The sequence below is a fragment of the Pedobacter nyackensis genome (assembly GCF_032678475.1).
In the GTDB taxonomy this organism is placed as follows: domain Bacteria; phylum Bacteroidota; class Bacteroidia; order Sphingobacteriales; family Sphingobacteriaceae; genus Pedobacter; species Pedobacter nyackensis_A.
The window spans coordinates 230,685-346,027 of record NZ_JAVTSF010000007.1; the positions used below are offsets into that span (position 1 = coordinate 230,685).

Here is a 115,343-nt window from a genome sequence, read left to right on the forward strand (position 1 = left end):
ATAGTAAATGGGAGCATTATGGCTATAATTACAATGGATCAAAGACTGCCTGGAAAGGAGGCTTTGGTGAGTATATTCTTGGTGAAACCTGGGTAGGTCATTATGGCCAGAACCATAAACAGTCTTCAAATATCTTAATTCAGCAAGAAGAAAAGAATCATCCTATTTTTCGTGGGGTTAAGAATATCTGGGTTCAATCCGGAGGTTATAATGCAGAACCAACAGGGACCGTGCTTGCCCGAGGTCAGGTGTTAAATGGTATGGATACCAATGCTGAACCAGATAAAACAAAAAAGGAGCTTCCTGTTGCCTGGGTACGTGATTATAAAATAGAAAATGGTGTAAGCGGCCGTGCTTTTACAACAACTCATGGTGCTTCTGTAGATATTTTAAATGAGGGTTTTAGAAGGATGTTGATTAATGCCAGTCTGTGGGCTATGGGGATGGAAGGAAAAATAAAGGCAAAGAACAATGTCGCATTTGTAGGGCCTGTTGCTTTTTCTAACTTTAGTTTTGACGGGTATAAAGCAGATGTAAAGCCTTCTGATCTGGCGGGCTGGGAGTCGTTGATAATGCCGGGCAAGAAGGTTGTGAAACAAAAGTAATTTTGTTTGGTATATATCTGATGTATTTAAAGGATACTATACCAAAGCCTGAAATGGACTTTTGTTCCGTGAAAAATATAATTTAACTTGCCTGCATGAATATAGAATTCAACAAAAATGAAGATGTAAACAAGCAGGCGGTTTATGACCTCAAAACCAGGCTCAAGAAAATATATAAAGGAGGTGGAGATAAATCTGTTGCTAAACAAAAGGAGAAAGGAAAGCTCCTGGCCCGGGAGCGCATTGCTTATCTGATAGACGATGATAGTGAGTTCCTGGAAGTAGGTGCTTTTGCTGCGGATGAAATGTATGCTGAGCAGGGTGGTTGCCCTTCTGCAGGGGTTGTATGTGGTATCGGCTATGTGTCGGGCAGACAATGTATGATTGTTGCCAATGATGCAACGGTAAAGGCGGGGGCATGGTTTCCAATGACGGCTAAAAAGAATTTGCGGGCACAGGAAATTGCGATGGAAAACAGGCTGCCGGTTATTTATCTGGTAGACAGTGCCGGCGTTTACCTGCCGATGCAGGACGAGATTTTTCCAGACAAGGAGCACTTTGGACGTATGTTCAGAAACAATGCACTGATGTCTTCTGATGGTATCGTGCAGATTGCAGCCATAATGGGTTCCTGTGTTGCAGGTGGGGCTTATCTGCCAATTATGAGTGATGAAGCGATGATTGTTGACGGTACCGGTTCGGTATTTTTAGCAGGTTCGTACCTGGTTAAATCAGCGATTGGTGAGGATGTTGATAATGAAACTTTAGGAGGGGCGACAACACATTGTGAAATATCGGGGGTGACGGATTATAAACATCCTAATGATCAGGTATGCCTGGACAGTATCCGCAATATCATGAGTAAGTTGGGCGCACCTCAGGTGGCCGGTTTTGATCGCGTAAAACCGGTATTGCCGAAGTTGGATCAGGAGGAAATTTATGGTGTATTACCTGAAAACAGGGAAAAACCTTATGAAATGCTGGATATCATTCATCGTTTGGTAGATGACTCAGACTTTGAAGAATACAAGAAATTATACGGGCAGAGCATTATCTGCGGACTTGGGCGCATTGATGGCTGGGCAGTTGGTATAGTTGCCAACCAGCGTAAAGTGGTAAAATCCAAAAAAGGGGAGATGCAGTTTGGCGGGGTGATTTATTCTGATAGTGCCGATAAAGCCACAAGGTTCATCATGAACTGCAATCAGAAAAAGATTCCTTTAGTGTTTTTACAGGATGTTACTGGTTTCATGGTAGGTAGTCGTTCAGAACATGGCGGTATCATTAAAGATGGTGCTAAAATGGTGAATGCTGTTGCCAATTCGGTCGTTCCAAAGTTTACCATTGTGATCGGTAATTCTTACGGGGCAGGTAATTATGCCATGTGCGGTAAAGCTTATGATCCAAAACTGATTTATGCCTGGCCAAGTGCAAAAATTGCGGTAATGGGCGGCTCACAAGCCGCTAAGGTATTGTTGCAGATTCAGGAGGCTTCACTCAAAGCAAAAGGAGAGGTGATTACACCAGAAAAAGAAGCTGAATTGCTGAAGGAAATTACCGATCGGTACAACAAACAGACTACTCCTTATTATGCCGCTGCAAGGTTATGGGTTGATGGTATCATTGATCCTAAAGAAACGCGAAAGGTAATCTCTATGGGGATTGAGGCCGCTAATCAGTCGCCCATAAAAAAACAATTTAATGTAGGGATTATTCAAACTTAAGCAGAATTATAATCCCGGTATCACAATGTTGCATTTGTTACAAAATTGCTATTTGTGTATAGCCGGATAAAGCGTAATTTTGCAATACAATAAAAAAACTATATGTCACAAGAAGTAGAACACGTTGAATGTTTAATTATAGGTTCAGGACCTGCGGGATATACAGCTGCAATTTATGCGGCGCGTGCAGATCTTAAACCAGTTATGTATACGGGTATGGAGCCGGGAGGTCAGCTTACCCAAACAACAGAGGTAGATAATTTTCCAGGATATCCAAACGGGATAACAGGACCGGAGATGATGGAAGACTTCCGTAAACAAGCAGAACGCTTTGGTACCGATGTTCGTTTTGGCTATGTGAGTGCAGTTGATTTTTCTTCGAAGCCACATAAAGTGACTGTTGATGATATCAAGACTATCACTGCTGAGACAGTAATCATTTCTACAGGTGCTACCGCTAAATGGTTAGGCTTACCTAGTGAACAAAAATATAACGGTTTTGGTGTTTCTGCCTGCGCAGTTTGTGATGGTTTCTTTTTCAAAGGACAGGATGTAGCCATCGTTGGTGCTGGTGATACAGCAGCTGAAGAAGCAACTTACCTGGCTAAACTTTGTAAAAAAGTATATATGTTGGTACGTAGAGATGAGTTCAGAGCTTCGAAAGCGATGGTGCACAGGGTATTGAATACGCCAAATATTGAAGTGATTTACAATACCGAAACTAAAGAGATTTTAGGTAACGGTAAAAATGTTACTGGTGTTAAAGTGGTAAATAACCAAACAGGAGCGGAATCTGATATCCCGGTTGAAGGATTCTTCGTTGCTATAGGTCACAAACCGAATACTGATATATTTAAAGGTCAGTTGGACATGGATGAAACAGGTTATTTGAAAACAGTCCCAGGATCTACAGTAACCAATATTGAAGGTGTTTTTGCTTGTGGTGATGTACAGGATAGTTATTATCGTCAGGCTGTAACAGCTGCTGGTTCAGGTTGTATGGCTGCATTGGATGCAGAACGTTACCTGGCTGCTAAAGAACACGGAATAAAAGTAACTGCTTAATTACTAATAAAAAATAATAATGAGGTAGAACCATTTGTTGGTTCTGCCTTTTTTTTGGCTTCATTATTAATGTTTTTTTTTATCTTAGACATGAAATCAATCAATATTATTAACACAAAATAATGAAAAAAGTACTATCAGTTATTTTACTGGCATTCCTGTATGTGAATACCTTTGCTCAAGATGACGTGAACATGGGGATTATTCCTGCTCCGGTATCTGTAAAAAAGAACCCCGGAAGTTTCAAATTGGACAAGACAGTTGTCCTTGTTTCAAAAGATGCTAAAAATGCAAAATCAGCAGACCTTTTAAACGCATTTGTTGTTACAAGAGGCGGTTTTTCACTTAGAGAGGCTAAATCTGCAGGTGCTAATGAACGTGCCATTATCCTGAGTTCTGAAGGAGCTGATCAATTGCCTGCTGAAGGATATACCATTAAAATTACTGCGAAAAACATCACGGTTACAGGTAAAGATGCCGGCTTATTTTATGGGGTTCAGTCGTTGATCCAAACGATGCCTGAAAAAAAAGGTAACCAGATTTTAATTAATGCGGCTGAAATTAGTGATTACCCACGTTTTAAATACAGGGGAATGCACTTAGATGTAGCACGTCATATTTTTCCGGTATCCTTCGTTAAAAAATATATCGACCTGATGTCGCAGTATAAGTTGAATAACTTTCACTGGCATTTAACGGATGATCAGGGATGGAGGATAGAAATTAAAAAATATCCAAAATTAACAACTGCCGGTGCAAGCAGGAATGGAACCATCATTGGTCACCACCCAGGCGTAAATAACGATGGTGAAGTTTATAAAGGTTTTTATACTCAAAATGAAGTTAAAGAAGTTGTGGCTTATGCTGCTTCAAGGTTTATCAATGTAATTCCGGAGATTGAAATGCCCGGGCATGCCAGTGCAGCAATTACAGCATATCCTGAGTTGAGCTGTTTCCCTGAGAGAGATACTTTTGTAGACAAGAACACGCCATGGGCCGGTTCTCGCAAGGGCAAGCAGGTGCAACAGACATGGGGTGTATTTGACGACGTATTTGTACCTTCAGATAATACTTTTAAGTTTTTACAGGATGTACTGGACGAAGTGATTGCACTTTTCCCATCTAAATATATTCATATTGGTGGTGATGAAAGTCCGAAAGAATACTGGAAGGAAAGTGAATTCTGTCAGAAATTAATTAAACAGTTAGGTTTAAAAGACGAACATGAATTACAGAGTTATTTTATCCAGCGCATGGAGAAATATGTAAATTCAAAAGGTCGCAGCATCATCGGATGGGATGAGATTTTAGAAGGCGGACTTGCACCAAATGCTACCGTTATGTCGTGGAGAGGTACTGAAGGAGGAATTGCTGCAGCTAAACAGAATCATGATGTGATTATGTCGCCAGGAGGTCCTGTTGGACTTTATTTTGATCATAAGCAATCTAAATCAGCAGATGAGCCGACTAACATTGGTGGTTTAGCTCCGTATTCTTTGGCTTATTCATACGATCCGATGCCAAAGGAATTAAGTGCAGATCAGCAAAAATATATTATAGGTGTACAGGCAAATGTTTGGACTGAATACATGCGTACCCCTTCAAAAGTAGAGTATTTTATCTTACCAAGATTATTTGCCTTATCAGAGATTGCCTGGACTCAGAATTCCCGTAAAGACATTAAAAACTTTTCGGAGGAACGTTTACCTCAGCATCTTTTAAAATTAGATAAAACCAATACAAACTATTGGGTGCCAACACCTTTCGGACAGGATAATCCAGTTCAAAAGGGTGATCAGTTTGAGATCACACTTAAAGAGCCAATACCAGGTTCGAAAATTTATTATACTTTTGACTTGACAAGACCTTCGGAGTTGGGTACGTTATACACCAAACCAATTAAAATTAACGTTGCCAAAGGTGCAAAGCAGGTTTTGAAAACAGTTGTAATTACACCTTCGGGAAAAAGGAGTGTGGTAACTGAGACTGTACTGAATAATGGTGCCGCTGATGTGAAAACAAAGTAGTCCTTATTGAGTTATAATTTAATGAGAACAGAAATTTAATAAATGAAAGTAATCAATGTTATAAAGCATTCCCTGTTATTTGCAGGGGTGCTTTTTATGGTTTCCTGTGGTGACAGCAAAAAAGATGTAACGGTGGCTGTTAAACCTGATGTGGTGGCTACTAAGGCAGGCGGACAGTTTCCATTCTATAAAGACATCAATGTAAAACCTGGACTTAACTTTGAGATTGTAAGCTGGGGAAAAGGTGTGGATAGCATAGGTGGTTATCTGATTCTGATGTCGGATTCTGTGAAGAACAATTACAATTCTTTTTCTGCAGAACGTAAGGGAATCATTACCGATGCCTGGAATATGGATATGGATAACGATGGTAATCCGGAGATTTATATTGAATTGCTAAGTAAGAAAAATGTATTGGATCTGAACGTTTACGAGTACTCTGGGGGCGATTTCAGAAAGATCAACTTTCCAGCTTTAAGCAGCAATATGAAGAAAAACTATGCCGGTAATGATAAGTTTTTAATTAAAGAGGGTAATTTGTTCCGCTCATTCCCGGTTGTTAATCCAAAAGATACAACGATCAAAGCAGGGGACGTTAAGATGCTGGTTTACCAGTTAAACGGAAATAGTTTCACCGTAGACGAGATAAAGCAAGAAAAAAAGTAACAGGTTAAACAAGCCTGTTACTTCTGGCTACTTTTATCGCATCTGCTTTTGAATTGACATTCAGTTTAAGATAGATGTTTTTAATATGCGTTTTTACCGTCTCAGTTTCTATAAATAGTTCAGCCGCGATTTGTGAGCGGTCTTTCCCTTTAGTAATCAGATTAAGTATCTGAGTTTCTCTTTTAGTAAGTGGAGAATCCGGGTTTTTCTGAAGTGAGGTAATCACTTTTTTGGCAACATTCGGACTCATAGGGCCACCACCCTGCATTACGTCTTTAATGGCTTCAATAAGTTTTGAAGAAGGTGTGTTTTTGGTAAAGTAACCGGCAGCACCATTGGCTAAAGCCTCCAGAATGATTTTCTCGGTTTCATGCACGGTTAGCATGATGATATGTACTTGTGGAAGTAACTTCTTTAGTATAGGGATAGCGTCTATACCATTTGTGCCTGACATCTGTATGTCAAGGATAATTACATCCGGATTATCCTGAACAATTTTATGTTTGGCAAGATCAAAAGAGGCGTAGCTGTTCACTACCTGGTAAGGAGATGTATAGTTGATCAGGTAAGTATAACCTTCTCTGATAGTCTGATCATCTTCAATAATTACAATTGTTGCGTCTGCTGTAGTATCCATTTTCGTTTGTTAAAGTTTAACGGAGAGCGCTACAGTTGTCCCTGCATTGGTCGACATGATATTTAAATTTCCTTTAATTCTGCGGGCTCTTACCTGCATGTTATTCATACCCTGTCCATTTTTTGATGCGGATGTGTTGAATCCTATTCCGTTGTCTTTAAGCTGAATTTCCAGTATGTTGCTGGTCATTTTCGCCATAAAAATAACCCGATCGCCTTTCGCGTATTTCAAAGTATTGTTAATTGCTTCTTTATAAATCATTAATATATTTCTGCTCAGTTCCAATGGAAGTCGTTTGCTGGTGTCGTTCACAATGGTTTCATCCTCAAAACTAATTTGGGTGTCGTCAAACATCTCACAACCAAATTCTTTGATGTGCGTCAATAATTCACCTAATGTATCATTTTTTGGATTTAATGACCATAAAATATCTTTGGTACCATTATACAATTCGTTAACATTGGTTTTAACCTTTTGTATAATTGCCCTCTTTTCATGGTCATCTTTATCTGTCATTGCACTCAACACCTCTGATAAGACTGAGATCCGGGTTAGTTTGTTACCAATATCATCATGAAAATCCTCAGCAGTCTGTTTTCTGATTTTAAATTGTTCTTCCAGCTTAATCTTTAGCCTTAGTTTACGCTGTCTTTCATTTAAATTGATAATGGTATAGACGGAGATCATCATTAACAGCAATATGAGGCAGAAGATAAAGACTTTGAAAATGGTAGTTTGATAATAGGGCGGGGTAATTTCTAACTCGAAGGAGGCCGTGTTGCCCGATTCAACTCCTGATTGCGTAACTGCTTTTACCTGGAAGGTGTATTTACCAGGCGGCAATGCGGTGTAATTAGCCGAAGGATTGATGCCTGGTTTGCCGTACTTATCTTCGAGGCCTTTTAGCCGGTACTGGTACATCACCGCTTTGGGGTTGGTTAGGTAAACGCCGGTAAAGCTAATGTTGAGGTGGTTGTGGTTATAAGGCAGTACTATTTTCTTAGTGAGTTCATGTTCTTTGTAAGTTGTCGGTTTCGCTGCCTGACTGCCTTTTTTATTTTGTGGTAAAACATTCACCGAGTTGATAAAAATGGATGGCTTTATTACAGAGGTTGTATTGTTGTTGTTGTTGTAAACCAAGGCTCCCTTTGTAGTGCCAATCCATATCTTACCTTCATTTTCCATGATGGCATTTTGGTTACACTCCACCAGCAAGGCATTGTCATTAATGCTGGTCAACAGATTGAAATTTTTCGCATTTAACCTGTTTACTCCTCTTCCTGTTCCCATCCATATTACACCTTTTTTATCAAGCATTAAGCTATATATGTGATCGGAGAGTAGTCCGTCTTTGGTGCTGATCTGTTTTATTTTACCTGTAGTAATGTTCCAGATGATCAGGCCATTGTCGGCTGTTCCAAAAAGAACATGATCGCCATATTTGAGCATAGATAGGATACTTGAACCTATTAAGGGCTTAAAATTCAGTGGTTTTATGTCTTTTTTATTACGGATAATATGGGCGCCATTCTGATTGCCTGTAATCATAATGTTGTTGCCAATTTCGAGCACGCTGGTTCCAAATTGCCGTAGGACCAGGTCTATTTTTCCTGTTTTTCTATCCAATACGAAACAGCCGAAATTGGTTGATATCCAGATGTTTTTATGGCGGTCTTCTAGTATGGCGTTGCAAGCTACAGATTGATTTTCTTTATCTACACGCTTAAAGCTATTGTTGCTATATATCCATAGTCCTCCGCCAACTGTACCGATCCAGATGTTATTGCTGCTATCGTTAAATAAAAAATTAATACGTTTGGCATCTTCATTATCAGAAGGGATGTTGAATTGCTTAACGGTATTGTTTTTATGTATGTAAATACCATTATAGGTGCCCAGCCATATTTCACCTTTACGTGGCCCATTAATGATACTCATTACGATACTGTTTTGTAATCCCTGGGATTCATCGTAAGTGACATAGCTTTTGCTATTGAATTTAAATATTCCTGAACCATCAGTCCCCAGCCATATGTTATTCTCCCGATCTTTGAAAATTTTGTTAACTACATTGTCCGTAAATCCATTTTTTGCATTAAAATGGATTCTTTGAGTCTTAGAGATAAACCATGCACCGCTATTTGTGCCTAACCATATATTGCCCTGCTGATCCTGGCTTATAGCTGTTGCTTTTTTTATGACATCTGAAAAGGCCTTTTTTATTTCGCCTTCTTCGGCGATGTAGACACCTCCAGGCGTAAGTAACCAGACTTTATCTTTCGAGAGATTGTCGATCAGTAAATCGGTGATGATTAAGTTTTCTATTTGTTTGTCGGTTTCTTTTTTGTACCATTTATTTCCGGACAGGTAATACAAACCACGACCGTAGAGCGCCACCCAGGTTTTTCCCTTGCCGTCGGTTTTTAAAGCGGTTACAATCTCCGTAGAATCACCGGTTACATAGATAAGTTCAGTTATTGTTCTTTTTACTTTAAAAAGGTTCCTACCTGAAATTCCGTATATTTTTCCTGTTGAGGTGGTTGTTATTTTATCTGCCCATTCGTTTAAATGGGTGTATTTGTAAAGACTATCGTTTTTGTAAATGGACAGGCCTTTTTCGGTGCCTATAATCAAGCTGCCTTGTTTATTGGTTGTAAGCGATAAAAGGAAGTTACTGTTTAAGCCATTTGTTTTACCCAGATTGGTAAAATTGTTGCCATCAAAACAGCTTAATCCACCTAGAGTAGCAATCCATAACCTGTTTTGTTGGTCTTGTACAAAGGCTGTAACCTGTGATTGGATCAGTCCATCCTGAATGTCGTATTGCTCAAAATTGTATCGCTGCCCGAAGCTTTCTGTGCTGCAGATGAAAAAGACTAAGCATACAAATATTGATCTTAAATAGGTCACAGTTAAAAGAATAAGTTTAGTGGCTGTAAATATAAATGTAATTTAAAAGAAAAATACCCCTTTAGGGGTTAGTGTTTCTTATTTATTTTATGTTAAATTTGTTTCATTCTCAGTTAGTTATAGGGGCTAATCAAGTGTGAAGATATGAAGTATAATAAGATTTTGGTGAATGGCGCCGAGATTATAAGAGAAATTACTTATAATTCCTGTCATTCGAAGTTTACCGGGAAATATGCGCTACATGTGGTTATTAAGGGCGAGGTAAATTTTACTATCGAAAAACGGAACATCACGCTGGCACCTGGTAGCTTTATCTTTTTAAATTCGGATACCGTTTATACACAGGAGATTAATTCGACAATGGAGGTGGAAAAGCTGACCATTTTGTTGGATGCTGATTTTATACAGGAATTTGAAGATTCCAGTCTTTTTAAAGAATACCTATTACCTGATTGTCCGGAAAACTTCAACCTAAAGCGCAAACGTCTGGTAGAATCGATATATCCATTGGAAGGGGACATTAAGTTTAATGTATTGCAGTTGATCAGGCAAATAGAAGATGGCGTAAAAAATCCACAACTTTTAAAGGCATACTTGAATCATACTTTACTTGATTATTACGATTTATATAATTCAGAAATTACGAAAAGAGCAGCTTCCCTACAGTTCCTGAACGGAAGTACTAAAACAGAGATTCTGAGACGTTTATCTGTTGCCAGGGATTACATGATCAGTAATTACAAAAAACGGATACAGTTAGATGAAATCGCACAGGTGGCCTGTTTGTCGGTAAATCATTTGCTACGTACTTTTAAGCAGGCTTATCAGCAGTCTCCACATCAGTTTCTGACAGGAGTAAGATTACAACAGGCTAAATATCTATTGAGAAACACAAATTACCCTGTGGGTGAGATTGTGGACATTGTGGGCTTTGAATGTCCGAGTTCTTTTATCCGGCTTTTTAGAAACTCATTTAACGTGACCCCTGGACAATATAGGTAAGATAGTCAGTATTACGGTGATTTTCGCTTATCATTTAACGATATGTTAACTTAAATTTGAGACAGGAAACCCATTATATAGATTTGGATGAATTTAATTTGGGTTAGTTAATAATAAAGTCATCCGGCTAAGTTCGGATGACTTTTTTTATATCTGCTCTTTGAACTGATTACCAATTCGTTCGAATTTTTCAATCAACAACCCGATTCTTTCTTTTTCCTTTTTCATTACAGCTTTTCTTACTAATGTGGAACAGAAAACAATCCATCCAAAAGTAAATACGATAATCAGACATTGTGCCCATAAATCGAAATAACTTAGAATTTCGAAAAAGTAAAGTGTGATACCAAGACTTAAAGCTATGGCATAAATCCAGTACATTTTACTGTACAGGCTATATCTGCTTAGTTGATAACTCTTCAAGCTGTTAAGGAATTCATTTGGATTGGTGGTAAAGTCGTGCTGCGCAATAAGCTTATGGCTTTTGTAAAGCATAAATGTGGATACTGCAATGGCCGACAGGAAGATCGTCAGACCTGCATGGGTAGTCCAGGAGTTGAAATCAAAGAACAGCCACAATATGATGATGGCCACAAATGATACCAGCATTCCGATTATATTGAACAGTGATTTATTGCGGATGGCGTTTACTTCTTTTTTTGCCTGCTGCAGCATTTCATCGGAGGAGATTTTAATCTCAACCGAATGCGATTGCCAAAGCGATTGTATATGATCAAATTCTTGCATGCTGATTGTATAATTCTGTAAGTTTTAATTTAATTCTGTGGATTTTAACCCTGAGGTTCCCTTCACTAATGCCTGATATATCTGCTATTTCATTATATGGCAGTTCATCGAGTACCATGGTAATAATCAGACGGTCGTTTTCTTCGAGTTTAGCAATTGACTTATAAAGCAACGCAACCTGTTCGTTCTTTTCGGAGAGCTCTTCAGGTCGATTTTCAATAATTTTATCCGTCAGCTCGTCCTTTGCCTGTCTCTTTTCAGATCTTAAATAGGTTAAGCAGGTGTTTACCGCAATTCTGTATATCCATGTAGATATCAATGATTTATTTCTAAACTTATCGAGGTTTTGCCAAACCTTTAAAAACGTTTCCTGCAGCAGGTCATTCGCAGCATCCTCATCGCCGGTATAGCCATAACACAAGTGAAATATTTTCTTAGAATTGGTATCGAAAATCTGTTTAAATAACTGATCCTTTTTTTCCATTAATAAAGGGTTAATGGTGGTTTGATAACTGTAACGCTAAAATGTTACAGTCTGTCTGAGGTCAAAAATAATAAATGTTTGCGGGCTTAACTCAAATAATTACTTTTGTTGCAAATCAAAAAGGCCTTTTTATATGAAACAAAACCGTATTGGGTTAATCACATTGGTGTTTATCACCATAGCAACGTTGCTTGGTGTTTTAAAGGATTTCAATATTGTTGATATTCCTGATCATGTGATGATGGCAACACGTTGGATTCTTGCTGTTGAACTGGTGGTTTATGCGCTGGTAAAAAAGAACCTCACTACCTGGATATTAGTCTGTATGGTGTTGGGGGTATTTGTCGGCATAGATTATCCTCATGTTGCAGTAGCATTGCAACCTTTAAGCAAAGGCTTTATTAAGCTTGTTAAGACAATTGTCGGACCTATATTATTTGCAACCTTAGTATATGGAATTGCAGGTCATTCCGACTTAAAACAAGTTGGCAGGATGGCCTGGAAGTCTATGGTGTATTTTTATTTTGCAACGACCATAGCCTTGTTTATAGGTTTGGCAGCAATTAACCTTACCCATGCGGGGGTTGGTGTAAATATTGCGAATATGCCGCACAATGAATTGCCAAAGCCTGTTAAGGATCCGGTTGATGAAAGTATATTGAGTACTTTGCCTGATAGCGTTCATTGGTTATACAAGACCCTGGCTTTCTTCAGAAATATTTTTCCTGAGAACATTGTTAAGTCGGTGTACGATGCACAAATCCTTCAAATCGTAATTTTCTCCGTAGTTTTTGGTATCGGTTTGGCAATGGTTGATGAAAAGAAACGTAAACCTTTGGTTGATTTCTGCGAGAGTCTTTCAGAAACGATGTTTAAGTTTACCAATATTATCATGTATTTTGCACCGATAGGTGTGGGGGCTGCAATGGCCTATACCGTGGGCCATATGGGGGTTGATATCCTTAAGCATCTTTTTATGTTGGTGGCTACGCTCTATATGGCACTAATCGCATTTATTTTGATTGTATTGCTGCCGATAGCATTATTTATTAAGTTGCCTATTCTAAAGTTTATCAGTGCCATAAAAGAACCTGTATCTATTGCGTTTGCAACAACCAGTTCTGATGCAGCGTTGCCGAAAGCAATGAGTGCGATGGAGAAATTTGGCGTGCCGCGTAAAATCGTTTCGTTTGTGATCCCGACAGGTTATAGTTTTAACCTGGATGGTACGACATTATATTTATCCCTGGCCTCAATTTTTGTGGCCCAGGCTGCCGGAATGCATTTGAGTTTCGGCGAGCAGCTGCTTATTGTATTTACTTTGATGATTACCAGTAAAGGTGTCGCTGCAATACCCCGTGCATCATTAATTATCCTGATTGCAACGGCTGACCAATTTGGGCTACCAACATTTATTATTGCTGCAATTTTAGGAATTGACGAGTTGATGGATATGGGAAGAACATCATTAAATGTAATAGGAAATTGTCTGGCAACAGTTGTAATTGCCAAGTGGGAGGGAGAATACAATCCTGATCAGGTTGAACTTGAAGAAGCATAAGAGAAGAATAAGATATGAGTAATAAAGCGAAGAAAATATTTCTGGCCCTAACCATTGTGGTGCCGTTTTTAATTTATTGTGTGGTTTATTATACGCCCATGCTGCGTAATGCACCATATAAGCTAAAGGAGTTTGAATCTATCGATTTTAAATGGGGGATGGGTAATAACCTGGAGAATTCTTATAACTCGGCGACGGGCGAGTACCAGTATGTAAATTCGAAGGATTCGGTGATTAAAACGAATGTGAAATTGAGAAAGGATGATATTCTTTATCTCCATTCAAAAGCTAATGAATTGGGTTTCTGGAATTTTCCGGATCTGCTTGCTAACAGCGGGACAGATCTTAAAACTTCTAACGTACCGCGTTATGTCATGAAGTTCAATTACAAAAAGAAATCAAAAACGGTAATTTATCTGGCTGATTATAATGAAATACCAAAGCTTAAAGGGCTTGCAGAGCAGATGAAGACCCTTTTGACGCAGAGTATTAACGATGCGGAAGAAAGGTATGGAAAACAGTCTCCATCAAAAAACTAAATCATTTGTGTATTTAGAAAATAAAGTTCTATATTTGCACCTCGATAAAAATAAACAATTTAAAAATAATAATTAATTAACAATGTACGCAATAGTAAATATAGCAGGACAGCAATTCAAAGTTGCAAAAGACCAGCACCTTTTTGTACACCGTTTGCAAGGGGATGAAGGCGCTAGTATTGAATTTGACAATGTATTGTTGGTTGAAGATGGTGGCAAAATCACTGTAGGTGCTCCTACATTGAAAGGTGCATCGGTTTCAGCTAAAATCGTGTCTCATTTAAAAGGTGATAAAGTAATCGTTTTCAAAAAGAAACGTAGAAAAGGTTACAAAAAGAAAAACGGTCACCGTCAGTATTTTACCAAGATCCAGATCTCTGGTATCAGTTTATAATTATTGTTGAACAAAAAATACCGTTCATTTCGGTAGTTAATAAAATATAAAACATGGCACATAAAAAAGGAGCCGGTAGTTCCAGGAACGGACGTGAATCGCATAGTAAACGCTTAGGTATCAAAATATTTGGTGGTCAGGAAGCTATCGCTGGAAACATTTTAGTACGTCAGCGTGGTACAAAACATCATCCAGATAAAGGAGTAGGTATTGGTAAAGACCATACTTTATTCGCTTTAGTTGATGGTACTGTAGTTTTCAAAAAGAAACAAGATAACAAATCGTATGTTTCTATTCTACCTTTTCCAGTAGTAGTTACTGAAGAAGAAGTGGCTCCGGCTAAAGCTGAAGCACCTGCAAAAAAAGCACCTGCAAAAAAAGCTGCTAAAGCTGAAACAGAAGAAGCTGCTGACGCTGCAGAATAGTCAAAAGTATTCGATATATACGGGAAAGGGCTGATCATGTAAATGATCAGCCCTTTCTGCTTATTGTTTGAGTGTTATAATTTTGAGATTATACCTTATGCTTATACTTTCTTGATTTAATAAGACTCAGCTCATGTTCCAGCTTTTTTAATGAGCTGCTAAACTGTTTGAAAGCAGTTTCCATTTCGCCCAATATAGCGCCGATTTTTGCTGGTGTTTCATCGGATTGTTCTATCATAGTTCCGTGTAATATCCACTCGTAAGTTTTGGAATAATATCTTGCAATCTCATGCAATGTGGTGAAGGAAGGGTACTGATTGCCAAGTTCTATCTGTGAATAGTTGCTCCTCGACAGATTTAATATATTTGCAATAAATGCCTGTGAGAGCCCGCTGTTCACTCTTAATGTTTTTATACGTTCACCTATGTCTTTCTTGGATAGAATTTCTTGCATAATTAATATTTATTTCGTTGATTTGCGACTGTTGGGATAACTAATTGCTTAAAAAACTAGACAATTTTAGCTCCATAAAATTTAATAGGGTATCAATTTATAATAAGGGGATTAACAAGGTTGATGCTAAAACCGGTGTATTATTATCGGATAGCGGATAGCTATGCGGAATAATATGCTTTATAGCAGCTTAAAACACGTTAAACATGCCATATAGAAACAATTGCGAAGGTGCCTCAGGCTCATTTTTTTTGGTCAATAAAAATTATGAACTGTCTTTTTTTAAAATTGAAACTCCCGATGACCTGGGTAGTTTCCTTGAAAAAAATCCCGCAGTTGGGGTGCCGATTGTGGAAATCATTGCACATAAATACAGAAGAAACTTTATGAGTCTCCTTTCCAGGAGTTTCGAAGGACATTGTTTTAGTATTGAACAGCGGCTTTCTGTGTTTGGGGCTGCCGACCTGGTTTACCATATTGTTTTTACCCCATTAACTGTTGATGGAGTTACCAATGCCGTCGTATGTACTGTGGTAAATATGAGTAGTTCCCGTGGCCTTGCGAGCATGATTAAGGAATATTCACATCTTGCTTCTCATCAGCTAAGAGCTCCAATTACCAATATCCTGAGTCTTTCTACTATAACCAATTACAGTAAGCTTGAAGCTTATGATGCTTTGAAACTTACGCAACTGCTTAGCGATATTAATACCCAGGCTGTGAAACTGGACGAGATCATTAAAATGCTGAATGAGGTCCTGAATAAACGTGGGCATGTGGATCGGTTTGATGATTTTGGAGTAAAAGCAGCCCATCAGCACATTGTGCTGGTTGATGATGATGTCATTACAAATAAAATGCATAAGATGCTGATTCGTAAGCATCCCAGTGAGAAAAAGGTGGTTGTGTTCGACAATCCTCAAAAGGCTTTAGCTTATATTCTGGAACATAAACCTGATCTTATTTTACTGGACCTGCATATGCCGGATATTGACGGATGGCGTTTTCTTGAGATGATGGAAGAACTTAATGTTTTTATTGATGTTGTGATTGTTTCTTCTTCTATCGATCCGCGGGAACATTCGAAGGCAAAATCATTTTTATGCGTTAAGGATTTTTATACAAAACCCTTAACCATTGAAAAAGTAAACCAGTTACTTGATTATTAGTATTCCCTGTTCATTAACAAATCAGCCAGTTTAAACAGCTCTGCTTTGCGTTCTTCCTTAATCTGCAATGAGCTTAAAGCACTAAATGCTTTATCGGAGTAGTTTCTCATTTCTATACTGGCGAGTTCTCTGATGCTGTAGTTGTCATAAAGCGCAGTAGTGCTTTTAATCTTGTCTACGTGGTCTTTGTTTATGCTTTGCTGTTCTAGTTCCAGCAAATCATTTGCGTTAGCCAGCTCTTTTAATTTTAGCAACATCAAAGTTTTCTTGTTGGCAATGATATCACCACCAATCTGTTTTCCAAATTTCTCCGGATCGCCATAAACATCCAATATATCGTCCTGTAATTGAAAGGCAATACCCAGGTTTTCTCCGAAAGCATAAAGTTGTTCCGCTTCAGCAGGGCTTGCGCCAGCTACCTGTGCGCCAAGTTTCATTGCACCACCTAAAAGAACCGCAGTTTTCAAACGAATCATATTGATGTAGTCTGTAATGCTTACCACATCCTGCTCTTCAAATTCCATGTCAAGCTGTTGTCCTTCACACACACCTTGTGCTGTCGCATTAAAAGTATTCAGCGCATCCTTCAATACCTGGCTGTCCAGCATCGATAAATGTTTGTTGGCTTCAACCATCATTACATCACCACTTAAAATGGCGTTGTTTACGCCCCATTTTTCGTGTACCGTTTGTTTGCCTCTTCTCAACGGTGCATTGTCCATAATGTCATCATGTATCAATGTGAAATTATGAAAAGTTTCGATGGCCAATGCTGCCGGCATTGCTGTGTTGATGTCTCCCTCAAAAAGGTCTGCAGCCATCAATGTCAGCACTGGTCTTATTCTTTTACCACCTAAGCTCATAATATAGCTGATAGGCTCATAAAGCATTTCCGGGTGCGTTGGGTATTTAATGTTTTGAACAGCGTTTTCTATAACTTCTTGTAATTGATTAGGAGTATACATTTTTTGCAAAGGAATTTACCGGAATCTTATGTTTTATTATTGAATCAGAGAGAAGTCTATTTGTCTCTTTGATAAGTCTACTTTTTTTACTTTTACCATGACCTCATCACCCAGCTGATATTTTTTCTGTTTACGCTGACCAACGATACAATAGTTCTTTTCGTCGAGTACGTAGAAATCATCAGTAATATCGCGCAGCCGTATCATGCCTTCACATTTATTTTCTGTCAGCTCTACGTACATGCCCCATTCAGTAACGCCAGATATAATACCCGCAAAGGTATTACCAACGTTTTCTTCCAGGTACTCGGCTTGTTTATATTTGATAGAAGCACGTTCAGCATCTGCAGCACGTTTTTCCATCGCTGATGAATGGGAGGCTGCAACTTCATATTCTTCTTCATTGGCCGACTTCTCGTTGTTCAGGTATGCGGCGAGGAGGCGATGTACCATCACATCGGGATATCTGCGGATAGGAGAGGTAAAGTGGGTATAATGATCAAATGCCAATCCATAATGACTGGTTTTTTTAGTTGTATAAATTGCTTTTGCCATTGATCTTATGGCCAGCTGGGTAAGCACGTTCTGTTCTTTTTTGCCTTCCACGTCTTCCATCAGGTAGTTCAAAGATTTTGCAATCTCTTTATCTGATTTCATATTGATTTTATAGCCAAACCGGGCGGCAAATAAGGCAAAGCTGTTTAAGTTTTCCAGGTTTGGGGAATCATGCGAACGGTATACAAAGGTATACTTCTGTTTTCCTTTACCTTTTTTAGCAATAAATTCGGCGACTTTTTTGTTTGCCAGGAGCATAAAGTCTTCAATCAGTTTGTGGGCATCTTTACGTTCTTTAACATAAACTCCAATAGGCTTACCTTTTTCATCCAGTTTAAATTTGACTTCAGTACTTTCAAAACTGATTGCCCCGTTTTTAAACTTCCTGTCACGTAACAGATAGGCCAGTTCGTTCAGTTTTAAAATTTCATCAGCGTAATCACCCGTTTTATTTTCAATTACCTCCTGAGCTTCTTCGTAGCTGAAACGTCTGTCGGAATGAATAACGGTGCGTCCAAACCATTCTGTAATAATATTTGCTTTGTCGTCTAACTCAAATACAGCTGCAAAACACAGTTTATCTTCGTTAGGACGAAGTGAGCATACGCCATTGCTTAAGCGTTCCGGCAACATAGGGATCACCCGGTCTACCAGGTATACTGATGTTGCTCTTGAATAGGCCTCTTTATCCAGGTCGCTGTTAGGCTGTACATAATGCGAAACATCAGCAATGTGTACACCTATTTCATAATGGCCATTTTCTAATGTTTTAAAGGAAATGGCGTCATCAAAATCTTTGGCATCTGCCGGGTCTATGGTAAATGTAACAGTGTCTCTAAAGTCGCGGCGACCTTCTATTTCGGCTTCAGTTATCTGTTCCGGGATAGCGTTTGCTTCATTTTCTACTTCCGGAGGGAAGCTGAGCGGAAAACCATACTGGGCAAGAATGGCATTCATCTCCGTATTGTTCTCACCTTGTTCGCCCAATATATTCATGATGCGGCCAATAGGGTTTTTAGCACCTTCAGGCCATTCGGTAATACTTACCTGTACCTTTTGACCATTTTTTGCACCATTTAAATCACTTAGCGGGATAAAAATATCGTGTAACATTTTGCGGTCGTCGATGTTTACAAAAGCATAACGATCCGATATTTTAATTACACCAATGAAATCGGTTTTAGCGCGGGAAATGATTTCCACCACTTCACCTTCATTTTTGCGCCCGCTTTTCTTGGCAAATACGTAAACCTTTACCTTGTCGCCATGTAGTGCATTATGCAGTTTTCTGGCAGAGACAAAAATGTCTTTCTCAAACTCATCATCAGGGATAACAAAAGCAGAACCATCGGCAGTCATATCTACTTTACCCGTAAGGAAAGTTTTTAAGTCTTTTAACTTAAATTTTCCTTTTTCAGGCTCAAGAAAAATGCCCTTTTTAGCCTGTTCTTTCAATACCTCCAATATGGTTTCTCTTGATGCCGCATCAGTTATATTTAATTTAGCAGAAACCTGCTTATAATTGAGGGCTTCATTGTTGCTTTTTTCCAGTACATCGCTAATTAATTGTATTAAAACGAGTTCCAGATGAGAAGATTTCTTTTTTGCCATAATCAATGTATGAATCACCCGAAGGTAACAATTTGAACTGAGTATTGTTGGATTTTGTATCTTTGATTACTCAGCTATTAGACGAACTTAACTAAGATTTAAAATGATTGAAGACAGAGAAAGAAAGACAGGAAAGGAGCTATTGATGATTGCTGTTAAAGCTATTGTTTACTTGTTTCTTGTTTATTTATATCTCAACAAGCCTGCTTTTTACGTCGAGTACCCAAGTGTAAATAAAATAGCAGGTGCGGTAATGGTTTTTCTGGGACCAAGTCTGGTGGTTTCTATCCTGCGACTGATCATCGTTTACTGGTACATTCGTAAGCATAAATTTAAAAGCAACATTAAGGATAATTTTATTCTGGGGATCAACAGGATAACCTCAATTTTAGATACGGTATTTTTTGGCCTGGCTATTTTATCTTTATTAGAAGTAGATCTTGCCCAGCTCGTTTTCAGTGTATCCATTGTTGCTGCCGCCGTAGCGCTGACCTTTAAGGATTATGTGACCAATATGATTAACGGACTGATCATCATGTTTTCAGATCGTTTGTCTCTTGGAGATCATATCAAAATGGGGGAACATGAAGGGAAAATTCTCGATATTACCCTGATCAATATGATTCTTCAAAATGAAGATAGTGATATGGTTATTATCCCCAATTCTGTAGTGTTCAGTTCGGTGATCATCAACCAGTCTAAACAGAATATTAAGAAGCTGAGTATTGAGTTCGATATGTCTTTAAATAATGGGTATACACCGGAATATCTGGAAAATTACCTGAATAAAGTAATTTCGAATTATGCGGCTAATGTGATGGATAAAGGTTTGACTGTGAAAACGATAGCGCTGAATAAGGATGCTGCGGTTTTTAAGGCCATGGTGTTACTGCGACATTACGATAAAGTAAAGGAAAGAGAGATTAGAAGAGCAATCAATACTGCATTGATCAGACTTTCAGCTACGCTGAAAACGGAGTAATTGTATTTAAGAGTACAGTTGTCATCCTGTTACTGTCGTCATGCCGGCGAAGGCCGGTATCTCTTACTGGCCTTCGCCAGCATGACGTAGAAGTTATGATGATGCGCGCCCTGGGATGGCCGCAATTAGCTTTTTGGTGTATGCCGTCTGTGGATTATCATAAATCTCTTCCGGAAAACCCTGTTCCTCAATTTTACCCTTGTTCATGATGACAATCCTGTCGGATATATGTTTTACGACGGCCAGATCATGTGATATAAAAATGTAGGTTAGTCCAAATTCCTGCTGTAATTCTCTTAATAAGTTTAATACCTGTGCCTGTACAGAAACGTCGAGTGCTGATACAGACTCATCACAGATGATGAATTTTGGTTGTAAAACCAGGGCCCGCGCAATTACTATACGTTGCCTTTGGCCACCCGAAAATTCGTGTGGATACCGGTTGAAATGTTCTTCACTTAAACCCACACGCTTCAATAGATTTAGTACATGTGTTTTTTGTTGTTCCTGGTTTTTAAACATCCTGTGTACCTGCAGGGGTTCCATCAATGCATTGCCAATAGTTAAGCGTGGATTAAGAGAAGAATAGGGATCCTGAAATATGATCTGCACTTCGCTTCTCATCTTTCTCAGTTCTGAACTTTTTAAGGTTGCAATGTCCGTACCTTCAAATAATATTTGTCCCGATGTTGGTTCTACCAGATGTAAAATACTTCTGCCTAATGTAGTTTTTCCGCATCCCGATTCGCCAACCAGGCCAAGTGTTTCCCCTGTGAATACATCAAAGCTAACCTCATCGACAGCTTTTACATAGTCTTTTGTTTTGCCAAAGAAACCTTTTTTAACCGGGTACCAGGTACACAGTTTTTTGATCTGTAATAAAGGCCCTTTGCTATAAAGGAGTTGTCTGCGCAACTCAATTTCCTGTTGCGTAAAAGTGTTTGTTCCCAGTAAATGACTTAGTGTTACATTTTTATCCTCGTTCAAAAAGTCGGCTACAACCGGAAGTTTTTTCAATAGCAGTTTAGGGTTTGGCCGGCAAGCCAATAAACCTTTGGTATAGGGGTGTTGGGGAGTCCCGAATATGGCTTTTGCAGCTCCCTGTTCTACAATTCTACCTTTATACATCACCGCTACCTCGTCCGCAATTTCACTAATTACGGCCAGGTCGTGCGTGATAAAGATCATCGCCATACCACGTTTAGTTTTAAGCTTAAATAAAAGTTCCAGTATGGTTTTCTGAACTGTTACATCTAATGCTGTTGTCGGTTCATCGGCAATCAGCAGTTCAGGATTACAGCTTAAGGCCATTGCAATCATTACCCGTTGTTTTTGTCCACCCGATAACTGGTGTGGGTAACTGTCAAAAATGCGTTCGGGATTGGGTAGTTGTACCTCGTTAAACAAAGCTATGGTTTTGTCCTTTGCGACCTGTTTGTGTACTTTTTGGTGCAGCATAATGGCCTCTTTGACCTGTTCACCGCAGGTAAATACGGGATTTAGAGCCGTCATAGGTTCCTGGAAAATGATGGCTATTTTGTTCCCTCTGTATTTTCTGATTTCTTCAGCCGAAAGGTTTAGCAGGTTTACCTGTTGAAAATCAATTTCACCACTAATTAAGGTGCTTTTAGGGTCGTGTAAGCGCATGATTGAAAAAGAGGTCACTGATTTTCCCGATCCTGATTCTCCAACAATGCCCAATACTTTTCCTTTTTCAATGCTGAAACTGACATCGTTAACGGCTTCAACCCAGGAATTATCTGCGGTATTGATGAATTTTATGTCCAGATTTTTAACCGTCAGCATTATTAAGATACGATCTTGATAAAAGAAATTTGAGATCAAGGTAGTTATTTTATCGTCCAAATTCAGCAGTTTGCTTAATTTTGCAGCATGGAAAGAGAAATTCTTGATACCAAGCGTAAAGCTTTAAAGATTAACTTAAACCCAAGAATATACGGAACCTTTGCGGAGATAGGTGCAGGACAGGAAGTGGCCCGTAACTTTTTTACCGCCGGTGCTGCTTCAGGCACTGTTGCGAAAACTATGTCGGCATACGACATGACTTTCAGTGATGTTATTTATGGTGCCGAAGCTTCCGGCAGATATGTAAGTGATTCCAGGTTAAAAAAAATGCTGGGACATGAGTTCAGTTTGTTAACTGAACGTTTAAGTGGGGAAAAATACGAAGACCGTACTTTTTTTGCATTTGCAGATACGGTAACCACATTAAATTATAATAAATCAAATGATCCACATGGCTGGATAGGAATTCGTTTTCAGGCAGAGCCAGGAGGGGAGCCCAATGAAATATTTTTCCATGTACGTTTATTGGATACTGACGCAGTGTTACAACAAAATGTATTGGGAATTATTGGGGTAAACCTTGTTTATGCTGCTTTTTACTTTAATCAGGACCCTAAGACCATGATTGAATCTCTGGCGGATAACCTTACTGTAGGTTCTGTAGAGATTGATCTGATATCTGTAAATGGGCCTGTATTTGAAGGCGTAAACAATATCTTGTTGAATTTATATCTGATTGTTAAAGATTTCTCTGATGCAGCGATCTTTGATTCAATGGGTAAACCATGTTTGCCGAGGGACCTGTTGTATAAAAAGGATATCATGATCCTTCGTACGAAGTATGCGCAGAAATCAAACCCCAATTTTAGTATGTTGAACAAAGCTGTTGATCAGTTTGTGAGAACAGAAAATGTGAAGGAAGATAATTTGAGTGTACTGATTGAAGTATTGATGTCGAATGTGTTGACAGCTGACGAGGAAATTCCAGAAAACATTGATTTAAGAGCTGTAGCCAAACGTGCCGAAGAGATGTGTAATACCGGAAACCTTGTTATCGTATCCAATTTTGCAAGACACAATAAGCTGGCGAAATATCTTGATCGTTGCCGACCTAAAAGTGTGGGTATATCTACCAATATAAACAACCTGAAATTTGTATTTAATTCCAGTAATTTTGGAGATAATTATTCCAGTCAGCTATTGAGTTATGTGAGTGACATGTTTAGCAAAAATGTAAAGCTATTTGCTTATCCCTTCCTTGATAAAAAGACAAATGCGGTTATTACCAGTGCCAACATGCCGGTTACTGCAGATGCGAAACCATTGTTCGACTTCCTGATTATCAATGGTTACATTACCGATATTAAAGAATATAGCGAAAGCGACGTGAAAACCGTTTAATCCGGTTTAGCATAAGGATTGGGGATGGCAATCCCCATCAATCTTTCGGGATGCTCAATCGCCTTAAATCCAAACTGGGCATATAAGCCATGTGCATCTAACGTGGCCAGCATGTATCTTCTTAATCCTTGTAGGTCATTGTGAAACAGCATCAGCGACATCAGTTTTTTAGATAAGCCCTGTCCGCGATATTGTTCCTCGACATAAACATCTGCCAGGTAGGCAAAAGTGGCCTTATCGGTAATCCATCTTGCAAAGCCTACCTGCTTAGTGTCTTTATAAATACCAAAACATAAAGAATTGTCTATAGATCGTTGTACAATATCCAGAGGAATGTCCTTTGCCCAGTACGATTGTGTACTTAAATAATGATGAACCGCGATTACGTCAACCTTCTGTTTATCATCAGAGAAGACAAAACCATCATCTTTAATTTCCATGTTAGTTGCGCATGTTAATGAACTGTAATGGTTGTCCGAAATCTTCTTTTTTACAAAGTGCAATAACACCTTGCAGGTCGTCAATACTTTTGCTCTGTACACGAACCTGATCTTCCATCATTGAAGCCTGAACTTTGAGTTTACTTTCTTTAATCTTTGCTACAATTTTTTTGGCTGTTTCCTTATCAATTCCCTCTTTAATGGAGATTTCTTTTCTGATCATATTGCCGGAAGCATATTGTTCCTTACCGAAATCAAGGCTTTTTGCATCCAGGTTCTGTTTTATCATTCTCGAAATAATGGCATCTTCAATCGCTTTCAAACGCATATCATCTTCAGTAACAATCGTAATTACGTTTGTCTTTTTATCGTGATCAATAGTGCTGTTTGAGGTGCTGAAATCATAGCGGTTCAGGATCTCTTTTTTAGCATTGTTCATCGCATTATCAAGTGTTTGTGCGTCTACTTTGCTTACAATATCGAAAGTGGGCATGATTATTATGGCTTTAGTATAAAAATAGATTAGATTAGTAAAAGTTACTTGGTTAAGCAATTCTACATAACAAATATAAAACATTTAAAGTTAATGCATATGAAAACCAATAAGCCAAAAGTGCAAAAAAAAGTCACAAAGAAGGTTGCGAAAAAACAACTAGAGAAAAGTTTAGCAGACAAAATCCTTGAAACTGTTAAACATTTAGGGCAAGATGCAGAGAGGATTGGGGATGATATAGCTTTGGTCAGTAAGTTTGTAGCCAAAAAGTTATCGAAGAAGTTTAAGGATGTTAAAGCGGTAGTGGAGAGTAAAATCGATGAAGCTAAAGCAAGTAATAAAAAAGCCATTAAAAAGGCTAAGAAAAAAGCAGCAGCAGTAAAAAAAGAAGTAAAAAAAGAACTGCTTAAAGACGCTAAAAAGGCAAAGAAAACAGTTAAAAAAGCTACGGCAAAAGTTAAACCTGTAGTGCAAAGTGTTAAAGTTGCTGCTATTGCAACTGAAGAAAAAGCGGCAAGTGCCATCGCTAAGCCAGCTGCTAAGGTTGCCGAAAAAGCAGCTGCAGTGAAGAAAGAAGTTGCAACAGCGGCCAAAACAGTTAAAGCTAAAGCTGAACCGATAGTAAAAGAAGTTGCCAAAAAAGTAGAAGCAGCAGTAAAACCAGTGGCTAAAGCAGTTGCAGCCAATGCGGCAAAACCAGCAGCAAAAGCGCCTGTTAAAAAAGTGGCTCCAGCTAGCAAAACAACGGCCAGGCCAGTTGCAAAAGTAGCAGCTAAACCTGTTGCAAAAGCAGCCGCACCGAAAGCGGCAGAACCTGTAGTTGCAACTACTGGAAATGGGACAGCAGCTGCACCGGCAAAAACGGAAACTGAAAGCAAATAAGCAGGGGTTAATAATAATTGTATAATTATCTGATAATTAACAATTACTTAACAATAGAATTCGCAGTTTTGAGCATCCCTGTTTTTAACAGGGATTTTTTTGATTTTATCCATGACGAGGAAAAAGGCTCCATTTCTAAACAGAGAGATTAGTTGGTTGTATTTTAATGAACGTGTATTACAGGAGGCAGCGGATGAAACTGTTCCCTTAATTGAACGTATAAAATTCCTGTCTATTTTCTCTTCCAATTTAGAAGAGTTTTACCGGGTAAGGGTTGCTACCTTAAGCCGGTTGTCTAATTTAAATGATAAATCCAAAGCCCTGTTGGGTTTCAACCCTAAAAAGGTATTAAACGAAATCAAGAACATCGTTGTAAAACAAGAACGTAAGTTCGAGCAGTTGTTTAAGGCAACGCTGATTAACGAATTGGCTCAAAACCGTATTTTTATTTTAAACGACACCCAGTTAAACGTAGCGAGGGGAGAGTTTGTAAGAAATCATTTTAGAGACAGGATTTTGTCTAACCTGGTACCGATTATGATTGATCACCGGAGACCTTTTCCGGAGCTTAAGGACCGTAGTCTGTATTTTTTTGTGCGTTTATCCAAAAAAACGTCCAATAAGAATGAAAAATATGCACTGATCGAGTTGCCGAACGATCTGCCTAGGTTCCTGGTATTGCCAGAAACAAATGGACTGAAGTTTATCATTCTGGCTGAAGATATTATCAAATATTGTTTGGATGATATTTTCTATGTTTTCAGTTACGATGTACTGGAAGCATTTTCTATACAGGTGACCAGGGATGCCGAACTTGATATTGATAAAAATGTAAGTGACAAGTTTATTGAAGAGCTAAGGGTCAGTATTGATAAACGCAAAAAGGGTAAGCCTATGCGCTTGTTGTACGATACCGAGATGCCTTTTGATATGCTGACGGTATTGATCAATAAAATGAAAATAGATGCCGAAAGCCTGATCCCCGGTAATCAATACCATCGTTTTGGTGATTTTATAGCTTTCCCAAATGTGGGAAGCCCTTCGCTTGAATATAAGCCCAATGTACCTTTAAAGGTGCATGGGTTGCACCGTACCGAAAGTATATTTAATAAGCTGCAGGAGCGCGATTTTGTTATCAATCTGCCTTATCAGACTTTTGATTATATTATTCTGTTTCTTCGTGAAGCCGCGATTGACCCTAAAGTAACGGAGATCAATATCACTTTGTACCGGTTGGCGCAGAATTCCAGAGTTATCAATGCGCTGATCAATGCGGCAAAGAACGGTAAAAAGGTAAACTGCCTGGTAGAGTTAAAAGCCAGGTTTGATGAAAGTGCCAATATTTTCTGGATCAGCAGACTGGCCGAAGAAGGCGTGAACGTAAACTATGGTTTAACTGATTATAAAGTTCATTCTAAAATTTGCCTGGTCAAGAGAATGGAAAAGGGGAAGGCTGTTTATTATGCCAACCTTGCTACGGGAAATTTCAATGAAAAAACAGCAAAGCTGTATTGTGATCATAGCATTTTTACTGCTAAAACTGAGATTACGACTGATCTGATCAAGCTTTTTAAAGCTTTAAATAAGAAAGCGGTTACGAAAGGATTTAAACACCTGATCGTTTCTCCTCTGGAATCCAGAAACAAGTTCTTTTATGCGGTAGACAGGGAGATTAAAATAGCCAGGCAAGGTAAGCCGGCTTATATGATTTTAAAAGTGAACAGCCTCGCTGATGAAGGTATTGTTGCCAAGTTGTACGATGCCAGTAATGCCGGGGTTAAAATCAAACTCATTGTACGTGGTATCTGTACCCTTGTTCCGGGTATTGCTGGTTTTAGTGAAAATATTGCTGTGATCAGCATTATCGATAAGTTTCTGGAACATGCCCGGGTATTTATTTTCGGTAACAATGGCAAAGAGGAAATGTACCTTTCATCAGCCGATTTAATGACCCGTAACTTTGAACATCGGGTAGAAGTGACCTTTCCCGTACTCGATGAAGATGTTAAACACGAAATCAGGGATATTATAGAGTTCCAGTTGCAAGACAATGTAAAAGCAAGGGATATTACCCGCTTAAACAATAATAAATACCATAAAAATAACCTGAAAACAAAAATACGGGCACAGGTTCAAACCTACAATTACTTAAAAAATAAACACCAATAAATCCAATGTTAAGATACGCTGCCATAGATATCGGCTCCAATGCGGTTAGGTTATTAATTGCTGACATCTCTAAAAATGAAAATGGTTATAGTTATAAAAAGAATACATTGGTACGGGTGCCCTTGCGTTTAGGTGATGATGCCTTTTTAGATGGTCATATTTCTGAACGTAAAACGGAGGACCTGTTAAAAACCATGACGGCTTTTAAAAACCTGATGGACGTTTACCATGTAGAAAAATATATTGCCTGTGCGACCTCGGCCATGCGCGAAGCCGATAATGGTGCGGAAATTATCCAACTTGTTAAATCACAAGCCGACATCGATCTGGAGATTATAGCAGGACAACGCGAAGCAAACATCATATATGCCAACCATATTGAAGAGAACCTGGACATCAAGAAAAGCTATTTATATATTGATGTAGGCGGTGGTAGTACCGAGCTATCAGTTTTTGTAAACAGGATGCCGGTAGCTTCAAAGTCATTTGATATCGGAACAATCCGTATTCTCGATAACCAGGATAAAGATGAAACCTGGGAAGATATGAGAAACTGGGTAAAGGAAAATACCAAATCTTTAAAAAATCTTGCTGGTATTGGTACAGGCGGTAACATTAATAAACTGTTCCGCATGTCTGATGAAAAGGAGGGGATGCCATTAACTTTTCTTAAGCTTAAAGCGTTGTACAATCAACTCAACGCACACTCACTTAAAGAGCGGATCAGTGTTTTCGGTTTAAATCCGGATCGGGCAGATGTTATTATACCGGCCTGTGAAATTTATATCACTTTAATGAAGTGGACGGGTATTAAACAGATTTATGTACCTAAAGTAGGTTTGGTTGATGGGATTATTAACCTGTTGATCGAAGAGAACCTTACAAGTAAATAAGAGCTAAAAAGGAGCCGTGGTGACTTATAGAAGTAGGGTTACTCTCTTTATAAGAGCGATCTGCTGCGTCGTAGTCGTCAATTTTTAACTTTATATCGTTCAGCATTTTTGTTCTTGTTGCTGCTATGGTATGGATATAGGTTTGTGTAATGATACTTTGACTATGATACAATTTTCCATCATATGTGATGTTGCCTGTGGCGGTTCCAGGATGCAAGACCAGGTTACTGCAGCTGAGTAGAAATGGAGCGAAAGACCTTATTTTGGTTTGGTCTGTGGCAGCCTTATATGCTGCTTCTTTCATTGACCAGAATAACCATACCAAGATATCGGGATCTTTTGCGGTGTGTATCAAAAACTTTTCCTCCGGCGTAAAAATCTTTTCCAGATAGCCCGTTCTTTTCCAGTTGCTTTCTTTAGCAGCACGATTTAAGTCAACAATATCATTGCCGATCAAAGTTGTGGTAATTTAGCTTCAATAATGGCTATGGTCTCATTCACGTTCAGCATACGTGTCATTTCCTGGTTGTCGATTTCAATATCAAACTCTTCTTCTACATCCAGGATCACATCGACCAGATTGGCAGAATTAATTTTCAGGTCTTTAATGAAATCTGTAGATGGACCGATATCGGCTAAAGCTTCTTTGTTTTGGGTATAAGGTGTAACAATCTCTTTCAATTTCGCTACAAGTGCTTCTCTATCCATTTTAGTACTTTTTAAAAATAATGCAGGCGTTAACATCACCAAACCCAAAGCTTGCTTTAGCTAATATATCAATGTTTTGGTAAATTATTTGCTTTAAAATTTTATTTTTATTTAGGAGCTCTGATATTTCAGGATGCAGGTCTTCGCAGTTGATTGAAGGGAAAATAAAACCATGTTTTAATTGTAGTACAGATGCCACACACTCTATACTTCCTGCGGCACTTAAGCAATGGCCTACTATGGCCTTTAAGCTATTGATATAAGGGAAATTTGTCTGATTCCTGTTTAAAGCTGTTGCCCAGTTCTGAATTTCCAGTGCATCTTTTGTGGTGGCGGTGAGGTGCCCGTTGATGGCATCTATCTGATCTGGGGTGATGCCTGCATTTTCTACAGCAGCGCGAATACAGCGTTGCACAGCCATATGATTAGGGGCTGTCATGCTGCCTGTGCCACGTTGCCCACCCGAATTGATATGCCCACCTAGTATTTCAGCATAAATATTTGCTTTACGGTTAATGGCACTTTCAAGTGATTCAACCACTAAAGCCCCTGCACCACTTCCGGGTACAAAACCGCTGGCAGTTGCACTCATTGGCCGCGATCCTTTTTCAGGCTCGGTATTGTGTTTATAGGTACAGACCTTCATGGCGTCGAAACCTCCCCATATATAAGGGCCGCTGTCGCTTGTGCTACCGGCGAGCATTCTGGTTGCCTGTCCGCTTTTTACACGCTCATAAGCCATTAAAATGCTTTCTGTGCCGGTTGTACAGGCTGACGAATTGCTGGTAACCTGATTACCCAGGCCTATTTTTCCGGCAAGGTAAGCGCTAATACCGCTGGTCATGGTTTGTATTACCGCACTGCTACCCAGTTTGCGTACCTGCAGCTCGTCTACTTTATAAATCGCTTCTCTGAATTTTTCAATTCCAGAAGTTCCGGTACCGAAGATGGTGCCACTGTCCCAGTCGGGTTCTTCAGCTGCGGCAGTGGACAGCCCGGCGTCCTGCCAGGCATCCATGCCAGCTATAATACCATATAGTATTCCGCTACTGTTAAAATTTTTTCGTTCCAGGTCAGTCATATACCTGGCAATTAGTTCATCAGATATTTCCGGTTTCCCTGAGATCTGACAAGAGAATTGTAACCGTTCCAGGTCTGGATCGTGTTTAATGCCTGAAATGCCATTTTTAATGGCTTCCGTAAATGCAGTTAGCCCAACTCCATTTGGTGCTACTACACCCAAACCGGTTATGACTACACGTTTATGCATTCATTTTGTTGGTCACCATACCGGCTATGGTGCCTTTACAAACTATTTCGCCGGAGGCATTGGTCATTTGAACCGTGCAGTTTAGCTTTTTAAAACGGAAATACACTTTCTGTGCAGTTACCGTTACTTTTTCACCCGGAAAAACAGGCTTCATAAAGTCGATGGCGGTTGAGGTGAGCATGACGTGACCTGGCATTCCACCTTCGGCGCTGCCTGATAAATAAATACCCAGGCAAACCAATCCAATCTGCGCCATCGTTTCTGTCAAAATCACACCAGGCGTAACCGGGTTGTCTTTAAAATGACCTTTATAGAAATCCAGATCAGCATCGAAGGTATAAGATCCGGTAACGCTGTTTTCGTCAATTGTTTCCAGTTCGTCTACAAATAAAAAGGGTTTCGAGTAAGGTAAGTGGGATAAAATTGCTGCTTTGTCCATTTTTATGATCGTTTTATTTTTCGCCTAATTTACCAAATAACGCTTCAAAATCTATTATTTGTTCCTGATGATTCCTATTTCAGCCATAGTGGCACCATTGGTATTTCCATCAACCTGCGAAATGGTCTCCAGTTTAAAATACCTGGCCTTATGCTTTTTATCAAATGCAACCTTTTGTTTAATCGGATTGTTTTTGATGTTGCCAAAAGTCTGATTGCTAACAATTTTTTCCCAGTTTGTTCCATCGGTACTGATCAGGAAATTATATCTGTACACATAGGTCCCGGCGTCTTTATTCAGGGGAGGGGTATAGGTAAAACCACTAATATCCGTTAACTCCCCCATGTCCACTACATTATTTTGTATGGCCTTCCATTTTCCTTTGTTCAGTTCAAGTTGCGCGTGGTCACTATTCCCAACAGGGGTATCTACAATTTCCGGAGCATTGAACACCTGGATTTCAGAGATTATGGGTGCCGCGTTGGCTTCCATCGTTACCCTGATCTTATTGGTTTTTATAGTCGGGAAGGTTAAGATTCTTTTATAACCAATCGTTGTTTGTTTATCCAGTTCCACAAACTTGTTCCCATTCCAGTATTCAACGGTGAAGGACTTAACCCTTTGCCCAAGTGGAATATACTCCTGCATTACCAGGCGGTTGATGGCTGTTTGTTTACCCAGGTTTAAGGTAAGTACAGCATTCTTTACGTTATCGTTAGTTGCCCAATAGGTGTCGTAATTGCCATCAGTTAAATTCTGAGTGCCGAATTTTTTAGCATTGGCACGTACATTTGAAGCTACTACTTTCTTGCTTTTTGCCAGGTTATTTTTGTACGAATCGCGGATCATTTTGGCGAGTGCCATCAATTGTGTAGAATCATTTTGATGGATCAATCCCCTGCGGTCGATCGGTATATTGAGTAATAAATTGGCATTACGTCCCACACTTGCGTGGTATATTTTGGAAAGCTGTGTTAAGGTTTTAACCTCGTTGTCTGTTTTCGGACTATAGAACCATCCCGGTCTGATGGACACATCGGCCTCGCCAGGTATCCAATGTTCGCCATTTTCATTTCCTGAATTTAATACTTTTCCATTTGGGGCATCACGTCCTATGCCGAATCCTGTGGTATTTAAAGTGCTCCAATTGGTTTCGCCGGCAATACCACTTTCATTTCCAATCCAACGTGTACCGGGGCCAATGTCACTAAAGATAATTGCTTTGGGCTGGTTTTTAAACACTACGCTATGAAATAAGGGCCAGTCATATACCTGACGTTTTCCTCCTGCTTCTTCACCATTTGCACCATCAAACCATTGCTCAAAAACTTCCCCGTAATTGGTTAGTACTTCATTTAAGGTATTGGCAAAAATCTGATTGTATTTTGGCGTGCCATAATCAGGATGGTTCCTGTCCCATGGCGAAAGGTATACGCCAAACTTCAGGCCGTAGGCTTTGCAGGCTTCAGATAATTCTTTCAGGACATCACCTTTTCCATTTTTCCACAGACTTTCGCGAACGGTATGGGTACTAAATTTGCTGGGCCATAAACAAAAGCCATCGTGGTGTTTGGCGGTAATGATAATTGCCTTCATTCCGGCAGCTTTAGCTGTTTTTGCCCACTGCATGGCATCCAGGTTTGTAGGGTTAAAAAACTTAGGATCTTCTTTTCCGTCGCCCCATTCTTTATCTGTAAAGGTATTGGGTCCAAAATGGATAAACATATAGTACTCCATTTTTTGCCATTTTATCTGCTGCGGACTAGGAATTGCACCGTAGGGTTTTGGAGGTAGGGTGTTTTGTGCGTTCCCCGCTAATGCGCCGAGAAGCAAGGCTGAGGCCAGGAAAGATTTATTTATGAGCATAGTGAATAGCTTGTGGTTCATTGTGTTTAAAGATAATAGATTATCTTAAAATATTGTTACTGTTTGTAAAAAGGGTGGCTGGTCCCCAAAAGTGTTGTTCCGATTCCATTTGCACCATTGTAAAAACGCAGAATATAAAGTTTATTAGCTGTTAAGCTTTGTACGAGAGTTGAAGGAATCGTAAAATTTCCAGAGGTTGCAGTTGGCAGGTATTGCGAATAGCCTGTTGATAATCCTGTTTTTAATTCATAAACACCTACCCAATTGTCGGATGATGCGCTTAAATCATGAAACTTTCCGTCAATATTTTGTGTTGAGCTGTAGTAATCCTGTAAAGTAACCCCAACTATTGGCGGGTATTTGGCTGGGTTTTCGTTCCAGTCTTTCAATAGGCTCAATAAGGCGTAGCGCGTATAGTCCGGATCGGTTACATCTTTGGTGATGTCCCAGCCGAACACTCCTTTAAAACCATTCTTCTTCAGATATTCAGCTTTTCTTCGGGTTTCATATAAGCCGTTGTAGCGCAATGTATAACCTGGTTTTTGAATATTGTTATAATAAGTAGTGAGGTAGGGTACAAAGGTAGTGTCGGCCTGGGCGGTACTCAATACCTTTGCATAGTCCCATCCATCGCCAGCATGTTGTCCGTCAGTTGAAAAATGTGTAGACCAAAATCCCAGACCAAATGCCAGTTTACTTTTTTCAATTTTTGCGGACCAGTCGTTTCCTTCCCTCATTAAATCCCTTGGTGTACCCGGTTTTAAGGCATCCATTTTTTCCTGTCCATAATCCATCACTCCGATTAAATCCACGTTGTTGTACACATCCTGAGTAACATTTTTTGTGAAATCGTATACATTTAAAGCTACCATACAGAGCTTTCTTTTTCCTCTTGCCGGGGCGTTGTGTAAACTCGCTGCCAGATCTTTAATGAAAGGGGAGTATTGAGCACCGAGGCCAGATAATGATTCGTCTTCTATGTCAATATCTACGCCGTCGAAACCAAATTTATCTACATAGTTTTTCATGATGTATTGTATGGTTTTGCCTCTGTTTGCAGCATTAAACAAGGTTAACGATTCCGCTCTGTTTGCAGAGGTAGTATGCATATCCGAAAGCGATAAAATCACTTTAATGCCGGGACTTTCCTGTCTGATGAATTTTAACATTGCTGTTAAATCAGGCTGGTTGTAAGCTGTAGCTGCAGCATCATCGTCAGCAAAGATCAGGCCTTTGTTACTCATTACCGAGGCTTTCGATATGGTAGCGATAATGTATAAGGTAGTCAGGTCTTTATAACCGTATTTCTGGTAATTGGCTATTCCCCAGTAAGGGAGGTACGCCCCGATCTCAAATGGACTTAGTGTAACAGGGTCACCTACTGGTCCGGTAACCTCTTCTTCTTTTTCGGGCGCTTTAGGAGCTGCTTTGGTATTGTTCTTTTTGCAGGCATTAAAAACAAGTATGCAGGCAATAATTACTATAAGAATTGATTGATTACTTTTCATAATGTTGTGTTTTAAGTATGGGCCATGATTAACCAAGGCGTGATGGTTATGCATCACGCCTTGGTTATAGTATGAGGAGACGTATAATCTAGCGTGGTTATTACCAGTTATCGCTTTGTACCATATTTGGATTTGAATTGAGTTCCTTCAAAGGAATCGGCCATACATAGTCGCGGTTTGCTTTAAATATCCTGGTTTCGCTCAGGTATAAGGATTGTGTTTCCGGGTTGTAAGCTCCATAGACGGCGCCATTCATGACTTGCTCTGCAATTTTCCAGCGACGGATGTCGTATAACCTTGTACCCTCCAAAGCAAATTCAACACGTCTTTCACGTCTTAATAATTCTCTGAGTTTTTCCTGGGTGTTGTATTGTGTTGCAGTCACATTTGGCATTCCGGCACGGTTACGAATCATATTGATGTAAGTAATTACATCCGGATTATTGTAATCACCTTTTTCTATTAATGCCTCTACATAAGTCAAAATTACCTCGGCATATCTGATGATGAAAAAACCTAATGAACCACTATAAGGTCTGCTTACATCACTTGGGTCTACATATTTTTTCGTTAAATAGCCGGTTTGTGTAGACTGGGTTTGTCCCACACGATCCACATTACTGGTGGATTGAATAAAAGGCTGAAAAGTCCTGTTTATAAACGTCTCATCGGGAACCAGGATGCTTGTAGAAAGCCTAGGGTCCCTGTTGTTGTGATAGGTAGGTTGTTTCGTGTAAATGGTCAGACTGTCCGCTCCCAGTTCCTGTATAGTTTTACCTTGTCGGGTTTCATAACTATTTACAAGAGATGCCGTTGGAGAACCTACGGCTTTTCCACCTAAGCTTCTTGGTGCCTGACGGAAAAATGCTTCATTGTTGGCGTTTTTCTTGTAGAGTATACGCTCCTTTGAAGTAACACCATTGTAAGTAAATAAATCAGCATAGCTATTTACTTTAGGATCAGTAGCCTTATGCAGGTCGTAGCCAAATTTATCCTTATCTGTGATGACTATTTTAGCATATTCAGCAGCTTTAACATAGTCTTTAGCATTTAAATATAGTATGGACAATGCAGTATAACAAAATCCTCTGCTCAATCTATAGTTATCATTTTCGGTATAACTATCTGGTAAGTTCGGTATAGCCGCAAGTAATTCATCTCCAATAAATTTAACGATTTCTGCCTGCGTAGCTCTGGCCTTTGTAGCTTCATTTGCAGTCAGTGAATGATCCACAATTGGCACAGGGCCATAAAGTAGCCACAGTCGTAAATGATACCATGCTCTCAATGCCTTTGCTTCCGCCGCATAACGTTCCTTTATCTTTAGGTCTTCCACATAGGCTGTGCTATAGTGCTCTAAAAATCTGGAAGCTATACGTATGTAATTATATGATTTTTGATAGTATTGTTCATAGATGCCGGTTGAACTTGTTGTTAAACCTAATGGTATATTGGTGGCATCACTAAGAAAATCTGTTTTAAATACGAGGTTGTCGGATGTGCCTTCCAAATGCATAAAGCTATTGCTATGCCAGGAGTAGTTTAGCGTACCTGAAGGCATTCCACCGTATACGGCGTCAAGGTTTCCTCTTAAATCGCTTTCCAGTTTCCAGAATTTATCATCTGTAGTTGCCGTAGGGCTGTCTCTTTCCAGGAACTTTTTACAGCTGCATAAACTGGTCAAGCACAAGGTTATCAGTGTGATATATCTTAATTTTTTCATGATTTCTTATTTTATAGTCTGATTATAAGTTTACATTAAGTCCAAAAGTGAACGTTTTCATGATGGAGTAACTCGACGCTCCGCCGGCACTTTCAGGGTCAACTATTTTCATGTCAGAAAAAACAAATGGATTTTGTGCATTTACATATACGCGTAAACTTTTAGACCATCTTTTAGTAATGGTGCTGGGTAGGGTGTACCCCAATTGCATGTAACGGATTCTGGTAAAGGCTCCGTTTACCGACCAGAAGTCAGAAAATTCGCCATTGGTACCTGCCGTAGGGCGAAGTCTAGGATATTTTGCATCCAGATTTTCTGGTGTCCAGTAATCTGTTTGTTCAACCAATGGTGTACCGCCATTGCCTCCGATATCCAAAGGATAAGCCAATCTGTCCCAGTAGAACTTCACATTTTTGCCCATGCCATTTACCTGCATCTCAAAGTCAAATCTTTTATAGTTAATGGCAACATTCGCAAAATAATTGGCCAATGCATCTGGATTTCCCAGGCTTGTCCAGTCATCCGATGTGATTTTACCGTCCTTATTCACATCAATGTATTTGATGTCACCAACTTCCTGTCCACTCATTATAGGTACATTGTTCGCTATATCGGCTTCTGTTAATAAGCCACCAGATTTATATCCCCACCATTCGTTGAAAGGCCCACCTTCTATGCGCCTGGTTCCGTTACCAATAATTGGAATATTGGTTGCCTGTTTTATAATTTTTGTTCTATTGTAAGAATAACCCAGGCTGGTGTTGATTTTGAAATCTTTCCCGAATGCCGTATTATATCCAATTTTTACTTCAGCGCCACGATTGCGTAAGCTGCCAATATTTGTCGGTGTTTCGCCCCTTGAAGATGTTAAAGTTGGTATAGGAACCAGTATAAGGTCAGTTGTTATTTTGTTGTACACATCAATAGTCACATCCACTTTACTGTTAAGCAAACTGATGTCGGCACCTGTATTAAAGATGTTCATCTTTTCCCATGTAATATCCGGATTTCCAAATACTTGTTCCATTCCACTTGGATCGATCGTAGTTTGATAAGCGTAAGGTTTAATGTTGTTGTTACCAAGTGTGCCGTAAGAACTCCTGATTTTAAACATGTTAATGAAATTAATGCTCTTGAAGAAGTCCTCATTCATAATGTTCCATCCTACAGCTACAGAAGGGAAGTAGCCCCAGCGTTTACCTTCGGCAAACAAAGAAGAACCATCTCTGCGTAAGCCTAGTTCTAACAGGTACTTGTCGTCAAAACTATAATACACTTTACCTAAGTAAGAAAGTAGAGTTTTCACATCCCATTTGTTCCAGTTGTCGTATTCCTGTGAGTACAATGCAATTGCATTTACATTGTGCTTGCCAAATGTTTTGTTGTAATCAACACTTCCGCCGATGTAATAGTAGTTTGCACGTTCGGCAGTATTGGCTTCTCTTACTGTTTCGAAATCACGTCCAATTTTTTGATCTGTAAAATAGTCAAAGAACAAATACTGATCTCTGGTGGCCCGGCTAACACCTGAACTCACCCTGTAGCTGAATTGTCCTTTTACACTTAGTCCTGGTAAAACGGTCCATTTTGGTCTTAGGTTAAGCAAAATATCATCCTTAATGGTATTTCTTTCTCCCCCCTTTTCAATGTTTGCGACAGGGTTCCAGCTTTCCCCATAATTTCCGTAATAGGTATAATTGGGGCGTGTTTCTTTATTCGGATATTTTACGGGAATATTAGGAGGAGCGGTGTAAATCCATGATAAAAGCTGTCCGGTTCCATAACCCCATACATGTGGTTCCATCTTGTTTTCCCTGGAAACAGAGAAATCTAAAAAGGTAACCACGTTTTTTGATAGGTTCACACTCGTATTTCCTCTAATGATTGCACGGTCAAAACCACCTACAGAAACCATATTGTCTTGCTTTAAGTAAGTACTTGTCAATGCAAAACGAGCGGCACTATTTCCTCCGGACACACTTAAAGAGTGTTGTTGCATCGGAGTCCATTTTTTTATCACGGAGTTGTACCAGTTTGTGTTTGGGAAATGTACCGGATCCAATCCCTGGCGGGTAGATTCGATTACTTCCTGACTGTATGATGGGGTAGATCCAATATTGGTTTGCGCTAAGTTGACCATCTCCATAAATTTGGATGCATCCACAAATTCAGGATGCCCGACAGTAGGTTGCTGAACGCCGAAAAAGGAGTTATAGCCCAATTCAATTACATCAGCTTTACCTCTTTTTGTGGTGATGACAATTACGCCATTTCCAGCTCGTGCTCCGTAAATTGCAGCGGCCGCCGCATCTTTTAAGATAGAAACACTTTCAATGGTATTGGGATCGAGTTTGTCGATGTCATAAGGAACACCATCTACCAATACCAAAGGAGAGGAGCCCAGATTTGAAGCAATACCTCTTATCTTTATGGCTGCTGCATCGCCACCAGGTAAACCTGAAGATTGTGTAACTTGGATACCCGTTGCACCACCCTGAAGGGCTTGCGACAGCTGTGTAATAGGTTTATTGGTTACATTACCCATATTCACCACGGCTACCGAGCTGGCGATGTTTTTAACTTGCTGACTACCAATACCTGTAACTACCACCTGGTCCAATGCGGCAACATCTTCTTGCATCGAAATGTTTAAAGTTGTGCGTCCGGAAGGAACAGCAAGGATCCTGGTGGTATATCCCGTAATTGAAAATATAAGGGTATCCGTTTTCAAAACACGGACCTGAAAAGTTCCATCCACATCAGTTATAGTTTTCTGATTGGTACGCTTAATGGTTACGGTAACCGAGCTCAATGGACTAGGTGGTTCTGAGGTATCAAAAACACTACCCTTCAGTACAAAGGTTTCCTCCTGTTGTGTAGGGGTACGTAGTGTTATTCGTTTTATGGTAATGTCTTTCTCATTTATTTTGAAGACTAAAGAGTTGTCGTTCAGTATTTTTTGTAAGACACTTTCCAGTGGTACTTCATTAAACTTAACATCTATTTTTTTAGCGTCGTTAATCACCTGGTTGGAATAGGAAATGTTGTATCCTGTTTGTTTTCTGATGTGACGGAAGATTTCTTTAAGTGTAATATCCCGCTGTGATAGGGTAATTTTTTGGGCGAAACCATTTGCGCTGACCTGGGCGATCATTGCAAACAGTATGAAAGTGGTGATTTTCATAACCAGCAGAATTTTTGTATGGCGAAAATGGCCATACAGATTTTTAATACAAATTTTCATACATTTGATTGTTTGGGTTGAACTTTAATAATTTCCAAGAATTGTTGATCACGGTAACCTGAACATAGCCGGAAGTGTTTGCCGCACTTCCGGTTTAACTACACAGTAATCAGTTGTGTAATAAGGTTTTTCTTACTTATGGTTCTGTATTGTCTGTTTCTCTCATGACGATTTGGTTGGTTTATATTGGCTAAAAGGGGTAGGGGATCTTCCTACTTTGGTGTTTTGGATACCACAATAGTTTTTCCTTTTAATTTAAATTCAAGGTTACTAATTTCTGTAAGGGTTTGTAGCACTTTCGAGACGTTTGAAGATCTGGAAACATAGCCTGAGAAAGTCTGATTATCACGTTCAGTATCCACATAAATGATCTCTACGTTGTACCAGCGTGCTATTTTCCTCATCACCGATGGGAGCGTTTCATATTCGAAATTAAACACGCCTTCCTGCCAGTCAATGTACGATTCAGCGAGTACAGGGATCACTTTAATCTGTCCTGCAGTAAGAACCGATTGCTGGTTTGGCTTAAGTATGGTTTGCTCATTTACCTTCACCGATCCTTCCAATAAAGTTGTTTTAATGGCTGGTTCGTTCTTATAGGTGTTAACGTTAAAGCGTGTGCCCAGTACTTCTACCTGCTGACCTTCACTCTGTACGATAAACGGATGTTGCTTATCTTTAAATACTTCGAAGTAAGCTTCTCCACTTAATTCAACCTTTCGTTGTGCCTGTGCGTTAAAACTTACCGGATATTTTAAGGATGTTCCAGCATTTAACCAAACCTTTGAACCATCTGGCAGGCGCACTTCAAAAGTTTCTCCGTTTGCGGTGATTAAGGTGTTATATTGTTGAGAGCGTTGAGAGCGCTGATCATCCTGAGTTGCGTTATCAGTATTTGTGTTGTCGTCAATAGTGTAAACAATTTGTCCTTCTTTTGTTTTTGTAATGGTAACTCCGGCCTCAGTTACCAATTCTCCATTTTTTGCATTGTCCAGTGTAATACGTTTTCCGTTGGCAAGAACCAGGGTTGCAGTATTTTTTCCGGGAGCAATGTCGTTGCTGGCTAAATCTCCTTTCGGCCTGGCTAACTTATTAAAATACAAAAGACCTATACTAAGTACCAGAATAATGGATGCTGCAGCAATCAGGGTGGATAACCTAAAAATGAATGGTTTTTCTTTTTTAGGGAAATGCTTTTTATGAAAACTTGCTAAGGTGGCTGTAGCATCAAAACGGTTCATGCTATTCAGTTCTGTTTTAACATATCCTGTTTTTGCCAGATCATCAAATACTTTTTTGGCGGCTAAATCTGAACTTAAAGTATTTTTCAATTCCAACTCCTCATCAGCAGTTAGTGCTTGCTCATAATACTTAATCATCAACATAGAAATTCGTGAGACGTCTTTCTCGTGTAAGGCCATTTTTGTTTAGTTTTATTGTATAAACACCGGGCTATTCAAAAGGTCCCGATAAAAAAAGAAATATTTTAATAAGGGGTAATGTTTTGGAGGAGATGTGGATCTACAGCCAGACTTGATAATAGTAAAAGAAGCAGGTAAGCATCTGGCGACAAATGTGTTTTTAATGTTGCCATTCCCATAGACTTTAAATTTTTTACGGTTTTAACAGACAGTCCCATTAATTCGGCAATCTCATCATTTTTCATGTCTTTTAAATAACTAAGCTCAATGATTTTGCCAGAATGTCCAGGAAGTTTTTTGATTTCCAGTAAAATGAGATTTAAAGTTTCCGATCTGATCATCTCATAAATATAGGCCGATTCTTCAGCAGGTTGTGAAGCGGTAAACTGAAACTGGCGTTCTTTTGAGCGCTTGTCCTGCCTAAGGTGATTTAAGCTGGCATTTCTTGTGGCAGTATATAGCCATGCTTTTAAATTATCTCCTTCGGTAAATTCTTTCTTACTGTTCAACAAGTTTACAAATACTTCTTCTACAATATCCTCTGCAATATTTTTATCGCCTACAATTTTTAAAGAAAAATAGCATAGCGCAGCATAGTTGCTGAGATAAAGATCGTCGAAATTATGAGTTGCCGTTATGATCATGTATGAGTTAAATCCTCAATATTAACAAAGTATTGTTGTCAATATTAATCAATATTTTTTTACTTCAAAAGTTTTTGAAATAATATGAGCCTTTATCTTTTTACCATTTCAACAGTATTCGCTGTGCAGAAAAGCCAGGACCGAAACTCAACATTAGACCCAGTTCTCCGGTTCCTGTGGGGCGTTCCATATATCTTTCCAGAACGTATAGTACGGTTGCACTCGACATGTTTCCATACTCTCTTAAAATGTTTTTAGTTTCGTCGATATTTTTACCCAATTCACCAAATTGCAGTTCCACCGTTTCAATGATTTTCTTTCCTCCGGGATGAAAGATCAGGTGATCAATGTCCTCAATTCTGAGACCTTGTTTTGCTAAAAAAGGATGTACGATCCCGGGAAAATGTTGTGCAATATTTTTGGGTACATCTACATCTAACACCATTTTAAGTCCGCTATTGGTTAGTTTAAAACCCATCATTGGTGTAGAGTCGTAAAAGTGATACATTTCCTCCGCAATTATTTCTGGCCCTTCGTCATCTTCCTGAGAAGAGAGCAGAGCGCAGGCTGCACCATCTCCAAAAATGGCCGCACTTACAATATTGGCCATCGAGAAATCATCAAGCTGAAAGGTGGCGGTAGGAGATTCTACAGCGATTACTGCCGCACGTTTGCCTGGATTCGCTTTTAAAAAGTTCTTTGCGTAGATGATGCCTGATATGCCAGCTGCACAACCCATTTCCGTGACAGGCAATCTGACAATATCCTGTTTCAGGTTTAAAGTGTTGATGATATAAGCATCCATTGAAGGGATCATGAAGCCCGTACAGCTAATGGTAATGAGGTAATCCAGTTCCTGTGGCTGCCAGCCCGCTTTTTTTAAGGCCAGTTGTAAACATTCCGTGGCCAGTTTAATTCCTTCGCGGATATAGATGTTATTTTTATCTTCAAAGGAGGTTTGGTTAAACACTTCTTCGGGCGACATGATGGAGTATCTTTTATCAACAGCCGCCTGTTCAAATATCTTTTTTACCTTTTTAATGAAACGTGGTTCCTGTCCCTGTAGCCAGGTATCCAGAAAAGGGATAATCTCTGTCGTTGTTCTTGAATATTGTGGTGTAAGCTTGGTAACTGTGGTTATTTTTACGTTCATAATGTAGGGATTATCCATTGGTAACGGAATGCCCATTTCCATTTCAGGATATAGGTATTAAAGTCTAACTGCCTTGAAAAATTATGTAGATCCTGTTTTTTAAAGCCTCTTAAAATAGATATGAGACCATCATCTTTTGACATTTGACTGAGGCGAAATGCGAAGCATAGTGCGGTAAAGAGATGGTAAGCGATACTACTTCTGTGCAGATCATTTACCACAATACCTAATGCCGATTGCGTTTTGAAACCTTTCATAAGCGTTATAATTTCTTCATCTTTAAAATGATGTAAGGTCAATGTACATAAGATAACATCGTAAAGTCTTTCTTGTTTAATTTCCTCAAAAATATCTGCGCAGACATAGTTAATGTTGGGGTATTGAAGAGATAATTGACGGGCATGTTTGATGGTAAATTCATTTGCATCTATGCCTGTAAGTTTAAAGTTTAATTGCTTTTTTAAGGCGTAATCGGCGAGGGTTCTTAGCATATCCCCATTACCACAGCCTACATCCAGAATGGTAATTTCACTATTGTTTTTTACATTTTCGGTACGGATGTTTAGCAGATGGGAGAGCCCCTGTCGGGTAACTTTATTGCCGCCCAATAGCTTGTTTATACTGGCTATTTTATCCAGTGCATCCCTCAATGTTTCGCCTTCTAAATCGAAGTCGTCCATTATTTCAGGGGCCTCGCTTCGTTTGCTGGTATCTATTCGCATATAATGGGTTTTCCGTGGGTCATTTTAACAATTAACGATAAGGAAGAAGGGAAATGTGCCAACAAGTGTTGCATTGGCTTAAACAGTTTATCCTCTTTAATGATTCCGGAGAGGAACCTGCCTATCATTAAGCGGTTTTTGAAATTGGCATTCCAGATATTAGTGTACTGGTTTTCAAGTGCAGTTCTGGATATTAGGCTGCTATTCAGGTATTGTATGCTTAACTCCGCACAAATTTTGGCACTGTGGATAGCCATTGCCATTCCGTTTCCACAAAGCGGATGTATTAACCCTGCGGTATCACCAATCATTAGCACATGATTGTATACGAGTTCTTTTTTTGCGAAAGAAATCTGGCTAATGGTTAAAGGCTGATCAAAAAGCATGGTGCTCTCCTCAAAAATCTTCTGCAGCTGCGGGTTTTTATACAACACTTTTTTCTGGAAATCTTCGAGGTTTCGGTAAGCTTTAAAGCTTTCATAATCTGCCAGGTAACAGATGTTGATTTGTTTGTTTTCTATAGTAGAAACCCCACAATAGCCCCCTGCAAAATTATGGAGCTGGACCAGATCGCTTGGAATAATGCCGCTATAATGGGCTTTTACTGCCAGCCACGGTGATTTTTTATGCATAAATCCGCGGGACAGTTTCTGATCTAAGGCCGATCTTTTTCCAAAAGCGCCAATAACAAGGTCTGCTTTTAATGTTCCTGTTTTGCTGGTGGTCAGTTCAAAATCGTTGTTTTTAAAAATAATATCAGTTACGCGGTCTTTAATTACGTTGCATCCTCTTCGTATGGTTTTTTCGTATAAGAAGCTATCGAGTGCAAATCTACTTAGGCCAAATCCGCCAAGGGGAAGGTCGCAGCCTATAACTTTGCCATTTAGTGCTGAAACAGAAAGGCGGTTAATTGTGACAGGTAAAAGTTGCTGAGGATCGGCGTCAAGCCATTGTAAATAGGGGAGTACTTCATTTGAAATGTATTCGCCACAAACTTTATGATGGGGGTATTCGTTCTTTTCAATCAAAGTGACTTCAAAACCTTCTTTCAGTAAATGGAGGGCACAAGTTAGTCCTGCCAGGCCACCACCTACAATTATTATGTTGTTACTTTGATTGGTCTTTGTTGTCATATTGTTTAATTGGTCGTTACGATATGATTCATACCCGGTAACCACATTAACAATATAACATTAAAAACACCAGCATTGTTAGAGGCTGTTTAAAACAATTTATTGACTAATAAAATTGTCGTAAAAGCTATGGTTTTTGTGATTTTATATGCTTAGAATTTATAACACCTTAACTTTCTGTCTCGGGAAGAGTTTCCGCGGTTGATGTAAAAGCCTGCAGATATTTCGTGACTGCCGGAGTTATAGTCTCTTAATTTATTGAGGGAGTAATCATAAGAATACCCGATCCTGAAATTTTGTGAGGCAAAAACTTCGACGATAGCACCTATTGCATTTTGTTTGGAAAGGCCTGTTTGCTGATAATCCTTTTTATAGAGATCAACAGTGGCACGGTAAAAACCTCCTATCCAAAGTGTTTCCTTTAGCAACAGAAAAGCGTTGACATCTAAGGAAGAAGGACCTTTAGTATCGTCTTTAAACAGCACAACAGGTTTAAACTTCATGTCTTCATTTATTGGAAGCAGGACACCGGTGGTAAAATAGAAATGTGGTTGCGGTACTGGTACCATTCTATTTTCTGTATTGTCTTTGAGCATGTAGCGCGCCAGTAAATTGGTAGCAGAGAAGCCTGCGAAAAAGTCTTTGTTGGCATAGTAAACACCAAATCGCGCGTCGGGTACTATGTTGGTTTGCGAGCCGAGGGGAATGAGCCCATCACCAGGTTTATAGCCTTCCAGTTTATTGCCATCCAGGCCCAGTTGCATCATACCTGCTGCGATACCAAATGCTAATTGCGAAGCTTCATCATTACCCATCCTGATGCGATAAGCGTAGTTTGCATAAGCGGTAAGATAAGTCTGGGCACCTAGCTGGTCGTTGTTTACAATCAATCCCAGTCCTACATTACCATCATTAAAAGCGCCGTCGGCAGCAATGGAAAAACTCTTTGGCGAGCCTTTAATTCCGGCCCATTGCGAGCGGTAAAAGGACTGCACATAGATGTCATCTTTATAGCCTGCATAAGCCGGGTTAATGTGTAATCCGTTAAATAGGTATTGTGTAAACTGACTGTCCTGTTGTGCTTTTGCACTGGATATCAGGCCTGCTACTATAAATAATAAGCGTATAATTTTCTTCATATTATTTGCTTCGGAGTATGGTTACATAACCTTTATAAACTTCCCATTTATTGGCTGCAGATTTTACTTTTAACAGGTAGTAATACGTTCCATCATTAAGATTAGATCCTCCCCAGTCATTCTTGTAGCCTTTTTTATCATAAACGGTACCTCCCCATCTGTTCAGGATGGTTAGTTCATTGGCTTCATAGAGTTCTAAACCGGGTATTTCAAAAGTATCATTAAGCCCGTCACCATTAGGTGTAAAAACATTAGGAATGATAATTCCGGCTATTGATTTGTTGTCTGTAGCACTGTTGTTTCTTTGATCAGGATCGGTTTCCAATGCGGTTACGGTTGCCGTATTTTTAATGATTCCGGCATTCATGGCTTTTACCCTAATTTTTAAATCAGCGGTTTCTCCATTATCTAGCTTACTGATTTCCCATAGGACAGTTTTGCTACCGTGGTTGTAATTGGCAAAACCGAAAACAGGAGTAATGAGTTGTTCAAAACTGAGTTCAGCAGGTAAAACATCCTGTACTTTAATCATTGTCGCTGTACCTGTGCCCTTATTTTTTACCCTGATCAGGTATTCAAAGGTTTCATTGAGGGTAACAGATCTGGATTCCGCATTTTTATTGATCATCAGATCAGCGGTGAGGGTAGTAAGCGGGCTAATGTTAACTACAACCGGATCTGATATATCTGATGCACAACCTTCCGCATTAAAAGAAATTACCGTGTATGATCCCGCTAGTAAAGCTGTGTAATCTATGGATGTTGCGCCCGTTACCGCAGTTCCGTCCTTTATCCATTGATAGGTAGCAGCATTAACAGAACTGGCCCGCAGTTTCACTGAACCTCCTTGTGGGATGTTCACTGTCTGCGAACCATCAGATTGCGCAAAGCCTGCCGTTGCACTAAGCAACAGCAGACTAGTTACGAAACCTTGTTTTCTGTTAAACACGAGTATTATGGTGTGATTGAAATAACTGGTTTGTTCGCTTTTGGATTTACTTTAATTGCTTGGGCAGCAGATGTTGTAGCAGTACAAGCTTTAACTTTATAAGTTATTTTTACAGTATAGTTGTGAGTTCCAGGAGCAATATCGTTCGTGTCATCCAAAGTATATGAAGCAGAATTTGGTGCCCCAGAAATTGGCGTTCCATCTTTTAACCATTCGTAGTTGTAAGCGAATGTTTCGCTCACTGTGCCGACCTTACCAGCAACGGCGTTTAGTGTAATTGCTGCAGGGCCTGTAGGTAATGCATTTTCGCAATACTCAGCAAGAGATGGTGCTGTTATTGATGCTGTTATTCCTGGAAGAACATATACAGTTATTGGATCTGATACAGTGGATTCGCATAAAGAAGCACTTATTCCGACCGCAACGTATGTGAAATATCCTGGAGTGGTAATATCGTCATCCAAGGCAAGTGTTGTAGCTGAAAGTTCGACCGGTGTTGTAGTTTTATCGGTACCAGGATATCTGTACCATTTGTAGCTAACTGCTGTCGGGTCAGCCGTAGCACTGATTTTTACGTGGGTTCCATTACAATAAATTGCTCCTGGTGCTGGAGTGAAATCTGCGGAAGATGTAATGAGTTGCGCTTTTAATAATGATGATGACAGTAGAAGTATAGTCATAATCAATAATTTGGAGATTGTAAGTTTTTGTTTCATAATACTTGTTGTTTAGTGTTTGCTATAGAGTTAATTTATCGTTAAATGGAGTTGAGGAGGACCAGGTTTTGGATTGACGGTTACTTTTACTATTGTCCTTGTTGCACTAATGCATCCTGTCGCGGTTATTACCGATTCTACATAATAATATTTATCTGCTGTTAGTGTTGGGGTATTAAAACTTGTTCCCTCATTTAAAACAGAACCGCCTGTTGGTACATTATACCATTTATAGGTTAAGGTGCTGGGACTGGCAGGATCGATATTTAATTCTGTTGAAGTACCAACACAAATAGACTTTGGTAATATAGTAGGAGGTAATGGTAATGGATTTACCGTTACAGTGATAGGTATACTTTCAATGTATTCATTACAACCTGTCCTAGTAGCTTTTACAGTGTAAATGTGTGATCCTGGGGCTAAAGTAGGCAAAGTATAAGACGTCCCCGTTCCAACCGATGGTATAGTTCCTGTTTTATACCACGTGTAAGTTATGCAATTTGATGTTTGTATATTAGAGATGTTAAGAACCTGAGTTTGTCCTTCACAGATTGTTAAATTTTGTCCAATTAATCCAAGGGCCATAACCTCTGGTTTTAGGGCGACACGTTGAATCTCATAAACCTTTAGTGATCCAAGTAATGTTGCTAATCCGCCACCTGCAGCTAAGGAAATTCTATCAAATGCAACGTTAACAGGTAATTTGAGAGTGTACGTGGAACCTGTTGACCCTAATAGGTTTATTGATAATAGTGGAGAATTACCTGGTACACTTAATACTTCGGTGCTACCATTAAATAGTTTTATTTGTAAATCAGTTGAAAGTACCTGGGCTGTTAGGACTGCGGAATTATCAGCTTGCATAACTATATTAACATAATCACCTGGTATTGAAACTGACGGGTAAATTGCTGTTAAATAGGTAGTGTTAAGTACACTAACAGGAAAATTCAATTTTGCGAATGTTGTTAAAACATTGTCAATAGCATCTCTGGGGGTTTCCACAGAGTTTAATCCGCCTAGGATTGAACCTGTTGAGCCATTAATTGTTTCACTGGGTTGATCACATACTTGTGTATTTCCTGTGATAGGTTTTGCAAAATAAGCGTAATAAATATTCACAGAAGTCCCTATATCAACTATAGGATTGATTATTACTCTGACTCCGTTATATTTAGCACCCGGTGTGAATGTCACAATGTTTTGAGCTGTCCCTCCCAGTAACCCAAGTAAGTTTGTGCCGGAAACTGCTAGTCCAACTGGTGAACCATTCCAAGTCGCCTGGACTGTTATTCCACTTAGTACATCTAGAACTGTAGATCCTGTTGCAATTTTTATAGAAATAGGGTAGTCTTTATTATCGCCGACTGGTAAACTTCCGGAAGGAAAACCTAAGACTTGTGACGCTGTTCCTAATCCAACTAATCCCACATTTGTTTTTAATGTAGAGAATGTTTCCATATTACCTGGCTCAACTAAATCAATTGCATTATCCCTAAGCGTTATTGAAGTCAATAATGGAACGCCAAAATAAGATTGGGTGGAAGCGTAGATTCTTTCTTTGGGTCCACAATCTTGCCCCTTAACCACATCGTATCCAGCCACTACCAACAGCAGTGTTAGTAGCGTTATAATGAACGTATTTTTAGTGGTGAACGAGCGCATGAGAATTTCTTTTTTCTTTAAAACAGCACTTATGTATGCTTTAAGGCAATAATTTTATATCCCTGTCACAAAACTAGGTTAGAATAGCGCGTTATTTTCTATTCATATTGTTCAATTTGAAGGGGGATGGTCTGGGATTATTCGTCTGTTAGACTTCTGTTTTTTAGCGGTAAAGAAGGTAACTTGTAGATTTTAAGTGTGTTGATTGTTGGTTGGGAGGGTTGTTCATTTTGTTCATTCTGATGAATGTTTCAGAAAAAGTGTTCAGTTAAAAAATGTGCGTGAAAATAGCGTCGGCTTTACTCTGTTAAATTCACAAAATTATGATGAAAATCTTTTAAAGAAAAGTTAGACTATCGTCTGACTACAGTGCACATTTATATCTGATGGAAAAACCAGGAGGAATGAATGAAAGAAATGGAAAATCGTATAAAAAGTCCCACTTTTCTTTTGCTCCGCTTTTGCTATCCTTTTGCTTTTCTTTTGCTATCCTTTTGCTCAGACCGATAGAAAAGCAATTTTAAATCAAACTGATAGTAAAAGAAAATTTAGCGAGTGCAAATAAGACTTTCGTGCTTATCTTAGTGTTAAGGATAATGAAGTCCTTATTAAACAAATAGTTATGGCAAGGTTAAAATACGGGATTTTAGGTCCCGTTTTAGGCAAGATTGCAAATTTGGTTGGTTATTTAAGATTGGGGCAACCAATTTTAAGATCAAAACCTAAAAAACCAAAAAAGAAAAAAGTAAGATCTGATGCACAGAAAGCGGTCAATTTAAGGTTTAAATTAGTGAAATCGTTCATTTCAGTGATTGGAGAGTTCATTCATGAAGGTTATCGGCTTGACGTTGCCAAGAGCGACAGGATTCCTGAAAACGGGGCATCTTCGTATCTTTTAAATGAAGCGGTCACGGGGGATTATCCAAACTACGAGATCGATTACAGTAAGGTACTCGTCAGCAGGGGCCGATTACAAAAACCTTCAAATCCTACAGTAAAACTGGAAGGTAACACGCTAAAGTTTTACTGGGATGTTGATCCTAACTGGGGTTATGAGTTAAATCGCGATCAGGTGATGGTACTTGCTTACCTACCGACGAATGGTACCGCAGATTACTCTTTGAGTGGCGCTCGTAGAAAAGAGGGCTACGAAGAGTTGAAAGTAGGCATAGTTCGTCAGGATCAATATGACCTCAAGAAAGATGACTTTATTGAAGTTTATATTGCTTTTGTATCAGACAACAGGAAACGTATTTCTGATAGTGTGTATTTAGGTAGCGTTGCGGTTTAATCACAAAAGATTTAAACCGTTGATCACTTCGCTCAACATTTTGGCACCACCTTCGGCCTCGGCGAGGTCGAAGGCGCCATAACCGAGCATCATATGATTTACCTTTTTCTTGCCTCTTTGGCTATTGGGATGGTAGGGGACGGGGATACCCAGAAGTTCAACCTCGTCTAGTACTGCGTTTAAGTCTATACGCTCATCAAACTTTATCCAAAACGTCAAGCCGTTTTCTGGTATCTCATAAGTGATATACTTATGTAAATGGTTATTCAGTACGATGTGAAGCTCGTCGCGGTAGTTTTTTGCTTTGACTCTGATTTGTCTTGCATACTCGGCCATATCACCATTCACAATCATTTCTGCAATGGCTTGTTCTTTAATGACATCGCGGTCTTCAACAGACTGTTTGGGCAAATTTCCCATCTCGTTGATAAACTGTGTTGCTGCTACCACGACTCGTAAGCTAATGGTATCCATTGTAGCTTTGCTTAAAGCACCCATGTAAAGTACATATCCATCATGCTCATAGCAGGCCAGAGGTTTGTAGGGAGTGTTACTAAACGAATACTCATGATCGTCTTCTTCCTCTATGATACATACTCTATATTTTTTAGCCAGCTCAATCAGTTTGGTACAGTATTCCTGGCTCAATGTAAAACTCTCCGGATAGCTACATTGTGGACGAATATGAATGGCCCGGACTTTAGAATACTCCAGTATTTGTTCAATCCTTTCAATAAAGTCTATTTCATCACGATTTACAGTAAATACCGTTACATCAAATTTTTCAAGAGCTAACGCAAGTTTTAAGTCGTAAGGGGAGGTGCTGATTACCACATCATCGGGATTTAGCAGGATTGTAAACACTCTATCCAGGCAACTTTTTCTACTCTTTACGATGTCGATCATTTGGTTACTTACACCAAAGTCGCGTTTACGGTTCAGTTGTTCTACTACTGCATCTTTTAAAGCTCTGCCATCGTAAGCGTTCAATAGTTCGGCCTGACTTAAGTTTTTACTGGCTTCACGAATGCGGTTGTAGTATTCTAAGAATTTAGATTCTGGAAAAGTGGCTGGATTTGGGAAGTCTGTGCCTACACCTATAAAAGGTTGTTCAATGAATTTTGCTGATTGTTTTACTTCTCTTTTGTTTAAAAATAAGAAGCCAGCGGGGAAATGATCTTTAAAGCCTGTTGTTTTAAGCAGTATATTTTCTGATGGGTTTCTTATCGAGACAAATGTGCCCGAGCCCTGATTGCTGTTTAGCCAATTGTTGTCGGTGAGTTTGGTGTATGCCCTTCGGACTGAGCTGGGACTAACTTTATTTGTTCTTGCCAGCTCTCGATACGGTGGGATAAGATCCCCTCCCTGGAGCTCTTGCGATTTGATCGCATTAAGGATGTAGTTTTCAATTTCACTAGTACATTTTGTTTTATCCAATTTTGGAATGAGCCAGTTGATCGTGTATTTATTCTTCATTTGAAAAGCGTTTATTTAGAATGAATAATTTATGTAAACAAATGTAAATTAAAAGATTATAAAAAACTATAGTAAAATTGAGTTCATTAAGAAATAGTTAATTGCGCTCAGATAATTCCAACGTAAGTCGCGAACTTTAATTGTTTTTGGAACTCCAAGCGAGATTTTTAATTGTAATATTTTTTTTAATAAATTTTAAAAAATGATATTGTCCAAAGTAAAAGTAGCTGACTATATTGCTTACATCTTTGTAATTTTATTTGCAGGATTTCTTATCAGCAAAATAACAACTTTTCCTATTCAGTCGGCAACGTTTACTGTTCCTGTTTTGGAATTTTGGTTGATCTCCATTTCCGGGATTTTGATGCTTATGCTGTTACTTATTCCAAAAACCAGAATTATCTGGCTCATTTTTTCCTGCTCCTGTTTTATAGGATTTACCTTTTGTATTTTACTGATGCTATACGCGGGTGTGTCTTTGCCTGCTTTTTACAATTATTTATGGTTTTCTGTGAACTGGAAAGTTCAACTCATGGTAAATGCATTATGTATTATAGTTACTTGTCTTGCTATTAAATTTAAACTTTAAAATTTTATGATATGCGTTCTCAAATCAAATTATTATTAGAACCCCTTTCTACATCTGAATTAACCTTAGACAATTTATACAATTTAAGCCCTTTTCCACTAAAGATGGCGAAGTCGGCTTTTATAACTGCGCCGGAGGGGACACTATTGGTTCAATCCATTAGCCATTACCTGGTTCATATAGAGTTGTATGAATATAAAATTCACAACCATGCGGTTCTTGATCTGGAGGTTACAGCGCCTTCCTTTTTTATGATTGCAACGCTCGAAGGTTGTTCTGTGCTTTATGATGAAGATTCTAATATAGTGTCGGAAGTATCGGGAAACTCCTGTAAGCTCATTTATTTAAATGCCGGTAAATATCAGCGCAGTTTGCTGACCGGCGAACATACCATATTGCTGTTAACCATAAGGCCCGAATGGCTGAAAACAAAGTATGGTGCCCTGGAAGAATTAACAGATTTCATATCCAGCTATACAGAGGGGAAGAAAGAGGCTGTTAGTTTACCTAACTTCAGTATTGCACAACAGATATTTAATGCCTTACGCAGGCTAAATTCGGCCCCGGAAGGACGTGATATGGATATAGAGATGCATGTTTTTATCAACGACTGCATCAGGCGGTACTTAATGAAACTGCATTCGAAAACAGATAATGCCGAATATCGGGGAAATAAGGCTAAAGAAATCGGTCAGTTTATCAACGAAAATTTTTCGAGTAAAATAGTAGACGATGAGCCTGCCATGGCCAGGCATTTTATGGTTTCCAGAATTACGCTGACCAGGTTGGCGAAACTTCATTTCGGTAGGCCTTTGCATAAACAGGTCATTGAATTGCGTATGCACAACGGCTTGAAATTACTTTTAACTACGCAAAAAACAGTACAGGAAATTGCAGTGATCGTTGGGTATGATGACCCGAAATACTTTAACAGGGCATTTAAGAAACGATTTGGGATTGCGCCTAATAGTTTGAGAGTATGTGTTTTGTAGGTGGTGGATTTTACGGATTTCAGTATTATGAGAAAAACTTTTTTGATAATGAAAAACATTCAATAGACGATGTTAGCCCTACACATTATTGTTTTTTAAGTTCCTGTTTTAACTCATTGATCTGTTGATTATTTTGTTTGTTTTTTGAGCTAAAGTAAATGGCGAAACAAAGGAATACGAGTCCAAGTGCAATCAGTCCAACGACCAATAATTTCCATAGTTTATGTATACGGATCTGATTTGTTGGTGTAAGCAACTGAATAAATTCACCTTGATCGGTATCCCTAAGGATGCTATTGTTATTTTTTGGACTGCTTGTTATCTTTAATTTATCTGCTTCAGTACGTTTAATGATTTCATTGAGCTCAGCTTCAATTTTATTCCATCTGCCGGGAGGAGGAGCTACGGCCATGTGTTGGGCAATGTCTTCGAGATTTGAATCAAGTTCATCCAGAGCGTCTTTAATCTGCGGGTGCTTACGCGTTAACTTATCTAACTCATCTACTTCTTCATCCGAAGCGTAACCTAATCTATAGGCTTCCAGAATTCCACTTTTAATATATTCATTAATATCCATTGTTTCTATCGTTGAGATGCTTAACGTCGTTTTATCTGGCCACGCTTGGCTAATATAGTGAAAGTATGGATATTTTTTAACTCAATTTAGCACGGTAATTTTATTTTGTTCAATTTTAAATTTCACATTTCCAGCTAGTTCCAGCATTTTTAATACTTGTGATACATTTTTAAATTTAGAAATTGAGCCTCCAAATGGTTTTTTCCTCATCTGCTGGTTTTCGTACATCACTTCTACATTGTACCAACGGCTCACTTGTCTCATGATGTTTTCCAGAGGTTCGTTTAGGAAAGCAAATTCTCCGTTTTTCCAGGCAATGGCCATACTTACATCGGCTTTTTTAGCAGTTAATCCTTTCGCATTGTTAATCGCTTGCATGCCAGGTTTAAGGATGACTTCTCCTTTTTTGGTACTAACTTTAACCAATCCTTCCAGTAATGAGGTTTTAAGATCTGGTTCATCCGGATAACAATTGATGTTAAAGTTGGTTCCCAGTACGGTTACTTCCTGCTTGTCTGTCTGTACGATGAAAGGTACTTTACGTGCTCTTCGCTGCTTACCAAAAACTGAATTGACCGTGGCAACTTTGAAATATGCCTCACCTGTTAAATGCACTCGGCGCTCTGCGACATCATCAAATGAAGAAGGAAATCTTAGTGTTGATCCCGCATTGATCCAGACATTGGTGCCATCAGGTAAAGCAATATGATATTGTCCACCTTTAGGGGTGAGCACGACATTTAAACCAGTTCCTTGTTTTACCATTTTTGGGCCCGATGTCAATGCAGGCAATGAATCTAATTGCGGGTAAGGCTTGTTCGCCACAGTGCTGCTCGTTTTGAACTGTAGTTGCCCATTGGGCAATTTTAAGATATCCACTCCATTATCTTTCGCAATTTCTCCCTCTTTAATCTCGCTTAAGTCGATATTTGTTCCGTTTGATAAAACGAGGATGGCCTTATAGCCACCTGGTAACACGTCGTTGTTAATGTAGTTTTCAGGTAAGTACCTGTTTAAAAGTAAATAACTAAAGCCTATAATAAAGGTAATGCTTGCTGCAATGAGTGGAAGACGGAAAAGGTTTTTTGTTTTTTTAACAGGGGCGGGGGCAGGTAATTTTTGCAAAACTTCCAGTCTGGCAGCTTCAATGGCCTCTTCAGTAAGACCTGTTTCCTGCTCATTGTATTGCCAGTACCAGCGTTCTACAAGAAGCTGTTCCGCCTCGCTGCAGTTTTTTTGCTGGTATTTAATTAGTAATTCTTCAAACTCTTTCTGGTTCATAACACAATATGTTTATGAGGATATTAAGCAAAACGGTTATAGGAAGCAAATAGGAATCTTTAAATGAAAAAGATAAGTGCGCCATTTTTATCTTAAAAATTGAAGGATGAAATAGAAGTAAAGTATCAGCCCTAATCTTCCCCTGAGTATTCTAAGTCCGTTATTAACCTGTTTGGAAACGTTATTTTCTGTGGTGTTTAATTTTTCGGCGATCTCTCTATAGCTTAACTCTTCTTTTCTGCTTAGTATAAAGATTTCCCTCATTTTTGTTGGTAAGGCATCAATCTCTTTATTGATGTAATCATTCATCTCTTTTTCTCTGATCAGTGCATCTGTACGTGGACCACTGTGGATAGAGGAGGTGGTTTTGATGTGAACAACGTATTTGGTTTTGACTAGCTGGTGTCCTAAAAAATCCAGGATACGATTTCTGAGTAGTGTATATAAATATCCTGCAAAGTTGATGTCGGTTAAATTGGTTTCACGCCTGATCCAAAGCTTGGTGAATAATTCATGCAGGATATCTTTTGCCTGATCTTCGTCGCGTAGTTTTTTTACCGCGTGAACGTATAGTAAACGGAAATACCTGTTGTATATTTCTGTATAAGCGCCATGGTCGGATGCTTGCAAAAGCCGTATTAATTCTAAATCTGACAGCTTTTTATAGTCGTTCATTTTTGTTCGAATTCAAGCGTTTGCTCTTTTAGTCTGAATAAAATTATGAAAATGAATGAAAAATTATTTATTCATTTTATTCATAATGATTTTGATTTAACCTTTTATTGTTTGATCCGTAGTCTTTTCGAAATTTTTTTGTTCAAATATTTTTGAAATTTGGACAATGAACAACATGAATAATTATTGTAAAAGAACTTTCTTTATTTTTACATTAATAAATCTCAAGTTTATGGAAAATATAGATCAGAATCGTAAAGATCTTGCTGGAAAGCAGCCAACAAACAATGATGTTATTAAGCGTATTTTAGATAAAAGAGCATTGCTTGAAGTGAAATTTAATCAGGTAAACGCAAAGCTGGATAAACTGAAAGCTGATACAGATAAATTGTTACACCCACAAAATCCCGGTAAAAGGGCTTAAATAGTACATTGTTGCTAAGATGATTTGCGGTTCAAAGAAATAATTAAATATTTTTTTGAAAGTATGTGTGTTGCGTTAAAGAATTGAACTCTTTATAACAAACGATACTAACCAAATATAGCAATAAATGACGCCTGAAGAGTTTATTAAACTTTACGAAAAGTACATTGCTGGCCGTTGTAGTCCTGATGAGGAAAAACTATTACTCAGTAATAAGGATGCCTTTAAAATCATTGATGATGATCGAGGCGCGGTACACAATGAACACCTAAAAGATGAGGCAGTAAAAGACCGGGTTTTTCAGCAAATTGAACAAACTATTGCTGAACAGAAAATTCATAAGCCTTTGTTTTCACGACAGTGGTGGGCTGTTGCGGCTATATTGTTAATTTCTATAAGTGTTGGGATTGTACTTTTTAATAAAAACAGACAATCATCAAATGTTACTTCATTTGCAAGTAAGTCTGGACAGATTAAACCAGGAACGGATAAAGCTGTTCTGATTCTCGCGGATGGATCCAGGATCCAGTTGGATGATGCTAAAAGTGGCGTACTGTCCGCTGAAGGTAATGCATTAATCAAGAAAACTACTGATGGAACGCTGGTGTATGAGTCGGGAACAAACACAAAGGAGGCCTTAATCCCATCTCTAAATACCATCGCCATTCCCAGAGGAGGTAAATATCAGGTTAAATTACCCGATGGTACCTGGGTATGGTTGAATTCGGAATCTACATTAACTTATCCTGAAGTTTTCTCTGGTAAGGAGCGTCTGGTTGAGTTAAAAGGGGAAGCTTATTTTGAAGTGGCTAAAGTGATGATTAAAGACGAAGGAACAAAGAATAAAGAGCGCAGAATGCCTTTTATAGTTAAAACCAATGCGATGAATGTTGAGGTGTTGGGAACACATTTTAATGTATCGGCTTATGCGGGAAATGCAGCTACAAAAACAACTTTGCTGGAAGGTGTTGTAAAACTATTGGACGGGCCGGATAGAGCCGTGGTATTAAAGCCTGGTGAGCAGGGGACAGTCCTCTTTAAAGGGATCAGTGTGGCTAAAGTTAAAGTAAAGGAAGTCGTAGCCTGGAAAGACGGATACTTTGTGTTCAGAGAAAATACCATTCAGGAGATTATGGAGCAGATAGAGCGATGGTACGATGTTGAGATTGAATACAGGGGCAAAATAAATGAACATGTTTTTGGCGGCGTGTATTCAAAAAATAAAGAGTTACCGGAACTGTTAAAAGGACTGGAGCTTACAGGACTTGTTCACTTTAAAATTGAAGGAAGGAGGATAATCGTTATGTCTTAAATAAAAGATCGTAATGGTTATTTAAACCAGGAGCGTTCGGACCGCCCCTGGTTTGCCAGCCTAAGCTGCGTAAGGTAACCGCTAAAATTGTGTAGTTAACAACAATTGTCAATTTAACCAAACAACCAAATGTATAAAATTTTTACTGCATTAATGTGCAGGAGGCACTCCTTTGTTCACTTAAAAATTGTTCGCATTATGAAGTTAACCTGCGTTCTGTTGCTCATCGCTATAGTTCAGGTAAATGCTAGTTCCTATGCTCAAAAGGTAACCATTGTGGCTAAAAATGCCCATCTGGAAGATCTGATCCTGGAAATTCAAAAGCAAAGTGGTTACGACTTTGTATATAGTTCAGCATTGCTAAAAAACGCTAAACCTATCACCATATCTTTAAAAGATGCCGGTATAACCGAGGTGCTGGACAAGTGTGTTGCAGGACAACCTTTCTCTTATGTGATTAACCAGAAAACGGTAACCATAAAGACAATCGAAAAGCCGGTTAAACAAAAGGAAATGAAAGATGTAACCATAACTGGTAAGGTTACAGACGAGCAAAATTTACCAATACCAGGCGTTACAGTACAGGTAAAAAATAGTAACGTGGTTACGAGTTCGGATAATGATGGGAATTATCAGATTATTTCGAAAGACCAGAATGATATACTGATTTTTCGCTATATGGGCTATGAAACCAAAGAGTTGCCCGTACTTGGTAAGAATATTATCAATGTAACGTTAAGGGCCAGCTCGCAAGGGTTGGAACAGGTTGTGGTAGTAGGTTATGGTAGTCAAAAGAAAGCCACAGTTACAGGTGCAATTGCCTCTATTCAAACAAAGGAAGTTAAGCAAAGTCCGGCAGCAAATTTAGCTGTAACGCTTGCCGGTAGACTTCCTGGTTTAACTGCTATTCAACGAAGTGGAGAACCTGGTCGTGATATTACTAACCTTTTTATAAGGGGACAAGGAACGGTAAACGGACAGGCACCAATTATCCTGGTGGATGGTATTGAAAGGGACTTGGTCAGCATCGATCCTAATGAGGTGGAATCGGTTACCATATTAAAAGACGCATCTTCAACCGCCATGTTTGGGGTAAGAGGAGCGAATGGAGTGATATTGGTAACAACAAGAAGAGGGGTCTCTGATGTTCCTGAAATTAATTTAAGTATGGAAGCGGCAGCGCAGGATTTTACAAGAATCATGACGCCGGTAAATTCCGCAGAATTTGCAACCCTTAGGAACCTCGCCTTAAGAAACGATGGTTTACCTTATGCTTATTCGGCCGAGGCCATTGAAAAATACAGATCAGGAAGTGATCCGTTAAGATACCCAAATACCAATTGGAATGATATCTTGTTAAAAGATTATGCTTTCCAACAACGTTATAACCTGAATGTTTCAGGAGCAACCGCTGCGGCAAAGTACTTTATCAATGCCGGAATGTTAAATCAGGGTGGACAATTTAAAACTGAAAAAGACCTGAAGTATGATCCTAGCTTTAAACTGGACCGTTATAATTTCCGCTCGAATGTGGATGTGCAGCTTAATAAATCATTAAAGGCATTTTTAAATGTGGCCGGTTATCTGGAAAAAAGAAATTCGCCCATTGGTGTGTTTAACTATTTAGGCGGGGATACCAATGATAACCTGGAAAATAATACGCCTGCTTACTGGATATTAGCGCTGGCAAATGATTTGGATGCTACGGTACCTGGACCACTCACACCGGACGGTAAGGTAATTACTACTGGTGCTACCGGATTACCTGCTTATGGTCAGGTAAACCGTTCGGGGTATATCCAGCAGACCAGAACGAATGTTACCGCTACTTATGGTATGGAGCAGTCGCTTAATGCACTCGTTCCTGGGTTATCTGTAAAAGCAGTCGCCTCATTCGATTCGAAGACCGTTAACAATATGTTTGCTGCAAAATACTATGAAAAGTGGACACCGGTGATCGATGAGAACCAGCTGGATGAAAACGGAGACCCTTTATTTTATTACAGACCATTTAATACGGATAAAGATACGCCACTGGCGATTTGGGGAGGAAGGTATTTTACTTCACTGACCAACTTGCAGGCATCCTTAAACTATAATCAGCGCTTTGACAAACATGCGGTAACCGGTTTATTGCTTTTCCAGGACCAGTCTACCCGTATTAACCAGGAATTGCCTTACAATTTACGTGGTTTTGCTGCGCGTATGACCTACGGTTATAACAACCGTTACTTTGCGGAGTTGAATGCAGGTTATAATGGATCTGAGCAATTTGCTAAAGGAAAACGGTTCGGCTTTTTTCCTGCTGTATCGGCAGGGTGGTTGATTTCTGAAGAGAATTTTCTGAAAGGAAATGCTGTTGTGAACTTTTTGAAGTTAAGAGGATCGTATGGTGAGGTAGGTAACGACAGGATTGGCGGACGCAGGTTCCTTTATCTGGATGATATACAGGTGAACGGTGGTGGCTATTCAGGCAGTTTGGGCAATGGACAGATCATCAATACCAATCTGCTGAGAAATGAAGAACTTCAATGGGAGGTGGCTAAAAAGGCTAATATTGGTTTGGAGCTGGGTTTATTGGAATCATTTAATTTAGTGGTTGATGTTTTTAGTGAACGAAGAGATAATATTTTAAGAACCAGGGGTACGGTACCGGCACTAAACGGATTGCCTATTGGATCACTACCTCCTGTTAATATCGGTGTGATTACCAACAAAGGTTATGAGATTGAACTGAATTACAAGAAACAGATCAGCCCGGACCTTTCTATTTTTACCAAACTAAACTTAAATTATGCGAGAAACAAACAAATAAATGCCGATGAGGCACTTTTGCCGGAAGATTATGCTTACCGTTACAGGCAGACAGGCTATAGAATTGGACAGCCTTGGGGGTATGTGGTAGATTCTTATTTCGCAGATCAGTCTGATGTCCTTAATTCTCCGGTACAGAATGTGGGCGGCCATGAATCAAGACCTGGTGATTTTAAATACAAAGACCTCAACGGAGACGGGGTCGTGGATGGCAAGGATGTTGCGCCTATGGGGTATTCGGTAGTCCCTGAATATACATTTGGCGGCGCCTTTAACATCAACTATAAGAGTTTCGACCTTAGTGCCTTGTTTCAGGGGGTAACTAATGTAATGAGTTTTTACGGTGGACGTGGAAACTGGCCGTTGTACAATTACTCGGAGTGGCATGCGGACAGCTGGACTGAACAACGCGTCGCTAAAGGACAGGAAATACGCTATCCGAGGCTGACTACACAAACGTCACCAAATGAAATTACCAATTCCTTCTTTTATATGGATGCCAGCTACATTAGGTTGAAAAACGTAGAACTGGGCTACACTATTCCAACAGGTATTGCTAAGAAATTACGTGCGAAATCAATCCGATTTTATGTAAATGCGCTTAACCTGGCTACATGGGATAGACTGCCTACCAAAAATTTCGACCCGGAGTTGACAGGGGATTACGTTTACCCGGTTACCCGTTACTACAATGCAGGCGTAAACTTTACATTTTAATATTAAAAGCAAACGATATGAAAAAAATAATGATTTGCTCGTTCCTGATATTTATCTGCTTACAAAGTTGCAAGAAAGACCCTCTTGACATTACTCCGGATGGAAGGATAACATTAGAAGAGGTTTTTAAGGATGAAAAACAAACTGAAGCATATTTAAATACAGTATATAATTCTATTCCAAGTTATTTTTGGCGCTATCAATTTTACTCCTTTCTTGCGGTAATTACCGATGAAGCTCAGGATGGAGATGTTGGAAATGCGCCGAATATTATGTCGGCTCAATGGATAAACGGTGGTTTAACGCCTTCTTTTAATCCTTTGGAATTTGATGGACAAGGAAATGGAAGGGTGCGTTACAATACCTACTGGGCGGGAATACGGAATGCCAACGTCTTCCTGGAAAATATAGATCATGCAAATGTACCAAGTCCGACCAACAGGAACCGTATGAGAGCAGAGGCACAGGTACTTCGTGCATTTTATTACCTCGAGCTGATTAAACAATTCGGACCAATGCCGGTGGTGGATAAGGCCTTCAGCGGATCATTTGATTACACCAGTTTAACGAGGCCAAGTTTTCAGGTATGTACCGATTTTATAGTGCAAAATTGTGATATGGCTATCGCATCCGTTGATTTACCTTTGAGGATTACCATCGAAGCTGAAAGAGGCCGTTTTACCAAAGCTATTGCTTATGCAGTCAAATCGCAGGCTTTGTTGTATAATGCCAGCCCTTTATGGAATCCGGGTAACGACGCCGCTAAATGGAAGGCCGCTGCTGATGCGTCCAGGATTGCACTGGCTGCTTTGACAGAAAATGATAATTATGAACTCGCCGATAATTATGGGGAATATTTTTTAAGTCAGACGGATGTGAACACCTCGCCGCGTGACAAAGAAACTATTTATGAACGACCTGAGGGTGGGGACCCTAATTTCAGTACCATGAACGGGATACCCAGTAAAACCGGCGCGAATAAATCGGGAACAAATCCTTCTCAGGAACTGGTTGATGCTTACGATATGAAGGCGACAGGGATGCCGGCTATTACTGGTTACAGTGATGCGGAACATCTTGTTCCGATCATCAATCCTGCTTCTGGTTATAGTGAAAGCAAACCTTATGAAGGTAGAGATCCTCGTTTTTATGCTACGATATGGTACAATGGTGCATCTTATGATAATATAGCAGGACAGATCCATACGATGGAAACCTTTGTTGGAGGCGCAGATCAACTGTTGAAAACACCACCGAATAAAGTGAATACGCATTCTGGTTATTACCTGAGGAAGTTTATTGACCCTAAAATCCAGGTTGGACAGTCATCCAATGCTAAATGGAAAAAATACAGACTTGCTGAACTGTATCTTAATTATGCAGAAGCTGAAAACGAAAGTAAGGGTGCAACACAGGATGTATATAATGCGATAAATAAAATCCGTTCACGTGCTGATATGCCAGACCTGCCATTAGGGTTAAACCAGGTGGACATGCGTGAGCGCATTAGAAGAGAGCGCAGGGTAGAGCTGGCGATTGAGGAGCATCGTTTCTGGGATGTACGCAGGTGGAAGATCCTTTCTCAAACGGACAAGCTCGTTACTGGTATGGAGATTACGAAAACGGGAGCAAATACTTTTACTTATAAAAGATTTGTTTCGGAACGCAGAAATGCATGGCCAGATAAATATCTGATTTTCCCTATCCCTATCGGTGATGCTGCTAATATTCCTGATTTCGGCGCAAATCAGAACCCTGGATGGTAATTTAATTCCTGTAAAAAATGAAAACCATGAAATATAAAATCATATATATAATTTTTTCTGTTGCAGCTATTTTAATTTTTCAGATAGGGTGTAAGAAAACAGATAAAGAGAATGGGCCTGCAGAGTTACCGATGGTAACTACTTTGAATCCTACGGATATTTCTCAGTCGACCGCCAAGAGTGGTGGGGAAGTTGTTTCTGATGGAGGTGGAACAGTAACCGTTTCCGGGATATGCTGGAGTGATAAACCTAATCCAACTCCGGAGGATTTTAAAACAACCAATGGTCCGCAGACAGGTACTTTTACCAGTAATATTACTAAACTGGATATGAAGAAAACCTATTACGTAAGAGCCTATGCAACAAATAAAGTGGGGACAGCGTATGGTGCAGAAGTATCTTTTACGACGACTGCTGCTGTTGCAGTGCTCAGTACAACACCTATAACGGAGCTGACTGGAACGACTGCAAAAAGTGGTGGTAATATTACGGAGTATGGGGAAACGGTAACAGCAAGAGGAATTTGTTGGTCCTTAGGTAATTTGCCTACCATCAACGATTCAAAAGCTGAAGCGGGTAGCGGCGGTGGAAGTTTTAGTGCGAATTTAACGGGGTTAACACCTGGTATGACCTATAGGGTGAGGGCCTATGCTGTGAATGTTGGTGGAGTTGGCTATGGAGATGTCATTAAAATTACGACGCCAATGCCAACTATTACAGATTACGATGGTAATGTTTACAATTCCGTAGTGATAGGGAACCAGGTCTGGATGACTTCTGACTTAAAGGTAACCCATTTTAGAAACGGAGATCCAATTACTGACCTCGATAAGAATGATCCATACAATTTAACCAGAGGTATGTTGTATACCTGGCATGCGGCGGCGGATGGAAGGCAAATTGCGCCATCTGGCTGGCATGTGCCAACCGATGCTGAATGGACGCAACTAGAGCAATATCTTGGCGCCGGATCGGCAGGCAGGTTGAAAGGAGTGGGCACAGCCTATTGGGATGCACCTAATGTGGGGGCCACGGATGACTTCGGCTTCGCTGCGGGTGGTAATGGTATCAACACAGGTGGAGGAAGGTTCGCCATGGGATCTGTAGGGATCTGGTGGAGTTCTACGGCTTCTAATGCAAGTGCGGCATGGCGACGTGATATGGACACAAGCAGGTCGAGTTTCTACCGTTATGACAACGATAAATCATTCAAATTCAGCATCAGGCTGATTAAAGACTAACAACAGATGAAGCCGCCAATTTTATTATTAATTCTGGTTATGAATTCGGCGCTTCTATTTGGTCAGCAACCGGCACAAGTTGATGCCGGTTTGCTGAACCAAAAATGGAAAGCGCATTGGATTACTTATCCCAAAGGATCATTAAAGGAATATGGTGTTTATCATTTTAGAAAAACCATATCCTTAAATGAGCGTCCAAAGAAGTTTGTCATTAATGTTTCGGGCGATAACCGCTACGTTTTGTACGTAAACGGAAAAGAAGTGTGCCGGGGACCTGCACGTGGGGATCTGGGACACTGGCGCTTTGAAACTTTTGATATTGCCGCAGAGCTGAATGCCGGAACAAATGTACTGGCAGCAGTGGTTTGGAATTTTGGCGAGTTTAAGCCGCTTGCCCAGATGAGCAATAGAACCGGATTTATTGTACAGGGGAATAGTGATACGGAACAGATGGTAAATACTGGTGAGGATTGGAAAGTGTATAAAAACGAAGCTTATGTTGTACCCGCTAAAAAACCTGCAAGAACAGTTGTTGGTCCTGGAGATGAGGTAGATGCCAGCAAGTATCCCTATGGCTGGGAAGGACTTGGTTTTAATGATAAGGTATGGCTGACACCTCGTTTGTTGAGTAGAGGTGTACCTTATGGCAAGTTTGAGGATTGGGACTGGATGCTGGTACCTAGAAATATTCCTTTTATGGAGCATACCATCCAGCGAATGGGGCTGGTAAGACGAGCTGAGCAATTGGAAGCTCACAGTTCACATTTTCAGAAAAAAAGGCCATTGACTATTGGTAAAAATAAAAAGATAAAGCTATTGCTTGATCAGGGACAACTGACAACTGCTTATCCGCAACTTTTGGTAAGTGGCGGGAAAGGGGCGAGTATTCGCATGGGCTATGCTGAAGCTCTTACTGACGGACAGGGACATAAGGGAAACAGAAATGAGATAGCTGGAAAAATGCTGGACAGTGATTTTTATGATCAGTATAATCCGGATGGCGGGATGAACAGAAGTTTTAAACCGCTATGGTTTAGGACTTACCGGTATCTGGAACTGACTGTGGAGACCAAGGAAGAACCGCTTGTAATTGAGGATATGTTCGCTGAATTTACTGCTTATCCTTTTAAGGAACTGGCTTCTTTTAAGTCGGATGACAATTCGCTTGATCAGATATGGAAGACAGGATGGCTTACCGCGAGACTCTGCGCCGGTGAAACCTATTACGATTGTCCCTATTATGAGCAGTTGCAATATATAGGTGATACGCGTATTCAGGCCTTGATCTCTCTGTATGTGTCTGGGGATGACCGTTTGATGCGCAACGCGATTGAACAGTTCAGGCATTCACAATTGCCTGAAGGTTTAACACAAAGCAGATATCCATCTGCACAACCTCAGGTTATTCCTCCGTTTTCATTGTATTGGACAAATATGGTATACGATTACTGGAAGCACCGGGAAGATGATCAGTTTATTAAATCGCAATTGAATGGCGTAAGGAATGTGTTAGACTGGTATGAGAAACAAATAGACCAAAGCGGAATGACAGGAGGAATGGATTGGTGGAATTTTGTAGACTGGTCTTTCGGTCCATGGACTGATCAAAAACCAATAGGAGGTGTTCCTGCAGGTGCGATAAATGGAAATTCATCGATTTTAACTTTACAGTTTGTTTATTCTTTGCAAATGGCTGCTGAGCTTTTCAATTCTTATGGTGAAAGGGATTTGTCGGCCCGTTATACTGCACTTGCAAAGAAATTGCTAACTGCTACTTACGAACGTTGCTGGGATAAGGGTAGAGGTTTACTGGCGGATTCGCCCGACAAAAATGTTTTTAGTCAGCATGCCAATATTCTGGGTGTTTTAACGGGGATGTTTAATACCCAATCTGAAAAAGTAATGATCGATAAGATTCTAAATGAGAAGGGATTAACGGAGGCTACTTTATATTTTAAGTTTTACCTGGTTCAGGCGATGAAAAAAGCCGGGATGAGTGATGGTTATCTGGAATTGCTGAATCCATGGAAAGATATGATTGCCATGGGGCTGAGCACTTTTGCCGAAACTCCTGAACCTACGAGGTCTGATTGCCATGCCTGGAGTGCCAGTCCGAATTATGATTTTTTAGCTACTGTTTGTGGCATTACGCCAGGTAGTAAGGGTTTTGGTACGGTAAACATAGCTCCTCAGTTCGGGACGTTAACCAGTCTTTCGGCTGTAATGCCGCACCCGAAAGGAAGCATTGCGGTGAACCTGAAAAGAACAGGGGGGCAAAAACTGGAGGCTGAAATAACCTTGCCGGATGGTATTGAAGGTCAGTTGATCTGGCAGGGTAAAAAGATTAAGCTTAAACCTGGGAGACAGTTTTTAAGCATTTAAAAAAACAGATTTAAATCATTGTTATGAAAAGATATATATTGACCATGTTGATGAGTGTTGCTGTAATTTGCAGCTGTAAAAGTGATACACTTGATGTGAAAACTATAATTAAGCCTACAGAAATCATTGATATCATTTCTGATAAACAGTTTTCGAAAGGAATTAGCCTGTTGGGTTTGAGTTCATCCAACTCAGCACCTATTGATAAACTCTATCCTTTTGATAAAACAAATGGGGAGCCGGTCTGGAAAGCGGCCCAGTGGGGAAGCCGCTTTAATTTACTTGGCCTAAACCCGGAAGTAAAGAATGATAGTGTCATCTATAAAAATGAAGGTAAGAAGTTGTCGTTTTTAAAAGTAGGGGATGAGGTGCTGGTAAATATGGAAGTTTATGGCTCAAAAGAGTACAGGGCACCAAGAAAAGAAGGTGACGAATGGCCACATTTGTTATTGGAACAAGGTACCAATCAGGTAAAACTGGTTAACCTGAAAACACTAAATTATAGCATCAGTGCAAAGCTGATGTTTGCTGAAAATAAAATGGGTGCGGATTATAATGTGGGAATGCATACCGCGCAGATTAATTTGTACCTGTTGGTACAAAACCTAAACAAACAGTCGGCAGGTTATGGTGATTTCTTCTGGTTTGGACTGCCACTATATGATTACCGTTACAGAGATATGGCTGAATATGCGGCACAGGATCTGGGGAAAGAAGATGCGACGAAGAAATTTATATTCGCGGTGGCAGCAAATACCTTGTTTGAAGGTTCCTTACATGATAAAAACTGGGTCTCGATTAACAAGGATATTTATCCTCAGGTGATCGCTGCATTTAATAGGGCAAAAGCAACAGGATATTTGGCGACTACAAATCTTGCGGATTTGGGTATTTCAAGTACAAATGTTGGCTGGGAAGTACCGGGGACGTTTGATTGCGGAATCCAGTTTAAAGGTTTAAAATTAACTGCTGTAGCCAATAAATAAGCTTTCTTATGAGGATTTACCATCTTGTTTTTTTCTTTGTTTGTTTCTTTTTTGTGCAGGTTAAAGCTCAGGATTTGCCCATTAACCCTGTATTGTTAAAGGGGGAGTGGCCTGCTGCCTGGATTACATGCCCAGGTGTACCACAACGTGACTATGGTGTTTATCATTTCCGTAAGAGCTTTAGCCTGGAAAAGAAGCCGGAGCGATTTGTGATCCATGTTTCTGCTGACAACCGGTACCGTTTGTTCATAAATGGAGTTGCTGTATTGAGCGGACCTGCAAGGGGCGATAAATTCAATTGGTATTTTGAAACGATAGACATCGCCGGCTTTTTAAAGCCCGGTAAAAATGTGATTGCCGCCAAAGTATGGAACATGGGGGTGCATGCTGCGGTAGCACAAATGTCTGATCAGACCGCTTTTGTAGTACAAGGTGATACTAAAAATGAAGAACAGATAAATACAACTGGTGATTATAAGGTGATGGTCAACGAAGCGTACAAACCTTGTTCTTTGGACAATGGGCCGAGGTTAGAAGCTTATATGGTAATTGGGCCCGGAGACCAGGTGGATGGGGCGAAATACCCATGGGGATGGGAGCAAGTTGACTATGATGATAGCAAATGGAAAAATGCAACGGGTATAGCCCACCCGGTTACTTCTGGTTACGGAACAGATAACATCTGGACACTTAGTCCGCGTAACATTCCACACATGGAAGAAAGTATGCAAAGACTTACTGTTTTGAGACGTACAGATGGGATTAAGGTTGGTGCTGATTTTTTAAAAGGAAAACAGCCTTTAACGATTGCGGCCCATAGTAAGGTGAGTATTTTAATTGACCAGTCTTTTAACACGGTAGCATATCCTGAACTGCTGGTTAGTGGCGGAGCAGGGGCTAAGGTTACCTTGAGTTATACGGAAGCGTTGTTGGATAAGGCCAAAGAAAAAGGCAACAGGAACGAAATTGAAGGCAAAACGGTGATTGGTAATTATGATGTTTTTGAGCCTGATGGGGGAAAAGACAGGCTTTTCAAGCCCTTATGGTTTAGGACATACCGATATGTTCAGCTGGATATTGTGACTAAAGGCGAAGCTTTGATATTGTCAGATATTTATGGGAAGTATACCGGCTATCCGTTTAAACAGCAAGCTACGTTTAGCAGTAATGATGCTTCGTTAAAAGATCTGTGGGAGGTAAGCTGGCGGACAGCAAGGCTTTGCGCAGGTGAAACTTATTTCGACTGTCCGTATTATGAGCAACTGCAATATGAGGGCGATACACGTATACAGGCTTTGATTTCATTATATGTGGCCGGTGACGATCGGTTGATGAGGAAAGCTATGCTGGATTTTTTAAATTCCCGCGTGCCTGAGGGACTGACGCAGGGAAGATATCCCAGTAATCGGGTTCAGGTGATTCCACCCTACTCTTTGTTCTGGGTTTCTATGGTATATGATTATTGGATGCATAGGGGGGACGATGCATTTGTGAAAGATTTTATGCCCGGAATAAAAGGTGTATTGGATTGGTATGAAGATCGTATAGATGCGCATAAAAATATGCTCGGCCCAATGAAATGGTGGAACTTTGTGGATTATACGGATGTTTTTAATAGTGGAGTTCCGGACGGCGCGACTGACGGAAATTCAGCTGTAATCACTTTACAATATATTTATACGTTACAGCAGGCCGCGAAACTGTATGCGTATTTCGAAAAATCTGCCGAGGCTAATCATTACAAAACATTGGCGGCTAGGCTTGGTGAAGCCACTTATAAGCAGTGTTTTGTGGAAAGTAAAAATGCAATGGCCAATACACCTGAACAAAAAAAGTTTAGTCAGCATGCAGGTATTATGGCTTTGCTGGCCGATGTGATTCCGAAAGAAAAAGAAGCAAGTGTGATGCAAGCGCTTTTACATGATGAAAGTTTGGGTCAAGCGACTTTCTATTTTAGGTTTTACCTGATCCAGGCGATGAAGAAAATAGGTATGGGTGATTTATATTATGCAGAATTAAAACCATGGCGTGACATGCTTAAAGTAGGCTTAACTACGTTTGCTGAAAAGCCTGAGCCAGCGCGCTCTGACTGCCACGCCTGGAGTGCCAGTCCGAGCTACGACCTCTTGTCGACCATTTGTGGCATCAATCCGGCTCTGCCAGGCTTTAAAGCGGTTGAAATTAAGCCGTCATTGGGTGAATTAACTGAAATTAATGCAACAATGCCTCATCCGGATGGTGAAATTGCCTTGAAACTAAAAAGGAAAGGTAAAAGCGGTATTGAAGGTGTGGTAATACTTCCGGGTAGTTTGAAAGGGAAATTCATCTGGCAAGGAAAAGAACTGATCTTAAAAGGAGGAACGCAGCAAATTATAATCGTGTCGAAGTAATTTTAAATACACACAATTTAAATAATAATGAAATTTACATTTAAAATCATGATCTGTTGTGTTATGCTGCTTAGTGTATTTACTGCCTTCGGACAGCAAAGGACATTGGCTGAAAAGGCCTGGCTTAGTTATCTGGATCTTGACGGGTACATCAAACCGTTCTGGAGAGCAGATACTATTCATGATGAAACAGTACAATTGATTAATGACAATGGAGTAACATCCGCCGGGTTACTTTTTGATGCCAAACGGATTTTATCAATCAGGGATTCTTTTTTGCAAAAGGAGTACGTAGAAGGGAAAGACTGGACCTATACAAATGGCAGGATTGTTTTTAACGCCCAATCTGAAGCGCCATTCTTCTTCAAAAATGAACTGAGGTTTAAGGAAAAAAAAGAAGGACTGTCAATGGAAGGCAAAGAGCCTGACACTTATATCCTGTTTACTGAGAATGGATTGTTTCAGTCCAAACAGCTTGCTGTGACTTATGTGAAAAAATCTACAGCAAAATGGCAGGGGCCTGTTCCTGAGTTTTCAAAAAATGTATTACCCAATACCATTGCTAAACTAAAAGGAAAGAATAAATTTAAGGTTGTGTTTTATGGGAATAGCATTGAAGCTGGTGCCAATTCGAGTGGGATGATAAATAAACCACCTTATGTGCCTTCCTGGGCAGAAATGCTGAGCTATGGTTTGAAAAGAACTTATGGCGATAGGATTTTATACCTTAATAAATCAGTGGGGGGAATGCTTGCTAAATGGGGAATGGAAAATGCTAAAGAACGTGTAGCCGTGGAAAATCCGGACTTGGTTATTATTGGTTTTGGTATGAACGATGGAACCTTTAAGATTGCTCCAAAAGAATTTATCGAACAGATTAAATCCATCATGGAAACCGTTCGTGCCGAAAACAGCAATTGTGAATTTATTGTAATCAGTACGATGCTGGCCAATCCTTATGCCATACAAAATCAGATACAAGAAGCTTACGAGCCTGAGATTTTAGCACTTAAAAACAAGGGGGTAGCTGTTGCAGATATGACCGCTGTGCACAAAGAATTATTGAAGCATAAAACCTATCAGGATATGACAGGGAATAATGTAAATCATCCCAATGATTATCTTGCGAGGTGGTATGCACAAGTTTTATTGACTATGTTGAGCAAGAGGAATTAAAACACTCATTTTTAGTGTTTTTTTTCTCAATTTATTGGTTGTGATGGATTGAAGATTTAAAAAATATTCTTTATTTTTATAAAAACCAGATATGACACTTGAACAGTTATCAGATAAAGAATTGTGGGATTCTATTGTTGAAGATAATTCTCAGGCCTTTGCTATTCTATATAACCGGCACTGGAAAAAGTTGTATAAAACTGCTGCTTATTATTTAAAGAATGAAGAGGCAGCAGAACAGATTTTACATGATGCTTTTGTGGTACTGTGGGATAGGCGTAAGTCTTTAAAAATAGAGAACTTTAGTAGTTACATGTATGTTACGACCAAGTATCATGTTTTTAAGTACCTTAAAGCTGCCAAGATTTCTATTGTTGATTATATAGAACAGTATGATGATCTGGACAATACGGTAGATTACAACAATGGAGCATTAAGATTGAACCACAAGGATTTTGAGACCCAATTGGATCAGTGTTTACTTGGTTTGCCTAAAAGATGTAAAGAGATATTTTGGTTAAGCAGAATAGGCAATTTATCTAATGATGAGATTGCCGATCAACTCGGGATTTCAAAACGGACAGTAGAGAATCAGATTACACAGGCTTTAAAACATTTAAGGGTAACATATAAAGAACTCTCTGTTGCTAGCTTATCTATTTTGTACGTAACTTTGTTTTAGCTCTTTTTACCCTGAAATTTACCCATCATGCTAAAAGAATCGTTAAAATCACTCTTTACAAGAGACCTGAATAAGTTAAAGTCTGAAATTGAGCAATATCAAAATGAGCAGGCGATCTGGCTTGTGGATAAGGCTATATTGAACTCGGCCGGAAACCTTTGTTTACACCTGGTTGGTAACCTGAATACTTTTGTTGGCGGGGAATTGGGAAAAACTGGTTATGTGAGAGACAGACCATTGGAGTTTTCTCAGAAAAACGTGCCGAGAGCTGAATTGATCAGCATGGTTGAAGCGACGATAGCCGTGGTTAACGAGGTACTGGATCAACTAAGTGATGCGGACATGGAAAGAGATTACCCACAGGTAAAAGTGGTAGAAGGAGGCAGTGCTATTGGCTTTATGCTGATTCATTTAAGCACACACCTGGCTTATCATCTGGGACAGATTAACTACCATAGAAGATTATTGGATATTTAAATGAAAATGGGCTGTATCACGACGATACAGCCCATTTTAGATACTGAAATAAACTACTAATTATCAAGTAAGCTTGCAGCTTCGTCGTCTAAAAACCACGTTACGCCACCGTCAATTGGGTTCACCAGTTGTGCAGGATAAAGTTTTGTATTTCTTTTTTTGCTCTCTATCACATGTTTAACTGCTTCTGCTTTGTTTTTTCCAAATACAAGGAAGGCTATATTTTTAGCCTTATTGATTAAAGGAGCAGTAAAGGTGATCCTGTAAGTAGAAAGCTTTTCAACGTATACAGAATCAATTTCCACATTTTTATTATTCAGGATAGTTGTTCCCGGAAATAAAGATGCAGTATGTGCGTCATCGCCCATGCCCAGTAAAATCAGGTCAAATACCAGGTCTGCACCTTCAAAGTGTTTTACGATCGCTTTATTGTATTCAATAGCTGCTTTTTCAGGAGCTAAGTTGGTATCTACATAAAAGATCTGATCGGCCGGGATATTCAAAGGATCAAGGATCGCTTTTTTCGCCATCAGGCCATTGTAACTTTCGTGGGTTGGCATTACATTGCGCTCGTCACCAAAAAAGAAATATACTTTTGTCCAGTCTATTTTATCTTTATAGGTAGTGGCAAGCATTTCGTACAATGCTTTTGGCGAGTTACCACCAGTTAGTACAAAGTTAAAGCGGTCTTGCTCATCAATTGCTTTGTTTGCTATTTTGATGATATAAGCAGCAAGATCTTCCAGTAATTCGTTCTGTGTTTTATATATCAATAAATTCATTATTCTTTGTTTAATGGTAGGGTAAACCAATGGAAACCATCTCTCGCGATCAATGCCTCGGCATCTTCCGGCCCCCATGAACCTGCAGTATAATTAGGGAAGCTCAATGATTTTTTAGTCTCCCATGCATTGATTACAGGCATTAACAATTCCCATGCAATTTCTACCTGATCTGCACGCATAAATTGCGTTTGATCTCCGGTCATTACATCTAATAATAAGGTTTCATAAGCTTCTGGCGATTCTGTAGTATAAGTGCCTTTGTAATCGAATACCATATCTACAGGGTTAAGGATCATATCTAATCCCGGTCTTTTACCTTGAACCTGTAAACGGATACTCATTTCCGGCTGGATGCTGATAATCAGCCTGTTTTGCTGCCAGTGTTCAGCAACAGCTTCAGGGAATACCTGGTGTGGTACATCTTTAAACTGAATGGTGATGAGTGAAGAGGTTTGCGCAAGACGTTTTCCGGTGCGGATATAGAAAGGAATACCTTTCCAGCGCCAGTTGTCGACAAAAAATTTAATTGCAGCAAAGGTCTCAGTATTAGAGTCGTCATCCACATCTTTTTCAGAGCGGTATCCAGGTACTTCATCACCTTTTATCCAGCCCTTTGTATATTGTCCGCGTACCGTATTGAAACGGATATCTTCGGCAGAGAATGGGCGCATAGCCTTTAATACATCTACCTTTTTATCCCTGATTTCATCCGCATCGAAGTTAATCGGGGTTTCCATACCAATGATACATAACAATTGTAACAAGTGGTTCTGAATCATATCACGCAATGCACCAGAGCCATCGTAATAACCACCACGATCGCCTACTCCCAATTGTTCAGTTACCGAGATCTGTACGTGATCGATGAAATTTCTGTTCCAAAGCGGCTCTAAAAATGAGTTGGCAAAACGGAAAGCCATGATGTTCTGAACAGTTTCCTTACCCAGATAATGGTCAATTCTATAGATTTGTTTTTCTTTGAAACGTTCTTTTAATAGTGCATTCAGCTCACGAGCAGTTTCAAGGTCTTTACCAAAAGGCTTTTCTACTACAATGCGGCAGTTATCTTCATTTTCTGCCATCTTGAATTTAGCTAAACGTTTAGCTATAGAAGGGAAAAGATCTGGAGATACAGCCAGGTAAAACAAGATTTGTGTGGTTGGGCCGAACTCGTTTTTAAATGCGTCAACAGTTACTTTAAGTTCATCAAAAGATGCCGAATCCTTAACATCAGTTGGCTTATAATGAATGTGCTGAGAAAAATTATCCCATTTATCCTTATTTACTTTACCAGTACGAGAGAAACTGTTAATCCCATTCATCAGGGTTTCCCTAAAATTTTCGTCGGTAAGTGGTCTTCTTGCTGTACCAACAATGGCAAACTTTTCAGGCATATAGCCTTCAGCATAAAGATTGTAAAGAGCAGGCGCAAGTTTGCGCAGATTTAAATCACCGGTACCACCAAAAATTACGATAATGGTTGGGCTAAGGTTGATACTTGTCTTCATTATAAGGGGTTTTTACAAATTATTCGAATTCCAGTCGGCATGGAAAATTCCAGCCTCATCCGTACGTTCAAAAGTATGGGCACCAAAGAAATCTCTCTGTGCCTGTGTTAAATTAAGTGGTGAATTTGCGGTTCTTAATGCATCATAATAGGTCAGCGCAGAAGCCAGCGCTGGAATAGCAAAGCCATTTTGAATGGCATTACCAATTACTTTTCTGGTACCTGGCAGGATGTCTTTTAGCTGACTTTGTATATCTGAGTCGGCGTATAAATGAGCCAGATCAGGTGTTTTTTTATAAGCCTGGTAAATATCTTCCAGTAATACCGCTCTGATGATACATCCACCACGCCAGATCTGTGAGATTTCCTGTAAGTTCAGTTCGTATTTAAATTCTGTAGAAGCTTGAGTAAGTAAATGTAAGCCCTGCGCATAACAAGTAATCATGGCAAAATAAAGTGCCTGTTCCAATTGTACTTCAAATTCTTCAGGGTTGCTGATTTGCTCTGCAGCGTGTGGAAGGGCAGCAGCTAGGGCAATACGTAATTGTTTGAATTTAGAAAGATCTCTGGAGCTTACTGCTTCGTTGATCGTTGGAATAGGTGTCTGCAGGTCCATAGAAACCTGTGAAGTCCATTTACCGGTACCTTTTGATTTGGCTTCATCTCGGATGACATCAATTAAGTAACCGCCAGATTTTTCGTCTTTAACTAAAAACACATCTCTGGTTACTTCCAGCAGAAAACACTGTAACCGGCCTTCGTTCCATTTTTTGAAGGTATTGTATATTTTATCATTATCGTAACCCATTCCATTTTTAAGAAGGTAATAGGTTTCGGCAAGAATTTGCATGATGGCATATTCAATACCGTTGTGTACCATTTTTACAAAATGACCAGAAGCGCCCGGACCGATGTAAGCAACACAAGGATCACCTTTAACTTTAGCAGATACTGCTTCAAGGATTGGTTTAACTGCGTTGTAAGCAGTTTTGTCGCCACCTGGCATCATGCTGGGACCGAAACGTGCACCCTCTTCACCACCAGAAATACCCATTCCGAAAAAGTGGATACCTTGCTCAGAAAGCTCAGTAGCCCTTCTGCTGGTATCGGTGAAATGCGAGTTTCCACTGTCGATGATCATGTCACCTTTATCCAGCAAAGGAACAAGTTCCTGAATTACACTGTCTACAATCTGACCAGCGGGTACCAATAGCATTACCCTTCTTGGCAATTCTAAACTCTGTATAAAATCTTCCAAAGAAGCGAAGCCTTTTAAGTTATGGGCTTTTCCATCTTCTTCAAGTTTTTGAAGCATCCTTGCATCTTTGTCGTAACCTGTTACGGCAAAACCATTATCGGCCATGTTAAGCAATAAATTGCGGCCCATAGTGCCAAGGCCTATCATTCCTAAAGTATATTTGTTGTCCATTGTCTATTTTTTAGCGGGATGGATAGTGAAAACGTGATATTTCTCTTCCAGCTCCCATAGTTTTGCTCCACCTTTTATCCCGTCTTTATTAGTCACAAGATGAATATTGTGGTCGAGCCGAAGCGTAATGTGCTTGGAATTACCACCACCGATGTATAGCGTATCGTAATTGAATACTGTTTTATAGATTTCAATGATGCGCGCTAAACGCTCATTCCATTTTTCTTTACCAATTTTTTCGAAAGCTTTGGTCCCTATGTAGTCATCATAGTCTTTGGTTTTGGTAATAGGGAGGTGTGCCAGCTCGAGGTGAGGAAGCAATTCTCCATCAAAAACAAGTGCGGTTCCGAAACCCGTACCTACTGTAAATACAATTTCAAAACCTTTGCCTGTAACTATACCCAGGGCTTGCTGATCGGCATCATTTATAAGCCTTACCGGTTTCCCGAATATATCACTTACCTGTTGGGCAAGGTCTACATCGGTCCATTTGTTTTTTGCCAGGTTTGCCGCGGTTTGCACTTTTCCGTTTTTTACGTAACCGGGAAAACCTATAGAAACTCTTTCGAAGGGTTGATTAAGTGTCGCGACAAGCTCCTTAACACATTTTAGTACAGCTTCTGGAGTAGATTTAACCGGAGTCGGCACTTTTGTGAACTCGGAAAGCAGATCGCCTTTTGAATTTAAAACACAGGCTTTAATGCTGGTGCCACCAATATCAATAGATAAAATGTTAGTGTCGTTCTCTTCTTTTTTGGTAACTGGCATGTTTTGTTTTTTGAATAAAAAATGGCCTGTTCGTTAATATCCTTCAAAATAACAAAATTATGTGCAATATTCATCTATACAATTGCCGATTGTTGTACTCTTTACACTAATAATACGGATTGATCTGTTGGTAATGAACCATTAATGAGGTGGTCAATGCTGTTTAACGTAATTGAAGCGATTTGCGAAAGTGCTTCTTCAGTGAAAAAAGCCTGGTGACCGGTTACCAGTACATTTGGAAAACTCATTAAACGCTGAATTTCATCATTCTCAATAATAGATGCTGAAAGGTCTTTAAAAAATAGTTTTTCTTCCTGTTCGTAGACATCTATTCCCAGGTAAGCGATATGTCCGGCTTTTAAAGCTTGAATGACATCATGTGTGTTGAGTAGGCCACCACGACTGGTGTTGATGATGGTGACACCTTTTTTCATTTTGGTAATGGTACTTTCATTGATCAGGTAGTGATTCTCTATTGTAAGCGGACAATGAAGCGACAATATATCTGATTGGTTTAATACTTCAACAAAGGGAAGGTACTGTACCCCATCTTTTTTTAAAGTTTCATCTTCAAAAATGTCGTAGGCCAGAATTTTACAGCCAAAGCCTAACATAATTTTGCAAAAAGCTTTACCTATTTTCCCTGTTCCGATTACGCCAACTGTACGACCATGGAGGTTGAAACCTAACAGCCCATTGAGCGAGAAGTTCTGCTCGCGCACACGGTTGTAAGCCTTGTGTGTTTTTCTGTTTAAAGTAAGCAGCATGGCTACGGCATGTTCTGCAACCGCTTCGGGAGAATATGCCGGGACCCTGCAGATCCTGATGCCATGTTCTTTAGCCCTGTCCAGGTTTACATTATTGAAACCTGCACAGCGCAGGGCAATTATTTTAACGCCTTTAGCGGCCATGATGTCAATAACTTCAGCAGTAAGTTTATCGTTTACAAATACGCAGACTACTTCAGTTCCCTCTGTTATCGCATTCACCACATGTGGTCCCAGGTGTGTTTCCCAGAATTCCAGTTCGAAGCCATGCGCTTCATTATATTTGTTGAAAAATGTTTTGTCGTATGGTTTTGCGGAAAAGAATGCTATTTTCATATATTGAGCTGCTATTTATAATGCCGTAGGGTATGCCGCTAAAATACTAACTTTTTTGCTAATTCTATTTCGGTTTTGGTAATGGTATGAGGTCTGCCCGGATAGATCTTTACCGTCACATTTGCCCCCATTTTTTGCATAATACCTTCGGTGATTGATACTCTTGAAACTGGTACATGTGGGTCAGGATCACCCGTACTGATAAATACCGGGGTTTGTTTAAAGCTTCCTTTATAATTTTGCATGTTGATCTCCTTGCCAATCAGTCCACCGGTAAACGCGATTGCACCCCCATATTTACCTGCATGTCTGGTTATGTATTCTAATGTCAGGCAGGCACCTTGTGAGAAGCCTACAAAGTAAATCTTTTCCTGTGGAATACCTGCGCTTTCAATATCAGCAACCAGGTTTTTTATCAAGCCAAGGGCTGAATCCAATGCAGGCTGGTTTTCCTTTACCGGAGCCATAAAACTATAGGGATACCAGCTATTATTGGTGGCCTGAGGCGCAAAAAGCGCAGCGTCAGCTATTCCAAAATAGGTATTAAGGGAGAGGATATCTTCTGCAGATGCTCCTCTTCCATGAATAAATATAATTGCTTTTTTAGCCTCCGCTACCGGAACCCCGGCAGTAATGATATTTTTTTGATGTGTGTACATGTTAACTTAATTGAGGTAAAATGCCTTCTATTTCTTCTCTGATGCTCTCGTATTGTGCAGGTAATTTTAAGTTGCTGCCCAATTCTTCCAGTGATTCATCAACAGTAAAGCCCGGATTGTCGGTCGCGATTTCAAAAAGTACACCTCCCGGTTCACGGAAATACAGAGAGTAAAAGTAATTACGGTCTATTTTTTCTGTGATGTTTAATCCCAGTTCCACAATTTTATCTCTGAAATACATTAAGGTAGCTTCGTCTTTTACTCTAAATGCAACGTGGTGCACGGAACCTCCTCCAACATGGCCTATGGCTTCTCCGGGTGCTTCAACGAGGTCAACAATCGCTGCCTGCTCAACCGCGTCCGTAATAAACCTATGGCGGTTAACTTCCGATTCGGCTAACTTGTAACCAAATATATGTGTTAAAACTGCTGCAGTTCCTTCCATTTTATTGGTGGTAATGGTAATGTGGTGAAAGCCATGGATTGCATGGGCTTTGTTCACAGCATCAGTTGCCCATTGTGCCCGGTTATCTTTTACTTTAGCTTCAGTTAACTCAAATTTTAAGCCATCAGGATCTAAGAAAGTAAGGTAACGTTCACCGAATTTAACCGCAGGTTTATTGTAGATCACGTTATGTGCTTCCAATCGGTTTTGCCAGAATTCCAAACTTCCGGCAGGAACACTATAGCCAATTTCGGTTACTTGTTTTGTACCTCTTCTGCCCGTTTGGATTCCTTCCCATGGGAAGAATGTTAAAATACTACCAGGAGTTCCTTTTTCATCTCCATAGTAAAAGTGATAGGTATGTGGATCGTCAAAATTTACGGTTTTTTTAATTAGCCTTAAACCCAGAATACCAGTATAGAAATCATAATTTCTTTTTGCATTGCCGGCTATTGCAGTAATGTGATGGATGCCTAAAATTTCATTTTTCATAACCTTGTTTTTAATTACCACAAAATTACGGGCTATAGGTTTTAAAAATCTTACCATAGAATAAGAAATGCGTAGCTTTATATAAGATATTTTTGGTATGACTAAATTTTTCCTCTCCCTTATTTTTTTCGTTGCAGGTATGCTGATGGTTAGGGCGCAAGATTCTGTTACCGTGAGTATTTATCCGAAGTATGATCGTGTAGGTAAGTTCCACCGGTTTCTTTTCGGAGAGAATTACCGTAAGGAATACGCTATGCCCGTTAGGGTTCCGTTGATTAAGATTTCGGTAATTAAAGGAGGATTGACACCTACGCAGCGGGGAGGTGGAAACCAGTCCCATTCTTTAAGGTTAGTGGATGCTCAAGGTAAGGAATGGGTGCTACGAAGCGTTGAGAAGTTTCCTGAAATACTTTTGCCAGCCATTTTTCGAAAAACTTTTGCCGGTGAAGTAGTGAAGGATAATATGTCGGCCCAAAACCCTTTTTCAGCACTGGTAGTGCCAGATATTGCGGAAGCTGCCGGCATACCACACAGCGATCCGATGATTGGTTGGGTGATACCCGATGAAAAATTGGGAGAATATACAAGTGTGTTTGCAAACACACTTTGTTTATTGGAAGAAAGAGAGCCTGCTGGGGATACCGATAATTCGGAGAAAATGATGCGTAAGCTGAACGATAATCACTACAATACTTATGATGGCCCGTTATTTTTAAAGGCAAAAGCTTTGGATGCCTTATTGGGAGATTGGGACAGGCACGAAGACCAGTGGCGTTGGAAGCCAATTAAGCAGGAGAACGGTACAACTCTATATCAGCCTATTCCGCGTGATAGGGACCAGGTTTTTTATTTGTCCGAAGGTTTAATCCCTCGCTACGCGCAGGCTTCCTGGTTATTGCCAATGATTCAGGGGTATGAACGGAACCTGCCGGATATCAATTGGTTTTTTTGGGAAGGAAGAGTACTTTACAGCAAGTGGTTTTCTGGGATAGACGAAGCGCAATGGACTGTTATTGTAAATGAATTCTGTGCTTCGATAACCGATGAAGTTATGGAGAGGGCATTGAAGAAGTTACCGGAGCCGGGCTACTCCCTTCGGCATGACCGGCTTTTGGCGCAATTAAAGGAAAGACGTGCAAAACTGCCTGAAATGATGAATAAGTATTATCATTTTATAAATAGAATTGTAGATGTACAGGCTACCAATAAAAATGAATACGTATCGGTTAAGGATGCTGAAGGCAAGGGCTTAACTATTGCCATTCATAAAATAACAAAAGATGGTTCGATTAAAGAGCTGATTTTTAACAGGACATTTGATCCCGCAGTTACCCACGAAATCAGGTTATATGTTAAAGATGGAAATGATAGTTTGCTGTTAAACAATAGGACTTCATCCATAAAATTAAAGATAATAGGGGTAGCGGGAGAGAAAAAATACCATATCGAAAATTCGTTCAGGAGGGTGCAGGTTTATGGGATGGATGATAATGTGAAACTTAGCGGTAATACGGCTATGGTAAATAAGCAATTTGACAGCGATACTGCTAACACACATTTTATACCTACAGATCTATATACTCGAAGAACTTTACTCTTGAATGCAGGTTATAATATTGACGATCGGCTATTGCTTGGGCTTTCTTATAAAATCGTGCAGCCGGGATTTAGAAAATTGCCTTATGGTAGCATACATTCCTTTTCTTTCCTGCACTCTTTTGCAACTGAGGGCTTCCGGTTTAATTACAATGCCGAATTATTCAGGGTTTTAGGAAAGGCAGATATTACGCTGCGTGCAGATGTATTTGTGCCAGAGAATTCTCAGAATTTTTATGGCTTGGGTAACGAAACATCATTTCATAAAACAGGAGATTTTGTACGTTATTATCGTGCGCGGTTTAGTTTGTATCAATTTGATCCGGCTTTGAGGTGGACAACAGCTAAGTCGGCCATAAGTGTAGGCCCTTCTTTTCAGTATTTTAGATACAATAGGGATGATAACAACGGTAGGTTTATAGAACAGGTGAATGAGCTGAACTCTGCAGATAGTGCGGTGATGACGAAAGATAAAGCTTATGCCGGATTGACGGTTAACTATATCAATAACAACCGGAACAGTGATATTTTACCTGCTACAGGTACATATCTGGATACCCGGTTTACCGCGTACAAGGGGCTTAATTCATTTTCGAATTCTGTTGTTCAGTTTACGGCTGCCTTTTCCGCTTATCAGCCGATCAGTAAAAAGAAAGGGATTATACTGGCAGATAGAATTGGTGGTGGTTTGACCTTTGGTAAACAGGCATTTTATCAGTCTCAGTTTTTGGGTGGACAGGGGAATTTACTTGGTTATCGGGAATTCAGGTTTGGCGGACAACATAGTTTGTACAATAACCTGGAATTGAGAGTTAAAGTAACAGATTTTATCAACTACATCATTCCTGGTCAGGTTGGACTTATTGGTTTTCATGATATAGGCAGGGTGTGGCGAAAGGAAGAGCGATCGAACGTTTGGCACCAGGGCTATGGTGGTGGTATTTATTTCGCACCTGCATCATTAGCTGTGTTACGTTTTGTAATGGGGCATTCCAGCGAAGGTTGGTATCCTTATGTATCGATGAAATTCAGATATTAAAATTATGACCAAATTTCAATAAATAGCCGTTTTGGGGAAATAAGAAAAGCTGTAATTTAGCGTTTCCTTTTATCAGGCAGCAGAATTAGTTAATTATGAAAAAGAATTTTGTATCCAACTCCCAGGAATCGATAAGGATGTTTAAAAATCCTTTGTTCGAGGCATTATCTAAAGTACCATATTACGTACCTTTAATTGTCTATATACCAGTAATTTTATATTTTTTTTGGGCTTCTGTTCAAACGAATGGGGTTTTGATGTTCCTAGCTCATCTTGTGCTGGGCTTGTTGATCTGGACGCTGACGGAGTATGTGCTGCACCGCTTCGTTTTTCATTTTTATCCTTCCTCTGAATGGGGGAAACGTATTCATTTTATATTTCATGGTGTACACCACGATTATCCTAATGATGCGCAAAGACTGGTGATGCCGCCATCAGCAAGTATTCCGCTGGCAGCTGCATTTTATTTTCTTTTCAAATGGATGTTGCCAGTAAACTTACTGGACGGATTTTTTGCGGGCTTTATACTGGGGTATCTGTTTTATGATATGACACATTATATGTTGCACCACGCACAGTTTAAAAATGGTATATGGAAGAAAATCAAGCAACACCACATGTTACATCATTACGACGATTCGACGAGGGGATACGGGGTAACATCAGCATTGTGGGATAGGATTTTTGGGTCAGACTTTTTAAAAAAATAAAAATATTTACAAATATATTGCCTTAGTATTTATAAATATTTTAATTTTAGCCCGACACATAATCCTAATTACACACACAATGAAAAGAACTTTAATTTTTTCAAGCGTTTTGGCTATCGGAATATTCGTTAGCGGAGTAGCTAAAAGTCAGTCTAAAGATCAGGGAAAAGATGTAGCAGCAGGTAAATTGCTGATCTCTAAGTCAGATTGTTTCGCTTGCCACAAGCCTGATGGTAAATTGGTAGGCCCATCATACGCAGAAATTGGTAAAAAATATCCAGCTACGGATGCAAATGTTGCATTGTTAGCTGGAAAAGTAATTAAAGGAGGTAGCGGAGTATGGGGGCAAATCCCTATGGCTGCACATCCGAATGTTACTCTGGTTGATGCCAAGAAAATGGTGAAATACATACTTTCGCTTTCACCAGCAAAAAAATAAATCTGTAAATCTCATTTTGAGAAATGCTTTATTTATTCCGAAACTCAACGGTTTAAGTAAGGCATTTTTTTATGGACAATTTAGACTAAGTTCTTGTTGTTTAATAGTAGAGAATATCTGTTTAAAAAGATAGTTTATAAATTAAATTATTTAGATTTACGATGTTAGCCTCAGGTTTTTTCCTGGTCAGGTGACGTAAAAAATCAGCAGTTTAGGTTTCATGGAATCATATAGCAGCTTTTCAGATCATGAGTTAGCAGGCTTGTTAAAGTCGGGCAATGAGGCTGTATTTGCTGAAATCTACAATCGATATAAAGGCGTTTTATATCTTCATGCTTACCGTATGATCCAGAACAAAGAGGATGCAAGGGATGTGGTGCAGGAGCTTTTTGCGGCGATCTGGATAAGCAGGGAAAACCTAGTCATTAAAACAACACTTTCGGCTTATTTATATGGGGCAACGAGAAACCGGATTTTGGATGTTATTGCCCATCACAAAGTTGTTTCCAGGTATACGGATAGCCTGCAGGATTTTATAGATAGCGGAGAGTCGGTAACGGATAACCAGATCCGGGAAAAAGAACTTAAGACCATAATTGAAACCGAAATCAGTTTGATGCCTCCTAAAATGCGGGAAGTATTTGAGTTGAGCAGGCAACAGGATCTTTCCCACAAACAAATCGCCATCCAACTAAAGATTTCTGATAAGACTGTTAAAAAGCAGGTAGGCAAGGCGATAAAGATTCTCAGACTTAAAATTAATATTTTATTTACTTTTTTTTAATTCACAGTACTACCAGGTTCTTACTTGTCCGTCTTACCTATATAAAGGGGATTATTTTCTTTTAGGTGTAAGAAGAGAGCATTGACTATGATCGCTTCATAATTGATAAAAGAACATTATATACTGATGAAAACTAAAGAAGCAAAAGAACTTTTAGACCGATATAGCCAGGGTAAGCTTAGTCCGCAAGAGCAGGCTGATCTGGAAAGCTGGTACAATCATCAGGCAAAATTAAATCCTTCTTTAAAGGATAATGATGATTTTGCTGCTGCATTAAACGAGCTTGATCAGGCATTCCCTTTTCATAAAATAGTTATTAACCCGGTAAAAACTTACAGCTGGCGGCTAATTGGAGTGGCTGCCGCAGTTTTGATTTGCATGAGTGCCGGCCTTTATTTTTATAGTAATTTTCAGGCTACAAATAAGCAGCAACAGTTTGCCAATGATATTAAACCTGGAGGGAACAAAGCATTTTTAACTTTGGCTGATGGCTCAAAAATATCACTTACTGATGCGATTAACGGAGAAGTGGCTAAGCAAGCTGGTATAAGTATCACTAAAACCAAAGATGGACAGCTGATTTATAATGTGGTTGGAAAATCAGGTAATAAGCGTGATGCTAATCTATTCAATACCATAGAAACACCCAGAGCCGGGCAATATCAGATTAAATTACCTGATGGTACCCAGGTATGGCTCAACGCATCTTCATCTTTGCGTTATCCGGCAGTATTTACCGGACACGAACGTACAGTAGAGCTTAAGGGTGAAGGTTATTTTGAGGTAGCAAAAGATCCGGACAGACCGTTTAAAGTGAAGTCTGGTATGCAGGAACTACAGGTATTGGGTACACATTTTAATGTGAACGCTTATGCTGATGAAGCGATTATTAAAACGACTTTGCTGGAGGGAAGTGTACGAATTAATGGTACTGTTGCTGGAAAAGATATTGTACTTAAGCCCGGGCAGCAGTCGTTGATGTCTTACAATGGATTAAAAATAGGAGCTGCCGATATAGAAGAGTCTGTAGCCTGGAAAAATGGCTATTTCAAATTTAATGACGAGAACATTGAGCGTATTTTAAAGAAAGTATCCAGGTGGTATGATGTAGATATACAGTATGAAGGGAAAATGACGGATAAGATTTTTAATGGGAAAGTTTCCCGTTACAGTAACGTTTCGGAAGTCCTTCATATTTTGCAATTAACAGGGGCCATAGAGTTTAAAATAGAAGGAAGGAGGATCATCGTTATGCCATAAACATTACAAAAATAACGGTGAAGCAGAATAAAATAATCAGGAACCGACTGCGAATCGGAACCTGATCTATATCTGGCTTTACTCAAAATATTGCTTGAACTAATATATCGATTGAACAACCAGACCAAACAAAAGTATGAATTCTTATACTGTGAACCAACATGCCATACATGTCGACCAAAAATCGCGTGTGTGGATAAAATGCTCTCGGAAAATAATTATGCGAATTAACCTTATCGCTTTTTTTATTGCCATGGCCTGTATGCAGGTTACGGCTTCCTCGTATGCGCAAAGAATTACGTTATCAGAAAAAAATGCTTCATTAAAAGATGTGTTTACTGCATTGGAAGCTCAAAGTGGTTATTATATTGTTTACAATACCCCGATGCTGAAAGATGCCAAACGGGTAAACGTTAAACTAAATAAAGTAAGTCTGAGGGAGGCATTAAACACCTTAATGGAAGGACAGAATTTTACCTATACTATTAAGGATAAAACGGTAGTGATTAAACGGAAGGAAGAGACACTTCTTGACATGATCCGTGGATATTTTAAGGCTATCACTGTAAAGGGGAGGATATTGGATGAAAATGCAAACCCCTTGGCAGGCGCATCTATCAGAATTAAAAATGGCAACAGGGTGGTAATGACCAATGAAAATGGAGTGTTTGAATTTACAAATGTAGATGAAAATGCAACGTTACTTATCTCTTTCCTGGGGTACGAAACGAGAGAAGTTAAGGCGAACGCGGATCTTTCTAACATACGGCTGGTTCCGGCAAGTAGTGCACTGGAGGAGGTAATGGTGAGTACGGGGTACCAGACTTTACCTAAAGAACGGGTTACGGGCTCTTTTAGTACGGTACCGCAAAGTGTACTGAAAAGTAGGATGGAAACCAATCTGATACAAAGGATAGAAGGTTCGGTACCTGGGTTGTTTATGAAAAATGGTAATGTAAACATCAGAGGTGTGTCTACACTTTATGGAGACCAGTCACCTTTATATGTTGTGGATGGTTTTCCTTACGAAGGGAGCATTAATTTCCTTAACCCTGCTGATGTGGTAAGCATTACGATATTAAAGGATGCAGCAGCCGCTTCAATTTATGGGAGTAGGGCCGCAAATGGTGTAATTGTGATTACAACCAGACAAGGTACTTCAGGAAAAGCAAAAGTAGCTGTAAATAGCAATTTGTTTATTACACCTCTACCCGACATGAGTTATTATAATTTTATGAACTCGAAAGAGACTGTTGATCTGCAGGAGGAACTATTTAATCTGGGGCATCCAGTTTATAGTGATTATCTGAAACGTTCGGCTATGCCAAAGGCACTGGAAGCCTTGTATTCACATGAAGAAGGGACGTTGACTGACGCACAGCTGACCACAACATTAAACCGCTTAAGGGGCCTGGACAACAAGGCACAGATTAAAGATCTTTTGCTACAGCAGTCGATTAAACAACAACACTATGTGACCAGTTATGGTGGTAATGACATCAATACTTATCGGGTATCATTAAACTATATTGGTAACAGAGGATATGCAAAAGGAGGTAACAGTGATGAAGTGAACCTGGGTTTGCTTGATTACATTAATATAAAAAAATGGCTGGAACTTGGCTTAGGTGCAAATGCAAATCTGAGTAAATCGAAAAGTGCAGCTATCAACGGATTGGGATATTATCGGTCGGCAATGCCTTATGAGGTACTGAAGGATGAAAATGGGGCAATCAGCAATTGGAACTATCGCAAATCAGATTACGAAATTAATCGTTTGAAAGGACTGGGCATGTTGGACGAAAGTTATAATCCACTGCGGGAAATAGACCAGTATGAAGGCACGGGTAGATCAAATTACTTACGGTTTAATGGTAATTTGAAAGCAAAACTGATGGATGGCTTATCGCTTCAACTTCAATATCAGATAGAAAATGGCAGTAACTATAGTAAAAGCTATTATAAGAAGAATTCCTTTCTGGTGAGGAATATGGTAAATGAAGCAACTACAGTAGTAGATGGAAAACGACAAGTGCCTTATGGTGGACAGATTTATGAGACTAGAGGAGACTGGACTGGATATACGGCTCGTGCACAGGCTAATTTTGACAAGGAAGTCGCACCGAAACACCATACCACGGCATTAATGGGGGTAGAGCAAAGACGGGTGGTCAGTACTTCAACTTCCGTACATCGCATGGGATATGATGACACGAATTTAAAATATGTACCTGTTAATGCGGATAGTTTAGCGCTGATTAAAGGCACGGAAGGCTTAAATGGTGATTTTCGTTATGATGAAGCCCAATACAATCATTTTTCGGCTCCTGAAGATCGGTTTGTCTCTGTGTATGCCAATGTTGGACATAGCTACGATGGTAAGTATAACTTTACCGGGAGTGTAAGAATTGACGACTCTAACTTGTTTGGAACAGATCCTAAATATCGCCATTTACCACTGTGGAGTGTGGGGGCAAGCTGGCAAATTGTTAAGGAATCATTTATGAAGAACATTAAATGGATAAATAACCTTAGTCTGCGCGCTACCTATGGTTTAAACGGAAATGTAGCCAAAGCTGTTGGCCCTTATCTGAAGGCAGATATCATCTATAATCCGGAAGCTGGTGCAATGGCTACCCGTATTACATCGCCACCCAATAAAACTTTGAGGTGGGAGCGTACTGCGGTAACCAATGTTGGACTCGATTTTTCTTTGATTGGAGATCGTATATCGGGAAGTATAGACCTTTACGGACGTAAAACAACAGATTTGCTCGGCTATAGAGATATTGATCCGACAAATTCGTTCCAATCTGCATTGATTAATTATGGCAGCTTATATAATCGTGGTTTTGAACTCGGATTAAATACGGTAAATATCAGACATGGGCAGTTTATCTGGAATACGCGTTTAAATTTCAGTTATAATAAAAATAAGATGACTGAAATTAATACGCAGCACAACACTGTTTATGGTTATACTTCAGGGGACGGAATTGAAAAGTTAGGTTATCCAATGAGTAGTCTGTTTAATTTTAAATGGGCTGGGTTGGATCCAACAAATGGTACAGTGCTGGTGTATGATAAAGACGGAAACGTTGTGAAAAATTACGATGAACAGGGAGGTTATGTGGCGAATATGACAGATATCAACGGACTGGAATATGCAGGTACCTTAAGGCCTACTTATACAATAGGTATACAAAATTCATTCGCTTATAAAAAGATAAGTCTGAACGTATCATTAATTGCCAACGGGGGAAATGTATTTAGAGATGCTGTGCCACAAGTACTTTCGAATCGTAATTTTTCCCAAAATATAGATCGCAGGGCCATGAATTTCTGGCGTAAGCCCGGAGATGAGAAAATACCCGGTATGATGCCGGCACCCGATGTAAATGGAAATGCCAGTTCATATTTTTCATCGTTGTGGTATGCTGCAAGTATCAATACTTTAAAAGCGGATTATATTAAAATCAGAAGTATTACACTCGGTTATGATCTTAGTGAATTGTTGTTCAAAAAGAGAACTGACCAACTCCATGCTAATCTAATGTTCCAGGTCCAAAATCCTTTTAAATGGTTTAGAAATGACAAGGGCTTAGATCCTGAAGCTTATGCGCAATCCAGTATTTATTCTGAAAGAACATTGCCGGTAACTCCTGTGTATTCGTTTGGTTTGAACGTTAACTTTTAATCCTGCAGAACATGAAATTTAAATATTTATTATTTGTATTGATCCTGACTTCGTTTGCAGGATGTAAGAATTATCTTGACATAGTACCAAAGGGGCAATTGATTCCCAATACTGTGGAGGATTATGAAAATATGCTGAATGAGATCACAGTAGCAAGTTACAGCGATTACTTTCTTGACCTGTTAACCGATGATGCTTTTTTGCCTGAAGGGCAGCCTCATGGACTTTTTCAGAAACAAAAGTTAAACGGCAGACGCATTTATACTTTTAATAAGAATGTATTTGATGAAGGTGAAAACGACTTTTTATGGAGTGAAACTTATAAACGTATTTTCTATTTCAATACCGTCATCAATAACATTATGGATGCAAAAGATGGTGAAGAAAACTACAAAAGAAGTGTAAAAGCAGAAGGGTTGTTTGGACGTGCATTGGAGCATCTGTTAATGGTAAATGTATATGCAAGACATTATGATGCGTCAACGGCAGCTACCGATCCAGGGGTGCCATTGGTAATGATTGCTGATATCAGTGCAAAACACCGTCGCAACACGGTGAAGGAAGTCTATGCCCAAATTATTCTGGATCTCGAAGAGGCGATTAAATGGTTACCTGAAAAAAGTAAAATACACAAATTCAGATCCAATAAAGCTGCGGGATATGCCCTGTTGAGCCGGGTTTATTTATACATGGGCGAGTATGGAAAGGCGCTTGAAAATGCAAACCAATCATTGGCTTTGTACAGTACCCTTGCAGATATGAATAATTATAAAGTGATTATTCCAGGACCACCCCCATTTCCATATGTACCGGGAGCACCAATCGGCTGGACAGATATCCCCGATGGGCAATATCATCCTGAAACACTTACGTCCCGTCATTTTCTACGACCTTTTGGTTTAGGGATGGATGTTTGTGCTTCGCCGGAATTAACTGCTTTATTTACCAATGATGACCGTCGCTGGACATTCTATTATGCAAATGGCTGGCCACCAGCTCCACCGTTTAATTATATGGCTATTGCTGGTGTAAAGATTTACTTGCGTGGTGATTTCTTTAACAATGCACTGAGTACACCGGAAGTTTACCTTACCCGTGCGGAATGCAAGGTGCGCGCAAATGATAAGCAGGGCGCACTGGATGATGTCAATAAATTAAGAAAGAACCGCATTAACCCAGCAGTTTATAAGGTATTTACTTTAGCTGATTTTGACAATGATCAGGAAAAGATATTGCGTTTTGTTTTGGAGGAAAGACGCAGAGAACTTGCTTTTACCGGCAACAGGATTCCTGATTTAAAACGCCTGAATAAAGACCCAAGGTTTAGAAAAGTAATTAAGCATGTAGCTGAAGGCAAAGAATATACTTTACAGCCTAACAGCGATGATTATTTACGTCAGATATGGCCAGCGGCATCAAAGTTTAACCCAGATTGGATACTTAACTAACTATTTAAAAAACACAAAAAAATGAAATCAATTTTAGCATTGCTGCTCATGACTATGAGTGGCCTGAGCGCTTATTCCCAAATTAAATCGGAGGCTTCTTTACCAAAAGACCCCGAAGTACGGGTTGGAAAGCTCCCAAATGGCTTAACTTATTATATCCGTCATAACAATTATCCAAAAGGATATGCGGATTTTCAGATCTTTCATTCCATAGGCGCTATCCAGGAAGAAGATAACCAGGACGGGCTTGCGCACTTTTTAGAGCATCAGGCGTTTAAAGGACTTGCACATTTCCCAGGGAAATCCATGACCAGTTATATGGAAAAAATAGGCGTTAAGTTTGGCGACAACCTGAATGCTGCTACTACTACTGATTATACCAGGTATATGATCAACCAGGTGCCTATCAGCAGACAAGGGATTATAGATACTTGTTTGTTGGTGCTGTCAGACTGGTCCTCATCTATTACGGCCAGTCCGGATGACGTGGATTCCGAGCGTGGTGTAATTAAGGAAGAATGGCGATCGCGGGGAGGAATAGGTCACCGGATAAATCAGGCACTAGCTCCCTATTTATTTAAAGATTCGAAATATGCCCGCCGAAGTGTAATTGGTGAAATGAAGATTATTGAAACATTTAAGCATCAGGAGCTGATCGATTTTTACAAAAAATGGTATAGGCCAGATTTGCAGGCCGTTGCTATTGTTGGTGATTTCGATATAGATGCGATGGAAGCAAAAGTCAAGGCGATCTTTTCTAAATTACCCAAAGCCGTAAACCCTGCACCGAAAGTAGCTTATCCTTTGCCTGATAATAAAGAACTTATTTATGGTACATACAGTGATAAAGAAGCTTCATCATCTTCAATCAGTATATTGTTTAAGCACCCTCAGTCTAAATGGGAAGACAGACAATTGGCTGATGTTTATACCAGAGGATACAAATATGCTGTAATCACAGCGATGATGAACAGTCGCTGGGAAGAGTTATCCCATAAAAAAGATTTTGCTATAAAGGGACTGGAATATGGATTTAGTTCTTTTGTGGCTGATAGGGATGTGTTTAGTGTTTCGGCAGATATAAAACCAGGTGTAAGCAACATCATGCCTGCATTTGACATGATGCTTGCAGAAACCGAACGGTTTAAAAGGTATGGCTTTACACAGGGGGAGCTGACGCTGGTTAAAGCTAATTTTAAACGTAGACTGGAGCGCAGTTACCTGGAAAAAGACAAAAAAACAAACGGTTCATTCATTGAAAGTTACATGAATAACTTTTTGGAAAATACACCGATGCTGAGTGCAGAAGCTTCGTTTAAGTTATTTAACAAGGTATTGGACGAGATAACGCTGGAACAGGCCAACGCTATGTTGAAAGGTTTGTTTACCGATGAAAATGTGATTGTAACTGCGGTGACTTCAACTGATGATGCCGCAGGTATTCCTTCACGTGATTTAGTTGTCAAGAAGTTGGCAGGTATGTCCGCTTTATCCGTTGAAAAGTACAAAGAAAAAGCTGTGGCTAAGCTTGAACCAAAGATTGCCCCGAAACCGGGAAAGGTAGTTGGTGAAAAGAAAATTGCTTTTGGTGCTACTTTGTGGACTTTATCTAACGGCGCAAAAGTATATGTGTTACCCACTACACATAAAAAAGATGAAGTACTGATGAGTGTTTACAATAAGGGAGGGCATTCGGTTATGAACGACAAAGATTATTTTTCTGCAAGGTTAATGACCAGTGCATTGATGACATCGGGAGTGGGCTCATTAAACTCTAATGAGTTAAGTAATGCACTGTCAGGTAAAATCGTATATGTGACACCATTTTTATCGGAATTGTCTGAAACTTTTGATTGCTCAACTACACCATCTGATTACGAAACCATGCTAAAACTGGTGTATATGTATTTTACTGAGCCTCGTTTCGATGAAGAAGCTTTTAAAGTAGATATGCAAAAAACTAAGGAAAATTTGGTCTCACGTAAGAAAAACCCTTTCTCTGCTTTACAGGATAGTGTAACCTATATTAGAAGTAACCGTCATTTTAGGGCCAGCAATTTAATTCTTGAGCCAAATGATATTGACAAGGTTGATTTTAACCGTATTAAAGAATTGTATAAAGAGTCATTTGGCAATCCGGCTGACTTCGTATTCGTGCTAACCGGTGCTATTGACCTGGTTAAAGCAAAGCCTTTAATTGAAAAATACATTGGTGGCCTTAATGGCACTCATCGTAAAGATCAATGGCGTGATGTTGGCAAACGTAATCCTAAGGGACCGGTAACCATTGATTTTAAACAAAAAATGGAGACGCCAAAAGCAACTACATTTATTGAATACACCACTGAGGCACCATATTCGTTCAGACGCTCAATGGGAATGCGGTTATTGCAAGGGATAATGGATATCCGTTTTAATAAGTTACTTAGAGACGAACGTTCAGGTATTTATTCGACTATGACTGAGGCTTCTATTGTAGAACAACCTGTTTCGAAACTCCAACTGATTGTTTCTTTTGAAACAGATCCTAAGTTAATGGATGAGCTAACGAAAGTAGTTCACCAGGAACTTAAAAGGCTATCTGAAGAAGGTATAGATGCAACAGATCTTGAAAAAAGCCGCGAGTTTATGAATAAAGGACGGATTCAACGTTTAACCAGTAATAACTATTGGCATTATATACTGTTTACTTATGCGACTAATAATGGAATAGATAATGACAAGGATGCTGAAAAGATATTGAATGAGATAGATACGGCTGAGCTAAAAGCACTCATTGCCGAAGTGATAAAACCTAATAACGTGGTTACTGTAACCATGAGGCCAGAATAGTTACATCCCTTATTTAACAACAACGAAGCCCATGTTTTTTATGCATGGGCTTTGTTGTTGTTATCTTTTTTTAATTTGCATCAATTCCATTTTTAGTTCGTGAATTTGTGCTTCTGCCTGTTTACTTTCCAGGTAATAAAAAATAGCAAAGCCGAGAAATACCTTACCTAAAACAAAAATTGCAGCCAGGACCCAGCGCCAGATTTTATGAACGCGCATATGGCTGGATGGGCCATGGACTTCAAGAAAAACGTCGTTATTTCCATTTTGGATATAGCCATTCTTATTAGGCAATTGCCGGGGATTGTTCGCTGTTAGCATGGTGTCCATTTTCAGCATGTGATAGTCATAATAGGGTTAAGCGTTATACTGCTAGCGTAGTATGTAGTTGATTTGGTTCGTTTTAGCTAAAATAGATAAAAGTTCACAACTATGCTAATCTTATTGAATAACTATAAGGTGTTTATGCTACGGATAGAGATTTTTGTTCAGATAGGCTCTTAACCTGATCAAGAGCATCCCGGATGTCCTCAATAGGGAAGTCTCCCCGGGATCCATAAGTTTGCAGTCTTAAGTACTCTCCCCACACAAGTTTTCTTCCATATTCTGTTTTAGACCACATTGGTCTGCTGACCGGATATTTCAGGAAATCAGTAGGTAGCGGTAAGGGAATACAGTGTAACTGAACATTAGGAAAAAATCTCTTTAAGGAAAGGGCTGCTCTTGTTGACGCATAAGAATGCGATAAAAAGGTCATACTGTTGATGTTTTCAAAGTCTACAATTTTCTTTGCCTCAATGATATTCTCAATGATATTTTTCGACTTCTTTTCAGTATATATTTTTTTATTCATATACTTTTCAAGTGGGATATAGGATTTGATCTGTTCAGATTCAGCTTGTTTTTTATAGAAAGACCCGTTGTAATTCGCAATTCCTCCGGTAATTAAAACCTGGTTTGCAAGTTCCCTGTCCAGCATGTATCTAATGATATGCGCAATTTCCCTGTGTTGAACATTTGATCCGAAAACAAAAAGCAGGTCCGATTTTACAATGCTTTCCTCCTGGAAACATAATGCTGTTAACGCCGAAATTAATGACGCATCCATAACAGGACTTGAAGGGGTTTTTGAAATTTCCCGATGTAATTCTTCTGACATATGTTAGATAATTTCTACATAGACGCAGAAACCTTCAGATTTGCTACAGTTGGAAGAAAATATTTTAGTGAACCTTTTGGGAGACTGCTTGTTCTTAATGTAGATAACGTATTTGTGGTTTACTTAAACGGTTGGAATATGAGATCAATATGGAAAGGTGCAATTGGTTTTGGTTTGGTAAACATACCTGTAAAACTGTTTTCCGGGGTGCAGAGCAGTTCACTTGATCTTGATATGCTGGATGGAAGGGATCATTCCAATATCAGATTCAAAAGAATTAATGAAAATACGCATAAGGAAGTACCATATGAGCATATCGTAAAAGGGTATCTCTTAAACGATAAATACATCGTTTTGGATGACCATGATTTTGAAGAAGTAAAACCTGAAAAAACGAAGCTGATAGAGATCGAGAATTTTGTGAATATAGCGGAGATTAATCCTATATATTATGAAACGACTTATTACAGTCAGCCTGAACCTCAGGGGAAAAAAGCATATGCATTATTGCTTAAAGCATTGGGAAAATCAAAAATGGCTGGTATCGCACGTTTTGTATTGAGAAATACTGAGCACCTTTGTGTGATTCACCCCATGAATGATATCATCATAATTACCAAAATCAGGTTTCAGGAAGAGATTAGAGATACCACTGAAGTACAACTTAAGGAGGCGATAAATATTAATCCAAAAGAATTACAGGTAGGTCTGGCGCTCATAAAACAATATACCAGTTCATTTAATATTGATGCTTTTAAAAATGATTACAGTAAAGAATTGCTGAAAATTATTAAGGCTAAAGCAAAAGGAAAGCGTGCAACAGTCAAGAAAATCACACCTAAAAAGGCAACCAGCGATGATTTATATGAACAGCTGATGGAAAGCTTGAATAAAAGAGCCTGATAAAATTTAATGTGTTGAGCGATGTCGTTGGATAAATATAGACAAAAACGGGATTTTACTAAAACTAAGGAGCCTGTTGTCGGTAAAGCAAAAGGTAAAGCCTTGAGTTTTGTCGTGCAAAGACATCACGCTTCTCATTTACATTATGATTTCAGGCTGGAGATGAATGGTGTGCTTAAAAGTTGGGCGGTTCCGAAAGGTCCTTCATTAAATCCGGCTGATAAGCGTTTGGCGATGATGGTTGAAGATCATCCATATGATTACAGAACATTTGAAGGTGAGATACCGGCAGGGAATTATGGTGGAGGCGTAGTTAACATTTTTGACGCAGGTACCTACACTGCCCTGGATAAGGGAACGGAAAAAGACCTGAGAAGTGGCTTGGAGAATGGAAACCTGAAATTTAAGTTGAAAGGAAAGATCTTAAAGGGTGAATTTGCTTTGGTAAAGCTTAAAAGTTCTGAACAAAATGCCTGGTTGTTGATCAAGCATGATGACAAATATGCGGTTAGGAAAAAATTTAATGCTGAAGATCTGGTATCTGCTGCGATAAAGAAATCCGGGTGGGATTTTAAAAAGAAAAGTAAGAAAACTGCTCTTGAAAAATCGGTAGATGATGAGCCTTCCGACCGTCCCCAAAAAAAGGCCAGGGATAACTATGCGCCAATGCAGGCAAAATTGTCGGCCTCTGTATTTGACGATCCGGATTGGGTATATGAACGAAAACTGGATGGTTACAGAGCTTTGGCTTTTACGACAGCTAATGGCGCAGTAAAACTGATTTCAAGAAATGGGATTGATTTTAGTGCAAATTATGAAGTTGTGGTAAACGCTTTAATGAAGTTGGAAATGGATGCCGTAATTGATGGTGAGCTCATAGTATTCGATAAACAAGGGAAGACCAGCTTTCAGTTGCTCCAACATTATAATGAACAGATGACAGGTGCTGACCTCAGGTTTTGGGTGTTTGATCTTTTATCGTTAAATGGTCACGACCTCCGTCAAATGGCGTTGGTAAAGCGTAAAGAGCTGTTAAACAAGATTATTGGTAAATTAGGTAATCCGCTAATTGTTTATAGTAAACATATAGTTGAAGAAGGGAAGGCGTTATTTGAAGAAGCCAGAAAAGCAGACTGGGAAGGAATTATAGCAAAAAATAGTAATAGTACTTATTTAAGTGGCAAACGCTCGGAGTCATGGTTAAAGTTTAAGTTTCAGCAAACACAGGAAGCCGTCATAATTGGCTATTCAAAACCAGCCGGAGAAAGGAAATACTTTGGTGCCCTTGCATTGGCCATCAATGATGGGGATGAGCTTGTTTATATAGGTAATTGTGGAACAGGTTACAGTGAGGATAGTCTCCAGTCTATTTATAAACAGATGCAACCCTTAATCCGTAAAAACAAACCGGTTCAGGAAGCAATACCTAAAGAAAAAAGCTTTATCTGGCTCAAGCCTTCATTGGTTTGTGAGGTTAGCTATTCGGAATGGACAGCCGACCAGCATTTGCGTCATCCTGTATTTAAAGGGTTGCGGGTAGATAAAACACAAGAGCAAGTTGTTATCGAGGTCGTTGATAAATTGGAGTCTCTTAAACAAAAGAAGAATATGGCAACAGAAAAAGTAGAACAATTTGGAAGGAAAAAAGTAGCACTAACTAATTTAACAAAACTGTATTGGCCAAAGGAAAAAATAAGCAAGGGACAGTTGATTGATTACTATAAGTCGGTTGCCCCTTTTATTTTGCCATATTTAAAAGATAAGCCTTTATCGCTTAACCGCCATCCCAATGGGATAACAAAGCCTGGTTTCTTTCAAAAGGACCTGGATACGGATAAAATCCCTTCCTGGATAAAGTATGCACCGCTACATTCTGAAAGCAATGACAAAGATATTGATTACCTGGTATGTAATGATGAAGCGACATTGTTGTGGATGGCAAACCTTGGCTGCATAGAGATTAACCCATGGCTAAGTACTTATAAAAAGCCGGAAAATCCTTTGTTCGCAGTCCTCGATCTTGATCCGCATGACATTGATTTTAACGAAGCAATTGCTGTTGCTTTGACGGCGAAAAAAATACTGGATAAAATTGGTATCACATCGTTTATTAAAACTTCAGGTTCTAAGGGACTGCATATTTTTATTCCCGTTGGTCAGCGTTACGACTACGATATTACGAAGGAATTTATTCATTATATAGGGCAGCTTATTTTTGAAAAACATCCTGATACAACCAGTTTGGAGCGCAGCCCTGCTAAGCGTAAAGGAAAGATCTATCTTGATTTTTTGCAGAATAGGAGGGGCCAGACTATAGCAGCGCCTTATTCGGTAAGGCCAAAGCCAGGTGCTACAGTTTCCAGCCCCCTGAAGTGGGAGGAGGTTAAAGAAGGTTTGAGCATTCAGAATTTTGATATCTTTAATATGACAAAACGGCTAAAGGAGATTGGAGAGTTATGGAAAGATATCAATCAGGTTAAAAATAACCTTAAGAAAGCCTTAAAAATGCTTGTATAGCTTTTTGTCAAGAGATACTGAGCCTTTGTAATGTGCTTCAAGTTTACTCAAATTACTCCGGGCAAATCTTTCCAGGGGAGTATCACCTGATGTAGTTGCTGCCTTATAAAGATCCAGAATTTTTTTATGCCCCTTTACCATCATGTCTACGAAATGCTTTTCAAAATCGTTTGCCGGCATTTTTCGCAGTTCATCAAGGTGGTTCAGGTCTGCCTGTGGTAGGGTGGTGGGTAACGTTATTTTTTTGTCCTCAGCAAGTTTTTTCAAACGTTCTCCAATTTTTTCGTGATCTTTTACAACCATTTTAGCATACTTCTGAATTCTAGGGTTTGTAGCTTTTTGTACAGCTATTTTTGCTAGTTCTAATTTCATCATCCCTTCGGTAGCGGCCTCAGTCATAAACACAGATATCCCCGCACCTCTGCTTATCCCCGTTGTATCGGTAATAATATCTTTTTCCAAAGCCGAGTCAATTGGTGCCGATTGAACTTTTGCTGCCCTACGTTCCGGACTTTGACAAGCCTGCATCATTAAAAAAGTAAGCAGAGCTGCTGTTAGTAAACTTTTTCTTTTCATGATATAAAATATTAAGAGTTAGGTTTAATAATTACAGTTAAAAAGCAAAATAGTTTTGAGTTTAAGGTTTTTAATTCCTAAAGTGTTTAAAGGAATTTAATCGGTTGTAATGAATTAAACCCATATGATTTCGTTTGGCATAATATTGCAATAATATATAGGTATAGCAGGTTATATTTTTATATCTTGTTAATAAGGGCTACCTTTATAAACTAATGAATCCGTATAAAGAATTAAATATAGTATCTGCCAGCCAATTTGCACAACAGTTGCGAGTGGCTAAAGCTATGTTTAATCGTTTTCTTGCCCTGCAATCCTCGTTGGGCGATTCTTTTCTTAAAAGCAGTAAAGACTTTATTAATTAGACCCAGCCTTTTTAACAGGTCTGGGGTAGCTTTCTTCTAATTATTATTTCAATTCATTAAACCTGTGGCTGTTATCTGCTATACGGGCATTTAATTATTTCTTTATGTCTGATCATATTGTATTTTCTATTGGGCTGTTTTTTCTGTTTTTCTTCATCTATCTGGTTAAAAATATAGGGAAGTGGAAAGCAAACAATGGGGAGCGTTTAGATAGGTTCCCTAAGCAAGTTGCAGCAAGCAACAAGATGCAACTTTCTGTTACCGATCATTTTCAGGATAAAACATTAGGGTTCGATACACAGAAGAATAAAATGTTGTTCATCGATCTCGGGAACAATATTATTCAGATTGTGGATATGAATGATGTTGGAGAATGTAAACTCATCAAAAAAAGGCTTAGCATTCAATTGGAAGTTAATTATGAAGACCATGGGAAGCATCCGTTAACCATAACGTTTTACAACAAATTCAGGGATTACAAATGGATGAGAAGTAAGCTTGAGCAGAAAGCCAGCTATTGGGAGTCGTTTATGAATAAAATTTTAGATGAAAAATATGAAACTACAAAATACTCAGGAGCTAAGGATTTTGAGTAGTTGGCCTCGGTCAGACAGCCTGGGGCAAGCTTATTTATCAGTTTAATAATCAAATCAAAATAATATATCATTAAAAATTAAATCATTATGACGACATCAATTGTATTATCAACGGGAATATTCGACCTTTTAAAAGACCATATCAGAAGAAGAAAATTGAGTAAGTATAACCAGGAAAAATTAGAGTTAGAATTACGTGGTGCGAGGCAAATCCTTAATAAGGATCTTCCTGCGGATGTTGTTACCGTAAACACGATAGTTCGTGTAAAGGAACTGGAATCAGGTCAGGAGTTTACCTATACCATTGTTCCACCGGCAAAGGCGAGAAACAAGCACAATACCATTTCTATTTTATCTCCAATTGGAGTGGCAATGGTTGGTTATAGTCAGGGTTCGGAATTGCGTTGGGAAATGCCGGAAGGTGTAAAAGCTTATCGCATTGAAGAAGTAACCAGAATAAAATAGGGAACAAAAAAACGCAGGCCATGATTAGTAATCATGGCCTGCGTTTTTTTGTTAGTTGTATAGTCGCTGTATTTTTTCCAATGTTACGGAATGTGTCGGGTTAAAGTTATTTTCGCTCATGTATTTTTCGAGACTGTGGCGTAATTGTCTTGCCTCTGGTCGTTTATCCTGATTTGTAAGTAAGTCGATGCCCGAAACGATCAGCTTGCCTTTGCCTATTTTACATTCAAATACCAGGCCCAAAGAGCGTGCAGTTACCCAATCATCGATCACCCTTACTATTGGGTTCAGATCTTCTGCAACTTCACTAAGTTTGATTGCATTGGAATGAGACATTCCGTCCCACCATTGCCAATTGCTATGGTATTGAGTTGGAAAGCTGGCCAGTGCAGGATGTTTCGGGTTACATAAAATACCCAAAGTCGTTGGTGCCTGTCCGGCAGTCCACGCTGTATTCCAGAATATGCTTGAAAATCCGATCTGTATGTTTCCGCCCATCTCAGGTTTTACAGATCCCTTTTTAAGCGTAAGTAATACCTTGCCACCCTGATTAAGTGTTTCAATGGCTTTCGCATCCAATGTTTGGGCAAGCAATATATCTTTAGGTGTTGAGGCGACTTCATTCGGATAAATGAACAAATCCCATGTATTTGTATTGCTTCCTATGGTCGTTTTTAAAATAACACGTTGTGCTTTTTTTATCGCTCCCAATGCTTGTGTAATGGTACCTATTTTTATGGCATTTCCGATAGCGATACTTTCGCTTTTAAAATTTCCGTTAAATAGTTTTTCTCCACTTTCCGACTCCAGAGCCCAGGTAATCAATGCATTTTTTATAGGTGCCTGACCAAAGTTCGCAATTTCTATTGGTACAACTAATTCCTCATTGTTAGTGTAAACCATTTTGGGTAGTCTGGCTAAAAGTACAACGGGGCTACAGAACTGGCTGTATTCGGCAGCAGTAACATAAGGTTTTGACTCCCAGAACGGATCTAAAACACCAACAAGTGCTGTACCCTGACCAGGGAAATCATTTAAACCCAGAAGCTGAAAGCCCGCGAAGCCAGGAGTACGTAATGCTGCTTCAATATCAGCTTTGTAACACAATGCCTGTAGTTTTCCAGATGCCATAAAAAAACTATCTGCCAACTTCGAAAGTCCAGTCTCAGCCAGCTTGTCTTTAAAAATGTCAAAGTTTTTTGGCTTTAGAATACCATCATATTTTTTTATTTCTTTAAAATTTGGATACACACACCATTGACCTATTTCATGACTCACGGTAGGCCGGTTCCACTTGGAAATTATATTTGTAAAATCATAATCTGATTTTGGCGCTTCGCTGTTTATGATACTCTTTAAGCCCTCTCCCCAACGTTGAATTCTGGGATCCGGACTGTTATGGAAATCACTCGCTTCTTCTATGGGCCATCCGGCTGCGGTAGTATACATTCTTCTGGAGTCTTTTGCTTTCCAGTAATTGACAAAATCAACCAGGTACTTCACCATATTTTTTCCCCCTGGCTCATTGCCGTAGGTCATCATCACAAAAGAAGGGTGGTTTCCATAGGCTTTAACCATCTTCTCGGCTTCTTCATAGATATATTTGTCTAAAGGCAAACCATCGCCGATTACAGCTCCTTTACTACCATTTGACCATGCAGAACATTCAGCTTGTATAAGAATACCCAGACGGTCGGCTGCGATAAATGCAGCTTCAGGCGGACACCAGGAGTGGAACCTTACGTGATTCAATCCATAAGCTTTTATTGTTTTAAAAGTTTTTGTCCAACTGGCTACATCAGTTGGGGGATAACCTGTTTTAGGAAAAGAAGCGCAGTCTAATGCCCCACGTAAAAAGATAAGCTTATCGTTTAAACTCAGTTGTGTGCCCTTAGCCTTGAATTCACGCATTCCGAAAGATATATTCTTACGATCTGTAGCTCCTTGTTGTTTCAAGTTCACCCGCATCTCGTATAAATTAGGCTGAAATTCATTCCATAGCAGAGGTTTGCTTCCCATGGGATAGACTATTTCTATAGTTTTTTCCTTTCCGGTAAGTGCCAGTTTTTTAGTTACAGGTTTTAGTTTTTCTGCTCCTGATTGCGCTGAGATGGCTGTTAAATCTAATGATACTTCCTTCGAAGTGCCTGTTACATTATTCACTTGAACTTTTACCAATACCTGTTTGTTTTTGATGTCAGGATAAAGCTGTACATCAGAAATAAACACTTTTGACCTCGCACGAAGACTCAGTTCTCCAACCATTCCATTCCAATTGGTTTGCGTGTGGTCAGATACACTATGGGCATTGTCTCCCATGTTAAAGGACTTGATTTTGTTGTCAATTCTAATGGTCAAACGGTGGGCCCCCGGTGTCAGCTTACTGCCGATATCAAATAAATGAGCGGTGCCCAGACTATTTTCCATACCGATCTCTACATCATCTACCCACACAGTTGTTTCCCAGTGGCTCCTTTCAATAAATAACTGAATATGTTTATCTTTCCATGAAGCAGGAATATTTATTGTTTTTTGATACCATGCTGCACCTCTATAGTACTTTTCTGGTTGAAGCCAGAAAGGAACTTTAATATTTCCTGGCTGTCTGTATTTAGCATATTCTTTCTTGGTAAACCAGGACTTGTCAATAATGTCACCCGCCCATGGAGTGTTCATTGTAATTTCATCACCTTTTCCATTGGTTGTCATGGATCCGGGAAGTTTTATCTGTTCTTTTAATTTCTGATTGTACCATCTCTCAGAGATCCCTTTGTCGAGTGAATCTATTTGGAATGCCCAGATGCCTGAGAGGTTAATTTGTTCAACAGCTTTGAGGGATTGTGCTTGCGTATTGAGGCTAAAGCAGAGCACCATAAATACTAAAAAATGGAACGGCAAAAAGATCTTTTTCATTTGTGTGTTTTTTGATAATATAGATATTAAGTCGCAGAAATGTACCTGGGATTATACATTATTGGTCCGACTAAAGATTCTATTAATAATCAATGCTAGAAATGGACTTTCTACAAAAAAAGATGGATTATTTTATCACGGGATATTTTCACTGTCGATTAAGTTCACTTGTTTACCCATTTTCTTTTGGATAACCTCAAAATGATGTAACTCGTTCTGACTAACGAGTGAAATGGCATCTCCGGCTGCGCCTGCACGTCCGGTTCTACCTATGCGGTGAACATAATCTTTTGGCGATCTGGGTAATTCATAGTTAATCACAAAAGGTAGTGCATCAATATCAATCCCTCTTGCCATTAAATCAGTGGCTACCAAAACCCTAAGCTTACCAGATTTAAAAAGAGTCAGCATATCCGTTCTGGCACCTTGGCTTTTTTTACTGTGAATGGCTCTGGCTTCAATATTGTTTTTACGAAGCTTGTTAACAATGGCCTCGGCCTGATGTACAGATGAAGCAAATACCAGTACCTGTTTCATTTCGTGATGTTTGATGAGGTAACGTAGAAATGGACCTTTCTTTTCTTCTGAAACGATATAGGCAACTTGTGTAATATCATCAAGTGAATCTTCTTCAGCTTCTATTTTAATGACTACCGGGTTATGCAGTAAAATTTGGTGGATGTGTTGCAGGTCATTACTTAAGGTGGCAGACAACAATACATTCTGGCGTTTTGCTGGCAACAACCCAATGATTTTGTTCACCTCTTCTTTAAATCCTAAATTGAGCATCTTATCTGCTTCATCGAGCACCAATGTTTCAATACTGGATAAATGCACCGCATTTGCATCAACTAGTTCCAGCAATCTACCGGGCGTTGCAACAAGCACATTTATGCCTTGCAAACCCATCATTTGAGGGTTGATAGAAACTCCTCCATAGACTGCCAGTATTTTAAGGGGTTGGGGAAGTGCCCTGTTAAAAGTCTGGAAAATATTTTTGACCTGTTCTGCTAATTCTCGTGTGGGTACCAGGACCAATATGTTTGCATGGCGGTTTTTGGGACCTGGTGTTTGCTGCAGATTCATTAAAATGGGTAAAACATAACCAGCGGTTTTGCCGGAACCTGTTTTTGCAATGCCAAGAACATCTTTTTTACTTAATATAGCTGGTATAGCTGCTTGTTGAATAGGAGTAGGTTTGGTAAAGTGCTGATCTTCCAGTGCTTTTTGCAAAGCTGGAGACAGACCTAAAGATGAAAAAGGCATATTGCTCAAAATTTTGGTAAAAATAGGTAAAAAACATCAAGTAGCATGTTGTGTAACAAAATGCGATCCTATATGTTTGTATTTACAATAGTTTCAAATAAAACCAATGCTATGGAAACAAAACCACTGATTGTAGAGTGCACATATCATGCGCCTATTGAAAAAGTCTGGGAAGCAATTACGGATAGGGATCAGATGAAAGAATGGTATTTTGAACTTGAGGAGTTCAAAGCGGAAAAAGGATTCAAATTTCAGTTTACCGGAGGGGACGAAAAAGAACAATATCTACACGTATGCGAAGTACTGTTCGTAGATGAACCCAATAAGATCAGTTACACCTGGACTTACCCTGAACATAACACTGGTTATTCGGTCGTTAGCTGGGAGCTTTTTAAAGAAGGAGAACAGGAAACACGGTTAAAGCTAAGCCATGAAGGCTTGGACAGCTTTCCTAAAGATCATCCAAACTTTGCCGTCGCCAGCTTTACTGCAGGCTGGACGTTTATCATTGGAGAATCACTTAAAAAATATCTGGAGACGTAGTCTGTCAAAAAGGTTAAAAATTGTAGATTTAAAAACAGCCGATAGCAGTAAATTGGAAGCGCTTAAACTATATCTGAATTCAGTTTCGTTGCTCCGGGAAAGTACCTGGGAACGGCTCAATCTACTTTTTAGCGAGTCGGATTTAAAAAAAGGAGAGTACTTTGCGATAGCAGGGGAATTTAGTAAAAAAGTTGGTTTCCTTTCGAATGGAATTATCCGGGCTTTTTACAGAAATCAGCAGGGTTTTGAATACAATAAGCACTTCTTTATCCAGGACCAAATGGTTGGTGGTTATGCGTCTTTAGTTAGTAAAACAGTTAATCAGATTAACCAACAGGCACTTTGCGACTGTAAACTATGGATTGCAGATTATTCTTCAATTACAGCATTGTATAATGAATGTCCGGATCTTGAAAGGTTAAGCAGAAGACTAGCTGAACTGTATTTTGTAGATAAAGAACGTAGAGAAATTGAAATTGTATTGTTAGATGCAGATCAGCGTTACCTTATTTTTCAACAACAGTATCCTGGTTTAGAGCAGATGATCCCACAATATCACGTTGCAGCTTATCTTGGTATCAGTGCAACGCAGCTTAGTCGCATTCGTAAAAAATTGGTATACAAGTAGTATTTCTTTACCTATGTAAATGAAAAGGTGTCGGGACGCAACGTCCTTTGTACAAATAATATACATAAGGATGAGAACAACTCAGAACACCATCTTGATTACCGGCGGAACTTCAGGTATAGGTTTGGCGCTGGCAAAGGAATTTTACAAACAGGGGAATCAAGTCATTATTGTGGCAAGAGATATGACTAAACTTCATCAGTTGAAAATGATCTGTCCGGAAGCAGCTATTTTTCAGTGCGACATCAGTCAACCAAATGATCTTGATGCATTGTCGGTTTATATACAAAACAATTATCCCCAATTAAACATTCTTATCAACAATGCTGCAATTCAATATAACTATGAATTTGTATCAGAACCATATAGTTTAATTAAAATTGAACAGGAAATCAGCGTAAATTTAACAGCAACGATCAAACTCTGTGCGATCTTTTTGCCGGTTATTTTAAATAATGATTTTCCTGCAATTGTTAACGTGAGTAGTGGGTTAGCGATAGCTCCGAAAAAATCCGCACCTGTTTACTGCTGTACAAAAGCTGCTATTCGCAGCTTTACCAAAACGCTGCGCTATCAACTGGAACAAACACCGGTCAAAGTTTTTGAAATTATTCCAGCATTGATAGATACTCCTATGACAGCTGGAAGAGGTAAGCGTAAAATGACTGCTGAGGCTTTGACAAAAGCTTTTTTGGCTGATTTTAGTGCAGATCGTTATGAAAGTTATATTGGTAAGACCAGGTTACTGAAAGTGATTAGCCGTATTTCACCAAATTTAGCTGACCTACTGCTTAAAGATAGTTAGATCGCAGATTTGACAATATTTCCTAGTCGTTTGAGGTCAAAATCTAACTTTTCATTCCATTCGAGGCCAAAGTTTAACCGCATACAATTATTGTATTGGTTGTGTAAGGAGAACATCCTTCCAGGTGCAAAGCTTATTTTCTGATTGATGGCAATGTCGTATAGTTTAGCTGCATCAATTTTTTTGTCCAGCTCAAGCCACAACATAAAGCCGCCCTGAGGTTGTGAAATTTTGGTGTTATGAGGAAAATAGTCTTCAATGGCGCGTTGAAATTTGAGGCAGTTGCCATATAATTTACCCCTTAATGTGCGTAGGTGATGGTCGAACCTGCCGTGCTCCATAAAATCAGCAACTACTTCCTGATATAAACTGGGCGTTGAGATGGTCTGCAACAGTTTCTGTCTGATGATTTTGTCTTTAAATTTGCCGGGTGCCACCCAGCCAACCCTGTATCCGGGGGCGAGGGTTTTTGATACCGAACCACACCATAATACAATACCGGCCTCGTCAAATGCTTTGCAAGGTTTTGGACGCGCGGTGCCGAAAAATAGATTTCCATAAAGGTCATCCTCAATCAATGGAATATTATGCTCAGTCAACATATTTACCAGTTCTTTTTTGTGCGCTTCAGGCATCAGGCAGCCCAATGGGTTGCTGAAATTGGTGACGAAGCAACAAGCTTTGATTTGTGGTAAAACTTTTTTTAATGCGTCCAGATCAACGCCCGTTATCGGATGATTTGGAATTTCGATCACATTAAGTCCCATTGATCTGGCAACATGCAGAATGCCAAAATATACCGGAGTTTCAACGGCTATGGTATCACCCCGTTGTGTTACTGCCAATAGGCAATTGTAAATAGCATTCATCGTACCTGAGGTGGTTACAATATCGTCTTCGGTAAGTTTGCCATCTAGTACCAGTGACCATTTGGCAATCGTTCTTCTAAGATTAATGCTCCCTTGTACAGGTTCATAACTGGTGCCACTATCATTGAGGTTGCGGATGGCAGCAATCATTCCTTTGTTCAACTTCGCGATGGGCAATAGACTTTTGTCGGGAACTCCGAGGGAAAACTGCCTGACCTCTTTATCTTTTAGTGTATCGAATATCCTTCCAATCAGGTCTTCCGGGTGTTTTTCATCCTGAGAAGATTTGAGTTTTCCAACCGTTGGAAGTGAAAACTTTCTGCGCGATGTTTTGCTAACGAAATATCCTGACTTTGGTCTTGATTCTATAAGTGATTTACTCTCAAGCTCTAAAAAGGCCTGTTTTGCAGTATTAATGCTGACATCATAGGTGTGTTGAATAGTTCGGATTGAAGGAAGTTTGTCACCTAGTCTTAGCGTTTCACTATCAATTTGTCCCTCAATTACCTTTGCTATTTTTAGATATAAAGCTTCCTTTCTCATTTAATCCCGTTTGCTGTCTGACGTAAATTTATATAAAATATTATAAACACTTATTTAACCATGCTGCTAGTTTTTGGGCAGCATATTCGAGTTTCTTTTCTGGTTGTGGCTGACTTTTGAAAGTCGCATTGAAAGTACTTTGGGCCAGTTGTTCAAGTATTGGTTGAATTTCAGTTTTGCTTATGCCTTTTTTGTAGTATGAGGTAAATTCAACTTTCTTCAGATCATTCATTTTTGCAGATGCAAATCCGATCAGTTCATCCTTAGATTCAACGATAGCAAGAGGCAATCCAAACTGTTCTGTTAGTTTTTTAGCCGGAAGCGAATGCTTTTCTGGTACCTGATATGTTTCAGTTTCCACATAAATGTTCAATACCTGTCGCAGGTCGGAGAGGTATACATTCCTATAATTGGTGTCGCCTGGTATTTTAGTTAATTCATCCATAACTTATTTCTTAGAACAAAATTATGAAACCAATAGAGATGGTTACAGATACAGAAATGATATTGTTTTAGGGTACAGATTATTGTGGTTGTGGTAATGGCATAGGAGTTTCTCTACTTTCAGGAGAATGTTCGACCTGGATATATTTTACAAAATTATTTATTTAAAAGACAAGTTTATTTGTCTTTTAAATAAATAAACTATACATTTAGACGTTAGTACTAATCTTTTTGTTATGAGGAAATTCACTAAATACATTGGGTTGTTTATGATTGTACTGGGCATTGCGGTCCTATGTACTTCTAAGTCTTCAACAGCTGAAATTCCGCTGTTATCGGGTTTATTTATCTTGTTCATTTCTAACGAAGCTCGCGAAGATGAAAGATCTGGTGCCATCAGGGCGTCATCTGCTTTTTTTGCATTGATTATTGGGTATACGCTTAAGCTGATTATTTCCAATCTTTATCAACATCAAATCATTGCTTTTGATTTGATATCTATTAATTACTTTCTAATTGTTGTATTTTTCCTGGCAAATGTTATCCGCTATTCAAGGTTATATTTTTTCATGGCCTAATCTGAAACTAATGAAGAACACAATAAAGGTAGAGCGGGCGAAACATGACCTTACGCAGGCTGCGCTGGCAGATAAGATAAATGTTTCCCGGCAGACTATTAATTCAATTGAGATTGGAAAGTTTGTTCCGTCCAGCATATTAGTACTAAAAATTGCGGCTGTATTTAATACCAGTGTAGAAGAAATTTTTACGTTAGAGGAGAAAGATTGGAGGTAGCCAGTCTTGTTTTATGGCATTTTAAAGACCAGGAAAGCAAGAAGAAATGGACATTTTTGTAAATGAACTTTCAACAATATCAGACTCTTTTTCAAGATATCCTTTCTAATCCAAATCCAGCCGCTCCTTACGACAATGCTGATTATCTGGATTATACTAAATTGAACTGGTCGCGGCAGCAACGCTGGTTAAAAACAGGTGCATTAGACCCGATACTATCCAAATTGATTGCTGAGATCAACAAACCACAGCAATGGATTATTATTACCGAACCCTGGTGCGGGGATGCTTCCCATATGGTGCCCTTTATTCATATGCTAACAGAGTTGAATCCTTTGATTACTGCTTCTTATCAATTGAGAGACACTGAACCTTTTTTAATTGAACAATACCTGACAAATGGAGGTAAGGCTATTCCTAAATTGATCATTAGAGACGAGGCCGGAAATGATTTACTGAATTGGGGACCAAGACCAGTAGCTTGCCAGGAAGTGTACAGCAGATTGACAGCAGAGAAGGCAGATTTCGAAACTGTAAAAACGGAGCTCCAGAAGTGGTATAACCAAGATAAAGGAGTAAGTTTTCAGCAGGAATTATTGAACCAGCTGCGTTACTAATTGGAATTAGCTATATTTCCAGAAATAAATTACCAATGACAGATTGTTTTTAAAGCGGTCGTTATCCCGGTGAAGACCGGGATGACTAGTTAAGTTAGGTTTCTTTAGGAATTAATATTAACTTAATCTTTCAAAGCTAGCTTTACATTTAATATGGATAGTTCAAGAAGAAGTTTTATTAAGAATGCCAGTCTGGTGAGTCTGGGGTTTGTTGGTTTAAATCATTACGCGATTAATGCTGCTACGGGTCTATTTGATACTGCTGACTTAAGTATAGGCTTTGGTCCGCTTAGTCATCAGAACGGTGATACGCTGAGCCTTCCCAAAGGTTTTTCATCCAGAATTATTTCCCGTAAAGGACAACTGATGAATGACGGTCTCTTAGTGCCCGGCATGTATGATGGCATGGGATCTTTTTCTACGGGAAGTGGAAAAACTATATTGATTAGAAACCATGAAAACTCTCCTGGAGCAGACTTGCTTGGCCCTTTTGGAGAAAAGAACGGGTTGATCCATAAAATCAATAAAAGTAAGATCTATGATTTTGGCCATGGGAAAGATACCTGTGTAGGTGGTACTACTACGGTGGTTTACAATGAAAAAACGCAAAAAGTAGAATCCCAATATTTGAGTTTAATTGGTACTGTAAGGAACTGTGCAGGTGGTATTACACCATGGCAATCCTGGATTACTTGTGAGGAAAGTAGCCTGAAAATTAGTGATGGTTTGGAAAAAGACCATGGATTTACCTTTGAGGTTCCTGCAACAGAAAAAATCGGGATCACTGATCCACATCCTATAAAGGCTATGGGACGTTTCACACACGAAGCCGTTGCAGTTCAGCCTAAAACTGGTATCGTTTATCAAACAGAAGATGAAGGAGACAGTCTTTTTTACAGGTATCTCCCTAATACCTATGGCAAACTGCATAATGGAGGTAAGCTTCAGTGCCTGGTTATTAAAGAATGGAAAAGTGCAGATACCCGAAACTATGCAAATTTAACTACGAACCATTTTCCGGAAAAGAAATCGTTTGAAGTAGAGTGGATGGATCTTGCCCATGTAGAGGCACCAGATAGCGACCTGCGATTAAGAGGATTTAAACTTGGAGCTGCAAGGTTCTCCAGGGGAGAAGGAATTTGGTATGGGAAAAACGAATTGTTCTTTGCCTGTACCGATGGAGGGAAGAATAGAAAAGGGCAGATATTTAAGTATACCCCAAGTAAATTTGAAGGAACACCTGAGGAAAAGAAAGCCCCGGGAGTGATTGAACTCTTTCTGGAACCTAATAATGTAGAGACTTTTCAGAACTGTGATAACCTGACTATAGCTCCATGGGGCGATGTGGTCATCTGCGAGGATAAGAAAGATCCAAGAGTGATTGGCATTACACCAGAGGGAAAAACTTACGTTATTGCAAAGAACGTTGGTTTCCCTAATTCAGAATTTGCAGGTCCGGTATTTTCGCCATCAGGCAATACCTTATTCATCAATATCCAAACACCCGGGGTTACATTAGCTATAAATGGCCCCTGGAAAAATATCAGGAAGAAAGGTTAACACAATCGATCTGTATATTGCTGTAAATAAGTATTATATTTATAGTAATATACAGATACTTAGTTAACTTACCTTATGAAACACTACCTGGGCTGTTTCTGTATCATTTTTTTGCTGGCTTGTAGTAGTAACAATAAAGCCATCAAAGTAAAGGGCTCTGATACTGAGGTGAATCTTGCCGTCAGGCTCGCTGAAAACTTTTATAAAGTAAATAAGGAATTTAGTGTAGCTATTTCTGGTGGTGGCTCAGGTCTGGGAATAGCATCATTACTTAACGGGCAGGCAGATATTGCCAATTCATCCAGACCTTTAAATTCCGATGAAATCAGGATGTTTAACGTCCGGCGAATAAAACTTCGTACAATAGTTTTTGCAGAAGACGCTACTGCTTTCATTGTTCAAAAAAACTTTCCATTAGATAGCATTGATGTATTCACACTGGGGAAAATCCTGAGTGGTGCGTATAAATCCTGGAAACCAATAACGGGACAGGATATGAGGATTAATATTTATGGCCGGCAAAGTAATTCAGGAACACATTCTTTTGTTCGTAAGAAATTAGAAATCCGTTTTAGTCCGGATGCAAAAGAGATGAATGGTAATGCCCAGATTATGGAGGGCGTAAAAATGGATGTTTCGGGGATAGGATATGTGGGAGCAGGGTATATTTTAAAAGATGGAACAGGACAACCGGTTAAAATATTAAGGATTTCTCCAAAAATTGGTCAGCCAGCGATTTCACCTCTGGATCAAGAAGCTATCAGGTATGGTCGTTATTACTTTCAAAGGCCACTTTATCAGTTTATACCAGAGACATCCTGGAATAAAGTTGCTGCATTTATTGATTTTGAAAAAGGAGAAGAAGGTCAAAAAATTATTCAGGAGTCAGGTTATTATATCACGCATTAATTTGATCATAACATGAAGCTCAGCGTTAGAGAAAGTATTGACAAATCCATCAAACTGGTTGTAAAAACAACAGGTTTAATGGTTATTGCTATTTTAGGTGGTATTTTTTTTATGTTGCTATGGAATACAATAGCTTTTTTTCTGAAAATACACCCGCTTGATTTTATTACCGGTACACAATGGAATCCTTCGGGCGATCCGGAAGTTTATGGGATTTTGCCTTTATTGGTCAGCACTTGCCTGGTCTCCCTTGGTGCCATGGCAATTGCGATACCACTTGGAATAGGAACAGCGGCTTATTTGTCGGAATATGCTGGTAATCGGCTTAAAAATATATTGAAACCGATGATAGAGATGTTGGCTGCGGTACCATCGGTAGCCATTGGTTTTTTGGGGATTGTAGTACTGGGTCCTGGGATCGCCGGAGTAATCGGACTTTCTAACGGTTTAAATGCATTGAACGGCGCAATTTTATTAGCAGTAATGGCATTGCCTACTATCATTACAGTAACGGAGGATGCTTTACATGGGGTACCGGATAGTTATAGAGAGGCAAGCTACGGTGTTGGCGCAAGTAAATGGCAAACGCTGACAAAGGTGACGATTCCAGCTGCGGCCCCTGGTATCCTGGCCGCGGTGATGCTTGGTGTTGGCCGTGCCATTGGAGAGACTATGACCGTATTGATGGCAACAGGGAATGCAGCAGCTTTTCCGAAAGGTTTTTTTCATTCCGTTAGGACCATTACCGCTACTATTGCCATTGAAATGGGGGAAGTTCCTTATCAAACTACCCACTATTATTCTCTTTTTGCTATTGCAGCAGTATTGTTCCTGATTACATTAGGCGTAAACCTGATGGGAGAGTATTTCGTTAATAAATTTAAAAAATTCCATTCCGTATGATGAAGAAACTAACACCGGTTATAGAATGGGGAACCTTGTTGATGAGCACTGGCATGGTTTGTTTTTTTCTGGTTGTCATCTTGTGGGATCTGATCAGTAAAGGGGCACCATCGCTTTCCTGGGAGTTTGTTTCTGCTTTGCCCAGGGAGGGAATGACCAAAGGAGGGATCTTGCCTGCAATTATTGGGACGGTATTGCTGACTTTGATTACTTCAGTGGTCTCCGTTCCTTTTGGGATCAGCTGTGCAATTTACCTGAACGAATATGCGACGGATAACTGGCTGACCAGGACTATCAGAGCTTCAATACGAAATCTGTCGGGTGTACCCTCAATAATTTATGGCCTTTTTGGCCTTGCGCTTTTTGTTCAGGGATTAAAAATGGGTACTTCAATGCTTTCTGCCGGATTTACATTGGGCTTGCTTTCTTTGCCCTATGTGATTATTACTACGGAAGAAGCACTCAGGCGTATTCCGGCAAGTACACGTGAAGCAGCATTAGCTGTCGGGGCCACGCAGTTTGAATCCATTAGGGATGTAGTTATGCCAGCTGCATTGCCTGGCATATTAACGGGAGTAGTGCTCACCCTTTCAAGGGCTGCTGGCGAAACTGCACCAATATTATTTACTGGTGTAGCCTTCTATATCAACAATCCGGCAGGTTTTTTAAACCAGGAATTTATGGCTTTGCCCTATCATTTATATATGCTTTCCACACAACACCAGGCCATTGAACAGGTTAGACCTTTGGCATATGGTACCGCACTTGTACTTATTGTTGTCGTGTTTTTATTAAACTTAACCGCTTTTTATATCCGTTACAAACAGCGTAAAAATGACTAAGGAATTGATCAAACTTTCAGCTTCTGCTGTTAACTTATGGTTTGGCAGTAAGCAGGTACTTAAAAATGTCAGTGTTGCCTTTCCCAAAAATCAGGTAACGGCATTGATCGGCCCGTCTGGTTGTGGGAAAAGTACATTATTGCGGTCTTTTAATCGCATGCACGATCTTTTTCCTGATGCCAGGATCGAAGGTACATTTTTACTCGAGGAACAGAATCTTTATGCAAAAGGACTTTCTGTTACTGAGGTGCGTAGTCGGATCGGGATGGTTTTTCAAAAAGCCAATCCTTTTCCCAAGAGCATTTATGAGAATATCAATTATGGGTTAAAGATCAATGATGTGCCAAAAAGTGAGCGACCTGAGCTTATTGAAAAGGCTTTAAAAGAAAGTTACATCTGGGATGAAGTAAAGGACGAATTGCAGAAACCCGCAACGAGATTATCAGGAGGACAGCAACAGCGGCTTTGTATTGCAAGGGCAGTGGCTTTGAGACCAGAGGTGATCCTTATGGATGAACCCTGCTCCGCTTTGGATCCGCTCAGTACTTTAAAGATTGAAGAACTGATTGTTAAGTTGAAGAAAGACTATACCATTGTAATTGTAACACACAATATGCAGCAGGCGCAGCGGGTGGCTGATAAAACGGTTTTTATGTATCTGGGCGAAGTTATTGAAGCTGGAGATACCCATAAAATATTTCACAATCCTGAAAATGAACTGACTGGCAACTATGTAAAAGGGCATTTTGGCTAGCACCAGCAGGCCATTTTTTCTTATGGATTGAATGTCTTTTTTTTGCGATACAAATCCCCGGTGATCCTTTTTCGCTAGATTTGTAGGATTTGATATTGGTAACCATAACGATTTTTAGATGAAGGTACTTTTAATAGAGGATGAAATAGCTGTTGTTTCTTTGATAAAAAGAGGCCTGATGGACGATGATAATGATCTGGATATTAGTGTGGCTATGGACGGACTTACAGGATTGAAGATGGCGGGTATGAATCAGTTTGATCTGATTATCCTTGATGTAATGTTACCCGGTATGGACGGTCTTGAGGTATGTCGAAATATCAGATTAACGGATCCTGATGTACCTATTATCATTCTTTCAGCTTTGAATCAAACGGAGGATATTGTCGCTGCTTTTAACCTTGATGCAGATGAATATTTGACCAAACCTTTTAAAATCGACGAACTGAAGGCGCGTGTATATCGCAAGTCGCGTAAATCCGGAATAGTTCGTACTGCACCCGCAAACGTTCTGACAATAGCAGATCTGGTGCTGGACAAAGATAGCAAGACAGTTACAAGGGCTGGGAAGGTTATTGTATTGACTGCTACAGAATATAGGTTACTTGAATATTTAATGCAGAACATGAACAGAATCATTACGCGTGTGGATATTCTTGAAGAGGTTTGGGGAATGGATTTCAACCTCAGTACAAACGTAGTTGATGTATACCTGAATTATCTGAGAAAAAAAATAGATAAGAACTTCACACCTAAATTGATTCATACGGTGATTGGTATGGGCTATGTACTGAGAGTGCAGGAGAACCATGAAGATTAGAACCAAAATCATTTTGCTATCCTCGGCAATAGGGACTATGATCCTGTTGTCCTTTGCGGTATATGTTTCTTATTTTACCTCTAAGACCCTGGAGAATAAATTCTATATCAGGTTAGAAGAAAATGCCCGGATGCTGGGAACGCATGTCTTGAATTCTAAAATTTATAAAGACAAAAGTTATTACGAATTGAGTAATCAGTTCATTAACCAGTTTTCCTTTGGCAAGAACTTCCTGGTAAGGGTTTCTAAGCAGGGAAAGCAACCCCGTTATGAGCCGCTATTGCCTATGGGTAATTTTTTCTTTGAAGAAGCTATAGAAAATGGAAGGGCGGAGTTGATGCTCAATGATACGGCTTATGTTGCATTGTTTTTTGAAGACAAAGATCATAACAAGAACCTGGTGG

General features: G+C 39.5%; 99 protein-coding genes (2 of these 99 cut by a window edge). 54 read left to right on the top strand and 45 right to left on the bottom strand.

Going from position 1 to position 115,343, the window contains the following annotated elements; translation table 11 throughout:
- From R2Q84_RS20845 to R2Q84_RS20865, 5 genes are all read left to right on the top strand, one after another.
- Positions 1-605 carry the 3' portion of a ThuA domain-containing protein gene (locus R2Q84_RS20845; RefSeq protein ID WP_316818534.1) on the top strand. The gene continues 478 nt to the left of window position 1, outside the view, so only the last 605 of its 1,083 coding nucleotides appear in the window; the start codon falls outside the window, past its left edge; it ends in the stop codon at positions 603-605.
- 95 nt (positions 606-700) lie between these two features.
- Entirely contained in the window at positions 701-2,329 is a 1,629-nt protein-coding gene (locus R2Q84_RS20850; RefSeq protein WP_316818535.1) for an acyl-CoA carboxylase subunit beta, read from the top strand.
- A gap of 102 nt (positions 2,330-2,431) precedes the next feature.
- Positions 2,432-3,394: a thioredoxin-disulfide reductase gene (gene trxB / locus R2Q84_RS20855; RefSeq protein ID WP_316818536.1), complete on the top strand. Its 963-nt coding sequence runs from the start codon at positions 2,432-2,434 to the stop codon at positions 3,392-3,394.
- 122 nt (positions 3,395-3,516) lie between these two features.
- Positions 3,517-5,421, top strand: coding sequence for a beta-N-acetylhexosaminidase (locus R2Q84_RS20860; protein ID WP_316818537.1), 1,905 nt, complete (start codon positions 3,517-3,519; stop codon positions 5,419-5,421).
- Between the two features lie 42 nt (positions 5,422-5,463).
- A complete protein-coding gene (locus R2Q84_RS20865) occupies positions 5,464-6,087 on the top strand; it encodes a hypothetical protein (protein ID WP_316818538.1) in 624 nt (207 codons plus the stop codon).
- Positions 6,088-6,091: 4 nt separating this feature from the next.
- Here R2Q84_RS20865 and R2Q84_RS20870 read toward each other — a convergent pair whose 3' ends face one another.
- Complete coding sequence (locus R2Q84_RS20870; protein ID WP_316818539.1) at positions 6,092-6,724, bottom strand: response regulator transcription factor; 633 nt, start codon at positions 6,722-6,724, stop codon at positions 6,092-6,094.
- 9 nt (positions 6,725-6,733) lie between these two features.
- Complete coding sequence (locus R2Q84_RS20875) at positions 6,734-9,634, bottom strand: two-component regulator propeller domain-containing protein (protein WP_316818540.1); 2,901 nt, start codon at positions 9,632-9,634, stop codon at positions 6,734-6,736.
- Positions 9,635-9,778: 144 nt separating this feature from the next.
- Here R2Q84_RS20875 and R2Q84_RS20880 point away from each other — a divergent pair, with 144 nt between their 5' ends.
- Complete coding sequence (locus R2Q84_RS20880) at positions 9,779-10,636, top strand: AraC family transcriptional regulator (protein WP_316818541.1); 858 nt, start codon at positions 9,779-9,781, stop codon at positions 10,634-10,636.
- A gap of 147 nt (positions 10,637-10,783) precedes the next feature.
- On the opposite strand, the gene R2Q84_RS20885 is transcribed toward R2Q84_RS20880, so the two are convergent.
- Complete coding sequence (locus tag R2Q84_RS20885) at positions 10,784-11,383, bottom strand: hypothetical protein (RefSeq protein ID WP_316818542.1); 600 nt, start codon at positions 11,381-11,383, stop codon at positions 10,784-10,786.
- Positions 11,370-11,867, bottom strand: coding sequence for an RNA polymerase sigma factor (locus R2Q84_RS20890; protein ID WP_316818543.1), 498 nt, complete (start codon positions 11,865-11,867; stop codon positions 11,370-11,372). The genes R2Q84_RS20885 and R2Q84_RS20890 overlap by 14 nt, the downstream gene beginning before the upstream one ends.
- 133 nt (positions 11,868-12,000) lie before the next feature.
- On the opposite strand from R2Q84_RS20890, the gene R2Q84_RS20895 reads away from it, so the two are divergent.
- From R2Q84_RS20895 to rpmA, 4 genes are all read left to right on the top strand, one after another.
- A complete protein-coding gene (locus tag R2Q84_RS20895; RefSeq protein ID WP_316818544.1) occupies positions 12,001-13,428 on the top strand; it encodes a dicarboxylate/amino acid:cation symporter in 1,428 nt (475 codons plus the stop codon).
- Positions 13,429-13,442: 14 nt separating this feature from the next.
- Entirely contained in the window at positions 13,443-13,967 is a 525-nt protein-coding gene (locus R2Q84_RS20900; RefSeq protein WP_316818545.1) for a hypothetical protein, read from the top strand.
- A gap of 82 nt (positions 13,968-14,049) precedes the next feature.
- Positions 14,050-14,361, top strand: a complete 312-nt coding sequence (gene rplU / locus R2Q84_RS20905) for a 50S ribosomal protein L21 (RefSeq protein WP_069377509.1) — start codon at positions 14,050-14,052, stop codon at positions 14,359-14,361.
- Between the two features lie 53 nt (positions 14,362-14,414).
- On the top strand, positions 14,415-14,786 hold the full coding sequence (rpmA, locus tag R2Q84_RS20910; RefSeq protein WP_316818546.1) for a 50S ribosomal protein L27: 372 nt from the start codon (positions 14,415-14,417) through the stop codon (positions 14,784-14,786).
- A gap of 88 nt (positions 14,787-14,874) precedes the next feature.
- On the opposite strand, the gene R2Q84_RS20915 is transcribed toward rpmA, so the two are convergent.
- Positions 14,875-15,240, bottom strand: a complete 366-nt coding sequence (locus R2Q84_RS20915) for a helix-turn-helix transcriptional regulator (protein WP_316818547.1) — start codon at positions 15,238-15,240, stop codon at positions 14,875-14,877.
- Positions 15,241-15,446: 206 nt separating this feature from the next.
- On the opposite strand from R2Q84_RS20915, the gene R2Q84_RS20920 reads away from it, so the two are divergent.
- The gene (locus tag R2Q84_RS20920; RefSeq protein WP_316818548.1) at positions 15,447-16,409 is read left to right on the top strand and encodes a response regulator; all 963 of its coding nucleotides are present in this window, start codon (positions 15,447-15,449) and stop codon (positions 16,407-16,409) included.
- Here the strand turns inward: R2Q84_RS20920 and R2Q84_RS20925 are convergent.
- Complete coding sequence (locus R2Q84_RS20925; protein ID WP_316818549.1) at positions 16,406-17,374, bottom strand: polyprenyl synthetase family protein; 969 nt, start codon at positions 17,372-17,374, stop codon at positions 16,406-16,408. The two genes, R2Q84_RS20920 and R2Q84_RS20925, sit on opposite strands and share 4 nt — an antisense overlap.
- Positions 17,375-17,410: 36 nt before the next feature.
- Positions 17,411-19,540: a ribonuclease R gene (gene rnr / locus R2Q84_RS20930; protein ID WP_316818550.1), complete on the bottom strand. Its 2,130-nt coding sequence runs from the start codon at positions 19,538-19,540 to the stop codon at positions 17,411-17,413.
- A gap of 103 nt (positions 19,541-19,643) precedes the next feature.
- Here rnr and R2Q84_RS20935 point away from each other — a divergent pair, with 103 nt between their 5' ends.
- The gene (locus tag R2Q84_RS20935) at positions 19,644-20,522 is read left to right on the top strand and encodes a mechanosensitive ion channel family protein (RefSeq protein WP_316818551.1); all 879 of its coding nucleotides are present in this window, start codon (positions 19,644-19,646) and stop codon (positions 20,520-20,522) included.
- 93 nt (positions 20,523-20,615) lie between these two features.
- Here R2Q84_RS20935 and R2Q84_RS20940 read toward each other — a convergent pair whose 3' ends face one another.
- Positions 20,616-22,328: an ABC transporter ATP-binding protein gene (locus R2Q84_RS20940; protein ID WP_316818552.1), complete on the bottom strand. Its 1,713-nt coding sequence runs from the start codon at positions 22,326-22,328 to the stop codon at positions 20,616-20,618.
- Positions 22,329-22,415: 87 nt separating this feature from the next.
- On the opposite strand from R2Q84_RS20940, the gene R2Q84_RS20945 reads away from it, so the two are divergent.
- Complete coding sequence (locus R2Q84_RS20945; protein WP_316818553.1) at positions 22,416-23,729, top strand: nicotinamide mononucleotide adenylyltransferase; 1,314 nt, start codon at positions 22,416-22,418, stop codon at positions 23,727-23,729.
- On the opposite strand, the gene R2Q84_RS20950 is transcribed toward R2Q84_RS20945, so the two are convergent.
- Complete coding sequence (locus R2Q84_RS20950; RefSeq protein ID WP_316818554.1) at positions 23,726-24,169, bottom strand: GNAT family N-acetyltransferase; 444 nt, start codon at positions 24,167-24,169, stop codon at positions 23,726-23,728. The genes R2Q84_RS20945 and R2Q84_RS20950 overlap by 4 nt on opposite strands.
- Position 24,170: 1 nt before the next feature.
- A complete protein-coding gene (locus tag R2Q84_RS20955; protein WP_316818555.1) occupies positions 24,171-24,662 on the bottom strand; it encodes a YajQ family cyclic di-GMP-binding protein in 492 nt (163 codons plus the stop codon).
- 99 nt (positions 24,663-24,761) lie between these two features.
- Here R2Q84_RS20955 and R2Q84_RS20960 point away from each other — a divergent pair, with 99 nt between their 5' ends.
- The 3 genes from R2Q84_RS20960 (at position 24,762) to R2Q84_RS20970 (ending at position 28,606) form a co-directional block, all read left to right on the top strand.
- Positions 24,762-25,544 carry a hypothetical protein gene (locus R2Q84_RS20960; protein ID WP_316818556.1) on the top strand — a complete coding sequence of 261 codons (783 nt, stop codon included), beginning with the start codon at positions 24,762-24,764 and terminating at the stop codon, positions 25,542-25,544.
- Between the two features lie 111 nt (positions 25,545-25,655).
- Positions 25,656-27,713: a polyphosphate kinase 1 gene (ppk1, locus tag R2Q84_RS20965; RefSeq protein WP_316818557.1), complete on the top strand. Its 2,058-nt coding sequence runs from the start codon at positions 25,656-25,658 to the stop codon at positions 27,711-27,713.
- Between the two features lie 5 nt (positions 27,714-27,718).
- Entirely contained in the window at positions 27,719-28,606 is an 888-nt protein-coding gene (locus tag R2Q84_RS20970; protein WP_316818558.1) for an exopolyphosphatase, read from the top strand.
- Here the strand turns inward: R2Q84_RS20970 and R2Q84_RS20975 are convergent.
- From R2Q84_RS20975 to R2Q84_RS21055, 17 genes are all read right to left on the bottom strand, one after another.
- Entirely contained in the window at positions 28,593-29,063 is a 471-nt protein-coding gene (locus R2Q84_RS20975; RefSeq protein WP_316818559.1) for a 4'-phosphopantetheinyl transferase superfamily protein, read from the bottom strand. The two genes, R2Q84_RS20970 and R2Q84_RS20975, sit on opposite strands and share 14 nt — an antisense overlap.
- Positions 29,060-29,314, bottom strand: a complete 255-nt coding sequence (locus tag R2Q84_RS20980) for an acyl carrier protein (RefSeq protein ID WP_316818560.1) — start codon at positions 29,312-29,314, stop codon at positions 29,060-29,062. The genes R2Q84_RS20975 and R2Q84_RS20980 overlap by 4 nt, the downstream gene beginning before the upstream one ends.
- Before the next feature lies 1 nt (position 29,315).
- The gene (locus tag R2Q84_RS20985) at positions 29,316-30,584 is read right to left on the bottom strand and encodes a beta-ketoacyl-[acyl-carrier-protein] synthase family protein (protein WP_316818561.1); all 1,269 of its coding nucleotides are present in this window, start codon (positions 30,582-30,584) and stop codon (positions 29,316-29,318) included.
- A complete protein-coding gene (locus R2Q84_RS20990; protein WP_316818562.1) occupies positions 30,577-31,023 on the bottom strand; it encodes a 3-hydroxyacyl-ACP dehydratase FabZ family protein in 447 nt (148 codons plus the stop codon). The genes R2Q84_RS20985 and R2Q84_RS20990 overlap by 8 nt, the downstream gene beginning before the upstream one ends.
- A gap of 54 nt (positions 31,024-31,077) precedes the next feature.
- Positions 31,078-32,910, bottom strand: a complete 1,833-nt coding sequence (locus R2Q84_RS20995; protein ID WP_316818563.1) for an alpha-L-fucosidase — start codon at positions 32,908-32,910, stop codon at positions 31,078-31,080.
- 35 nt (positions 32,911-32,945) lie between these two features.
- Positions 32,946-34,397, bottom strand: coding sequence for a glycoside hydrolase family 18 protein (locus R2Q84_RS21000; protein ID WP_316818564.1), 1,452 nt, complete (start codon positions 34,395-34,397; stop codon positions 32,946-32,948).
- Between the two features lie 100 nt (positions 34,398-34,497).
- Positions 34,498-36,120 (bottom strand): RagB/SusD family nutrient uptake outer membrane protein, encoded by a 1,623-nt coding sequence (locus R2Q84_RS21005; RefSeq protein WP_316818565.1) that lies wholly within the window; start codon positions 36,118-36,120, stop codon positions 34,498-34,500.
- A gap of 22 nt (positions 36,121-36,142) precedes the next feature.
- Complete coding sequence (locus R2Q84_RS21010) at positions 36,143-39,304, bottom strand: SusC/RagA family TonB-linked outer membrane protein (protein ID WP_316818566.1); 3,162 nt, start codon at positions 39,302-39,304, stop codon at positions 36,143-36,145.
- A 272-nt stretch (positions 39,305-39,576) separates the two neighbouring features.
- Entirely contained in the window at positions 39,577-40,785 is a 1,209-nt protein-coding gene (locus tag R2Q84_RS21015; protein ID WP_316818567.1) for a FecR family protein, read from the bottom strand.
- Positions 40,786-40,850: 65 nt separating this feature from the next.
- Positions 40,851-41,429: an RNA polymerase sigma-70 factor gene (locus R2Q84_RS21020; protein WP_316818568.1), complete on the bottom strand. Its 579-nt coding sequence runs from the start codon at positions 41,427-41,429 to the stop codon at positions 40,851-40,853.
- A 100-nt stretch (positions 41,430-41,529) separates the two neighbouring features.
- The gene (locus tag R2Q84_RS21025) at positions 41,530-42,582 is read right to left on the bottom strand and encodes a type III polyketide synthase (RefSeq protein WP_316818569.1); all 1,053 of its coding nucleotides are present in this window, start codon (positions 42,580-42,582) and stop codon (positions 41,530-41,532) included.
- Positions 42,579-43,304 carry a methyltransferase domain-containing protein gene (locus tag R2Q84_RS21030; RefSeq protein WP_316818570.1) on the bottom strand — a complete coding sequence of 242 codons (726 nt, stop codon included), beginning with the start codon at positions 43,302-43,304 and terminating at the stop codon, positions 42,579-42,581. Before R2Q84_RS21030 ends, R2Q84_RS21025 begins: the two co-directional genes overlap by 4 nt.
- A complete protein-coding gene (locus tag R2Q84_RS21035; protein WP_316818571.1) occupies positions 43,295-44,437 on the bottom strand; it encodes an NAD(P)/FAD-dependent oxidoreductase in 1,143 nt (380 codons plus the stop codon). Before R2Q84_RS21035 ends, R2Q84_RS21030 begins: the two co-directional genes overlap by 10 nt.
- Positions 44,438-44,589: 152 nt before the next feature.
- Entirely contained in the window at positions 44,590-45,576 is a 987-nt protein-coding gene (locus R2Q84_RS21040) for a type IX secretion system membrane protein PorP/SprF (protein ID WP_316818572.1), read from the bottom strand.
- A 1-nt stretch (position 45,577) separates the two neighbouring features.
- On the bottom strand, positions 45,578-46,525 hold the full coding sequence (locus tag R2Q84_RS21045) for a gliding motility-associated C-terminal domain-containing protein (protein WP_316818573.1): 948 nt from the start codon (positions 46,523-46,525) through the stop codon (positions 45,578-45,580).
- A 5-nt stretch (positions 46,526-46,530) separates the two neighbouring features.
- On the bottom strand, positions 46,531-47,241 hold the full coding sequence (locus R2Q84_RS21050; RefSeq protein WP_316818574.1) for a hypothetical protein: 711 nt from the start codon (positions 47,239-47,241) through the stop codon (positions 46,531-46,533).
- Between the two features lie 30 nt (positions 47,242-47,271).
- Complete coding sequence (locus tag R2Q84_RS21055) at positions 47,272-48,906, bottom strand: hypothetical protein (RefSeq protein ID WP_316818575.1); 1,635 nt, start codon at positions 48,904-48,906, stop codon at positions 47,272-47,274.
- A gap of 622 nt (positions 48,907-49,528) precedes the next feature.
- Between R2Q84_RS21055 and R2Q84_RS21060 the strand changes: the two genes are divergently transcribed.
- Entirely contained in the window at positions 49,529-50,197 is a 669-nt protein-coding gene (locus tag R2Q84_RS21060) for a DUF6266 family protein (protein WP_316818576.1), read from the top strand.
- Here the strand turns inward: R2Q84_RS21060 and R2Q84_RS21065 are convergent, their stop codons facing one another.
- The gene (locus tag R2Q84_RS21065) at positions 50,198-51,673 is read right to left on the bottom strand and encodes a PLP-dependent aminotransferase family protein (RefSeq protein WP_316818577.1); all 1,476 of its coding nucleotides are present in this window, start codon (positions 51,671-51,673) and stop codon (positions 50,198-50,200) included. It abuts the gene before it with no gap.
- 600 nt (positions 51,674-52,273) lie between these two features.
- On the opposite strand from R2Q84_RS21065, the gene R2Q84_RS21070 reads away from it, so the two are divergent.
- The gene (locus R2Q84_RS21070; protein ID WP_316818578.1) at positions 52,274-53,254 is read left to right on the top strand and encodes a helix-turn-helix transcriptional regulator; all 981 of its coding nucleotides are present in this window, start codon (positions 52,274-52,276) and stop codon (positions 53,252-53,254) included.
- Between the two features lie 85 nt (positions 53,255-53,339).
- Here R2Q84_RS21070 and R2Q84_RS21075 read toward each other — a convergent pair whose 3' ends face one another.
- The 3 genes from R2Q84_RS21075 to R2Q84_RS21085 form a co-directional block, all read right to left on the bottom strand.
- Entirely contained in the window at positions 53,340-53,831 is a 492-nt protein-coding gene (locus tag R2Q84_RS21075; protein ID WP_316818579.1) for a hypothetical protein, read from the bottom strand.
- Positions 53,832-53,912: 81 nt separating this feature from the next.
- Positions 53,913-55,112 carry a FecR family protein gene (locus tag R2Q84_RS21080; RefSeq protein WP_316818580.1) on the bottom strand — a complete coding sequence of 400 codons (1,200 nt, stop codon included), beginning with the start codon at positions 55,110-55,112 and terminating at the stop codon, positions 53,913-53,915.
- 87 nt (positions 55,113-55,199) lie between these two features.
- Positions 55,200-55,787 carry an RNA polymerase sigma-70 factor gene (locus tag R2Q84_RS21085; RefSeq protein WP_316818581.1) on the bottom strand — a complete coding sequence of 196 codons (588 nt, stop codon included), beginning with the start codon at positions 55,785-55,787 and terminating at the stop codon, positions 55,200-55,202.
- A gap of 232 nt (positions 55,788-56,019) precedes the next feature.
- Between R2Q84_RS21085 and R2Q84_RS21090 the strand changes: the two genes are divergently transcribed.
- The 11 genes from R2Q84_RS21090 (at position 56,020) to R2Q84_RS21140 (ending at position 72,154) form a co-directional block, all read left to right on the top strand.
- Positions 56,020-56,211 carry a hypothetical protein gene (locus tag R2Q84_RS21090; RefSeq protein WP_316818582.1) on the top strand — a complete coding sequence of 64 codons (192 nt, stop codon included), beginning with the start codon at positions 56,020-56,022 and terminating at the stop codon, positions 56,209-56,211.
- A 127-nt stretch (positions 56,212-56,338) separates the two neighbouring features.
- Complete coding sequence (locus R2Q84_RS21095) at positions 56,339-57,523, top strand: FecR family protein (protein ID WP_316818583.1); 1,185 nt, start codon at positions 56,339-56,341, stop codon at positions 57,521-57,523.
- Between the two features lie 198 nt (positions 57,524-57,721).
- A complete protein-coding gene (locus R2Q84_RS21100) occupies positions 57,722-61,054 on the top strand; it encodes a TonB-dependent receptor (protein WP_316818584.1) in 3,333 nt (1,110 codons plus the stop codon).
- Between the two features lie 17 nt (positions 61,055-61,071).
- Entirely contained in the window at positions 61,072-62,820 is a 1,749-nt protein-coding gene (locus R2Q84_RS21105) for a RagB/SusD family nutrient uptake outer membrane protein (protein ID WP_316818585.1), read from the top strand.
- A gap of 26 nt (positions 62,821-62,846) precedes the next feature.
- Entirely contained in the window at positions 62,847-64,061 is a 1,215-nt protein-coding gene (locus R2Q84_RS21110; protein WP_316818586.1) for an FISUMP domain-containing protein, read from the top strand.
- A 6-nt stretch (positions 64,062-64,067) separates the two neighbouring features.
- Positions 64,068-66,443: a family 78 glycoside hydrolase catalytic domain gene (locus tag R2Q84_RS21115; RefSeq protein ID WP_316818587.1), complete on the top strand. Its 2,376-nt coding sequence runs from the start codon at positions 64,068-64,070 to the stop codon at positions 66,441-66,443.
- Between the two features lie 23 nt (positions 66,444-66,466).
- Positions 66,467-67,429 (top strand): hypothetical protein, encoded by a 963-nt coding sequence (locus R2Q84_RS21120; RefSeq protein WP_316818588.1) that lies wholly within the window; start codon positions 66,467-66,469, stop codon positions 67,427-67,429.
- A gap of 8 nt (positions 67,430-67,437) precedes the next feature.
- Positions 67,438-69,819, top strand: coding sequence for an alpha-L-rhamnosidase N-terminal domain-containing protein (locus R2Q84_RS21125; RefSeq protein WP_316818589.1), 2,382 nt, complete (start codon positions 67,438-67,440; stop codon positions 69,817-69,819).
- A 27-nt stretch (positions 69,820-69,846) separates the two neighbouring features.
- Complete coding sequence (locus R2Q84_RS21130) at positions 69,847-70,995, top strand: SGNH/GDSL hydrolase family protein (RefSeq protein WP_316818590.1); 1,149 nt, start codon at positions 69,847-69,849, stop codon at positions 70,993-70,995.
- Positions 70,996-71,086: 91 nt separating this feature from the next.
- A complete protein-coding gene (locus R2Q84_RS21135; RefSeq protein ID WP_316818591.1) occupies positions 71,087-71,677 on the top strand; it encodes an RNA polymerase sigma-70 factor in 591 nt (196 codons plus the stop codon).
- 27 nt (positions 71,678-71,704) lie between these two features.
- Positions 71,705-72,154: a DinB family protein gene (locus tag R2Q84_RS21140; RefSeq protein ID WP_316818592.1), complete on the top strand. Its 450-nt coding sequence runs from the start codon at positions 71,705-71,707 to the stop codon at positions 72,152-72,154.
- 56 nt (positions 72,155-72,210) lie between these two features.
- Here the strand turns inward: R2Q84_RS21140 and pgl are convergent, their stop codons facing one another.
- The 7 genes from pgl to R2Q84_RS21175 all read right to left on the bottom strand — a co-directional run bounded on the left by pgl (position 72,211) and on the right by R2Q84_RS21175 (position 79,342).
- Positions 72,211-72,936: a 6-phosphogluconolactonase gene (gene pgl / locus R2Q84_RS21145; RefSeq protein ID WP_316818593.1), complete on the bottom strand. Its 726-nt coding sequence runs from the start codon at positions 72,934-72,936 to the stop codon at positions 72,211-72,213.
- Positions 72,936-74,447 (bottom strand): glucose-6-phosphate dehydrogenase, encoded by a 1,512-nt coding sequence (gene zwf / locus R2Q84_RS21150; RefSeq protein ID WP_316818594.1) that lies wholly within the window; start codon positions 74,445-74,447, stop codon positions 72,936-72,938. Before zwf ends, pgl begins: the two co-directional genes overlap by 1 nt.
- A gap of 12 nt (positions 74,448-74,459) precedes the next feature.
- Positions 74,460-75,875 carry an NADP-dependent phosphogluconate dehydrogenase gene (gndA, locus tag R2Q84_RS21155; protein ID WP_316818595.1) on the bottom strand — a complete coding sequence of 472 codons (1,416 nt, stop codon included), beginning with the start codon at positions 75,873-75,875 and terminating at the stop codon, positions 74,460-74,462.
- Between the two features lie 3 nt (positions 75,876-75,878).
- Positions 75,879-76,643 carry an ROK family protein gene (locus R2Q84_RS21160; protein WP_316818596.1) on the bottom strand — a complete coding sequence of 255 codons (765 nt, stop codon included), beginning with the start codon at positions 76,641-76,643 and terminating at the stop codon, positions 75,879-75,881.
- A 101-nt stretch (positions 76,644-76,744) separates the two neighbouring features.
- Positions 76,745-77,746, bottom strand: a complete 1,002-nt coding sequence (locus R2Q84_RS21165; protein WP_316818597.1) for a 2-hydroxyacid dehydrogenase — start codon at positions 77,744-77,746, stop codon at positions 76,745-76,747.
- A 38-nt stretch (positions 77,747-77,784) separates the two neighbouring features.
- The gene (locus R2Q84_RS21170; RefSeq protein ID WP_316818598.1) at positions 77,785-78,405 is read right to left on the bottom strand and encodes an alpha/beta hydrolase; all 621 of its coding nucleotides are present in this window, start codon (positions 78,403-78,405) and stop codon (positions 77,785-77,787) included.
- A 1-nt stretch (position 78,406) separates the two neighbouring features.
- The gene (locus tag R2Q84_RS21175; protein WP_316818599.1) at positions 78,407-79,342 is read right to left on the bottom strand and encodes a ring-cleaving dioxygenase; all 936 of its coding nucleotides are present in this window, start codon (positions 79,340-79,342) and stop codon (positions 78,407-78,409) included.
- 97 nt (positions 79,343-79,439) lie between these two features.
- Between R2Q84_RS21175 and R2Q84_RS21180 the strand changes: the two genes are divergently transcribed.
- From R2Q84_RS21180 to R2Q84_RS21215, 8 genes are all read left to right on the top strand, one after another.
- Entirely contained in the window at positions 79,440-81,977 is a 2,538-nt protein-coding gene (locus R2Q84_RS21180; protein ID WP_316818600.1) for a BamA/TamA family outer membrane protein, read from the top strand.
- A 95-nt stretch (positions 81,978-82,072) separates the two neighbouring features.
- Positions 82,073-82,687: a sterol desaturase family protein gene (locus tag R2Q84_RS21185; protein WP_316818601.1), complete on the top strand. Its 615-nt coding sequence runs from the start codon at positions 82,073-82,075 to the stop codon at positions 82,685-82,687.
- A gap of 79 nt (positions 82,688-82,766) precedes the next feature.
- Positions 82,767-83,126 (top strand): c-type cytochrome, encoded by a 360-nt coding sequence (locus R2Q84_RS21190; RefSeq protein ID WP_316818602.1) that lies wholly within the window; start codon positions 82,767-82,769, stop codon positions 83,124-83,126.
- Between the two features lie 220 nt (positions 83,127-83,346).
- On the top strand, positions 83,347-83,910 hold the full coding sequence (locus tag R2Q84_RS21195) for an RNA polymerase sigma-70 factor (RefSeq protein WP_316818603.1): 564 nt from the start codon (positions 83,347-83,349) through the stop codon (positions 83,908-83,910).
- 126 nt (positions 83,911-84,036) lie between these two features.
- Positions 84,037-85,170: a FecR domain-containing protein gene (locus tag R2Q84_RS21200; RefSeq protein WP_316818604.1), complete on the top strand. Its 1,134-nt coding sequence runs from the start codon at positions 84,037-84,039 to the stop codon at positions 85,168-85,170.
- A gap of 220 nt (positions 85,171-85,390) precedes the next feature.
- Positions 85,391-88,867, top strand: a complete 3,477-nt coding sequence (locus R2Q84_RS21205; RefSeq protein ID WP_316818605.1) for a SusC/RagA family TonB-linked outer membrane protein — start codon at positions 85,391-85,393, stop codon at positions 88,865-88,867.
- An 11-nt stretch (positions 88,868-88,878) separates the two neighbouring features.
- The gene (locus R2Q84_RS21210; RefSeq protein ID WP_316818606.1) at positions 88,879-90,315 is read left to right on the top strand and encodes a RagB/SusD family nutrient uptake outer membrane protein; all 1,437 of its coding nucleotides are present in this window, start codon (positions 88,879-88,881) and stop codon (positions 90,313-90,315) included.
- Positions 90,316-90,336: 21 nt separating this feature from the next.
- Positions 90,337-93,147 (top strand): M16 family metallopeptidase, encoded by a 2,811-nt coding sequence (locus R2Q84_RS21215; protein ID WP_316818607.1) that lies wholly within the window; start codon positions 90,337-90,339, stop codon positions 93,145-93,147.
- Between the two features lie 60 nt (positions 93,148-93,207).
- Here the strand turns inward: R2Q84_RS21215 and R2Q84_RS21220 are convergent, their stop codons facing one another.
- The gene (locus R2Q84_RS21220) at positions 93,208-93,486 is read right to left on the bottom strand and encodes a hypothetical protein (protein WP_316818608.1); all 279 of its coding nucleotides are present in this window, start codon (positions 93,484-93,486) and stop codon (positions 93,208-93,210) included.
- Positions 93,487-93,610: 124 nt separating this feature from the next.
- Positions 93,611-94,306, bottom strand: a complete 696-nt coding sequence (locus tag R2Q84_RS21225; RefSeq protein WP_316818609.1) for a YdcF family protein — start codon at positions 94,304-94,306, stop codon at positions 93,611-93,613.
- A gap of 138 nt (positions 94,307-94,444) precedes the next feature.
- Between R2Q84_RS21225 and R2Q84_RS21230 the strand changes: the two genes are divergently transcribed.
- Complete coding sequence (locus R2Q84_RS21230) at positions 94,445-95,209, top strand: Ku protein (protein WP_316818610.1); 765 nt, start codon at positions 94,445-94,447, stop codon at positions 95,207-95,209.
- A gap of 21 nt (positions 95,210-95,230) precedes the next feature.
- Positions 95,231-97,726 carry a DNA ligase D gene (ligD, locus tag R2Q84_RS21235; protein WP_316818611.1) on the top strand — a complete coding sequence of 832 codons (2,496 nt, stop codon included), beginning with the start codon at positions 95,231-95,233 and terminating at the stop codon, positions 97,724-97,726.
- On the opposite strand, the gene R2Q84_RS21240 is transcribed toward ligD, so the two are convergent.
- The gene (locus R2Q84_RS21240) at positions 97,709-98,302 is read right to left on the bottom strand and encodes a DUF4142 domain-containing protein (RefSeq protein WP_316818612.1); all 594 of its coding nucleotides are present in this window, start codon (positions 98,300-98,302) and stop codon (positions 97,709-97,711) included. The genes ligD and R2Q84_RS21240 overlap by 18 nt on opposite strands.
- A 469-nt stretch (positions 98,303-98,771) precedes the next feature.
- On the opposite strand from R2Q84_RS21240, the gene R2Q84_RS21245 reads away from it, so the two are divergent.
- Positions 98,772-99,263: a hypothetical protein gene (locus tag R2Q84_RS21245; RefSeq protein WP_316818613.1), complete on the top strand. Its 492-nt coding sequence runs from the start codon at positions 98,772-98,774 to the stop codon at positions 99,261-99,263.
- Between the two features lie 87 nt (positions 99,264-99,350).
- On the top strand, positions 99,351-99,728 hold the full coding sequence (locus R2Q84_RS21250; RefSeq protein ID WP_316818614.1) for a GreA/GreB family elongation factor: 378 nt from the start codon (positions 99,351-99,353) through the stop codon (positions 99,726-99,728).
- 51 nt (positions 99,729-99,779) lie between these two features.
- On the opposite strand, the gene R2Q84_RS21255 is transcribed toward R2Q84_RS21250, so the two are convergent.
- Both R2Q84_RS21255 and R2Q84_RS21260 read right to left on the bottom strand, forming a co-directional pair.
- Positions 99,780-102,641, bottom strand: coding sequence for a sugar-binding domain-containing protein (locus R2Q84_RS21255; RefSeq protein WP_316818615.1), 2,862 nt, complete (start codon positions 102,639-102,641; stop codon positions 99,780-99,782).
- Between the two features lie 135 nt (positions 102,642-102,776).
- A complete protein-coding gene (locus R2Q84_RS21260) occupies positions 102,777-103,907 on the bottom strand; it encodes a DEAD/DEAH box helicase (protein WP_316818616.1) in 1,131 nt (376 codons plus the stop codon).
- Between the two features lie 111 nt (positions 103,908-104,018).
- Here R2Q84_RS21260 and R2Q84_RS21265 point away from each other — a divergent pair, with 111 nt between their 5' ends.
- The 3 genes from R2Q84_RS21265 to R2Q84_RS21275 all read left to right on the top strand — a co-directional run bounded on the left by R2Q84_RS21265 (position 104,019) and on the right by R2Q84_RS21275 (position 105,883).
- Positions 104,019-104,450 (top strand): SRPBCC domain-containing protein, encoded by a 432-nt coding sequence (locus R2Q84_RS21265; RefSeq protein ID WP_316818617.1) that lies wholly within the window; start codon positions 104,019-104,021, stop codon positions 104,448-104,450.
- Complete coding sequence (locus R2Q84_RS21270) at positions 104,416-105,078, top strand: Crp/Fnr family transcriptional regulator (protein ID WP_316818618.1); 663 nt, start codon at positions 104,416-104,418, stop codon at positions 105,076-105,078. Before R2Q84_RS21265 ends, R2Q84_RS21270 begins: the two co-directional genes overlap by 35 nt.
- Before the next feature lie 70 nt (positions 105,079-105,148).
- Positions 105,149-105,883, top strand: a complete 735-nt coding sequence (locus R2Q84_RS21275) for an SDR family oxidoreductase (protein WP_316818619.1) — start codon at positions 105,149-105,151, stop codon at positions 105,881-105,883.
- On the opposite strand, the gene R2Q84_RS21280 is transcribed toward R2Q84_RS21275, so the two are convergent.
- Both R2Q84_RS21280 and R2Q84_RS21285 read right to left on the bottom strand, forming a co-directional pair.
- Entirely contained in the window at positions 105,880-107,295 is a 1,416-nt protein-coding gene (locus R2Q84_RS21280) for a PLP-dependent aminotransferase family protein (RefSeq protein ID WP_316818620.1), read from the bottom strand. The genes R2Q84_RS21275 and R2Q84_RS21280 overlap by 4 nt on opposite strands.
- Before the next feature lie 40 nt (positions 107,296-107,335).
- Entirely contained in the window at positions 107,336-107,740 is a 405-nt protein-coding gene (locus tag R2Q84_RS21285) for a hypothetical protein (protein ID WP_316818621.1), read from the bottom strand.
- Positions 107,741-107,975: 235 nt separating this feature from the next.
- Between R2Q84_RS21285 and R2Q84_RS21290 the strand changes: the two genes are divergently transcribed.
- The 10 genes from R2Q84_RS21290 to R2Q84_RS21335 form a co-directional block, all read left to right on the top strand.
- Entirely contained in the window at positions 107,976-108,317 is a 342-nt protein-coding gene (locus R2Q84_RS21290) for a hypothetical protein (protein ID WP_316818622.1), read from the top strand.
- Between the two features lie 10 nt (positions 108,318-108,327).
- Positions 108,328-108,534 (top strand): helix-turn-helix transcriptional regulator, encoded by a 207-nt coding sequence (locus R2Q84_RS21295; RefSeq protein ID WP_316818623.1) that lies wholly within the window; start codon positions 108,328-108,330, stop codon positions 108,532-108,534.
- A gap of 62 nt (positions 108,535-108,596) precedes the next feature.
- The gene (locus R2Q84_RS21300) at positions 108,597-109,151 is read left to right on the top strand and encodes a thioredoxin family protein (protein ID WP_316818624.1); all 555 of its coding nucleotides are present in this window, start codon (positions 108,597-108,599) and stop codon (positions 109,149-109,151) included.
- A gap of 153 nt (positions 109,152-109,304) precedes the next feature.
- Positions 109,305-110,711, top strand: a complete 1,407-nt coding sequence (locus tag R2Q84_RS21305; RefSeq protein ID WP_316818625.1) for an alkaline phosphatase PhoX — start codon at positions 109,305-109,307, stop codon at positions 110,709-110,711.
- 75 nt (positions 110,712-110,786) lie between these two features.
- A complete protein-coding gene (locus tag R2Q84_RS21310) occupies positions 110,787-111,620 on the top strand; it encodes a PstS family phosphate ABC transporter substrate-binding protein (RefSeq protein ID WP_316818626.1) in 834 nt (277 codons plus the stop codon).
- Positions 111,621-111,632: 12 nt separating this feature from the next.
- Positions 111,633-112,523, top strand: coding sequence for a phosphate ABC transporter permease subunit PstC (gene pstC, locus R2Q84_RS21315; protein ID WP_316818627.1), 891 nt, complete (start codon positions 111,633-111,635; stop codon positions 112,521-112,523).
- Complete coding sequence (pstA, locus tag R2Q84_RS21320; protein WP_316818628.1) at positions 112,520-113,365, top strand: phosphate ABC transporter permease PstA; 846 nt, start codon at positions 112,520-112,522, stop codon at positions 113,363-113,365. The genes pstC and pstA overlap by 4 nt, the downstream gene beginning before the upstream one ends.
- Complete coding sequence (pstB, locus tag R2Q84_RS21325; RefSeq protein ID WP_316818629.1) at positions 113,358-114,119, top strand: phosphate ABC transporter ATP-binding protein PstB; 762 nt, start codon at positions 113,358-113,360, stop codon at positions 114,117-114,119. Before pstA ends, pstB begins: the two co-directional genes overlap by 8 nt.
- Positions 114,120-114,237: 118 nt before the next feature.
- On the top strand, positions 114,238-114,939 hold the full coding sequence (locus R2Q84_RS21330; RefSeq protein ID WP_316818630.1) for a response regulator transcription factor: 702 nt from the start codon (positions 114,238-114,240) through the stop codon (positions 114,937-114,939).
- Positions 114,929-115,343, top strand: partial view of a HAMP domain-containing sensor histidine kinase gene (locus tag R2Q84_RS21335; protein WP_316818631.1) — the 5' end (the start) only. Its footprint extends 968 nt past the window's final position; only the first 415 of its 1,383 coding nucleotides appear in the window; it begins with the start codon at positions 114,929-114,931; its stop codon lies beyond the right edge, outside the window. The genes R2Q84_RS21330 and R2Q84_RS21335 overlap by 11 nt, the downstream gene beginning before the upstream one ends.

What these genes read in the sequence shown, in the direction of transcription:
- R2Q84_RS20850 (WP_316818535.1), top strand. Translation starts at nt 701, where the DNA reads ATGAATATAGAATTCAACAAAAATGAAGATGTAAACAAGCAGGCGGTT.
- trxB (WP_316818536.1), top strand. Translation starts at nt 2,432, where the DNA reads ATGTCACAAGAAGTAGAACACGTTGAATGTTTAATTATAGGTTCAGGA.
- R2Q84_RS20860 (WP_316818537.1), top strand. Translation starts at nt 3,517, where the DNA reads ATGAAAAAAGTACTATCAGTTATTTTACTGGCATTCCTGTATGTGAAT.
- R2Q84_RS20865 (WP_316818538.1), top strand. Translation starts at nt 5,464, where the DNA reads ATGAAAGTAATCAATGTTATAAAGCATTCCCTGTTATTTGCAGGGGTG.
- R2Q84_RS20870 (WP_316818539.1), bottom strand. Translation starts at nt 6,724, where the DNA reads ATGGATACTACAGCAGACGCAACAATTGTAATTATTGAAGATGATCAG.
- R2Q84_RS20880 (WP_316818541.1), top strand. Translation starts at nt 9,779, where the DNA reads ATGAAGTATAATAAGATTTTGGTGAATGGCGCCGAGATTATAAGAGAA.
- R2Q84_RS20885 (WP_316818542.1), bottom strand. Translation starts at nt 11,383, where the DNA reads ATGCAAGAATTTGATCATATACAATCGCTTTGGCAATCGCATTCGGTT.
- R2Q84_RS20890 (WP_316818543.1), bottom strand. Translation starts at nt 11,867, where the DNA reads ATGGAAAAAAAGGATCAGTTATTTAAACAGATTTTCGATACCAATTCT.
- R2Q84_RS20895 (WP_316818544.1), top strand. Translation starts at nt 12,001, where the DNA reads ATGAAACAAAACCGTATTGGGTTAATCACATTGGTGTTTATCACCATA.
- R2Q84_RS20900 (WP_316818545.1), top strand. Translation starts at nt 13,443, where the DNA reads ATGAGTAATAAAGCGAAGAAAATATTTCTGGCCCTAACCATTGTGGTG.
- rplU (WP_069377509.1), top strand. Translation starts at nt 14,050, where the DNA reads ATGTACGCAATAGTAAATATAGCAGGACAGCAATTCAAAGTTGCAAAA.
- rpmA (WP_316818546.1), top strand. Translation starts at nt 14,415, where the DNA reads ATGGCACATAAAAAAGGAGCCGGTAGTTCCAGGAACGGACGTGAATCG.
- R2Q84_RS20915 (WP_316818547.1), bottom strand. Translation starts at nt 15,240, where the DNA reads ATGCAAGAAATTCTATCCAAGAAAGACATAGGTGAACGTATAAAAACA.
- R2Q84_RS20920 (WP_316818548.1), top strand. Translation starts at nt 15,447, where the DNA reads ATGCCATATAGAAACAATTGCGAAGGTGCCTCAGGCTCATTTTTTTTG.
- R2Q84_RS20925 (WP_316818549.1), bottom strand. Translation starts at nt 17,374, where the DNA reads ATGTATACTCCTAATCAATTACAAGAAGTTATAGAAAACGCTGTTCAA.
- rnr (WP_316818550.1), bottom strand. Translation starts at nt 19,540, where the DNA reads ATGGCAAAAAAGAAATCTTCTCATCTGGAACTCGTTTTAATACAATTA.
- R2Q84_RS20935 (WP_316818551.1), top strand. Translation starts at nt 19,644, where the DNA reads ATGATTGAAGACAGAGAAAGAAAGACAGGAAAGGAGCTATTGATGATT.
- R2Q84_RS20940 (WP_316818552.1), bottom strand. Translation starts at nt 22,328, where the DNA reads ATGCTGACGGTTAAAAATCTGGACATAAAATTCATCAATACCGCAGAT.
- R2Q84_RS20945 (WP_316818553.1), top strand. Translation starts at nt 22,416, where the DNA reads ATGGAAAGAGAAATTCTTGATACCAAGCGTAAAGCTTTAAAGATTAAC.
- R2Q84_RS20950 (WP_316818554.1), bottom strand. Translation starts at nt 24,169, where the DNA reads ATGGAAATTAAAGATGATGGTTTTGTCTTCTCTGATGATAAACAGAAG.
- R2Q84_RS20955 (WP_316818555.1), bottom strand. Translation starts at nt 24,662, where the DNA reads ATGCCCACTTTCGATATTGTAAGCAAAGTAGACGCACAAACACTTGAT.
- R2Q84_RS20960 (WP_316818556.1), top strand. Translation starts at nt 24,762, where the DNA reads ATGAAAACCAATAAGCCAAAAGTGCAAAAAAAAGTCACAAAGAAGGTT.
- ppk1 (WP_316818557.1), top strand. Translation starts at nt 25,656, where the DNA reads ATGACGAGGAAAAAGGCTCCATTTCTAAACAGAGAGATTAGTTGGTTG.
- R2Q84_RS20970 (WP_316818558.1), top strand. Translation starts at nt 27,719, where the DNA reads ATGTTAAGATACGCTGCCATAGATATCGGCTCCAATGCGGTTAGGTTA.
- R2Q84_RS20980 (WP_316818560.1), bottom strand. Translation starts at nt 29,314, where the DNA reads ATGGATAGAGAAGCACTTGTAGCGAAATTGAAAGAGATTGTTACACCT.
- R2Q84_RS20985 (WP_316818561.1), bottom strand. Translation starts at nt 30,584, where the DNA reads ATGCATAAACGTGTAGTCATAACCGGTTTGGGTGTAGTAGCACCAAAT.
- R2Q84_RS20990 (WP_316818562.1), bottom strand. Translation starts at nt 31,023, where the DNA reads ATGGACAAAGCAGCAATTTTATCCCACTTACCTTACTCGAAACCCTTT.
- R2Q84_RS20995 (WP_316818563.1), bottom strand. Translation starts at nt 32,910, where the DNA reads ATGAACCACAAGCTATTCACTATGCTCATAAATAAATCTTTCCTGGCC.
- R2Q84_RS21000 (WP_316818564.1), bottom strand. Translation starts at nt 34,397, where the DNA reads ATGAAAAGTAATCAATCAATTCTTATAGTAATTATTGCCTGCATACTT.
- R2Q84_RS21005 (WP_316818565.1), bottom strand. Translation starts at nt 36,120, where the DNA reads ATGAAAAAATTAAGATATATCACACTGATAACCTTGTGCTTGACCAGT.
- R2Q84_RS21010 (WP_316818566.1), bottom strand. Translation starts at nt 39,304, where the DNA reads ATGAAAATCACCACTTTCATACTGTTTGCAATGATCGCCCAGGTCAGC.
- R2Q84_RS21015 (WP_316818567.1), bottom strand. Translation starts at nt 40,785, where the DNA reads ATGGCCTTACACGAGAAAGACGTCTCACGAATTTCTATGTTGATGATT.
- R2Q84_RS21020 (WP_316818568.1), bottom strand. Translation starts at nt 41,429, where the DNA reads ATGATCATAACGGCAACTCATAATTTCGACGATCTTTATCTCAGCAAC.
- R2Q84_RS21025 (WP_316818569.1), bottom strand. Translation starts at nt 42,582, where the DNA reads ATGAACGTAAAAATAACCACAGTTACCAAGCTTACACCACAATATTCA.
- R2Q84_RS21030 (WP_316818570.1), bottom strand. Translation starts at nt 43,304, where the DNA reads ATGCGAATAGATACCAGCAAACGAAGCGAGGCCCCTGAAATAATGGAC.
- R2Q84_RS21035 (WP_316818571.1), bottom strand. Translation starts at nt 44,437, where the DNA reads ATGACAACAAAGACCAATCAAAGTAACAACATAATAATTGTAGGTGGT.
- R2Q84_RS21040 (WP_316818572.1), bottom strand. Translation starts at nt 45,576, where the DNA reads ATGAAGAAAATTATACGCTTATTATTTATAGTAGCAGGCCTGATATCC.
- R2Q84_RS21050 (WP_316818574.1), bottom strand. Translation starts at nt 47,241, where the DNA reads ATGAAACAAAAACTTACAATCTCCAAATTATTGATTATGACTATACTT.
- R2Q84_RS21055 (WP_316818575.1), bottom strand. Translation starts at nt 48,906, where the DNA reads ATGCGCTCGTTCACCACTAAAAATACGTTCATTATAACGCTACTAACA.
- R2Q84_RS21060 (WP_316818576.1), top strand. Translation starts at nt 49,529, where the DNA reads ATGGCAAGGTTAAAATACGGGATTTTAGGTCCCGTTTTAGGCAAGATT.
- R2Q84_RS21065 (WP_316818577.1), bottom strand. Translation starts at nt 51,673, where the DNA reads ATGAAGAATAAATACACGATCAACTGGCTCATTCCAAAATTGGATAAA.
- R2Q84_RS21070 (WP_316818578.1), top strand. Translation starts at nt 52,274, where the DNA reads ATGCGTTCTCAAATCAAATTATTATTAGAACCCCTTTCTACATCTGAA.
- R2Q84_RS21075 (WP_316818579.1), bottom strand. Translation starts at nt 53,831, where the DNA reads ATGGATATTAATGAATATATTAAAAGTGGAATTCTGGAAGCCTATAGA.
- R2Q84_RS21080 (WP_316818580.1), bottom strand. Translation starts at nt 55,112, where the DNA reads ATGAACCAGAAAGAGTTTGAAGAATTACTAATTAAATACCAGCAAAAA.
- R2Q84_RS21085 (WP_316818581.1), bottom strand. Translation starts at nt 55,787, where the DNA reads ATGAACGACTATAAAAAGCTGTCAGATTTAGAATTAATACGGCTTTTG.
- R2Q84_RS21090 (WP_316818582.1), top strand. Translation starts at nt 56,020, where the DNA reads ATGGAAAATATAGATCAGAATCGTAAAGATCTTGCTGGAAAGCAGCCA.
- R2Q84_RS21095 (WP_316818583.1), top strand. Translation starts at nt 56,339, where the DNA reads ATGACGCCTGAAGAGTTTATTAAACTTTACGAAAAGTACATTGCTGGC.
- R2Q84_RS21100 (WP_316818584.1), top strand. Translation starts at nt 57,722, where the DNA reads ATGAAGTTAACCTGCGTTCTGTTGCTCATCGCTATAGTTCAGGTAAAT.
- R2Q84_RS21105 (WP_316818585.1), top strand. Translation starts at nt 61,072, where the DNA reads ATGAAAAAAATAATGATTTGCTCGTTCCTGATATTTATCTGCTTACAA.
- R2Q84_RS21110 (WP_316818586.1), top strand. Translation starts at nt 62,847, where the DNA reads ATGAAATATAAAATCATATATATAATTTTTTCTGTTGCAGCTATTTTA.
- R2Q84_RS21115 (WP_316818587.1), top strand. Translation starts at nt 64,068, where the DNA reads ATGAAGCCGCCAATTTTATTATTAATTCTGGTTATGAATTCGGCGCTT.
- R2Q84_RS21120 (WP_316818588.1), top strand. Translation starts at nt 66,467, where the DNA reads ATGAAAAGATATATATTGACCATGTTGATGAGTGTTGCTGTAATTTGC.
- R2Q84_RS21125 (WP_316818589.1), top strand. Translation starts at nt 67,438, where the DNA reads ATGAGGATTTACCATCTTGTTTTTTTCTTTGTTTGTTTCTTTTTTGTG.
- R2Q84_RS21130 (WP_316818590.1), top strand. Translation starts at nt 69,847, where the DNA reads ATGAAATTTACATTTAAAATCATGATCTGTTGTGTTATGCTGCTTAGT.
- R2Q84_RS21135 (WP_316818591.1), top strand. Translation starts at nt 71,087, where the DNA reads ATGACACTTGAACAGTTATCAGATAAAGAATTGTGGGATTCTATTGTT.
- R2Q84_RS21140 (WP_316818592.1), top strand. Translation starts at nt 71,705, where the DNA reads ATGCTAAAAGAATCGTTAAAATCACTCTTTACAAGAGACCTGAATAAG.
- pgl (WP_316818593.1), bottom strand. Translation starts at nt 72,936, where the DNA reads ATGAATTTATTGATATATAAAACACAGAACGAATTACTGGAAGATCTT.
- zwf (WP_316818594.1), bottom strand. Translation starts at nt 74,447, where the DNA reads ATGAAGACAAGTATCAACCTTAGCCCAACCATTATCGTAATTTTTGGT.
- gndA (WP_316818595.1), bottom strand. Translation starts at nt 75,875, where the DNA reads ATGGACAACAAATATACTTTAGGAATGATAGGCCTTGGCACTATGGGC.
- R2Q84_RS21160 (WP_316818596.1), bottom strand. Translation starts at nt 76,643, where the DNA reads ATGCCAGTTACCAAAAAAGAAGAGAACGACACTAACATTTTATCTATT.
- R2Q84_RS21165 (WP_316818597.1), bottom strand. Translation starts at nt 77,746, where the DNA reads ATGAAAATAGCATTCTTTTCCGCAAAACCATACGACAAAACATTTTTC.
- R2Q84_RS21170 (WP_316818598.1), bottom strand. Translation starts at nt 78,405, where the DNA reads ATGTACACACATCAAAAAAATATCATTACTGCCGGGGTTCCGGTAGCG.
- R2Q84_RS21175 (WP_316818599.1), bottom strand. Translation starts at nt 79,342, where the DNA reads ATGAAAAATGAAATTTTAGGCATCCATCACATTACTGCAATAGCCGGC.
- R2Q84_RS21180 (WP_316818600.1), top strand. Translation starts at nt 79,440, where the DNA reads ATGACTAAATTTTTCCTCTCCCTTATTTTTTTCGTTGCAGGTATGCTG.
- R2Q84_RS21185 (WP_316818601.1), top strand. Translation starts at nt 82,073, where the DNA reads ATGAAAAAGAATTTTGTATCCAACTCCCAGGAATCGATAAGGATGTTT.
- R2Q84_RS21190 (WP_316818602.1), top strand. Translation starts at nt 82,767, where the DNA reads ATGAAAAGAACTTTAATTTTTTCAAGCGTTTTGGCTATCGGAATATTC.
- R2Q84_RS21195 (WP_316818603.1), top strand. Translation starts at nt 83,347, where the DNA reads ATGGAATCATATAGCAGCTTTTCAGATCATGAGTTAGCAGGCTTGTTA.
- R2Q84_RS21200 (WP_316818604.1), top strand. Translation starts at nt 84,037, where the DNA reads ATGAAAACTAAAGAAGCAAAAGAACTTTTAGACCGATATAGCCAGGGT.
- R2Q84_RS21205 (WP_316818605.1), top strand. Translation starts at nt 85,391, where the DNA reads ATGCGAATTAACCTTATCGCTTTTTTTATTGCCATGGCCTGTATGCAG.
- R2Q84_RS21210 (WP_316818606.1), top strand. Translation starts at nt 88,879, where the DNA reads ATGAAATTTAAATATTTATTATTTGTATTGATCCTGACTTCGTTTGCA.
- R2Q84_RS21215 (WP_316818607.1), top strand. Translation starts at nt 90,337, where the DNA reads ATGAAATCAATTTTAGCATTGCTGCTCATGACTATGAGTGGCCTGAGC.
- R2Q84_RS21220 (WP_316818608.1), bottom strand. Translation starts at nt 93,486, where the DNA reads ATGCTGAAAATGGACACCATGCTAACAGCGAACAATCCCCGGCAATTG.
- R2Q84_RS21225 (WP_316818609.1), bottom strand. Translation starts at nt 94,306, where the DNA reads ATGTCAGAAGAATTACATCGGGAAATTTCAAAAACCCCTTCAAGTCCT.
- R2Q84_RS21230 (WP_316818610.1), top strand. Translation starts at nt 94,445, where the DNA reads ATGAGATCAATATGGAAAGGTGCAATTGGTTTTGGTTTGGTAAACATA.
- ligD (WP_316818611.1), top strand. Translation starts at nt 95,231, where the DNA reads ATGTCGTTGGATAAATATAGACAAAAACGGGATTTTACTAAAACTAAG.
- R2Q84_RS21240 (WP_316818612.1), bottom strand. Translation starts at nt 98,302, where the DNA reads ATGAAAAGAAAAAGTTTACTAACAGCAGCTCTGCTTACTTTTTTAATG.
- R2Q84_RS21245 (WP_316818613.1), top strand. Translation starts at nt 98,772, where the DNA reads ATGTCTGATCATATTGTATTTTCTATTGGGCTGTTTTTTCTGTTTTTC.
- R2Q84_RS21250 (WP_316818614.1), top strand. Translation starts at nt 99,351, where the DNA reads ATGACGACATCAATTGTATTATCAACGGGAATATTCGACCTTTTAAAA.
- R2Q84_RS21255 (WP_316818615.1), bottom strand. Translation starts at nt 102,641, where the DNA reads ATGAAAAAGATCTTTTTGCCGTTCCATTTTTTAGTATTTATGGTGCTC.
- R2Q84_RS21260 (WP_316818616.1), bottom strand. Translation starts at nt 103,907, where the DNA reads ATGCCTTTTTCATCTTTAGGTCTGTCTCCAGCTTTGCAAAAAGCACTG.
- R2Q84_RS21265 (WP_316818617.1), top strand. Translation starts at nt 104,019, where the DNA reads ATGGAAACAAAACCACTGATTGTAGAGTGCACATATCATGCGCCTATT.
- R2Q84_RS21275 (WP_316818619.1), top strand. Translation starts at nt 105,149, where the DNA reads ATGAGAACAACTCAGAACACCATCTTGATTACCGGCGGAACTTCAGGT.
- R2Q84_RS21280 (WP_316818620.1), bottom strand. Translation starts at nt 107,295, where the DNA reads ATGAGAAAGGAAGCTTTATATCTAAAAATAGCAAAGGTAATTGAGGGA.
- R2Q84_RS21285 (WP_316818621.1), bottom strand. Translation starts at nt 107,740, where the DNA reads ATGGATGAATTAACTAAAATACCAGGCGACACCAATTATAGGAATGTA.
- R2Q84_RS21290 (WP_316818622.1), top strand. Translation starts at nt 107,976, where the DNA reads ATGAGGAAATTCACTAAATACATTGGGTTGTTTATGATTGTACTGGGC.
- R2Q84_RS21295 (WP_316818623.1), top strand. Translation starts at nt 108,328, where the DNA reads ATGAAGAACACAATAAAGGTAGAGCGGGCGAAACATGACCTTACGCAG.
- R2Q84_RS21300 (WP_316818624.1), top strand. Translation starts at nt 108,597, where the DNA reads ATGAACTTTCAACAATATCAGACTCTTTTTCAAGATATCCTTTCTAAT.
- R2Q84_RS21305 (WP_316818625.1), top strand. Translation starts at nt 109,305, where the DNA reads ATGGATAGTTCAAGAAGAAGTTTTATTAAGAATGCCAGTCTGGTGAGT.
- R2Q84_RS21310 (WP_316818626.1), top strand. Translation starts at nt 110,787, where the DNA reads ATGAAACACTACCTGGGCTGTTTCTGTATCATTTTTTTGCTGGCTTGT.
- pstC (WP_316818627.1), top strand. Translation starts at nt 111,633, where the DNA reads ATGAAGCTCAGCGTTAGAGAAAGTATTGACAAATCCATCAAACTGGTT.
- pstA (WP_316818628.1), top strand. Translation starts at nt 112,520, where the DNA reads ATGATGAAGAAACTAACACCGGTTATAGAATGGGGAACCTTGTTGATG.
- pstB (WP_316818629.1), top strand. Translation starts at nt 113,358, where the DNA reads ATGACTAAGGAATTGATCAAACTTTCAGCTTCTGCTGTTAACTTATGG.
- R2Q84_RS21330 (WP_316818630.1), top strand. Translation starts at nt 114,238, where the DNA reads ATGAAGGTACTTTTAATAGAGGATGAAATAGCTGTTGTTTCTTTGATA.